This is a genomic window from Pseudonocardia sp., assembly GCF_050250275.1.
Taxonomy (GTDB): domain Bacteria; phylum Actinomycetota; class Actinomycetes; order Mycobacteriales; family Pseudonocardiaceae; genus Pseudonocardia.
Map to the genome: position 1 here is coordinate 167,832 of NZ_JBFWOY010000004.1, position 97,380 is coordinate 265,211.

Annotated in this window: 104 protein-coding genes, 3 tRNA genes and 2 pseudogenes (1 of these 109 cut by a window edge); 88 read left to right on the forward strand and 21 right to left on the reverse strand. The window is 72.2% G+C overall.

What is annotated here, in order from left to right:
* Both AB7F12_RS06000 and AB7F12_RS06005 read left to right on the forward strand, forming a co-directional pair.
* Positions 1-397: the 3' portion of a PaaI family thioesterase gene (locus tag AB7F12_RS06000; RefSeq protein WP_428502421.1), read on the forward strand. The gene continues 119 nt to the left of window position 1, outside the view; the window shows 397 of its 516 coding nt (coding positions 120-516); its start codon lies off the left edge, out of view; the stop codon is at positions 395-397.
* 257 nt (positions 398-654) lie between these two features.
* A complete protein-coding gene (locus tag AB7F12_RS06005; RefSeq protein ID WP_428502422.1) occupies positions 655-1,554 on the forward strand; it encodes an alpha/beta hydrolase in 900 nt (299 codons plus the stop codon).
* A gap of 277 nt (positions 1,555-1,831) precedes the next feature.
* On the opposite strand, the gene AB7F12_RS06010 is transcribed toward AB7F12_RS06005, so the two are convergent.
* Both AB7F12_RS06010 and AB7F12_RS06015 read right to left on the reverse strand, forming a co-directional pair.
* Positions 1,832-2,266 (reverse strand): hypothetical protein, encoded by a 435-nt coding sequence (locus AB7F12_RS06010; protein WP_428502423.1) that lies wholly within the window; start codon positions 2,264-2,266, stop codon positions 1,832-1,834.
* A gap of 234 nt (positions 2,267-2,500) precedes the next feature.
* Complete coding sequence (locus AB7F12_RS06015) at positions 2,501-3,478, reverse strand: patatin-like phospholipase family protein (protein WP_428502424.1); 978 nt, start codon at positions 3,476-3,478, stop codon at positions 2,501-2,503.
* An 89-nt stretch (positions 3,479-3,567) separates the two neighbouring features.
* On the opposite strand from AB7F12_RS06015, the gene AB7F12_RS06020 reads away from it, so the two are divergent.
* The 3 genes from AB7F12_RS06020 to AB7F12_RS06030 all read left to right on the forward strand — a co-directional run bounded on the left by AB7F12_RS06020 (position 3,568) and on the right by AB7F12_RS06030 (position 5,621).
* Positions 3,568-3,894 (forward strand): DMT family transporter, encoded by a 327-nt coding sequence (locus AB7F12_RS06020; RefSeq protein WP_428502426.1) that lies wholly within the window; start codon positions 3,568-3,570, stop codon positions 3,892-3,894.
* 68 nt (positions 3,895-3,962) lie between these two features.
* Positions 3,963-5,192 (forward strand): serine hydrolase domain-containing protein, encoded by a 1,230-nt coding sequence (locus AB7F12_RS06025; RefSeq protein WP_428498811.1) that lies wholly within the window; start codon positions 3,963-3,965, stop codon positions 5,190-5,192.
* 18 nt (positions 5,193-5,210) lie between these two features.
* Positions 5,211-5,621, forward strand: a complete 411-nt coding sequence (locus tag AB7F12_RS06030; RefSeq protein ID WP_428498810.1) for a phage holin family protein — start codon at positions 5,211-5,213, stop codon at positions 5,619-5,621.
* 44 nt (positions 5,622-5,665) lie between these two features.
* On the opposite strand, the gene tenA is transcribed toward AB7F12_RS06030, so the two are convergent.
* A complete protein-coding gene (gene tenA, locus AB7F12_RS06035) occupies positions 5,666-6,328 on the reverse strand; it encodes a thiaminase II (protein WP_428498809.1) in 663 nt (220 codons plus the stop codon).
* 206 nt (positions 6,329-6,534) lie between these two features.
* On the opposite strand from tenA, the gene AB7F12_RS06040 reads away from it, so the two are divergent.
* A complete protein-coding gene (locus AB7F12_RS06040) occupies positions 6,535-6,741 on the forward strand; it encodes a hypothetical protein (RefSeq protein WP_428498812.1) in 207 nt (68 codons plus the stop codon).
* A 70-nt stretch (positions 6,742-6,811) separates the two neighbouring features.
* Here AB7F12_RS06040 and AB7F12_RS06045 read toward each other — a convergent pair whose 3' ends face one another.
* From AB7F12_RS06045 to mrf, 6 genes are all read right to left on the reverse strand, one after another.
* Complete coding sequence (locus tag AB7F12_RS06045) at positions 6,812-7,006, reverse strand: hypothetical protein (RefSeq protein ID WP_428498808.1); 195 nt, start codon at positions 7,004-7,006, stop codon at positions 6,812-6,814.
* Between the two features lie 340 nt (positions 7,007-7,346).
* Positions 7,347-9,020, reverse strand: coding sequence for a class I adenylate-forming enzyme family protein (locus tag AB7F12_RS06050; protein ID WP_428498807.1), 1,674 nt, complete (start codon positions 9,018-9,020; stop codon positions 7,347-7,349).
* Complete coding sequence (locus tag AB7F12_RS06055) at positions 9,017-10,279, reverse strand: cytochrome P450 (RefSeq protein WP_428498806.1); 1,263 nt, start codon at positions 10,277-10,279, stop codon at positions 9,017-9,019. Before AB7F12_RS06055 ends, AB7F12_RS06050 begins: the two co-directional genes overlap by 4 nt.
* Positions 10,280-10,348: 69 nt before the next feature.
* Positions 10,349-13,393 (reverse strand): helix-turn-helix transcriptional regulator, encoded by a 3,045-nt coding sequence (locus AB7F12_RS06060; protein WP_428498805.1) that lies wholly within the window; start codon positions 13,391-13,393, stop codon positions 10,349-10,351.
* Entirely contained in the window at positions 13,390-13,683 is a 294-nt protein-coding gene (locus tag AB7F12_RS06065; protein WP_428498804.1) for a hypothetical protein, read from the reverse strand. Before AB7F12_RS06065 ends, AB7F12_RS06060 begins: the two co-directional genes overlap by 4 nt.
* Positions 13,684-13,915: 232 nt before the next feature.
* Positions 13,916-15,232 (reverse strand): ribosome hibernation factor-recruiting GTPase MRF, encoded by a 1,317-nt coding sequence (gene mrf / locus AB7F12_RS06070; protein ID WP_428498803.1) that lies wholly within the window; start codon positions 15,230-15,232, stop codon positions 13,916-13,918.
* Positions 15,233-15,277: 45 nt separating this feature from the next.
* Here mrf and rpmG (AB7F12_RS06075) point away from each other — a divergent pair, with 45 nt between their 5' ends.
* The 7 genes from rpmG (AB7F12_RS06075) (at position 15,278) to AB7F12_RS06105 (ending at position 17,221) form a co-directional block, all read left to right on the forward strand.
* Complete coding sequence (gene rpmG, locus AB7F12_RS06075; protein ID WP_428498802.1) at positions 15,278-15,442, forward strand: 50S ribosomal protein L33; 165 nt, start codon at positions 15,278-15,280, stop codon at positions 15,440-15,442.
* A gap of 179 nt (positions 15,443-15,621) precedes the next feature.
* A tRNA-Thr gene (locus AB7F12_RS06080) sits at positions 15,622-15,694 on the forward strand.
* Between the two features lie 38 nt (positions 15,695-15,732).
* Positions 15,733-15,808: transfer RNA gene (locus AB7F12_RS06085), tRNA-Met, on the forward strand.
* A gap of 41 nt (positions 15,809-15,849) precedes the next feature.
* Entirely contained in the window at positions 15,850-16,017 is a 168-nt protein-coding gene (rpmG, locus tag AB7F12_RS06090; protein WP_428498801.1) for a 50S ribosomal protein L33, read from the forward strand.
* Positions 16,018-16,019: 2 nt separating this feature from the next.
* Positions 16,020-16,463, forward strand: a complete 444-nt coding sequence (locus tag AB7F12_RS06095; protein WP_428498800.1) for an FAS1-like dehydratase domain-containing protein — start codon at positions 16,020-16,022, stop codon at positions 16,461-16,463.
* Positions 16,460-16,903 (forward strand): MaoC/PaaZ C-terminal domain-containing protein, encoded by a 444-nt coding sequence (locus tag AB7F12_RS06100; protein ID WP_428498799.1) that lies wholly within the window; start codon positions 16,460-16,462, stop codon positions 16,901-16,903. The genes AB7F12_RS06095 and AB7F12_RS06100 overlap by 4 nt, the downstream gene beginning before the upstream one ends.
* A gap of 108 nt (positions 16,904-17,011) precedes the next feature.
* Positions 17,012-17,221 (forward strand): hypothetical protein, encoded by a 210-nt coding sequence (locus AB7F12_RS06105; protein WP_147102843.1) that lies wholly within the window; start codon positions 17,012-17,014, stop codon positions 17,219-17,221.
* A gap of 64 nt (positions 17,222-17,285) precedes the next feature.
* Here AB7F12_RS06105 and AB7F12_RS06110 read toward each other — a convergent pair whose 3' ends face one another.
* The gene (locus tag AB7F12_RS06110; RefSeq protein ID WP_428498798.1) at positions 17,286-18,515 is read right to left on the reverse strand and encodes a pyridoxal phosphate-dependent aminotransferase; all 1,230 of its coding nucleotides are present in this window, start codon (positions 18,513-18,515) and stop codon (positions 17,286-17,288) included.
* 257 nt (positions 18,516-18,772) lie between these two features.
* Between AB7F12_RS06110 and AB7F12_RS06115 the strand changes: the two genes are divergently transcribed.
* The 5 genes from AB7F12_RS06115 to rplA all read left to right on the forward strand — a co-directional run bounded on the left by AB7F12_RS06115 (position 18,773) and on the right by rplA (position 21,567).
* A tRNA-Trp gene (locus AB7F12_RS06115) sits at positions 18,773-18,848 on the forward strand.
* Between the two features lie 84 nt (positions 18,849-18,932).
* The gene (secE, locus tag AB7F12_RS06120) at positions 18,933-19,268 is read left to right on the forward strand and encodes a preprotein translocase subunit SecE (protein WP_428498797.1); all 336 of its coding nucleotides are present in this window, start codon (positions 18,933-18,935) and stop codon (positions 19,266-19,268) included.
* A gap of 76 nt (positions 19,269-19,344) precedes the next feature.
* On the forward strand, positions 19,345-20,256 hold the full coding sequence (gene nusG, locus AB7F12_RS06125) for a transcription termination/antitermination protein NusG (RefSeq protein ID WP_428498796.1): 912 nt from the start codon (positions 19,345-19,347) through the stop codon (positions 20,254-20,256).
* Positions 20,257-20,338: 82 nt separating this feature from the next.
* Positions 20,339-20,773 (forward strand): 50S ribosomal protein L11, encoded by a 435-nt coding sequence (gene rplK / locus AB7F12_RS06130; RefSeq protein ID WP_428498795.1) that lies wholly within the window; start codon positions 20,339-20,341, stop codon positions 20,771-20,773.
* Positions 20,774-20,844: 71 nt separating this feature from the next.
* A complete protein-coding gene (gene rplA / locus AB7F12_RS06135; RefSeq protein ID WP_428498793.1) occupies positions 20,845-21,567 on the forward strand; it encodes a 50S ribosomal protein L1 in 723 nt (240 codons plus the stop codon).
* A gap of 155 nt (positions 21,568-21,722) precedes the next feature.
* On the opposite strand, the gene AB7F12_RS06140 is transcribed toward rplA, so the two are convergent.
* Both AB7F12_RS06140 and AB7F12_RS06145 read right to left on the reverse strand, forming a co-directional pair.
* Positions 21,723-22,811 (reverse strand): CaiB/BaiF CoA transferase family protein, encoded by a 1,089-nt coding sequence (locus AB7F12_RS06140; RefSeq protein ID WP_428498792.1) that lies wholly within the window; start codon positions 22,809-22,811, stop codon positions 21,723-21,725.
* 79 nt (positions 22,812-22,890) lie between these two features.
* On the reverse strand, positions 22,891-24,366 hold the full coding sequence (locus AB7F12_RS06145; RefSeq protein ID WP_428498791.1) for a PLP-dependent aminotransferase family protein: 1,476 nt from the start codon (positions 24,364-24,366) through the stop codon (positions 22,891-22,893).
* A 62-nt stretch (positions 24,367-24,428) separates the two neighbouring features.
* Here AB7F12_RS06145 and AB7F12_RS06150 point away from each other — a divergent pair, with 62 nt between their 5' ends.
* Positions 24,429-24,701 (forward strand): hypothetical protein, encoded by a 273-nt coding sequence (locus tag AB7F12_RS06150; protein ID WP_428498790.1) that lies wholly within the window; start codon positions 24,429-24,431, stop codon positions 24,699-24,701.
* Here AB7F12_RS06150 and AB7F12_RS06155 read toward each other — a convergent pair.
* The 3 genes from AB7F12_RS06155 to AB7F12_RS06165 form a co-directional block, all read right to left on the reverse strand.
* Positions 24,653-24,916, reverse strand: coding sequence for a hypothetical protein (locus tag AB7F12_RS06155; RefSeq protein WP_428498789.1), 264 nt, complete (start codon positions 24,914-24,916; stop codon positions 24,653-24,655). The genes AB7F12_RS06150 and AB7F12_RS06155 overlap by 49 nt on opposite strands.
* Before the next feature lie 79 nt (positions 24,917-24,995).
* Positions 24,996-25,406, reverse strand: coding sequence for a sterol carrier protein (locus AB7F12_RS06160; protein ID WP_428498788.1), 411 nt, complete (start codon positions 25,404-25,406; stop codon positions 24,996-24,998).
* A gap of 94 nt (positions 25,407-25,500) precedes the next feature.
* Complete coding sequence (locus AB7F12_RS06165) at positions 25,501-26,157, reverse strand: response regulator (protein ID WP_428498787.1); 657 nt, start codon at positions 26,155-26,157, stop codon at positions 25,501-25,503.
* A 22-nt stretch (positions 26,158-26,179) separates the two neighbouring features.
* Here AB7F12_RS06165 and AB7F12_RS06170 point away from each other — a divergent pair, with 22 nt between their 5' ends.
* From AB7F12_RS06170 to rplL, 17 genes are all read left to right on the forward strand, one after another.
* Positions 26,180-27,421 carry a sensor histidine kinase gene (locus AB7F12_RS06170; protein ID WP_428498786.1) on the forward strand — a complete coding sequence of 414 codons (1,242 nt, stop codon included), beginning with the start codon at positions 26,180-26,182 and terminating at the stop codon, positions 27,419-27,421.
* Between the two features lie 204 nt (positions 27,422-27,625).
* Positions 27,626-28,732: an NDMA-dependent alcohol dehydrogenase gene (locus AB7F12_RS06175; RefSeq protein WP_428498785.1), complete on the forward strand. Its 1,107-nt coding sequence runs from the start codon at positions 27,626-27,628 to the stop codon at positions 28,730-28,732.
* 9 nt (positions 28,733-28,741) lie between these two features.
* On the forward strand, positions 28,742-29,716 hold the full coding sequence (locus AB7F12_RS06180) for a R2-like ligand-binding oxidase (RefSeq protein ID WP_428498784.1): 975 nt from the start codon (positions 28,742-28,744) through the stop codon (positions 29,714-29,716).
* Positions 29,676-30,647, forward strand: coding sequence for an oxygenase MpaB family protein (locus AB7F12_RS06185; RefSeq protein ID WP_428498783.1), 972 nt, complete (start codon positions 29,676-29,678; stop codon positions 30,645-30,647). The genes AB7F12_RS06180 and AB7F12_RS06185 overlap by 41 nt, the downstream gene beginning before the upstream one ends.
* A 102-nt stretch (positions 30,648-30,749) precedes the next feature.
* A complete protein-coding gene (locus AB7F12_RS06190; protein WP_428498782.1) occupies positions 30,750-31,811 on the forward strand; it encodes an ABC transporter ATP-binding protein in 1,062 nt (353 codons plus the stop codon).
* Positions 31,811-32,590 (forward strand): MlaE family ABC transporter permease, encoded by a 780-nt coding sequence (locus AB7F12_RS06195; RefSeq protein WP_428498781.1) that lies wholly within the window; start codon positions 31,811-31,813, stop codon positions 32,588-32,590. Before AB7F12_RS06190 ends, AB7F12_RS06195 begins: the two co-directional genes overlap by 1 nt.
* 2 nt (positions 32,591-32,592) lie before the next feature.
* Positions 32,593-33,432, forward strand: coding sequence for an MlaE family ABC transporter permease (locus AB7F12_RS06200; RefSeq protein WP_428498780.1), 840 nt, complete (start codon positions 32,593-32,595; stop codon positions 33,430-33,432).
* Positions 33,429-34,790: an MCE family protein gene (locus tag AB7F12_RS06205; protein WP_428498779.1), complete on the forward strand. Its 1,362-nt coding sequence runs from the start codon at positions 33,429-33,431 to the stop codon at positions 34,788-34,790. The genes AB7F12_RS06200 and AB7F12_RS06205 overlap by 4 nt, the downstream gene beginning before the upstream one ends.
* Complete coding sequence (locus tag AB7F12_RS06210) at positions 34,787-35,932, forward strand: MCE family protein (protein WP_428498778.1); 1,146 nt, start codon at positions 34,787-34,789, stop codon at positions 35,930-35,932. The genes AB7F12_RS06205 and AB7F12_RS06210 overlap by 4 nt, the downstream gene beginning before the upstream one ends.
* Complete coding sequence (locus tag AB7F12_RS06215) at positions 35,929-36,894, forward strand: MCE family protein (protein WP_428498777.1); 966 nt, start codon at positions 35,929-35,931, stop codon at positions 36,892-36,894. Before AB7F12_RS06210 ends, AB7F12_RS06215 begins: the two co-directional genes overlap by 4 nt.
* Positions 36,888-38,183: an MCE family protein gene (locus AB7F12_RS06220; protein WP_428498776.1), complete on the forward strand. Its 1,296-nt coding sequence runs from the start codon at positions 36,888-36,890 to the stop codon at positions 38,181-38,183. Before AB7F12_RS06215 ends, AB7F12_RS06220 begins: the two co-directional genes overlap by 7 nt.
* Entirely contained in the window at positions 38,180-39,454 is a 1,275-nt protein-coding gene (locus AB7F12_RS06225; RefSeq protein WP_428498775.1) for an MCE family protein, read from the forward strand. The genes AB7F12_RS06220 and AB7F12_RS06225 overlap by 4 nt, the downstream gene beginning before the upstream one ends.
* Positions 39,451-40,677 (forward strand): MCE family protein, encoded by a 1,227-nt coding sequence (locus AB7F12_RS06230; RefSeq protein WP_428498774.1) that lies wholly within the window; start codon positions 39,451-39,453, stop codon positions 40,675-40,677. The genes AB7F12_RS06225 and AB7F12_RS06230 overlap by 4 nt, the downstream gene beginning before the upstream one ends.
* A gap of 64 nt (positions 40,678-40,741) precedes the next feature.
* The gene (locus AB7F12_RS06235) at positions 40,742-41,308 is read left to right on the forward strand and encodes a hypothetical protein (RefSeq protein ID WP_428498773.1); all 567 of its coding nucleotides are present in this window, start codon (positions 40,742-40,744) and stop codon (positions 41,306-41,308) included.
* A gap of 59 nt (positions 41,309-41,367) precedes the next feature.
* Positions 41,368-42,249 carry a hypothetical protein gene (locus tag AB7F12_RS06240; protein ID WP_428498772.1) on the forward strand — a complete coding sequence of 294 codons (882 nt, stop codon included), beginning with the start codon at positions 41,368-41,370 and terminating at the stop codon, positions 42,247-42,249.
* A 340-nt stretch (positions 42,250-42,589) separates the two neighbouring features.
* The gene (gene rplJ / locus AB7F12_RS06245) at positions 42,590-43,168 is read left to right on the forward strand and encodes a 50S ribosomal protein L10 (protein WP_428498771.1); all 579 of its coding nucleotides are present in this window, start codon (positions 42,590-42,592) and stop codon (positions 43,166-43,168) included.
* Between the two features lie 62 nt (positions 43,169-43,230).
* Positions 43,231-43,620 (forward strand): 50S ribosomal protein L7/L12, encoded by a 390-nt coding sequence (gene rplL / locus AB7F12_RS06250; protein ID WP_428498770.1) that lies wholly within the window; start codon positions 43,231-43,233, stop codon positions 43,618-43,620.
* Positions 43,621-43,693: 73 nt separating this feature from the next.
* Here the strand turns inward: rplL and AB7F12_RS06255 are convergent, their stop codons facing one another.
* Positions 43,694-45,370, reverse strand: a complete 1,677-nt coding sequence (locus AB7F12_RS06255) for an AMP-binding protein (RefSeq protein WP_428498769.1) — start codon at positions 45,368-45,370, stop codon at positions 43,694-43,696.
* 687 nt (positions 45,371-46,057) lie between these two features.
* On the opposite strand from AB7F12_RS06255, the gene AB7F12_RS06260 reads away from it, so the two are divergent.
* From AB7F12_RS06260 to map, 30 genes and pseudogenes are all read left to right on the forward strand, one after another.
* Positions 46,058-49,585 carry a DNA-directed RNA polymerase subunit beta gene (locus tag AB7F12_RS06260; RefSeq protein ID WP_428498768.1) on the forward strand — a complete coding sequence of 1,176 codons (3,528 nt, stop codon included), beginning with the start codon at positions 46,058-46,060 and terminating at the stop codon, positions 49,583-49,585.
* 43 nt (positions 49,586-49,628) lie between these two features.
* Positions 49,629-53,531 (forward strand): DNA-directed RNA polymerase subunit beta', encoded by a 3,903-nt coding sequence (locus tag AB7F12_RS06265; RefSeq protein WP_428498767.1) that lies wholly within the window; start codon positions 49,629-49,631, stop codon positions 53,529-53,531.
* 803 nt (positions 53,532-54,334) lie between these two features.
* Entirely contained in the window at positions 54,335-54,709 is a 375-nt protein-coding gene (gene rpsL, locus AB7F12_RS06270) for a 30S ribosomal protein S12 (protein ID WP_013677469.1), read from the forward strand.
* On the forward strand, positions 54,709-55,179 hold the full coding sequence (gene rpsG, locus AB7F12_RS06275; protein WP_147113133.1) for a 30S ribosomal protein S7: 471 nt from the start codon (positions 54,709-54,711) through the stop codon (positions 55,177-55,179). Before rpsL ends, rpsG begins: the two co-directional genes overlap by 1 nt.
* Positions 55,180-55,223: 44 nt before the next feature.
* Positions 55,224-57,326: an elongation factor G gene (fusA, locus tag AB7F12_RS06280; RefSeq protein WP_428502320.1), complete on the forward strand. Its 2,103-nt coding sequence runs from the start codon at positions 55,224-55,226 to the stop codon at positions 57,324-57,326.
* Between the two features lie 141 nt (positions 57,327-57,467).
* Positions 57,468-58,661 (forward strand): elongation factor Tu, encoded by a 1,194-nt coding sequence (tuf, locus tag AB7F12_RS06285; RefSeq protein WP_428502321.1) that lies wholly within the window; start codon positions 57,468-57,470, stop codon positions 58,659-58,661.
* A gap of 349 nt (positions 58,662-59,010) precedes the next feature.
* Positions 59,011-59,316, forward strand: coding sequence for a 30S ribosomal protein S10 (rpsJ, locus tag AB7F12_RS06290; RefSeq protein ID WP_003938093.1), 306 nt, complete (start codon positions 59,011-59,013; stop codon positions 59,314-59,316).
* Between the two features lie 13 nt (positions 59,317-59,329).
* Positions 59,330-59,983: a 50S ribosomal protein L3 gene (gene rplC / locus AB7F12_RS06295; protein ID WP_428502322.1), complete on the forward strand. Its 654-nt coding sequence runs from the start codon at positions 59,330-59,332 to the stop codon at positions 59,981-59,983.
* Positions 59,983-60,639, forward strand: a pseudogene (gene rplD, locus AB7F12_RS06300) (50S ribosomal protein L4); the annotation flags it as partial. The gene rplC and the pseudogene rplD, both read left to right, overlap by 1 nt.
* Positions 60,640-60,914: 275 nt before the next feature.
* Entirely contained in the window at positions 60,915-61,214 is a 300-nt protein-coding gene (gene rplW, locus AB7F12_RS06305) for a 50S ribosomal protein L23 (RefSeq protein ID WP_428502323.1), read from the forward strand.
* 16 nt (positions 61,215-61,230) lie between these two features.
* On the forward strand, positions 61,231-62,064 hold the full coding sequence (gene rplB, locus AB7F12_RS06310) for a large ribosomal subunit protein uL2 (protein ID WP_428502324.1): 834 nt from the start codon (positions 61,231-61,233) through the stop codon (positions 62,062-62,064).
* Between the two features lie 16 nt (positions 62,065-62,080).
* Positions 62,081-62,362, forward strand: coding sequence for a 30S ribosomal protein S19 (gene rpsS, locus AB7F12_RS06315; RefSeq protein ID WP_013677461.1), 282 nt, complete (start codon positions 62,081-62,083; stop codon positions 62,360-62,362).
* A gap of 36 nt (positions 62,363-62,398) precedes the next feature.
* On the forward strand, positions 62,399-62,830 hold the full coding sequence (gene rplV, locus AB7F12_RS06320) for a 50S ribosomal protein L22 (protein ID WP_428502326.1): 432 nt from the start codon (positions 62,399-62,401) through the stop codon (positions 62,828-62,830).
* Positions 62,830-63,651 carry a 30S ribosomal protein S3 gene (gene rpsC / locus AB7F12_RS06325; protein ID WP_147113156.1) on the forward strand — a complete coding sequence of 274 codons (822 nt, stop codon included), beginning with the start codon at positions 62,830-62,832 and terminating at the stop codon, positions 63,649-63,651. The genes rplV and rpsC overlap by 1 nt, the downstream gene beginning before the upstream one ends.
* A gap of 3 nt (positions 63,652-63,654) precedes the next feature.
* The gene (rplP, locus tag AB7F12_RS06330; RefSeq protein WP_013677458.1) at positions 63,655-64,074 is read left to right on the forward strand and encodes a 50S ribosomal protein L16; all 420 of its coding nucleotides are present in this window, start codon (positions 63,655-63,657) and stop codon (positions 64,072-64,074) included.
* Entirely contained in the window at positions 64,074-64,316 is a 243-nt protein-coding gene (gene rpmC / locus AB7F12_RS06335; protein WP_098958577.1) for a 50S ribosomal protein L29, read from the forward strand. The genes rplP and rpmC overlap by 1 nt, the downstream gene beginning before the upstream one ends.
* Positions 64,313-64,585 (forward strand): 30S ribosomal protein S17, encoded by a 273-nt coding sequence (gene rpsQ, locus AB7F12_RS06340; RefSeq protein ID WP_296143635.1) that lies wholly within the window; start codon positions 64,313-64,315, stop codon positions 64,583-64,585. Before rpmC ends, rpsQ begins: the two co-directional genes overlap by 4 nt.
* Complete coding sequence (gene rplN, locus AB7F12_RS06345; RefSeq protein ID WP_428501957.1) at positions 64,582-64,950, forward strand: 50S ribosomal protein L14; 369 nt, start codon at positions 64,582-64,584, stop codon at positions 64,948-64,950. Before rpsQ ends, rplN begins: the two co-directional genes overlap by 4 nt.
* A 3-nt stretch (positions 64,951-64,953) precedes the next feature.
* Positions 64,954-65,283 carry a 50S ribosomal protein L24 gene (gene rplX, locus AB7F12_RS06350; RefSeq protein WP_428501958.1) on the forward strand — a complete coding sequence of 110 codons (330 nt, stop codon included), beginning with the start codon at positions 64,954-64,956 and terminating at the stop codon, positions 65,281-65,283.
* A gap of 1 nt (position 65,284) precedes the next feature.
* Positions 65,285-65,848, forward strand: coding sequence for a large ribosomal subunit protein uL5 (rplE, locus tag AB7F12_RS06355; protein WP_428501959.1), 564 nt, complete (start codon positions 65,285-65,287; stop codon positions 65,846-65,848).
* Between the two features lie 5 nt (positions 65,849-65,853).
* Positions 65,854-66,039: a type Z 30S ribosomal protein S14 gene (locus AB7F12_RS06360; RefSeq protein WP_098958572.1), complete on the forward strand. Its 186-nt coding sequence runs from the start codon at positions 65,854-65,856 to the stop codon at positions 66,037-66,039.
* A 93-nt stretch (positions 66,040-66,132) separates the two neighbouring features.
* Positions 66,133-66,531: a 30S ribosomal protein S8 gene (gene rpsH / locus AB7F12_RS06365; RefSeq protein ID WP_428501960.1), complete on the forward strand. Its 399-nt coding sequence runs from the start codon at positions 66,133-66,135 to the stop codon at positions 66,529-66,531.
* A gap of 16 nt (positions 66,532-66,547) precedes the next feature.
* The gene (gene rplF / locus AB7F12_RS06370) at positions 66,548-67,087 is read left to right on the forward strand and encodes a 50S ribosomal protein L6 (protein WP_428501961.1); all 540 of its coding nucleotides are present in this window, start codon (positions 66,548-66,550) and stop codon (positions 67,085-67,087) included.
* Positions 67,087-67,497 carry a 50S ribosomal protein L18 gene (gene rplR / locus AB7F12_RS06375; RefSeq protein WP_428501962.1) on the forward strand — a complete coding sequence of 137 codons (411 nt, stop codon included), beginning with the start codon at positions 67,087-67,089 and terminating at the stop codon, positions 67,495-67,497. Before rplF ends, rplR begins: the two co-directional genes overlap by 1 nt.
* Positions 67,498-67,537: 40 nt before the next feature.
* Positions 67,538-68,173, forward strand: coding sequence for a 30S ribosomal protein S5 (rpsE, locus tag AB7F12_RS06380; RefSeq protein WP_428501963.1), 636 nt, complete (start codon positions 67,538-67,540; stop codon positions 68,171-68,173).
* A gap of 5 nt (positions 68,174-68,178) precedes the next feature.
* Complete coding sequence (gene rpmD / locus AB7F12_RS06385) at positions 68,179-68,370, forward strand: 50S ribosomal protein L30 (RefSeq protein ID WP_296143649.1); 192 nt, start codon at positions 68,179-68,181, stop codon at positions 68,368-68,370.
* Positions 68,370-68,819 carry a 50S ribosomal protein L15 gene (rplO, locus tag AB7F12_RS06390; protein ID WP_296143651.1) on the forward strand — a complete coding sequence of 150 codons (450 nt, stop codon included), beginning with the start codon at positions 68,370-68,372 and terminating at the stop codon, positions 68,817-68,819. Before rpmD ends, rplO begins: the two co-directional genes overlap by 1 nt.
* A 233-nt stretch (positions 68,820-69,052) precedes the next feature.
* Positions 69,053-70,363 (forward strand): preprotein translocase subunit SecY, encoded by a 1,311-nt coding sequence (gene secY / locus AB7F12_RS06395; RefSeq protein WP_428501964.1) that lies wholly within the window; start codon positions 69,053-69,055, stop codon positions 70,361-70,363.
* 129 nt (positions 70,364-70,492) lie between these two features.
* Complete coding sequence (locus AB7F12_RS06400) at positions 70,493-71,041, forward strand: adenylate kinase (RefSeq protein WP_428501965.1); 549 nt, start codon at positions 70,493-70,495, stop codon at positions 71,039-71,041.
* 62 nt (positions 71,042-71,103) lie between these two features.
* The gene (gene map, locus AB7F12_RS06405; protein ID WP_428501966.1) at positions 71,104-71,928 is read left to right on the forward strand and encodes a type I methionyl aminopeptidase; all 825 of its coding nucleotides are present in this window, start codon (positions 71,104-71,106) and stop codon (positions 71,926-71,928) included.
* 7 nt (positions 71,929-71,935) lie between these two features.
* Here map and AB7F12_RS06410 read toward each other — a convergent pair whose 3' ends face one another.
* The gene (locus AB7F12_RS06410; RefSeq protein ID WP_428501968.1) at positions 71,936-73,321 is read right to left on the reverse strand and encodes an MFS transporter; all 1,386 of its coding nucleotides are present in this window, start codon (positions 73,319-73,321) and stop codon (positions 71,936-71,938) included.
* Between the two features lie 270 nt (positions 73,322-73,591).
* On the opposite strand from AB7F12_RS06410, the gene infA reads away from it, so the two are divergent.
* The 9 genes and pseudogenes from infA to AB7F12_RS06455 all read left to right on the forward strand — a co-directional run bounded on the left by infA (position 73,592) and on the right by AB7F12_RS06455 (position 80,237).
* On the forward strand, positions 73,592-73,813 hold the full coding sequence (gene infA, locus AB7F12_RS06415) for a translation initiation factor IF-1 (protein ID WP_004558881.1): 222 nt from the start codon (positions 73,592-73,594) through the stop codon (positions 73,811-73,813).
* Between the two features lie 34 nt (positions 73,814-73,847).
* Positions 73,848-73,961 carry a 50S ribosomal protein L36 gene (gene rpmJ / locus AB7F12_RS06420; protein ID WP_015883600.1) on the forward strand — a complete coding sequence of 38 codons (114 nt, stop codon included), beginning with the start codon at positions 73,848-73,850 and terminating at the stop codon, positions 73,959-73,961.
* Between the two features lie 185 nt (positions 73,962-74,146).
* The gene (gene rpsM, locus AB7F12_RS06425; protein ID WP_428501969.1) at positions 74,147-74,527 is read left to right on the forward strand and encodes a 30S ribosomal protein S13; all 381 of its coding nucleotides are present in this window, start codon (positions 74,147-74,149) and stop codon (positions 74,525-74,527) included.
* Positions 74,527-74,934, forward strand: a complete 408-nt coding sequence (rpsK, locus tag AB7F12_RS06430; protein WP_098958562.1) for a 30S ribosomal protein S11 — start codon at positions 74,527-74,529, stop codon at positions 74,932-74,934. Before rpsM ends, rpsK begins: the two co-directional genes overlap by 1 nt.
* A 20-nt stretch (positions 74,935-74,954) precedes the next feature.
* Positions 74,955-75,560 (forward strand): 30S ribosomal protein S4, encoded by a 606-nt coding sequence (gene rpsD / locus AB7F12_RS06435; protein ID WP_428501970.1) that lies wholly within the window; start codon positions 74,955-74,957, stop codon positions 75,558-75,560.
* A 111-nt stretch (positions 75,561-75,671) separates the two neighbouring features.
* Positions 75,672-76,715, forward strand: a complete 1,044-nt coding sequence (locus tag AB7F12_RS06440) for a DNA-directed RNA polymerase subunit alpha (RefSeq protein ID WP_098958560.1) — start codon at positions 75,672-75,674, stop codon at positions 76,713-76,715.
* A 2-nt stretch (positions 76,716-76,717) separates the two neighbouring features.
* A pseudogene (gene rplQ / locus AB7F12_RS06445) lies at positions 76,718-77,242 on the forward strand (50S ribosomal protein L17); the annotation flags it as partial.
* 296 nt (positions 77,243-77,538) lie between these two features.
* On the forward strand, positions 77,539-78,345 hold the full coding sequence (gene truA, locus AB7F12_RS06450) for a tRNA pseudouridine(38-40) synthase TruA (protein WP_428501971.1): 807 nt from the start codon (positions 77,539-77,541) through the stop codon (positions 78,343-78,345).
* A 692-nt stretch (positions 78,346-79,037) separates the two neighbouring features.
* Entirely contained in the window at positions 79,038-80,237 is a 1,200-nt protein-coding gene (locus AB7F12_RS06455; RefSeq protein WP_428496909.1) for a type VII secretion protein EccB, read from the forward strand.
* Positions 80,238-80,392: 155 nt separating this feature from the next.
* Here AB7F12_RS06455 and mycP read toward each other — a convergent pair whose 3' ends face one another.
* On the reverse strand, positions 80,393-81,652 hold the full coding sequence (mycP, locus tag AB7F12_RS06460) for a type VII secretion-associated serine protease mycosin (protein ID WP_428496910.1): 1,260 nt from the start codon (positions 81,650-81,652) through the stop codon (positions 80,393-80,395).
* Positions 81,649-83,109 (reverse strand): type VII secretion integral membrane protein EccD, encoded by a 1,461-nt coding sequence (eccD, locus tag AB7F12_RS06465; protein WP_428496911.1) that lies wholly within the window; start codon positions 83,107-83,109, stop codon positions 81,649-81,651. Before eccD ends, mycP begins: the two co-directional genes overlap by 4 nt.
* Positions 83,110-83,291: 182 nt before the next feature.
* On the opposite strand from eccD, the gene eccCa reads away from it, so the two are divergent.
* From eccCa to AB7F12_RS06515, 10 genes are all read left to right on the forward strand, one after another.
* The gene (gene eccCa, locus AB7F12_RS06470) at positions 83,292-87,143 is read left to right on the forward strand and encodes a type VII secretion protein EccCa (protein ID WP_428496912.1); all 3,852 of its coding nucleotides are present in this window, start codon (positions 83,292-83,294) and stop codon (positions 87,141-87,143) included.
* Positions 87,140-88,213, forward strand: a complete 1,074-nt coding sequence (locus AB7F12_RS06475) for a type VII secretion-associated protein (protein WP_428496913.1) — start codon at positions 87,140-87,142, stop codon at positions 88,211-88,213. The genes eccCa and AB7F12_RS06475 overlap by 4 nt, the downstream gene beginning before the upstream one ends.
* Positions 88,214-88,240: 27 nt before the next feature.
* Positions 88,241-88,738 (forward strand): GNAT family N-acetyltransferase, encoded by a 498-nt coding sequence (locus tag AB7F12_RS06480; RefSeq protein WP_428496914.1) that lies wholly within the window; start codon positions 88,241-88,243, stop codon positions 88,736-88,738.
* 76 nt (positions 88,739-88,814) lie between these two features.
* Entirely contained in the window at positions 88,815-89,126 is a 312-nt protein-coding gene (locus AB7F12_RS06485; protein WP_428496915.1) for a WXG100 family type VII secretion target, read from the forward strand.
* Positions 89,127-89,137: 11 nt separating this feature from the next.
* A complete protein-coding gene (locus AB7F12_RS06490) occupies positions 89,138-89,425 on the forward strand; it encodes a WXG100 family type VII secretion target (protein WP_428496916.1) in 288 nt (95 codons plus the stop codon).
* 213 nt (positions 89,426-89,638) lie between these two features.
* Entirely contained in the window at positions 89,639-90,082 is a 444-nt protein-coding gene (rplM, locus tag AB7F12_RS06495) for a 50S ribosomal protein L13 (protein WP_428496917.1), read from the forward strand.
* A 29-nt stretch (positions 90,083-90,111) separates the two neighbouring features.
* Positions 90,112-90,729, forward strand: a complete 618-nt coding sequence (rpsI, locus tag AB7F12_RS06500; RefSeq protein ID WP_428496918.1) for a 30S ribosomal protein S9 — start codon at positions 90,112-90,114, stop codon at positions 90,727-90,729.
* An 11-nt stretch (positions 90,730-90,740) separates the two neighbouring features.
* Positions 90,741-92,078, forward strand: coding sequence for a phosphoglucosamine mutase (glmM, locus tag AB7F12_RS06505; protein ID WP_428496919.1), 1,338 nt, complete (start codon positions 90,741-90,743; stop codon positions 92,076-92,078).
* A 70-nt stretch (positions 92,079-92,148) separates the two neighbouring features.
* Positions 92,149-92,451, forward strand: a complete 303-nt coding sequence (locus tag AB7F12_RS06510; RefSeq protein ID WP_428496920.1) for a hypothetical protein — start codon at positions 92,149-92,151, stop codon at positions 92,449-92,451.
* Complete coding sequence (locus AB7F12_RS06515) at positions 92,448-92,885, forward strand: hypothetical protein (RefSeq protein WP_428496921.1); 438 nt, start codon at positions 92,448-92,450, stop codon at positions 92,883-92,885. The genes AB7F12_RS06510 and AB7F12_RS06515 overlap by 4 nt, the downstream gene beginning before the upstream one ends.
* A gap of 12 nt (positions 92,886-92,897) precedes the next feature.
* Here the strand turns inward: AB7F12_RS06515 and AB7F12_RS06520 are convergent, their stop codons facing one another.
* Positions 92,898-93,728: a dienelactone hydrolase family protein gene (locus AB7F12_RS06520; RefSeq protein ID WP_428496922.1), complete on the reverse strand. Its 831-nt coding sequence runs from the start codon at positions 93,726-93,728 to the stop codon at positions 92,898-92,900.
* Positions 93,729-93,944: 216 nt separating this feature from the next.
* Between AB7F12_RS06520 and AB7F12_RS06525 the strand changes: the two genes are divergently transcribed.
* On the forward strand, positions 93,945-94,688 hold the full coding sequence (locus AB7F12_RS06525; protein WP_428496923.1) for a DUF4333 domain-containing protein: 744 nt from the start codon (positions 93,945-93,947) through the stop codon (positions 94,686-94,688).
* Between the two features lie 60 nt (positions 94,689-94,748).
* Complete coding sequence (locus AB7F12_RS06530; protein WP_428496924.1) at positions 94,749-96,191, forward strand: NAD(P)H-hydrate epimerase; 1,443 nt, start codon at positions 94,749-94,751, stop codon at positions 96,189-96,191.
* Between the two features lie 82 nt (positions 96,192-96,273).
* Here AB7F12_RS06530 and AB7F12_RS06535 read toward each other — a convergent pair whose 3' ends face one another.
* Positions 96,274-96,927: an FMN-dependent NADH-azoreductase gene (locus AB7F12_RS06535; RefSeq protein WP_428496925.1), complete on the reverse strand. Its 654-nt coding sequence runs from the start codon at positions 96,925-96,927 to the stop codon at positions 96,274-96,276.
* Between the two features lie 88 nt (positions 96,928-97,015).
* On the opposite strand from AB7F12_RS06535, the gene AB7F12_RS06540 reads away from it, so the two are divergent.
* Positions 97,016-97,380: MarR family winged helix-turn-helix transcriptional regulator (locus tag AB7F12_RS06540; protein WP_428517880.1), on the forward strand; the 365-nt coding region annotated here is incomplete at its 3' end.

The window sequence follows — 97,380 nt, forward strand, 5'->3', positions numbered from 1 at the left end:
CGGGGAGCTCCCGGCACCACCGATCGTCGACACGCTCGGGATCGCGCTGGTCTCCGTCGAGGAGGGCCGCGTCGAGTTCGGCCTCGAGCCCGCGGAGTTCCACTACAATCCCATCGGCTCGGTCCACGGCGGGGTGTACGCCACGCTGCTCGACTCCGCCGCCGCCTGCGCCGTGCAGTCCCGCCTGCCGGCCGGTGCCTACTACACCAGCCTCGACCTCACGGTGAAGTTCCTGCGCCCCATCACCGACGCGACGGGCCCGGTGCGCTGCGTCGGTGAGGTCCTGCAGCTCGGTGGGCGGACCGCGCTCGCGCAGTCGCGGCTGCTCGACGGCGCCGACCGGCTCCTCGCCCACGCCACCAGCAGCTGCATGATCTTCCGCCCCGCCGCCTCCTGACGGCCCGGCCCGGAACCGCGCGTCGGACTCGGCCGCAACCCCACGGTCGCGATCCGTCGCCGGGACGACACCGATATTGCGCGCGGGTGGGTGCCCGCGCCCGGCGGGGCCACGTGGTGGAGGCAAGCCGACCCGTCCGGCGGCACGACGGAGCCGGGTCGACGCCTAGCGTCGAGGTGGCCGACCTCACGGGTGAGCCGAGGCCGGCACGGACCGGTCCGGCGTGGGGCGGGGCCGGGCGACCCCGGGGAGCGACCATGACCCGACGAGACATCGAGTTCGACGCCGAGGGCGTCACGCTGCGAGGCTGGTTCTACACAGGCGAGGGAGTGTCGGGGCCGGCGCCGACCGTCGTGATGGCGCACGGCTTCTCCGCGGTGAAGGAGATGTACCTCGACTCCTTCGCCGAGGCCTTCGCGGCGGCGGGGCTGAACGCGCTGGTGTTCGACAACCGCAACTTCGGGGCGTCCGACGGCGAGCCACGCCAGGAGATCGACCCCTGGGCGCAGGTACGCGACTACCGCCACGCCATCACCTGGGCGACGACCCTCGACGAGGTCGATCCGACGCGGATCGGGATCTGGGGCAGCAGCTACTCGGGCGGGCACGTGCTGGTGGTCGGCGCGATCGACCGTCGGGTGAAGGCGGTGGTGGCCCAGGTCCCGCTGGTCAGCGGCTCGGCGAACATCGGCGAGCTGGTGCGTGCCGACTTCCGCGCCGGCTTCCGCGAGATGTTCGACGCCGACCGGGCCGCCCGGTTCGCCGGCGACCCGCCCGCCATGGTGCCGGTCGTGGACGCGGACCCGATGGCCCCGTCGGCGCTGCCGACGCCCGACTCGTGGACGTGGTTCACCGAGACGGGCAAGGACCGGGCGCCGTCGTGGCGCAACGAGGTGACGTTGCGGACCGTCGAGATGCTGGGCGAGTACGAGCCGGGCACCTACATCGGCCGGATCAGCCCCACCCCGCTGATGATGGTGGTGGCCCGGGAGGACCACCTGACACCGGCGCACCTCGCGATCGGGGCCTACGAGCACGCCCGGGAGCCGAAGCGGCTGGTGATCGTGCCGGGCGGGCACTTCGACGCCTACGTCGAGGGGTTCGGCGACGCGTCGGCCCCGGCTCGGGACTGGTTCGTGGAGCACCTGGGCGGCTGACGGCCTCCCCGGGTCCACGCAGTGCTGACGACCGCTCGACGGACCACCCTTCGCCGAGCGTGTCGTGAGCGTCTCCGGACCGCGCTGACGCCCCGCTCGGCGAGCTGCCCACGGTCGAGCGTGTCGTGAGTGTCTCCGGGCCGCGCTGAGGACCCGCTCGGCGAGCCGCTGCCGGCTGTGTGCGCTGCGCGCCCGATGACGGGATCGCGGCCGGCCGTGTGACCAGCGCGCCCCGTGTGCGCTGGTCACACGCTCGGCGGGGGCGGCGTCGGCCGCGTCAGCCGATGCCGACCTCCCGGCACCGCGGCCCGGGCACGGGGTGCACGGTCTGCAGGCCGCAGAGCCCGTCGCCGGTGGGGGCCTGGCAGGTCCAGACGCGGTGACCGCGGCAGGGGCACGGGATCCAGCCGACGAGGACGCGGCGCGGGCCGAAGGTGTGGCCCTCGGGGCAGCGGACCGGGCCGATGGGCTGCCAGCGGCCGTCGGCACGCCGGACGAGGGTGCCGATGCGCTCGACGCGTTCGAGGTCGATCCGCTGCCACCAGACGGCGAGGTAGGCGGAGCTGCGGTCGCCGGGCTCGTCCCCGGTGCCGTCCCACGGGTGTGCCTCGTCGACCCAGGTGCGGGCCTCGTCGTGGATGTCGGCGACGAGGTCGGGGCCGCCGAAGTCGTGCGCGTCGCGGAGCAGTTCGTCGTGTGGTGCACAGGTCACCACCAACCTTGGACCTGGCACCGGCGAGCGGTCAACGCGGCTATCGGGATGGTTCGCGCTGGGGTGTGTCCCGATCCACAGGATGTGACCAACCTGTGGATCGGCAGGGGTCGTGTGGGTGAATTACAGAGTTGTCACCTACCGTGATCGATCCCCATCTGTGGACAGATCATGATCGAAGTGAGCAGGTCACTGCACTGAGTGAGGACACGGGCCGGACACCGACGGTGACGGTCAGGACACGGACACGGCCTGCAGCGCCGCGACGACGGCCTCACGGCCGAGCGCGACGGCCTCCTCGATACGGGGGACGTCGACGGTGAGCCCGCGGATGCCGGCGGACCGGGCGGGGCTGATCGCCGTCAGGTGGGCGGCACCGCGGTCCGGGTGGGCGACGTCGGAGAGCAGGTCGAGGCCGGCGGCGTGCCGGCGCACGTCCTGGGTCATCGCGCCGAGGCCGGGGACGACGGCGTCGATGCCCCGCGCCCACATCGGCGGACGGGTGCCCGGGTCGGAGCGGCGCAGTTCGGCGACGGTGCGGGTGAGCAGGGCGAGGACGTGGGTGGCGCCGTCGCTCAGTGCACGGGCGACGGGCATGGGGTCGCTGACCGAGCCGTCGAGGTAGCGACGGCCACCGACGAGGACGGGCGGCCCGGCCAGCCACGGGATCGACGCGGTGGCCCGCATGACGCGCTTCCACGTGTCGCGGTCGGGCAGCCGCTCCAGCACGTGCGGGGTCATGTCGGCGGCGTCGGTGACGACGACCCGCAGCGGGATCGGGCTGTCGCGCAGCGCGTCCCAGTCCGTGGGTTTCACGTGGACGAGGATGTGGTCGATCAGGTGGTCCAGCGACACCATGGGCTTGCGGGTGCCGAGCCTGCGGGGGTCGATGAACTCCTTGCACGCCATGTCGTCGGGGAAGATCCGCGACGCGTCGTAGCCGTGGCCCAGCACGAGCGCGGTGCCGACGAACGCGCCCGCCGACACCCCGTAGACGACGTCGAAGGCGTCGGCGAGCCCGGCGGTCTCCAGGGCGTGCACCATCCCGCCCGCGTAGGCGCCGCGCATCCCGCCACCACCGACGACGAGCGCGATCCGGTGGCCGTCGGTGCGGGCGCCGGGCAGGCTGCCCTCGCGGCGGCGGCGCAGCAGGGCGCGGACGACCTCGCCGTCGCCGGAGGGCCCTGCCGCCGGGGGAGACGCGGACGACATCCCCCGATTGTGACTCCTGCGCGGCGGCCTGCCGAGATCCACCGCACGACGTCACGCCGGTGACGGGCCGGGGCGAGCATGCTGGCGCCATGGCGGTGGCGTGGTTGTGGCTGCTCGGCGCGATCGTGACGGAGATCGTCGCCACGACGAGCCTGAAGCTCTCGGACGGCTTCACGAGGCTGGTCCCGTCGATCGTCGTGGTCGTCGGGTACGTGGCGGCGTTCGCCCTGCTGTCGCAGGCGCTGAAGGCGTTCGAGGTGGGGACGGCGTACGCGCTGTGGTCGGGGATCGGGACGGCCGCGGTCGTGCTAGTCGGGGTCGTGTTCCTGGGGGAGGGGATGAGTGTGGCGAAGGCCGGCGGGGTGGTGCTGATCATCGGGGGCGTGGTGCTGCTGAACCTGGCGGGAGCGCACTGAGTTCGGCACCGGACCCGAACGGACAGAAGGAGACCCGCCCGTGATCACGCGTGGGTAGGGTCGGCGCCGTGGGTGTGCTCGATGTGGACGTGGACCCGGCAGAGGTCGGCTTCGACGCCGGCCGGCTCGCGCGGATCGACGCGCACTTCCGCCGCTACGTCGACGACGGGCGGTTGCCGGGCTGGTCGATCGCCGTCGCCCGCCGTGGCCGGGTGGCGCACGTGGCGCACTACGGCGACCGTGACGTCGAGGCCGGGCTGCCCGTCGAGCCGGACACGGTGTGGCGCATCTTCTCGATGACCAAGCCGATCACCTCGGTCGCCGCACTGATGCTCTACGAGGAGGGCGCCCTCGCCCTGACCGACCCGGTGTCGCGGTTCATCCCGTCGTTCGCCGAGCAGCGGGTGTACCGGTCGGGGTCGGCGCTCGCCCCCGCGACCGACCCGGTCACCGAGCCGATGCGGGTGTGGCACCTGCTCACCCACACCTCGGGCCTGACCTACGGCTTCCACCACGCGCACCCGGTCGACGAGATGTACCGGCTGCGTGGCCACGAGCTCACCACGCCCGCGGGGATGGACCTGGCCACGGCGTGCGACCAGTTCGCGGCGCTGCCGCTGCTGTTCCAGCCCGGCACGGAGTGGAACTACAGCGTGTCGACCGACGTGCTGGGCCGGGTCGTCGAGGTCGCGTCGGGCATGTCGCTCGACCGGTTCTTCGCCGAGCGCATCCTGGGCCCGCTCGGGATGACCGACACCGCGTTCCAGGTCGCCGACGGCGCCGTCGACCGGCTGGCCACGCTGTACGCGGCCCGGCCCGGCGGCGGGCTCGTCGCCAGCCCGCTGGGCGCGCTGATCACCGAGCCGCCGACGCTGCTGGCCGGGGGCGGGGGCCTGGCCTCGACGCTGCACGACTACCACCGCTTCACCCAGATGCTCGCGGGCGGCGGCGCCCTCGACGGTGTCCGGCTGCTGGGCAACCGCACGCTGGCCTTCGCCACCCGCAACCACCTGCCCGGCGGCGTCGACCTGGAGACGATCGGGCGGCCGATCTTCGCGGAGTCGACGTACGCGGGCGTCGGCTTCGGGCTGGGCTTCTCCGTCGTCATCGACCCGACGGTGGGCGAGCAGCTCACCAGTGTCGGCGAGTTCGCGTGGGGTGGCCTGGCCAGCACCGCGTTCTACGTCGACCCCGTCGAGGACGTCACCGCGGTGCTGATGACGCAGCTGATGCCGTCGAGCACCTACCCGCTGCGCCCGCAGCTGCGCGCGCTCGTGATGCAGGCCCTGGTCGACTGAGCCCGGAAGGACAACAGCATGAGTAATGCACTGGCCATGACGATCCGGGTGATCGTCGTCGCGGTAGCCCTGTGGGTGGCGACGCTGATCCTCGGCGGGATCCGCGTCGGTACCGAGGTGAACCCGGCCTCGACGACGGCGTCGACGATCGGCACGCTGATCGTCGTCGCGATCATCTTCGGCATCGTGAACGCGGTGCTCAAGCCGATCATCAAGGTGGTCGGCTGCCCGCTCTACATCCTGACGCTGGGCCTGATCAGCCTGGTCGTGAACGCGCTGCTGCTGTGGCTGGCCGGCTGGATCGCCGGGAAGCTGGGCCTGCCGTTCGCGGTCGACGGCTTCTGGGCGGCGTTCTGGGGCGCGATCATCGTCGGGGTCGTGTCGTTCCTGCTGCACGTGCTGATCCCGGACAAGCTCGACCAGCGCTGACGTCCGCCCGGGGCGGGGCCGCATCGGCCCCGCCCCGAGGTGTGTCAGACGGGCCAGGTCTCGCGGCGCCAGGCGCCGTCCCAGAACATCCACTCGTAGCGCGTCGTCGCCTGGAAGTGGCGGCGCATGCGCTCGATCTCGGCGGGGCCCGCGGTCTCGCCGATCCGGTCGGTGACGGCGAGGACGGTGTCGACGACCGTCTGGAAGTCCTCGTCGCCGTACATCGCGATCCAGCGCGCGTAGAGCGGGTCCGGGGAGCTGCGCGGGTAGAGCTCGGCGCCGACCTTGGCGTAGATCCAGTAGCAGGGCAGCACGGTGGCGACGGCCTCGGCGTAGGACCCGCCGTGCGCGACGGCCAGCAGGTAGCTCAGGTAGGCCTGCGTGGTGGGGGCGATCGGCTCCTTCGCGGCCGCCTCGGGTGTGGTGCCCAGGGCGTCGACGAGTGCGGCGTGCATGCCCTGCTCGGCGGCGACGGCGCTGGTGGCGCTCGTCGCGAACATGACGGTCTCGTCGTCGGTGGGGGCCTTGGCGGCGCACGCGGCGAGCGCCTTGGAGTAGCCGCGCAGGTAGTGGGAGTCCTGCACGATGTAGTGCCGGAACGACTCGTGCGGCAGCGATCCGTCGGTCAGGCCGGTCACGAAGGGGTGTGCGAGGACCTTGGCGTAGACGTCCTCGACGTCGGACCACAGCAGTTCGGTGAGGCTCACGCGGACGAATCTAGGTGATCATCAGCGCAGGTCGTGGCGGTGCGGACGCGTTCCGTGCGCACAGTGTGAGATACTCGTCACTCCATGGGGTCGGTCATGCCACGTCATGGCAGGGGTGGGCGACCATTGCCCCACAGGGTGCGTTTCAGCGTCGAGGCGCTCGTCCGTACGTGTCACGTCGACGGCGAGGAGAGCGAGTGAGCCCGATGGACCACCACGAGAAGATGCGGCTTCGTGCAGCGGCCTTCCGTGCGACCCGGCTGTACCCGGGTCCGGTCGGTGAGATGATCTCCAAGGAGCTTCTCACCTGGGAGGAGTTCGGCTACCGGCTCGGCGGTGCCCAGCTGGTCATGCGGCTGGTCGACCACGTGCTGAAGGCGCCGCTGGCCACGCCGGGCGAGGCCGCGGCCTGACCGCCGACCCGATCGGGGTCGACGGAGCGATCGGAGAGCTGCGGCCGTCCGATCGGGCAGGGCCGGGTCGTCACGGGGCGCCGAGTGTCATGCCCGCGTTCGCGGAGTCGCCGGCCGGCGCGGCGTTGTCGGTCGAGACCCCGATGGCCGTCGACACGACGACGATCGCCGCGAACGAGACCACGGTCCCGAACCGGCCGACGACGTCCACGATGGTCCCGACCCGGCTCCGGGCCCGGGCGGCCCCGACCGCCCGGGTCTCCACGACGCCGCTCCCCAGTGACGTCGCGGCCGACGGAGCCGGCCGGGTCCGCGCGTCCGCCACGAGGCGGGCCGGCGGAACGATCCGCTGGGTGGGCACGTCCACGAACGGGCGCGGCGCAGGCACCGGGCGAACCGGGGGCTGAGCGACCGGCGTCGTCATGGCGGACCACCTCTCTGGGGGGAGCGCGGCCACCACGAGGCGGCCGCCTGTGCGGGTCCCGTGTGACGCCCCGGGTGTCCGTACGTGAACCTTGTCGCCGGCGCGAGGACGGCCGTTAGCGCTGATCACACTATCGGGGTCTTTGGTCCCGGAAAGGATCGACCCACCACCCGTGTGGGTGTCAACCCGCGGCGAGCCGCTCCCGCAGCGCCCGCTTGAGCACCTTGCCCGCGGCCGAGACCGGGATCTCGTCGACGAGCACGATCTCGCGCAGCCGCTTGTACGGCGTGACCTGCGCGTTCACCCGCTCGACGAGCTCCTGCGCGGCGCCGGCGTCGAGACCCGGTGCGACGACGAACGCCACCGGCAGCTCGCCGACATCGGTCTGCGGGCGCCCGACCACCGCGGCGCCGGTCACTCCCGGTTGCGCGTGGAGCAGCTCCTCGAGCTCACGGGGATACACGTTGTACCCCTTGTAGATGAGCATGTCCTTCTGCCGGTCGACGATGCGCAGGTAACCGTCGTCGTCGAGGACCCCGACGTCGCCGGTGTGCAGCCAGCCGCCGGCGAGGGCCGCCGCGGTCTCGTCGGGCCGGTTGCGGTAGCCGCGCATCACCTGCGGGCCGCGGATACAGACCTCACCCTCCGTGCCGACGGGCAGCTCCTCGCCGTCGACGCCGAGGATCGCGATCTCGGTGTCGGGCACCGGCGGGCCCACCGTCCCCGGCTTGCGGACCGCCGAGCGCGCCGACGGCCCGATCGTCGCGCCCATCGTCACCTCGGTGAGCCCGTAGCCCTCCGCGATGACGACGTCGTCGCCGAAGCGGGCGCGCAACCCGCCGATCACCTCGACCGGCAGCGGCGCGGCGCCGGAGCTGAGGCCGCGGACCGAGGAGAGGTCGCGCGTTGCCAGGTCGGGGTGGCGCAGCAGCGCGGCATAGAGGGGCGGGGCACCCGAGAGCGTGGTGGCCCGGAAGCGTTCGACGTCGGCGAGGTAGCCGGCGGGTTCGAACCGTTCGTGCAGCACCATCGTCGTCCCCGACAGGACCGGGACGTTCAGCCCGCCGATGGTGCCCATCGCGTGGAACCACGGCGCCAGGCAGATCGAGACCCCGGTGCCGAGCCGCGTCGGGTGCTCCTCGGGCGGGCTGGTCTGCTCGATCCACAGCCCGCCGTCGTCGTCGACGCGGCTGACCGCGCCGGCGCCGCCGCACGCGTACTGCAGGACGTTCGCGACGACGTTGCGATGCGTGAGCTGCACCGCCTTCGACCGGCCCGTCGTGCCGCCGGTGTAGGCCAGGTGCGCGAGGTCGGCGGCGGGCACGACGCCGGGCTCGGGCGGGGTGGTCGCGGCGCCGGCGTGGAAGTCCTCGAAGTCGGCCGTGCCGGCGGGCAGCGACGAGCGGTGCGCGGGATCGATGCCCTGGTCCCGGTCGGTGACCAGCACCAGACCCACCGACGTCCGGTCCCGCACCCCGAGCAGGGCGGGCGCGACCGGCCCCCACGTCACCGCGGCCCGGGCGCCGGAGTCGGCGAGCTGGGCGGCGAGGTCGTCGGGCGGCAGCAGCGGGTTCGCGGGGGTGAACGTCGCGCCCGCCAGCAGGGTCCCGAAGTAGGCGACCGCGTACTGCGGGCAGTTGGGCAGGTGGATCGCGACGGCGTCACCCCGGCCGATCCCGTCGGCGCGCAGCGCCTGCGCGAACGCACACGCCCGCGCGTGGAGCTGCGCGAACGTCAGCTCCCGGCCCTGGTGGTGGACCGCGACGCGGTCGCCGAACCGGCGTGCCGATCCGGCGAGGACCGCGCCGACCGCGACGTCCGGGTAGTCCAGGCGCACCTGCGACCGGGCTGTCACCGGGTGCCGCCCGGGGTGAACGCGACCGGCAGGTGCTTGACGCCGTTGATGAACATCGACCGCAGCCGGTGCGGCGGCGCGGTCGCGTGGATGTCGGGCACCCGCGTCAGCAGCTCGCGGAACATCACCGACATCTCGCGGCGGGCGAGGTGCGCGCCGAGGCAGAAGTGCGGGCCGGGCCCGCCGAAACCGACGTGGTGGTTGGGGGTGCGCAGCACGTCGAACCGGTCGGGGTCGGGGAGGTGCGCCGGGTCCCGGTTCGCGGCCCAGTAGAAGAGGGCGAGCTTGTCGCCGGCGCGCAGCGGCGTCCCGCCCAGCTCCGTGTCCTGTGTGCACGTGCGCCGCATGAAGATCACCGGGGACGCGACGCGCACGATCTCGTCGATCGCGGTCGGGGTGACGCCGTCGACGTCGGCGAGCCACAGCGCCCGCTGGTCGGGGTTCTCGGTGAGCAGCTGCAGGCCCCACGAGATCGCGTTGCGGGTCGTCTCGTTGCCGGCGACGACGAGCAGGATGAAGAAGCTGGCGAGCTCGTCGGGGGTGAGCCGCTCGCCGTCGATCTCCGCGTTGACCAGCGCGGACGTGACGTCGTCTGTCGGGTTCCTCGCCCGCTCCTCGCCGAGCTCGCGCATCAGCTGGGCGAGCCCGCCCGCCGCGGTGAGGATCGCGGTGACGACGTCGGTCCCCTCGGGCACGTACTCGGGGTCGCCCGCGCCGAGCACGACGTTGGAGGCGTCGAACACGAAGTCGTACTGGCTCTGCGGCACTCCCATCAGGTCGCAGACGATCTTCATGGGCAGCCGCGCGGCGATCTCGGTGACCGCGTCGCACTCGCCGCGGTCGATGACGTCGTCGACGATCCTCCTGGCCGTCACGGCCACGTCGTCGGTGAGCTGCGCGAGCCGGCGCGGGGTGAAGCCGCGGGACACGATGCGGCGCATCCGCGCGTGCCGCGGATCGTCCATGCCGATCATCGAGCCGAAGAACTCGACGAACTCCGCCGGCATGTCGGGGATCGACGTCGAGCCCTTGCCCGAGCAGAAGACGTGCGGGTTGCGGCTGGCCTCGTGGACGTCGTCGAGCCGGGTGACGGCGTAGAAGCCGCCGTCGGGGTCGCGCCACGGCGACTCCGGCTCGGGATGGAAGGAGACCGGGTCGCGTTCGCGCAGGGCGGCGAAGCCCGCGGCCCGTTCGGCGATCGGCGCGGCCCAGAACCCGTCGAGGTCGGACAGGTCGAAACCGGTGACATGCGGCGCCATCGCCGTACCCCCGTACTGGTGTGAGCGGTTGCTCACACCATAGTTACCCGCGGGTACGGACGGGAGGTCTCACGACCCGGTCGTGTCGAGCAGGCCGCGCGACCAGGCGAGCGACACCGCCTCGGTCCGGCTCGCGGCGCCCAGTTTGGCCATCACCCTCGACAGGTGGACGCTGACGGTCTTCTCGCTGATGAACAGCTGTGCGCCGACCTGCCGGTTGGTCCTTCCGCCCGCGACCAGCTCCAGGACGGCCCGTTCGCGCGGGGTGAGGACGTCGCGTCCCGGCACCGGGTCGCCGCCGTGGCCGTCGAGGCCGATCCCGGCGCGGTCGGCGAGCTCGCGCACCGCCGCCGCGAGCGGGGCGGCGCCCAGCGCGGTCGCGGTGGCGAGGGAACGGCGCAGCTCGTCGGCGGCGTCGGTGCGGGCCTCGACGGCCACGGTGGCCCGGGCCGGTTCCCCGCGGGCGGACGCGTCCGGCGACGCGCCCAGCAACGCCTCGGCCCTCCTGCGACGTGCCAGCGCCTGCCGGTACGTGTCGCCGTAGCCGAACGCGACGACGACCTCGGCCCACCGGGCGGCTGCGTCGGCGTCGCCCCGCGCACGGGCCAGCTCCGCCTCCATCCGCGCCAGCCACGCCAGCCCCTCCACCCCGAGATGTGCGCCCCGCGGCGTGCCCTTCTCGGCCGCGTCCCGCCCGGCGGCGGCGAGCTCCTCGGCGCCGGCCACGGCCCGGGCACGCTCCATCGCGCCCGTGACGGCGAGATCGGCGTACGCCGCGACCCCGATGGCGCACAACATGATCCCGGCCAGGTGGTGCGGGTCCCACACCAGCAGCCCCTCGCGCGCCGCCGCGACGCGCTCCAGAGCCTGGCGCGGCTCGCCACGCCACAGCGCCGACTCCGCGCCCGCCTGCCCGATCAGCAGGAGCACCTGGTCGTCGGTGGGGCGGCTCGCCGACAGGTCGGTGATCCGGCGTTCCACCGCGTCGAACCGGCCCCGGCCCACGGCGGTGAGCAGCGCCGCCGCGGCCACCCGCACCGCCACCGTCTCCGACACCGCCGCCGCGCCCATCCGCGCCGAGCGCTCCGCGTCGTCCCAGTCGCCCCGCATGTGCGCGGCCAGCACGTGCGCGACCCGCAGCTCCAGGCCGTAGCCGCTCCACGTCGTGCCCGTGGCGACGGCCCGCTCCTCACCCGCGGCGAACTCGGCGACCGCCTCCCCGAGGTGGCCCGCGTCCAGCAGCGAGATGCCGGTGTTGAAGAACGTCCGCAGCTCGACCCCCAGGTTCCCCGACGCGCGCGCGAGCTCCTTGGCCTCGGCCAGCCGGCTGCGGGCCGCCTCGTCACGTCCCAGCGCCTCCTCGCACACCGACAGCGTCACCAGGGCGTCGGCCTGCGCCGCGATGGCGTCGTCGTGCCCCTCCAGGCCGCGCTCGACCACCCCGCGGGCCACCTGCAGCGCCGTGTAGGCCCGGGCGCCGGCCTCAGCGATGTCGTCGAGACGCACCGCCGACCGGGCCGCGACCGCGTGCGCCCACGCCAGGTCGCCCGACGGCGGCGCGTCGGCGTACACGGCCAGCGCCTCGGCGACGACACGGCGCGGCTCGTCGCCCTCGCCCATCTCCAGCAGCCGCAGCGCGTAGCGCACCCGCAGGTCGGCCGCCTGCAGCGGGTCGGCCTCCCGGTCGGCCAACTCCACGGCCCGCGCCGCCAGCGCCACCCCGCGGTCGGGGTCACCCGTCGCGGCGGCCGCCCACGCCGCCCACCGGGTGATCGTGATCTCGGTGACGCCCGTGACCTCCTGCGCGTCGGGCACCGCGGGCCACAGGCTCAGCGCCCGCTCGGCGTGCAGCAGCACCTCGGCCGGACCCCCGCGCCGGTCGGCCTCGTCGGCCGCGCGCACCGACGCCGACAACGCCAGCGGCAGGTCGTGCGCCGCGAGCGCGTGATGGGCGAGCTCGGCGACCGCCCCCGGCTCCTCGCGGTCGCCCGGGCCGTCCGGCGACAGCAGCGCCGCGAACGCCGCGTGCAGCCGGCTGCGCTCCCCGGGCAACAGGTCCTGGTAGACGGCCTCGTGCAGCAGCGCGTGCCGGAAGACGTAGGTGTCGGACGCGGTGACCGCCCGGCCACCCTGCTCCGGCACCAGGATGTGGTGGGCGACGGCCGAGCGCAGGGCCGTCTCCAGCTCGTCGACACCCATGTCGAGCACTGTGGCGAGCCGGTCGTGCCGGACCCGCCTGCCCGCCACCGACGCCGCCCGCAACACCCGGCGCGCGTCGGGGGTGAGCCGGTCGAGCCGGGCCAGCAGCACCTCGGCCAGGCCGTCGGGCACCCCTTCGTCGGAGGCGGAGACGAGCTCCTCGGCGAAGAACGCGTTGCCCTCGCTGCGCCGCGCGATCCGCGCGATCGACTGGTCGGACAGCGTGCCGTCGGCCAGCTCCCGGACCAGCGCCTCCGCGTCGGGCACCGCCAGGGCGCCGAGATCGACGCGGGCCACCGCGGGCAGCCGGACCAGCTCGGCGAGCAGGGGCCGCAGGGGGTGGCGGCGGTGCAGGTCGTCACCGCGGTAGCTGGCCAGCACCAGCAGCCGCTGCGCACCCAGCCGGGAGGCCAGGAACACGAGCAGGTCGCGGCTCGACGTGTCGGCCCAGTGCACGTCCTCCAGCACGAGCAGCACCGGGTCGGCCGCCGAGCGCTGCTCCAGCACCGACAGCACCGCGTCGAACACCCGCAGCTGGCCCAGGTCGCGCTCGCCCGCGCTGACCTCCTCCCGGGGCCGCGACCCCGGCAGCAGCCGGTGCAGCGGCGGGTGGGCGTCGACGAGGTCGGGACGGTCGGCCGCCAGGCTGCGCAGCGCCTCGGTGAACGGCAGGTACGGCAGCGCGGCCTCGCCCGTGTCGAGGCAGCGCCCGGTGAACACGGCGAACCCGCTCGCCTGCGCCCGCGCGACGGTCTCGCCGATCAGCCGCGTCTTCCCGACGCCCGCCTCACCCGCGAGCAGGACGGCACCGGCCGACCCGGCGGCGGCCGCGTCGAGCGCGGCGGACAGCGCGCGCAGCTCCTCGCGGCGGCCGACCAGCGGGATCCCGACGCCCAGCCGCGGCACGTCGCTCATGCTCGCACGCGACTCCGACGTTTCACGTCCCTGTTTCCGGTGCCGCCGCCGGTGCTGCCGTCGGGCGCGGGGGCGGCGGCGTCGGGCACCGGGCCGGCCGCAACCCCACTGTCGTCGCGGCCCGCTGCGGGAGCAGCGAGGTTGCGCGCGGACGGCGGCGCGGCCGACTCCCGGCGCCGCCGGCGCCGGGCCGCCCGGGCGAGGCGGGCGAGGCGGAACTCGTCGGCGTCGGCGAGGAGCCGGTCGCGGTGGACGAACATCTCCGTGTCGAGATGGTGGCTGACGAACATGACTCCACGGTCGTGCTGAGGCCCGTGGCCCGGCATCGGTCGTCGACGCCGTCCCGCCCGGTCCCCGGGCCCTTACCCCGGCCGCGACGTCACCCGGCCGGGGGTAAGGGCCTCAGCCGGCGCCGGGATCCGGGTTGCCCGTCCGGTCGAGGACGGCGGCAACCCGATCGGGCGGGTGATCGTCCGCCACCCCGGGCCACGGCAGCCGGTGCCGCGCGGCTCGGGGCGGCGGTCAGTCGTGCCCTCCTCGGTCGTGGTGCTGCTCGAGCGGGGTGCGCGCCGGCCCCGGTCCGCAGGGGTCGGCGTGCCACTGGCCGAAGGGATCGGGCAGCTCCGCCCAGGCCCCGGGGCCGGCGGCCAGCTCCTCGTCGGTGAGCAGTGCAGCGCGCAGCGCGGCGTCGATCGTCTCCGGGCGTGCGCCGTCGACCAGGACGACGACGTCCTGCGAACGGTCGCCGAACCGGTCGTCCCAGCCGGCGGCGGCGAGCGCGACGCGCTGCGGGTCGGCCGCCTGCCACACGTCCGGGCTGGTGTCGGCGAGCCAGCTTCCTGCGTGCCCGATCTGCAGGCCGCCACCCGCCGAGTCCAGCCACAGCACGTCCGCGGGCCGGGTCGCGAGCCACACCCGCCCGCGGGTGCGGACGACTCCGTCGAGCAGCACGTCGATCGCCTCGTGCAGGCGTTCGGGATTGAACGGCCTGCGCGCGGAGAAGAGGTGCAGCGCGAGGCCGCAGTCCTCGTCGAGCGGGGGCGTGCCGCGCAGCAGCGGGGCGTGGACGTCGTCGACGCGGCCGCGGCGGGCGTCGGCGGGCAGGTCCCGCAGTCCGAGCAGGTCGGGGTCCGCGGTGACGGTGGCGAGGGTGGTCCGGCGGGCGGCCGGGGCGAGCCGGGCGAGGGCGGCGTGGGTGCGGGCGAGCGTCCAGCCCGACGTGGTTCCGTCCAGGACGAGCACGTCGGCGAACTCGGCCTGCCCGGTGACGAGCTGCGCGACGATGCGGTCGTCGTCGGGCAGCCGGGCGACGGCGCGGTCGTCGAGCACGGCGTCCCCGGTCGCGTCGTCGAGCCAGCTCGAGGAGTCGACGGCGGTGACGACGCCGCGCAGGTCGAGGACGTCGGTGACGACGGTGCGCCCGCCGCCGGGGGCCTCGGTGCGGACGTGGGCGAGGGCCCAGCAGACCTGTTCGGGGTCGAGGACGGGGTCGAGGTGCAGGACGACGCGCGTCGCGGTGCCGGCGTGGCGCAGCAGCTCGGGGAGGAGGTCCTCGCGCAGCGTGCAGGAGACGCAGCCGTGGGCGAGCCGCACGTCGGTGGTGCTGTCGGTTCGGGTCGCCGGGGTGTCGGCGGTGCCGAGCGTGGTGGCGCGGACGCGGCGGCGGACGCGGCCGTCGGCGACGTCGCGCAGGTCGTGGCCGACGACGACGGTGCCGGGTGCGGCGAGCAGCAGCGCGGCGACGCGTTCGGTGAGGTCGCGGGGGAGTCCGGCGAGCACGAGCAGCTCGGTGGGCGGGGCCGGGTCGGGCGGCACGGCGTTCCTCCTCGGGGGTGACATGCCGTGTACTGTAGATGAAAATGATTCTCGTTATGAGGAGGATGCATGGCGAAGACCGGACTGCGACCGATCGTGCGGCTGCGCTCCACCGCCGGCACGGGCACGACGTACGTGACCCGCAAGAACCGGCGCAACGACCCCGACCGCATGGTCCTGCGCAAGTACGACCCCAGGGTCCGCGCACACGTGGAGTTCCGCGAGGAGCGCTGATCTCCCTGACCACCGCTGCCGGCCCCGGCGCCGGCAGCGGTGGGTCGCGGCCGCTGCCGGGGCGTTCGCACAGGTCGGACCATGCGGACACCCCGCGTGCGAGGCGGCACGGCGGGGGTGTGTAGAGTTCTCCGGGTCAGCCGGGGTCGGCAGTAGCCACCACCCCGGAAGGCCGTGTCGCCCCTTTAGCTCAGTCGGCAGAGCGTCTCCATGGTAAGGAGAAGGTCTACGGTTCGATTCCGTAAAGGGGCTCGGGCAAGACTCGGTGTCACGTAGCATCGGTCCTGCGAAGCGGTGTAGCTCAGTCGGTAGAGCAAGCGGCTCATAATCGCTGTGTCGCCGGTTCAAGTCCGGCCACCGCTACCACACCGTCGATCACAGAGAAGCGCAAGCAGGAGGCACCCGCGATGGGTAAGGCCACGGACGTTCGGCCGAAGATCACGCTGGCGTGCGAGCAGTGCAAGCACCGGAACTACATCACGAAGAAGAACCGTCGGAACGACCCCGACCGTCTCGCGATGAACAAGTTCTGCCCCAACTGCGGCACGCACCGGGAGCACAAAGAGACCCGCTGAGCGTGCCCGACGAGAGTTGGGTCGGCCGGTCACTGGACCCGTCCGACCCATATCAGGTCAGCCGCGTGAAAATCCGCGAGTTCGCCACCGCCATCGGTGAGGACTCGCGGATTTGTCATGACGTGGGTGCGGCACGCGCCGCCGGTCATCCCGACGTCGTCGCGCCGCCGACCTTCGCCGCGACCATCACCATGCCGCTCATCGAGGCGTTCCTGCGCGACCCCGCGTTCGGCTGGGACTACTCGCGCATGGTCCACGGCGACCAGTCGATCACCCTGCACCGTCCGATCCGGGCCGGCGACGAACTCGTCACCGTCATCCACGTCGACGACCTCTCCACCCGCGCCGGGAGCCACATGCTCACGCTGCGCTGCGAGCTCACCGACGCCGGCGGCGCGACCGTGGCCGCCACCAAGGCCATGCTCGTCACCCAGGCGGCCTCGTGAGCAGCCCGGCGCCCGACCTGTCGGCCGTCGCCGAGGGCGACGAGCTACCGCCACTCACGCTCCGGATCACCCGCGCCGACCTCGTCCGCTATGCGGGTGCCTCCGGCGACTTCAACCCCATCCACTGGAACGACCGCACGGCAGGCGCCGTCGGCCTGCCCGGCGTCATCGCGCACGGGATGCTGACGATGGCCCTCGCCGGCCGCTTCGTCACCGGCTGGGTGGGCGACCCCGCTGCGGTCCGCTCCTACGGCGTCCGGTTCACCCGGCCCGTCGTGGTCCCCGACGACGACGAGGGCGCCACGCTCGAGCTCTCCGGCAAGGTCCGCGCGCTCACCGAGACCGACGGCGTCCGGATCGCCCGGATCGACATCGTCGCGAAGTTCGACGGCCGTACCGTGCTGGGCCGTGCCGCTGCCGAGGTCGCACTTCCGGGCTGATCGCGGCCGCTCGGCTTGCCCCATACGTCGGGCTGGGTCGATGCTGCGAACGTCACACCGGATCTCCGTCCCGGTGGTCCGGCGTCATCGTCGCAGAGGAGCAGAACGATGAAGTTCGCCAAGCTCGTCGACAAGGCGTGGGAGGACAAGACGGCCGCGGAGATCCTCGCCGCACCGCCGTCGGCACTCGAGGGCCTCACCCCGAAGCACGACGAGCAGCTCGCCGCGCTCGGTATCAAGACCATCCAGGACCTGGCCGGCTGGAAGTACGCGAAGCGCGCCGCAGCACTGGCCGCGCTGGCCGACACCGACAAGTAGCTCCACGTCCGTCGGGTGGGCGGCACCGGAGCCGGTACCTGCCCACCCGACGTGGACGTGGCCGCTACCTCGCCTCGGCCAGCAGCTCGCCCATGCGGGTCACGCCGGTGCGCAGGTCGTCGTCGCCCAGGGCGTAGGACAGCCGGAAGAAGCCGGGGGTACCGAACGCCTCACCGGGCACGACCGCGACCTCGGCGTGCTCCAGGATCGCGGCGGCCAGGTCGACACTCGTGTGCGCGACGGTCCCGCGGATCTCCTTGCCGAGCAGCTCACCCACGTCCGGGTAGACGTAGAACGCGCCGCGTGGCGTCGGGCACCGGACGCCCGGGATCGCCGAGAGCAGCTCGACGATGGTGCGGCGCCTGCGGTCGAACGCCGCGCGCATCTCGGCGACCGCGTCGAGCGGGCCGGAGACGGCTTCGAGCGCCGCGCGCTGCGACACGTTGGCGACGTTGGACGACAGGTGCGACTGCAGGTTGCCCGCCGCCTTGATCACGTCGGCCGGGCCGATCATCCAGCCCACCCGCCACCCGGTCATCGCGTAGGTCTTCGCGACGCCGTTGAGCACGATCGTGCGGTCGGCGATCTCCGGGACGACGACGGGCAAGGACGCGGCCTCCGCGCCGTCGTAGACGAGGTGCTCGTAGATCTCGTCGGTGATGACCCAGACGTCGTTGTCCGCGGCCCAGCGGCCGACCGCCGCGGTGAGCTCACGGGAGGCGACCGACCCCGTCGGGTTCGACGGCGAGCACCACAGCAGCGCCTTGGTCCGCGGTGTGCGGGCCGCCTCGAGCTGCTCGACCGACGGCAGGTAGTCCGACCCGGGGCCCGTGACGATCTCGACGGGGACGCCGCCGGCCAGCGCGATCGCCTCGGGGTAGGTCGTCCAGTACGGCGCGGGCAGCACGACCTCGTCGCCTGGGTCGAGGATCGTCGCGAACGCCTGGTAGACGGCCTGCTTGCCGCCGTTGGTCACGAGCACCTGGCTCGCGGTGACGTCGAACCCGCTGTCGCGCCCGGTCTTGACCGCGATCGCCTCGCGCAGCTCCGGCAGCCCGGCGGCCGGGGTGTAGCGGTGGTTCTTCGGGTCGGTGCAGGCGGCCTGCGCCGCCGCGACGATCGCCGGGGGAGTCGGGAAGTCGGGCTCGCCCGCGCCGAAACCGATGACGGGCCGTCCCGCTGCCTTGAGTGCCTTCGCCTTCGCGTCGACGGCCAGCGTCGCCGACTCGGCGATGCCCCCGATCCGGGCGGAGATGCGGTTCCGTGTCGTCGACGCGGTCGAAGCGGTGGCCATGGGGCCATGGTCCTCCACGGTTCGGGGCCTCCCGCCAGCGGGTTTGCGGCGCTGTTCAGGGCCCTCGCGGGGGGTGGGAGGTGTGCGGTGCAGAAGCGCTGCGGGGGGTGCCGTACACTCGTTGAGCCGGGTACGTCGTGCCGGTGTGCGTGTGCGGAGATCGCGCGGGAGATCGTTCCCGAGGATCGCCGGACCTCGTCCGCCGTGGCGACTTTCGCCCGTTCCGAGCCGGTCCACAGCCGCTCGGGGCAGGCTATAGGGGTGTAGCTCAACTGGCAGAGCAGCGGTCTCCAAAACCGCAGGTTGCAGGTTCAAGTCCTGTCACCCCTGCCATCGCGACATGCACGGAGACACCAGTACGAACGGTTGTGACAGGGCCGGGCGGCACGCGCCCGGCGCGGGCGGAGGACAGCGGGCGTGAGCGAGGAGCAGGACCGGTCCGGGCGGGAACGCCCGAGCACCGCGGCCGACCGTCGTGGTCGGCGGGCGGCGGCATCCGGTGCGTCCGCCGCGGGCAAGGGCCGCGCCACCCCGGTCCGTGACAACCGGCCCACCAAGGTGTCGGTCCCGAACCGGCTGGCCCGGTTCCTCCGCGAGGTCGTCGCCGAGCTGCGCAAGGTCATCTGGCCGACGCGCAAGCAGATGGTCACCTACACGATTGTCGTGCTCGTGTTCGTGTCGTTCATGGTCGCGCTGGTGGCCGGGTTCGACTTCGTGTTCGGCCAGGCGGTGGGCGCGGTCTTCGGGCCGTGACGAGCGTGGCCGACCACCCCGGCCGGCGGATCACCCGGACGCCGCCGACCACGCAGACGAAGGAAGCGAGACGTACGTGACCTCCCCAGACGGCAGCCACGGAGCAGCCGACACCGACCTCACCGCCGACGAGATCGGGGCGGACGAGGCGGTGATCGACGTCTCGTCCGGTGACGACGACGTCGAGGCCGAGTCGGCGTCCGTCCAGGAGGTGGACGCCGAGCCGGCGGATGACGCGAGCGACGCCGACGAGTCCGAGGAGTCCGACGCCGGCGACGAGTCCGGGGCCGAGGCCACCGACGACGCCGAGGCCGGAGCGGGCGACGAGAACGACGACAGCGACGCCTCCGGGGCGGTCGACGAGGTCGACGAGGACGCCGACCCGGCCGAGGAGCTGCGCGAGGCGCTGCGTCGCGCCCCCGGCGACTGGTACGTCGTGCACTCCTACGCCGGCTACGAGAACAAGGTGAAGTCGAACCTCGAGACCCGGGTGCAGACCCTGGACGTCGAGGACTTCATCTACCAGGTCGAGGTGCCCACCGAAGAGGTCACCGAGATCAAGAACGGCCAGCGCAAGCAGGTGCAGCGCAAGGTGCTGCCCGGCTACATCCTGGTGCGCATGGAGCTCAACGACCAGTCGTGGGGCGCCGTGCGCAACACCCCGGGCGTCACCGGGTTCGTCGGCGCCACGTCGCGGCCCTCGCCGCTGACGATCGACGACGTGCTCAAGTTCCTGCTGCCCAAGACCGAGCCCGCGAAGAAGGACGCCGCCAAGTCCGGTGGCGCCGCCGCGACGCCCGGCAAGGCGACGGTCGAGGTCGACTTCGAGGTCGGCGAGTCGGTCACCGTCATGGACGGCCCGTTCGCGACGCTGCCCGCGACGATCAACGAGGTCAACGTCGACGCCCAGAAGCTCAAGGTGCTCGTCTCGATCTTCGGTCGCGAGACGCCCGTCGAGCTGGGCTTCAGCCAGGTCTCCAAGATCTGAGGCCGCCCGGCACCCACTGAACTCGCGCCCCGGCAGGCAGGTCCGCGGCGCACCCCGAGCAGGGATCGAAGAGGAAACAGAAATGCCTCCCAAGAAGCGGAAGCTCTCCGCGATCATCAAGTTGCAGATCAAGGCCGGCGGAGCCACGCCGGCGCCGCCGGTCGGCCCCGCGCTGGGTCAGCACGGCGTCAACATCATGGAGTTCTGCAAGGCGTACAACGCCGCGACCGAGTCGCAGCGTGGGGACGTCGTGCCCGTCGAGATCTCGGTGTACGAGGACCGCTCGTTCACCTTCGAGCTCAAGACGCCTCCCGCCGCCAAGCTGCTGCTCAAGGCCGCGGGCGTCGAGAAGGGCTCCGGCGAGCCGCACACGAAGAAGGTCGCCACGGTGACCATGGCGCAGGTCCGCGACATCGCCCAGACGAAGATGCGCGACCTCAACGCTAACGACATCGACGCCGCCGCGAAGATCATCGCCGGCACCGCGCGTTCGATGGGCATCACGGTCAAGGGCTGAGAAGCCACCCCGCAGTTGTGGGAGAGCCTGCGCGGCTCGTACCACGATCTGACCAGGACTGAAGGACAGAGATGAAGCGCAGCAAGAACTACCGCAAGGCCGCAGAGCTGATCGACAGCGACCGGCTCTACACCCCGCTCGAGGCCGCCGGCCTGGCCAAGCAGACCTCCGCCGAGTCCAAGCAGGACGCGACGGTCGAGGTTGCGATGCGCCTGGGCGTCGACCCCCGCAAGGCCGACCAGATGGTCCGCGGGACCGTGAACCTGCCGCACGGTACCGGTAAGACCGCCCGGGTCATCGTCTTCGCCTCCGGCGACAAGGCCGCCGAGGCCGAGGCCGCCGGCGCCGACGTCGTGGGCGCCGAGGACCTGATCGAGCGCATCCAGGGTGGCTGGCTGGAGTTCGACGCGGCCATCGCCGCGCCGGACCAGATGGCCAAGGTCGGTCGTATCGCCCGCATCCTCGGCCCGCGTGGCCTGATGCCCAACCCGAAGACCGGCACCGTCACCCCGGACGTCGCCAAGGCCGTCAACGACATCAAGGGCGGCAAGATCAACTTCCGGGTCGACAAGCAGGCCAACCTGCACCTGGTCATCGGCAAGGCGTCGTTCGACGCCGAGAAGCTGGTGGAGAACTACGGCGCCGCGCTGGACGAGATCCTGCGTGCCAAGCCGTCGGCCGCCAAGGGCCGGTACATCAAGAAGATCACCGTCTCCACCACGTCGGGCCCCGGCATCCAGGTCGACCCGAACCGCACGCGCAACCTGCTCGTCGACGAGGCGCCCAGCGCCTGACGCGCACCGCTCGTCCGACGCCCCCGCCGCTTCCCGCGGCGGGGGCGTCGTCGTGTCCGGGGCGTCGCGGCGGACCGCCGTCGTCGCGCGCAACCTGACGGTCGTGCCGGGCCCGCGCGGGAGCAGTGTGGTTGCGCGCGGGTTCGTTCCCGGGGTCAGGCCCAGTCGGCGAGGATGGCGTCGGCGTCGACGGCCTCGGCGCCGGTCGACCCCGCCTCCCCGGGGGTGCGGGAGAACCGGGGTGCGGCCGCGGCCTGGGCGACGCCGTCGTGCTCGACGATCGTGTCCCGCGCCGTGACGTGCGGGTGCGCGGCCGCCTCGGCGAACGACAGCACCGGGGTCACGCAGGCGTCGGTCGGGGCGAAGACGTCGGCCCACTCGTCGCGGGTCCTTGAGGCGAACGCCCCGGCGATGCGGGCCCGGACCACCGGCCAGCCGTCGCGGTCCAGCTGCTGCGGAAGGTCTTCGCCGGCCAGCCCGAGACCCTCCAGCAGCGCGGCGTAGAACTGTGGCTCGATCGCGCCGACGGCGACGTGACGGCCGTCGGAGCAGGTGTAGGTGTCGTAGAAGGGGGCGTGCCCGTCGAGCAGGTTGGTGGCGGGCGCGTCGGTCCAGAGCTTCTGGGCGAGCAGCGACCACACCATCTGCACGAGGATGCTGGCACCGTCGATCATGGCGGCGTCGACGACCTGGCCTTCGCCGGAGCTCCGGGCCTCCCAGAGCGCGGCGAGCACCCCGACGAGCAGCAGCATCGAGCCGCCGCCGAAGTCGCCGACGAGGTTCAGCGGCGGAACGGGCCGTTCGCCTTCGCGGCCGATGGCGTGCAGCGCCCCCGTCAGGGAGATGTAGTTGATGTCGTGGCCTGCGCGTTCGGCGAGCGGCCCCTCCTGGCCCCAGCCGGTGATGCGGCCGTAGACGAGGCGGGGGTTGCGGCGCAGGCAGTCGTCGGGGCCGACGCCGAGGCGTTCGGTGACGCCGGGTCGGTAGCCCTCGATGAGCAGGTCGGCGTGGTCGACCAGGCGCAGCACGGTCTCGCGGCCGGCCGGGTCCTTGAGATCGGCGACGACGCGGCGGCGGCCACGCTGCACCACGTCGGCGGAGCTGTCGCCGAGCTGCAGTCCACCGGGACGGTCGATGCGGACGACGTCGGCGCCCAGGTCGGCCAGGATCATCGCCGCGTGCGGCCCCGGCCCGATCCCGGCCAGCTCGACGACCTTGAGTCCTGCCAACGGCCCCTTGCCCACACCGACTCCTTCGTCCGCACCGGCGTCTCTGCACCGACCCTAGGTTCTGCGCCGACCCTAGATCAGGGACGGGCGCGCCTCACGCGACGGCGATGGGATCGTGGTCACCGGCGACGACGGCTCCGTCGAGGCCGTACCAGGCCTGGGCGAGGCCGTCGAGGGCCGCGTCCATGCGGTCGCGGCGCAGGGTGAACGGCAGCCGCAGGTTGCGTTCGAACGCGCCGTCGATCCCGAACCGGGGTCCGGCGGCGAGGAGCACGCCGTGGCGGCGGGCGGCCGAGGTCAGCCTGCTCGATGCGGGGGCGCCCAGGTCGAGCCAGAGGCTGAGGCCGCCTCCGGGGCGTGTCGAGGTCCAGGTGGGGAACAGCTCGGCGAGCCGGCCGCGGAGGTGGTCGCGGGCGGCGAGCAGCTCGGTGCGGCGGGCGTCGGCGACGGTCGCGATGTCGTCGATCAGCCGGGCGGCGAGGAGGTGGTCGAGGACGGCGCCGCCGAGGTCGATGGCCGGGCGGACCGATGCCAGTCTGCGGATGGTCGCCGCGGGGCCGCGGAGCCAGCCGACCCGCAGGCCGCCCCAGAAGATCTTCGACGCCGAGCCGACCGTGATGACCAGTGACGACTCCGCGGCGCCGCCGTAGCTCGCGAACGGCGCTGGTTGGGGCACCGAGAGGGGGAGCTCGCTGAGCGTCTCGTCGATGACGAGGGTGGTGCCGGTCCGCCGGGCCAGGGCGACGAGGGCTTCGCGGTCGCCGGGTGGCATGAGGTGACCGGTGGGGTTCTGGAAGTCCGGGATCAGGTAGGCGAGCCGGGGTGCGGCGTCGCGGACCCCGGCGGTGACCTGGTCGAGGTCCCAGCCGTCGGCGGTGAAGGGGACGGGGACGGGCCGGCCGCCGCGGACCCGGATCGCGTCGAGCGCGTTGGGGTACGTCGGGTGCTCGACGAGGACCCGGTCGCCTGGGGTGACCAGTGCGTTGAGGACGAGGGCGATGGCGTTCTGCGCCCCGCTGGTGACGAGGATCTGGTCGGGTGTGGTGGGCAGGCCGCGCTGGGTGTAGCGGCGGGCGATGGCGGTGCGCAGCACGGGCAGACCGGTGATGTCGTAGCCGTGGTTGCTCAGGTGGGCGTCGAGGTCGCCGACGGCGGCCGCGGCGGCGGCGCGCACCGCGTCGAGGGGTGCGGGCAGGGCGGCGAAGGCGAGGTCGTGGACGGTGTCGTCGTGGATCGGGGTGAACGCGCCCAGCGGCGGGGCCTGCTCGCCCGGCCGGGCGTCGGGGAGCCGGGTCCAGCTGCCGGATCCGCGCCGGCTGTGCAGGAACCCGTTCTCGCGCAGCGACTCGTAGGCGGTGGCGACGGTCGTGCGGCTGACCTCGAGTGCGCCCGCCAGTTCGCGTTCGGCGGGGACGCGGGTGCCGAGGGGGAGGCGGCCGTCGAGGACGAGCAGCCGGATCTGGTCGGTGAGCGCCGATGCGAGGGCGCGGCCGTCCGGTGGGCGCCACTCGCCGAGGATGCGGGCGAACGTGTGGGCGCCGATGCGCCGTTCCAGGTCGTCCTGGGGCATGACGGGCCACTCTCCGAGAATTGGCTACACCGGACCAGGCCAATTTTAGCCATACTTGAAGCATGATGACACTATTGGTTCTCGTCCTGGTCCTCTCGGTCCTCGCAGCCGCGGCCACCCGCTACGGCGCCGACAGCCGCGAACGCACCGGCAACGACGCGTTCAAGAGTCCTCCACGGCGGCACACCGTCACCGGCGACCTCGGTGCGCTGGGCGCACGCCTCGCCCGCGCCGCGGTCCGCCCGCAGCGCGACGAGGCCGGCCCGCAGCGCGCTGCCGGTGAGCGTCAGGGGCCCCACTCCCAGTACCCGCGCGCGAAGACCTCCACCGCGTGACCGCCACGGTCGCGACGCTCGGCGGTGTAGTGGTAGCGGCCCGGCTGCCATCCGTCGTGACTCGCGACCGCGGCGAGATGATCCAGCGCCCACCGCTCCCACACCAACGGCACGTCCGGCACCGGGTCCGGGACGTCGCACTCGATGTCGGTGAAGGGATGCATGGAGCCGCGCAATGGCGTCCACATCTGCACGTCGAGCCACACCACGTCCATGATCGCCTCCGCCGCCGAGTATCGGCATCGTCGGCGCGCGCACCGGCCGGGCCACCGGAACGGGTGATGCCGATCCCCGTCAAGCGCTGAGCAGGTCGTCCCGGCCGGCCTCCTCGAGGCTCTGCCGGTACGGCCCGAACAGGCCCTTGGCCAGGGGAAGCACCGTCAGCAGCTTCGCGACGGGGCCCTTCGCCCGCACCTGTCCCTTGGCCAGGGCCACGGGCAGCACGACCTTGCCCAGCCAGAACCGGTTGCCGGTGTCGGCCGTCATGAACAGCTCGACGTTCGGCGTCGGGCCCTGGCCCGCGCCCGTGTACAGCTCGGCACCGGGCATGTCGACGGTGATCACCGCGTCCGGGTCGGTGTAGGTCACCCGCAGCACGACGCCCGACGGCTTCAGCTTGGCCACCAGGTCGGGGTTCTCCATCCCGATGCGGAACACCCCGCCCAGGAAGCGGTAGACCTCGTCCTCGTTCGCGAACGCCGCCACGGCGCGACTCCTCCCGTCGACTGCCGGGCAGTCTGGCCGACGCCGGGTCCGCGCACGACTCCACGTCCGGGCCACGGTTGGCCCGGCAGGGCCGCTACGACGGGTGGTCCAACAACCCCGCCCGGCCCGCCAGCGCCGCCGCCTCGATCCGGTTCGCCGCACCCAGCTTGTGCAGCAGCGACGCGATCATCCGCTTTGCGGTCCGCTCGCTCACCAGCAACGGCCGCGCGATCTCGCTGGTCTCGCACCCGCGGGCGAGCATCGTCCACAGCTCGACGTCGCGTTCGGAGAGTCGCTCCAGCAACCCGTCGGCCGTCCGGTCGGCGGCGACGAGCAGCGCGTCGAGCAGCTCCGCACGCACGACCCGCACCCCCGCCACCAGCGCGAGCAGCGGCGCCACCAGTACCTGCGGATCGGCCGACTTGCCCAGGTAGCCGTCGGCACCCGCGCGCAGCGCCGCGACGGCCAGCTCCAGGTCCTCGGTGCCCGACAAGGCCAGCACCCGCGTCGCCGGGTACGCCGCCTTGACCCGGCGGATCGTCTCCACCCCACCCAGCGGGGGCAGCGCGAGATCGACGATCGCGATGTCCGCGCCGTGTCTCCCGACGAGCGCGACCGCCTCCTCACCCGCCGTCGCCGACCCGGCGACGACGAAGGACGCCCCCGCGCGCGACTCCAGCAGCAACGCCAGGCCCTCGGCGAAGAGGGCGTGGTCGTCGACGATGACGACGACGTGCCGACCGTCCTGCACGGCGTGACCCTACTGTCGGCCCGTGCATCCGCGGCAGGACAGCCCGCACGACCGGGCCACCGACGAGCAGTGGACGACGTCGGTCCTGCGCCTGCTCGTGGTGGCCGCCGTCGGGCTCGCGCTCGTCATCGGGCCGCAGCTGGCGCGCGGGATGCTCACCGCCGCATGGGTTCTCGTCGCCGCGACCGCCGGGTACGCCGTCGCCCAGATCGTCGCCACCTGGCGCGGGCGCCCCCTGCTCCCGCCGTGGCTGGTGACGGTCGTCGACGGGCTGCTCGTCGTCGTCGGCTGCGCGTGGACCGGCGGCGCCGCGAGCATCATGGTCGCGGCCCTGCCGCTGGTGGCGATCGCCGCGGCCGTGCGAGGAGGGGCCGCCGCCGGCCGGGTCGGCGCGCTGCTGCTGGGACTGGCGTACACGGTCGCCGCCGTCGTCGGGTCCGACGCCGACGTCCCCGTCCTCGAACGGGTCCTCGCCGGCGCCTGGTGGACGGGCTTCCTGGTGCTCGTCGTGGTGCTCGTCGGGGTGCTCGTGCGGCTGCTGGAGCGGCAGGCGCGCGCGGCCGAGGCCGAACGCGCCCTGCGGACCCGGCTCGTCGCCACCCAGCGTGCCCGCCTCGACGGTGTCCGCGTCGTCGTCCACGAGTTCCGCACGCCGGTGGCGTCGCTGTCCGCGCTGGCCGCGGACCTCGCTGCCGGCCGCCTCGACGGGGCCGCCCGCGACCGCGCCCTCACGTTGCTCGCCGACCACGCCACCCACCTCGGCGACATGCTCGACGGGCTCGCCGACCTGGCGCTGACCGACGGCAGCCCGCTGGGACGGGTCCGTGACCGCGCGGTGCCGCTGGCCGAGCTGGCCGACGCCGTCCTCGACGCCGCCGGTGTCGACCCCGCGCGGCGGGTCGCGAGCGTCCGGCCTGCCGATGCCGCTGTCCGCGCCGACCCGCAACGCCTGCGGCGGCTGCTCACCAACCTCGTCGAGAACGCCGCCCGCCACGGCGCCGACGCCCCGGTGGAGCTCGTCCTCCGCTACGACGGCGGCCGGCTGAGCGCCGAGGTCCGTGATCGCGGCCCGGGCCTTCCCGTAGGTCAGGAGGGCATCGTCACCGCGAGGGGCGTCGCGCTGGGGGAGCGGCGCGGCACCGCGGGGCTGGGGCTGTGGATCGTCGAGGCACTCGTGGCGTCGATGGACGGCGAGCTGACCCTGCTGCCCCGCGACGGCGGCGGCCTCCTCGCGCGACTGACCCTCCCGCTCCCCCCGGGCTGAGGCGCGCGCAACCTCACGGTCCTCCCGGAGCGCCCGGACGACCGTGAGGTTGCGCGCGAACGATCGGCCGCAACCTCGCCCCGACCTGCGGCACGCAGCGGATCGGGCCAGGGCGTCACGCGGACGGGTGGTGGCACCCGCGGGTCAGCGCAGGCGCGGGCGAACCCGTGCGCGCCGACGGTGATGCGCGTCATGCTTCCCGCCATGCGGACGACGGCAGCGGTGCTGTGGGAGGTCGGGGGGAAATGGGAGGTCGGCGAGGTCGACCTCGATCCGCCGGGCCCGGGTGAGGTTCTCGTCGAGCTGACCGCGAGCGGGCTCTGCCATTCCGACGAGCACCTGGTGACGGGTCAGCTCCCGGTGGGGCTGCCGATCGTCGGCGGGCACGAGGGCGCGGGGCGGATCGCCGCGCTGGGCGAGGGCGTCACCGAGGTCGCGGTCGGCGATCCCGTCGTGCTCGCGTTCCTGCCGTCGTGCGGGCGGTGCACGTGGTGCGTCCGCGGCATCACCAACCTGTGCGACGACGGCGCCGGTGCCACGCTGGGCCCACAGCTCGACGGGACGTACCGCTTCCACGCCGGCGACGACGACATCGGGCAGATGTGCCTGCTCGGGACGTTCGCGACGCACACGGTCGTCCCGGTGAAGTCGGTCGTGCCGATCGACGAGGGCTTCCCGCTGCACCTGGCCGCCCTGGTCGGCTGCGGCGTCACGACGGGCTACGGCTCGGCGACGAGGACGGCCGACCTACGGGCCGGCGACACCGCGGTGGTGATCGGCGCCGGTGGCGTCGGGGCCAACGCGATCCAGGGTGCGCGGATCGCGGGCTGCCGCTACGTCGTCGCCGTGGATCCGGTGGAGTTCAAGCGGGACCGGGCGGCCGTGTTCGGGGCGACCCACACCGCGCCCGACCTGAACGTCGCGTGGGAGCTCGTCTCGGAGCTCACCCGCGGCCGCCTCGCCGACGCCGCGATCATCACGACGGGCGTCGCCGAGGGCGAGATGATCCAGCCGGCGCTCGAGCTCGTCGGCAAGCGTGGTCGCGTGGTCGTGACGGCGCTGGCGCCGCACGAGCAGGAGACGGCGACGATGTCGCTGCTCGACCTGACCGTCTACGAGAAGCAGGTCAAGGGCGCGATGTTCGGCAGCGCCAACAGCCAGCACGACATCCCGCGGTTGCTGGAGCTGTACAACCTCGGGCAGCTCAAGCTCGACGAGCTGGTCACGGCCGAGTACGCGCTGCAGGACGTCAACCGCGGTTACGACGACATGCGCGCGGGCCGCAACATCCGCGGGCTCATCAGGTTCTGAGGGGGAGAGATGCAGCGCAGCATCGAGCACGGCAAGCGCAGCGGTTTCGCGAGCCTCGGCAGGGGCGGCCTCAACCGGGACTCCTTCCCGATGCGGCTGTTCGCCAAGGGCAACGCCCGGCACTGGAATCCGGCCGACATCGACTTCGCCCAGGACGCCCGCGACGTCGCCGCGATGACCGACGACGAGCGCTGGTGGACCTTCGCCCTGGCGGCGCAGTTCATGGCGGGGGAGGAGTCGGTGACGCAGGACCTGCAGCCGTTCGTCGCCGCGATGGCCGCCGAGGGCCGGTTGGCCGACGAGATGTACCTGACGCAGTTCGTGTTCGAGGAGGCCAAGCACACCGACGCGTTCCGGCGCTGGTTCGACGCCGTCGGGATGACCGACGACCTGCACTCCTACATCGAGTTCAACGAGCACTACATGGAGATCTTCACGAAGGAGCTCCCGGCCAGCCTGTACGCGCTGGCCGACGACCCGTCGCCGCGCAACCAGGTGCGGGCGTCGGTGACCTACAACCACATCGTGGAGGGGACGCTCGCGCTCACGGGCTACTTCACCTGGGCGAAGATCTGCACGAGCCGGGGCATCCTGCCCGGCATGCAGCAGGTCATCAGGCACATCGGTGACGACGAGCGGCGTCACATGGCGTGGGGGACGTTCACGTGCCGCCGCCATGTCGCCGCCGACGACGCGATGTACGACGTGGTCGACGAGCGGATGCAGGAGCTGATCGTGCCGTCGATGGGTGTCGTGACGGGGACCTTCGACAAGGTCGAGGCCGACGGTGGGCAGGTGCCCTTCGGCGTCGACATGAACGAGCTCGCCGAGTACGCCATGGACAAGCTGGGGCGCCGCCTCGGGGCCATCGAGGCGGCGCGCGGTGCCGATCTCGCGGTGATCGACGTCGACGCCTCGCCGGAGGCCCTGGAGGAGCGGTTCCATGTCGAGGACTCCCGTGAGCTGGCTGCGGCAGCGGTATGAGCGGCGTGACGCGCTGGCCCGGCTGGACCCGGATACGGACTTCCACGAGATCTACCGGCAGCTGGCGCTCCACGAGTTCCCGTGGGACGTCAACCAGGCGCTGAGCTTCGCCCTGTTCCGGACCTACGCGGTGCCGTCGATCGGGAAGCTGCTGCACGCGACGGAGGAGTTCACCGGGCGTGTCCAGAAGCGCTACGACGACACCGGGCTGCTGCTGGAGGCGGTGCTGGAGCACGGTTTCGACGGCGAGGGCCGCGACGCGATCCGCCGGATCAACCGGATGCACCGTTCCTACGACATCTCCGACGACGACATGCGCTACGTGTTGTCGACGTTCGTGGTGACGCCGATCCGCTGGCTCGACGCGTACGGGTGGCGGCGGCTGACGGAGGCGGAGAAGGCGGCGTCGGCGAACTACTACCGCGAGCTGGGCCGGCACATAGGCATCCCGGACGTGCCGGCGACGTGGCAGGAGTTCGCCGTCCTGCTCGACGCCTACGAGGCCGAGCACTTCGACTACGACCCCGGGGCGCGTTCGGTGGCGGACTCGACGCTCGCGCTGCTGGCGACGTTCCCGCCGAACCAGCTGGCGCCGGGTCCGGTCGTGGACGCGTTCGCCCGGTCGTTGATGGACGAGCCTCTGCGCCGGGCGTTGGCGTACCGGTCGCCGCCGCGGGTGGTGGAGGCGTTGTCGCGCATGGCTTTGCGCCTCCGTGGTCGGTTCGTCCGGTTCATGCCGGTACGGAAGGCGCCCCGCATGTTCCGGGATCTCCCGGGGGTACGCAGCTACCCGGACGGCTTCACCGTCGGGGGACTCGGGACGTGCCCGATGGGGTGTCCGGTGACGCAGGGCGTCGACGAATCCGGCACCCGGCCGCAACACGCCCTCCGTTCGGACCAACTTGGCGACGGGACCACAACTCGTCAGTAACCCACCTCGACCAGCCTCGTTGACGGGTTGTCGGTAGCCGTTTGCGCGCTCCCAGCACTCGCCGCGGCCTATCGCGTTCATGGTCGAATGGAGGCGCGCCGCGTGCCGGGTGTCGAGGTCAAGGTCGACGGGCTGTCGAAGTCCTTCGGGCGCGCGAACATCTGGTCCGACGTGTCACTGACGCTCCCCCCGGGCGAGGTGAGCGTGCTGCTGGGCCCCTCGGGCACCGGCAAGTCGGTGTTCCTGAAGACGCTGATCGGGCTGCTCAAGCCGGAGCAGGGCTCGATCGTCATCCACGACACCGACCTGGTGCGGTGCTCGGAGACGCGGCTGTACGAGCTGCGCAAGCTGTTCGGGGTGCTGTTCCAGGACGGCGCGCTGTTCGGGTCGATGAACCTGTACGACAACATCGCGTTCCCGCTGCGCGAGCACACGAGGTTCTCCGAGGCGAGGATCGCCGACATCGTCGCCGAGAAGATGGCGATGGTGGGCCTCACCGGCGACGAGAAGAAGCTGCCCGGCGAGATCTCCGGCGGCATGCGCAAACGGGCCGGCCTGGCCCGGGCCCTCGTGCTCGACCCGGAGATCATCCTGTTCGACGAGCCCGACTCGGGTCTGGACCCGGTCCGCACCGCCTATCTCAACCAGCTGATCATCGACCTCAACGCGCAGACCGACGCGACGTTCCTGATCGTCACCCACGACATCAACACCGCGCAGACCGTCCCCGACAACATCGGGATGCTCTACCGCAAGCACCTCGCGATGTTCGGGCCGCGGGAGGTCCTGCTCACCAGCGAGGAACCGGTCGTCGCGCAGTTCCTCAACGGGCGCAGGCAGGGCCCGATCGGGATGAGCGAGGAGAAGGACACCGCGCAGGCCGAGCGGGAGCTGGCCGAGGCGGGCGACCTGGCCGGGCTGCCACCGCTCAAGCCGCAGCTGGAGCCCACGGCAGGGTTGCCGCAGCGGCGCGCCGTCGGCAGGCGCCGCGAGCGGGTCGAGTCGATGATGCACACCCTCCCGGTGGCGGCACAGGACGCGATCCGGGCGTCGTACACCGACGAGGCGCCGACGCAGTGGATGCGGGCAGTGGACCAACCCACCACGCAGCTCCCCGTCGTCGAGAACCCTGCCGACGACTCGAACGGGCGGCACCGCTCCTGATGACCGCCCCCACCCTCGTCTCCCGGGCGCTGACCCCGGTCGGGAACCTGTTCGCCCTCGGTGCCTCCGTCGTGCGGATGACGTTCAGGCGGCCGTTCCAGCTGGGCGAGTTCATCGAGCAGACCTGGTTCGTCACCAAGGTCTCGGCGCTGCCGACGGCGCTGTTCACCATCCCGTTCGGCGCGACGATCGCGCTGCTGCTGGCCGACCTGACCCGCCAGTTCGGCGCGCAGAGCCAGACCGGGGCGGGCAACGTGCTCGCGATCGTGCAGCAGGCTGCGCCGATCGTCACGGCGCTGCTGATCTCCGGCGCCGGCGGCAGCGCCGTGTGTGCCGATCTGGGTGCCCGCACCATCCGCGAGGAGATCGCCGCGATGGAGGTGCTGGGCATCTCCCCGATCCAGCGGCTCGTCGTGCCGCGGGTGCTCGCGATGACGGTCACGGCCGTCGTGCTCAACGGGCTCGCGACGGTCGTCGGGGTCGGCGGCGGCTACTTCTTCAACGTCGTCGTCCAGGGCGGGACGCCGGGCGCCTACATCGCGAGCTTCTCCGCGATCGCGCAGGTGTCCGACATCGTGGTGTCGGAGATCAAGGCCGCCCTGTTCGGGTTCACCGCCGGTGTCGTCGCGGCGTACCGCGGACTCAACCCACCGCCGGGTGCGAAGGGCGTCGGCGACGCGGTGAACCAGGCCGTCGTCATCTCGTTCGTGCTGGTGTTCCTGATCAACCTCGTGCTCACGGCCCTGTACCTGCAGATCGTCCCGCCGAAGGGGGTCTGAGCGTGGCGAACCTGGGGGTGCGGGCGCGGCGGGTGCTGCGCGGTCCGCTCGACCAGCTCGAAGAGCTCGGCGACCAGCTGTCGCTGTACGCGCGGGCCATCGCGTGGATCCCGCGCACGCTGCGCCGCTACCGCAAGGAGATCGCCCGGCTGCTGGCCGAGGTGAGCTTCGGGTCGGGGGCGCTGATCGTCATCCTCGGCACGGCGGGCGTGATGGCGGCGCTGTCGCTGTTCGTCGGCTCGCTCGTCGGCCTGCAGGGCTTCCGCGCGCTCGACTCGCTGGGCGTCGAGGCCCTCACCGGCTTCATCACCGCGTACTTCAACACCCGCGACATCGCACCGCTGGTCGCCGCGGCCGCGCTCACCGCGACGCTCGGCGCCGGGTTCACCGCGCAGCTCGGCGCGATGCGCATCTCCGAGGAGGTCGACGCGCTCGAGGTCATGGCGGTGCCGAGCGTGCCGTTCCTGGTCACGACGCGCGTCCTCGCGGGGATCGTCGCCGTCATCCCGATGTACACGATCGGCCTGCTGGCCAGCTTCGCCGCGTCCCGGCTCAACGTCACCGTGGTCAACGGGCTGCCGGGCGGCACCTATGACCACTACTTCGACCTGTTCCTACCGGTCAGCGACGTCCTGTACTCCTACCTGAAGGTCATCGTGTTCGCCACGGTGATCATCCTGATCCACTGCCACTACGGCTACCGCGCCAGGGGCGGGCCCGCCGGCGTCGGCGTCGCGGTGGGCCGGGCGGTGCGGCTGTCGATCGTGTCGACGGCGATCCTCGACTTCTTCCTGACGCTGGTGATCTACGGGACGTCGACGTCGGTGCAGGTGGCCGGATGAGGTCCACCCGCAAGGTGCTGCAGGGCGTCGCGTTCGTCGCGGTGATCGCGCTGATGGTCGGGCTCGCCGTCGCGAAGTACGCGGGGGCGTTCCGGTCGGGTGTGCCGGTGACGCTGCAGGTCGACAAGGCGGGCACCCAGCTGTCGGCGCGCGCCGACGTGAAGGTCCGCGGCATGGTCGTCGGGCAGGTCGACGACATCTCCACCAGCGGCGGCGTCGTCACCGTGAGCATGAGCCTCGACCCCGACAAGATCGGCGCGGTCCCGGCGGGGGTGTCCGCGCGGCTGCTGCCCAAGACGCTGTTCGGCGAGAAGTACGTGTCGCTGGTGCCGCCCGCGGCGTCGACGGGCCGGTCGTTGCAGGCGGGCGACGTCATCCCCGAGGACCGCACCCAGGCCGCGCGCGAGCTCGAACGCGTCCTCGACGGGCTGCTGCCGCTGCTGCGCGACGTCGAGCCGCAGAAGCTGGCGACGACGCTCGGTGCGCTGTCGCAGTCCCTGTCCGGGCGCGGCGAGGAGCTGGGCCGGACGCTGGTGCAGCTGAACACGCTGGTGAAGGGCCTCAACCCGAGCCTGCCCGACCTCACGGCCGACATCACCCAGCTCGCCGACTACGCCGACAACCTGAACGGTGCCGCGCCCGACCTGCTCGCCGCCCTCGACGACCTGACGACGACGAGCCGCACGCTGGTCGACGAGAGCGCGAACCTGCGGGCGTTCGCGTCGTCGGTCACCGCGGCGTCCGACGACCTCACCGGCTTCCTGCGGGCCAACGGCGAGAACATCGTCGCGCTGTCGGCATCGAGCCGGCCGACGCTGGAGTCGCTGGCCCGCTACGCCCCCGAGTTCCCCTGCTTCTTCCAGCAGATGGCCGGGCTGGTCCCGTTCGCCGACAACGCGTTCGGCACGGGCACCGACAAGCCCGGCATCCACATCACGCTGGAGATCACCAACAACAAGGGCAAGTACAGCCCCGGCGAGGAGCCCCGCTACCTCGACGACCGCGGCCCCCGCTGCTACCCGATCACCTACCCGGGCGCGCAGACCCCGCCCGACGGGCCGTTCCGTGACGGTTCGAGGCCGTCGCCGCCGCCGGTGGGCAACCCCGTCGGCACCCCGGAGGCGTTCGGCGTGAACACCTACAGCAGCTACGACGGCAGCCAGTCGTGGAAGGGCGTGCGCACCAACGAGCCCGCGTCCTGGCGATCGGACATGGGCCTCGCGAACTCGCCCGCCGACCGGCAGATGGTCTCCGAGGTCGTGGCCGCGCAACAGGGTGTCTCGCCCGCGCAGGTCCCGGCGTGGAGCAGCATGCTCGTCGGGCCGCTCTACCGCGGCAGCGAGGTGACGCTGACGTGAGCCGCGTCCCCGTCGCCCCACTGGTCAAGTTCCTGGTGTTCGCGCTGGTCACCGCCCTGGCCACCACGGTCCTCGCGCTGACCATCGCCAACTCCCAGGGCGGTGAACGCACCGCCTACAGCGCACGGTTCACCGATGCGTCGGGCCTGCTCGCGGGCGACGACGTGCGGATCGCGGGCGTCGTCGTCGGCACGGTCGACTCGGTGGAGATCGTCGACCGCCGGTTCGCCCAGGTCGACTTCAGCGTCGACTCCGCCCAGAAGCTGCCCGGCTCGGTCCACGCGGCCGTCCTCTACAAGAACCTCATCGGGCAGCGCTTCCTGGCGCTGGCGCAGGGCGACGGCGGCAACCCGGTGCCGCTGCCGCCGGGCGGGGAGATCCCAGTGCAGCGCACGACGCCGCCGCTCGACCTGACCACCCTGTTCAACGGGTTCCAGCCGCTGTTCGCCGCGCTCGACCCCGAGCAGGTCAACACGCTGTCGATGGAGATCGTCGAGGTCCTGCAGGGCCAGGGCGGGACGATCGACAGCCTGCTGTCGAGCACGGCGTCGCTGACCAGCACGATCGCCGACCGCGACCAGGTCGTCGGGCAGGTCGTCGACAACCTCAACGCCGTGCTGCAGACGGTGTCGGACAACGACCAGCAGCTGAACGGCCTCATCGTGTCGCTGCGGGAGCTGGTGTCGGGGCTGGCGGGGGACCGCAAGCCCATCGGCGAGGCCATCGCCTCCCTCGGCGACCTGACGACCACCACGGCGGGGCTGCTCGAGGAGGGACGCCCGGCGCTGAAGCAGGACATCGTGGCGCTGGGCGACCTGTCGGGTCAGCTGAACCAGGGCGAGCCGACGATCGAGCACTTCCTGCAGTTCGCCCCGTACAAGCTCAACAAGCTGGGCCGGGCCGCCAGCTACGGCAGCTGGTTCCAGTTCTACCTGTGCGGGCTCTCCGGGTCGGTCGGCATCGGCGGGCTGGTCCCCGCGCAGGAGCTGCCCGTCTTCCAGGCCGACGCACCGCGCTGCGGGGCCGACCCGGCCGGCTCCGGCGGCGAGAGCCCGCCGCTGCTGCCGGCCCCGTCGAACCTGCCGATCCCGTCGCAGCTGCCGACCCTGCCGGCCCTCCCCGTCCTCGGGGGCGGCTCGTGAAGCTCGCCCAGCGCCCCGTCGCGCTCGCCACCATCGGCATCGTCGTGCTGCTCGTCGCCGGGCTGGTCGCGTTCAACGGCCCGTCGCTGTTCGGCGGGACGACGTACTCCGCCGAGTTCACCGAGGCTGCGGGCCTGCAGCCGGGCGACAAGGTCACCATCGCCGGCGTCGAGACCGGCCGGGTGCGCGCCGTCGAGCTCGACGGCGACCACGTCCTCGTCACCTTCCAGGTCGACGACGCCTGGCTCGGCGACCGCACCACCGCCTCCATCGGCATCCGCACCCTGCTCGGCGCCAAGTACCTCGCGCTCGACCCGCAGGGCGGCAACGACCTCGACCCCGACACCGTGATCCCGCGCTCGCGCACCGCGTCGCCGTTCGACGTCGTCGAGGCCTTCAACGGCCTGTCCGGCACCCTCGACCAGCTCGACACCGACCAGCTCGCGAAGAGCCTCACCACGCTGGCCGACACCTTCCGCGACACCCCGCCCGAGGTCCGCGGCGCCCTCGACGGCCTCACCCGGCTGTCGACGACCATCGCGAGCCGCGACGACCAGCTCCGCAGCCTGCTCGCCGGCACCCGCACCCTGTCGACGACGCTCGCGAACCGCCGCGGCGACATCGAGACGCTGCTCTCCGACGGCAACCTCCTGCTCGGCGAGCTCCAGCAACGCCGCGACGCCATCTCCACGCTGCTCTCGGGCACCCGCGCGCTGTCCGAGCAGCTGCGCGGGCTCGTCGCCGACAACACCGAACAGCTGCGGCCCACCCTCGAGGCGCTCGACCGCGTCGTCGACGTCCTGGCGCGCAACCAGGACAACCTCGCCCAGGTGCTGGAGAAGGAGGCCGTGTTCGTGCGGCTGTTCGCCAACGCCGTCGGCAGCGGCCGCTGGTTCGACAACTACATCTGCGCGCTGCTCCCGACACCGAGCATCGGCCCGCTCAACCCGGGGGGATGCTGACCATGCCGGACTGGGCCAGGGACAAGGCGCGCATGCAGCTCGTCGCGCTCGTGTCGGTCGTCGCCGTGCTGCTCGCCGCGGGCATCTGGCTCGTCACCGGCGCGCCCGGCCGGAAGGTCACCGCGTACTTCACCAACGCCTCCGCCCTGTTCGACGACAACTCCGTCCGGGTCCTGGGGGTCGCCGTCGGCACCATCGACAAGGTCACGCCCGAGGGCACGCAGGTGCGCGTCGACATGACGATCACCGACGACGACGTGAGGCTGCCCGCCGACGTGAAGGCCGTCGTCATCTCGCCGAGCCTGGTCACCGGCCGCTACGTGCAGCTGACGCCGGTGTGGACGTCCGGCCCCGAGATGTCCGACGGCGCCGTCATCCCGCTGGAGCGCACCGCGGTCCCGCTCGGCGTCGACGACCTGAGCCGCACCGCCACCGAGCTGGCCCGCGCCCTCGGCCCCGACGGCGCCAACAAGCAGGGGGCGGTGTCCGACGCGCTCGACGTCGGTGCCGCCAACCTCGCCGGCAACGGCCAGGCGCTCAACGACACGATCCACAACCTCGGCGACCTGTCCACGACGCTCGCCGGCTCCAGCGGCGACCTGTTCGGCACCATCACCGAGCTGCAGAAGTTCACGGAGACGCTGAAGAACAACGACGGCACCGTCCGCGAGTTCGTGGGCCGCCTCGACTCCGTCACGACGATCCTCGCCGACCAGCGCGAGGACCTCGGGGCCGCGCTGCGCGACCTGTCGCAGGCCCTCGGCGAGGTGCAGCAGTTCATCGCCGACAACCGCGAGGCGCTGAAGTCCAACGTCGACAAGCTGACCGAGGTCACCGGCGTCCTCGCCGACGAGCAGCGCGCGCTGGCCGAGATCCTCGACGTCGCGCCCACCGCCGTCGGCAACCTCGCCAACACCTACAACGGCGCCTCCGGGACCCTCGACACCCGCGCGAACATCAACGAGCTCTCGTTCCCGCCCGTGCTGTTCCTGTGCACGATGCTGCGCCGCTCCGGCCCGGTCCCGGCCAACCTGACCGACGCCTGCAACGCCCTCGAACCGGTCCTCTCCGGGGCGGTGCCGCTGCCCAGCGCCGCCGCCGTCATCACCTCGCTGCAGCAGGGGACCGTGCCGCCCTTCCCGGCGATGGCCGTGCCGGTCGAACCGCCGCCGGGCCTGGCGCTCGCCCCGGTCCCTCCCACGACCGCCGCCACCCGTACCCCTCCTCCTGCCACGACCACCACGACCGCGCCCGGGCTCCTCCCCGGCCTGCTCGGAGGTGGCCGGTGAGGGCCCGGCTCGTCGCCCTGCTCGGGGCCACCGCGCTGCTGCTGTCGGGCTGCGGGGTGCTGTCGGACGGGCTGCGCGGGATCGACCTCCCCGGCGGCGCCGACCTCGGGGACGACCCGTACACCGTCACCATCCAGTTCGCCGATGTCGCAGACCTCGTCCCGCAGTCGCTGGTGAAGGTGGCCGACGTGCCCGTCGGCAGCGTGACCGACATCCGCGTCGACCCCACCACCTGGGACGCCCTGGTCACGGTGAAGGTCAACCGCGGCGTCACCCTGCCCGGCAACAGCCGCGCCACCGTCCGCGCCACCAGCCTGCTCGGGGAGAAGTTCGTCGAGCTCGCCCCGCCCACCCAGGGCGCCACCGGCACCCTGCGCGACGGGGCGACCATCCAGCTCGCCGCGACGAGCCGCGCCGCGGAGGTCGAGGAAGTCCTGGGCGCGCTGTCGATGCTGCTCAACGGCGGCGGCATCGGCCAGATCAAGACGATCTCCACCGAGCTCAACAAGGCCCTGTCGGGCAACGAGCCGGAGATCCGGTCGCTGCTGACCGACCTGGACACGCTCGTCGGCACCCTCGACGCCCACAAGTCCGAGATCACCCGTGCGCTCGACTCCCTCAACCGGCTCTCGGCCATTCTCGCCGACCGCCGCGGCCAGCTCACCGACGCCCTGCAGCAGCTCGGCCCCGGCATCGAGGAGCTGTCCGACCAGCGCGAACAGCTCGTCGACATGCTCAAGGCCCTCGACCGGCTCTCCGGTGTCGCCACCGACGTCGTCGACCGCAGCCGCGACGACCTCGTCGCCGACCTCCGCGCCCTCCAGCCCACGCTGGCGAAGCTCGCCGAGTCCGGTCAGGACCTGCCGAACTCGCTGCAGATGCTCGGCACGTTCCCGTTCACCGACGCCGCCGTCCCCGCCTTCGCGGGCGACTACGCCAACCTCTACGTCCGCGCCGACCTCGACCTCAAGAACCTGCTCGACAACCTGTCACGGTCGCGCGAACCCCTCGTCGGACCCGACGCCCCACTGCTCGCCCAGCTCCCGGGAACAGCCGCGCTGCTGGCCCCGCTCCTCGGCGGCGACCCCGACCGCCCCGCGTTCCCGCTGCTCGGCGACGTCCCCACCCCGCTGACGCCGGACACCCCGAACACGTCGCCGCCCCCACCCCCGCCCGCCGACGCCACGACGCCCGGCCCCCCGCCGGGCACCACCACCGCGCCCCCCGGCGACGGCGGGCTGCTCGGCGGCGTCCTCGGGGGTGGCCGGTGATCACCCGCACCGTCAAGCTGCAGCTCATCGCGCTGCTCGCCGTCACCCTGCTCGGCGTCGGGTACGTCGGCGTCCGCTATGCCGGGCTCGGCAACGTCTTCGGCGCCACCACCTACCCCGTCACGATGAAGCTCGCCGACTCCGGCGGCATCTTCTCCGGCGCCGACGTCACCTACCGCGGCGTCAGCGTCGGCCGCGTCGGCGACCTCACCGTCACCCCCGACGGCGTCGACGTCCGCCTCGACATCCGCAGGTCCGCGCCGGAGATCCCGGCCGACCTGCGCGCCGCCGTGCGCAACCTCTCCGCGATCGGCGAGCAGTACGTCGACCTCACCCCGCAGACCGGTGGCGGCGCGATGCTCGGCTCCGGGTCCGTCATCCCCGCCGACCGCACGTCGGTCCCCGTGCCCGTCGACGACCTCGTCGCGAGCCTCGACGACTTCGTCCGCTCCGTGCCGCTCGACTCGCTGCGCACCGTCATCGACGAGCTCGGCACCGCGTTCACCGGCACCGCCCAGCCGCTGCAGCAGCTGCTCGACTCGTCCCACGAGTTCACCGCCGCCGCCGTCGACGCCCTCCCGCAGACCACGGCGCTGCTCGCCGACGGCCGCACCGTTCTCACCACACAGAACGACGTCTCCGGCCAGTTCACCGACTTCAGCCACAACCTCGCGCTGCTCGCCGCCCAGCTCAAGACCTCCGACCCCGACCTGCGCCGGCTCGTCGAGGCCGGCCCCGGCGCGGCGCAACAGGTCTCGGCGCTGCTGTCGGAGAGCGGCAGCGGGCTCGGCACCGTCATCGACAACCTGCTGACGGTCAGCCGCGTCGCCGAACCCCGCCAGGCCGGGCTGCGCCAGCTGCTCGTCACCTACCCCGGCGTCGTCGCCACCGGCTACACCGTCGTCCCCGGCGACGGCACCGCCCACCTCGGCCTCGCGGTCAACCTGTTCGACCCCATCGTCTGCGCCACCGGCTACGAGACGACCCGGCGCCGCCCCGGCAACGACGTGTCCGAGACCCCCGTCAACGACAAGGCCTACTGCGCCGAACCGCCCGGCAGCCCCAGCGACGTCCGCGGCGCGCAGAACGTCCCGCGCGCCTCGACCCCCGAGCCGCCGCCCGGCACCCGCGCCGGCGGTGCCGGCCAGGTCCTTCCGGCCGGCTCCGACCCTGACCCCTGGCGCGTCCCGCTGACCACCCCCGCGCAGATCCTCCAGCCGTGACCGGCCAGGATCGCGTGCACGCAGTCCCCGATGGCCGGCTCCCCGCCGCCGGATGGAGTGCCCGATGACGACGCACGCCCCGGAACGACCCTCTCCCGGTTCCGCCGACACGCCCGCCGTGGCGGCACCGTCGGCCGGCCTCCGCCGCGGCCTCTCGATCGCCGTCGTCCTCGGCGCCGTGCTGGTGCTCGTCACCGGGGTGCTGTGGATCGTCGCCGCCACCAGCGCCACCACCCGCGTCGCCGAGGACCGCGACGCCGCGCTCGTCGCCGCCCGGCAGGCCGCGGCCACGGTCACCTCGGTGGACAAGAACGACCCGAACGCCACCCTGGCCCGTTGGGAGTCCGTCGCCACCGACGCCCAGCTCGACGAGTTCCGCACCAGCCACGACCAGTACGCGCAGATGATCGGGCAGTTCCCGGCGAGCGCGCACGGCACCGTCACCGACGCCGCCGTCGGTGAGCTCGACGAGCGGGCCGGCACCGCCCGGGTGATCGTCGGCATGGACGTGGCCCTCGACGACGGCGGCAAGACCCCGCCCACCCGGCAGCGCCTCCAGATGCAGATGAAGCGCACCGACGACGGCTGGAAGGTCGTCAAGATCGCCCCGGTCGGCGGCGCGACCGGCTGAGCCGGTCCCGCGCCCCGTCCCGGTCCCCGAGGTCGACCGACTCCCAGGAGGTCACCGACATGCCCCCGACCCACCGCCGCCGCCCCCGCGTCGCCGGGCGCGTCCCCGCCGGCACCACCCCGCGCGCGAGCGACGAGCGCGACCGCGACGTGCGTGCCGAGGAGCCCGAGGCCGACGGCGGGCCCGGCCGCACCGCGCCGACCCGCCGCCCATCCCGCCCGCGCGGTGTCGCCGCGGTCCTGCCGCCCCGCGCGCGGCCCACGGAGGCACCAGAGAAGGCCGAAGCGCCCGAGCAGGCCGAGGCGCCCGAGGTCGTCGAGGAGGCTCCCGAGGCTCTCGCGGCGGACGAGCCGCCGGCCGCGGACGACCACACCGACGGCGGGGGAGCGCCCGGCAAGGGCTCGTTCCTGGACCGGTTGCCCGTCGCCACCACCCGCAAGGCGACGGTGCTCGTCGCGGCCGTCGCCGTCCTGCTGTTCGGTGCCGCCGCCTTCCTGGGTGTCTCCTGGTGGCGCACCGCGCACTCGGCGGCGGCCGAGAACACCGCGCTCGTCGACGTGGCCACCACCGCCCAGGTGTCCCAGCAGCTCGGTGACGCGGTGAAGAAGGTCTACTCCTTCGACTACACCCGGCTCGACCAGAACGAGAAGGCCGCCCGCGACGTCATCACCCCCGACTTCCGGGCCGCCTACGACACGCTGTTCGAGCAGGTCCGGACCCTCGGCACGCAGCAGCAGGCCGTCGTCACCGCGACCATCTCCCAGATCGCCGTCCGCGAGGTCCACGGCGACACCGCGGTCGCGGTCGTGTTCGTCGACCAGCAGGCGACCAGGGCCGCGGCGAGCGACGGGCAGACCCAGGCCGCGTCGGCGGGCCGGCTGACGGTCACGGGCAAGCTGGTCGACGGCGTCTGGAAGATCGCGGACGTGCAGGTCCTCTGACCCGGTGAGCGAGGGCCCGGGCGCAACCTCACGGTCGTCCGGGGGCGCCGACGGAACCGTGAGGTTGCGCGCGGGGTCTTCGCCGGTACCCCGGTCCGCGGGGTCCGCGGCCCGGCGCGTACCCTCGACGACGGTTCCACCGAAGACCGCAGGTCTGCGGGGCCGGGGCAGATGTCCCGGAACCGTACGAAGGTCCCGTGCACACGGGCGACCCGCGCAGGAGGACGAGGTTACGGGCCGTTGTGCCCCCACGCCCCGTGCGCTTCTGCGCCGGGGCGTTCGTCGTTACCCCGGGAGTCGGAGGCGGTGGATCGCACCGACACCGAGAGGAGGCACAGGAATGGCACGACCCGACAAGGTCGAGGCGGTCGACGAGATCGCCAACCGGTTCCGGGGCGCGACCGCCTCGGTGGTCACCGAGTACCGCGGCCTCACCGTGGCACAGCTTTCCGAGCTGCGCCGCTCGCTCGGCCCGGACGCCACGTTCCGCGTTGCCAAGAACACCCTGGTGAAGCGGGCGGCCGCGGATGCGGGCGTCGAGGGCCTCGACGCGCTGCTCACCGGCCCGACGGCCATCGCCTTCGTCAAGGGCGAGCCGGTCGACGCGGCCAAGGCGCTGCGCGACTTCGCCAAGGCGAACCAGGGCATGGTCATCAAGGGCGGCTTCATGGACGGTCGCCCGCTGACCGTCGCCGAGGTCAACCAGCTGGCCGACCTGGAGTCCCGCGAGGTCCTGCTGGCCAAGCTGGCCGGCGCGATGAAGGGCAACCTCGCGAAGGCCGCCGGCCTGTTCGCGGCGCCCGCGTCGCAGGTCGCGCGTCTCGCGCAGGCGCTCGCCGACAAGCGTGCCGCCGAGGGTGGGGAAGCCCCCGCCGCCGAGGCCGCGAGCGAGTCCGACGCCGCCGAGGCGTCCGAGTAACTCGGTGACCGGCGAGAGCCGATCACCCCACCCGTAGCTGTAACCGAGAAAGAGAGCCGACAATGGCGAAGCTGTCCACCGACGACCTGCTCGACGCGTTCAAGGAGCTCACGCTCATCGAGCTGTCGGAGTTCGTCAAGAAGTTCGAGGAGACCTTCGAGGTCACCGCGGCCGCCCCGGTCGCCGTCGCCGCCGCTGCCGGCCCCGCCGGTGCCCCGGCCGAGGCCGAGGCCGAGAAGGACGAGTTCAACGTCGTCCTCGACGCCGCCGGTGACAAGAAGATCCAGGTCATCAAGGTCGTCCGCGAGCTCGTCTCGGGCCTGGGCCTCAAGGAGGCCAAGGACCTCGTCGAGTCGGCCCCGAAGCCGATCCTCGAGGGTGTCGCCAAGGACGCCGCCGAGGCCGCCAAGGCGAAGCTCGAGGAGGCCGGCGCGAAGGTCAGCCTGAGCTGACGTCGTACCGCTTCACCGCCGAAGGGCGGCACCGGGTTCCGGTGCCGCCCTTCGGCCTTCGTGGGGGTGGTGGTCAGCGGCCGCGCAGCTCGCGGCGCAGCAGCTTGCCCGACGCGGTCTTGGGGATCTCGTCGAGCACCTCGACCTGGCGCGGGTACTTGTAGGCGGCCATCCGCGCCTTGGCGAACGCGATGAGCTCGGCGGGGGTCACGTCGTGCCCGGGGCGCAGGCTCACGAAGGCCTTGACGGTCTCGCCGCGGTACTCGTCGGGAACACCGACGACGGCGGCCTCACGGACGGCCTCGTGCTCGTAGAGGACGTCCTCGACCTCGCGGGGCCACACCTTGTACCCGCCGGCGTTGATCTGGTCCTTCTTGCGGTCGACGATGTAGAACCAGCCCTGGGCGTCCATGTAGCCGACGTCGCCGGTGCGCAGCTCGCCGTCCGGGAACGTCCGCGCCGTCTCCTCGGGCTTGCCCCAGTACCCGGAGACCACCTGGGGCCCGCGGATCGCGATCTCGCCGACCTCGCCCGGCGGCAGCTCCTGCCCGTCGTCGCCGACGATGCGGCAGCCGGTGTCGAACCAGGGGAGCCCCACCGACAGGGCCCCGGACGCGTCGTCGACGGGGGCGGAGGCGCCCAGCGGGACGGCGTGCGTGGGTGAGGTGGTCTCGGTGAGGCCGTAGATGTTGTGGATGTAGCGGCCGAACCGGCGTCGGAACGCCTCGACCGTGGACGGTGGGATGGGGGCCCCGCCCGACCACAGCTTCGTCATCGACGAGAAGTCGTCGGCGGTGGTTCCCTCGGCGTTCATGAGCGCGATGTAGACGGTGATCGACGCGACCGTGAACGTGGGCCGGTGTTCCCGGAGGGCGTCGACGGCCACGCCGGGCTCGAAGCGGTGGAACAGCACCAGGGGCGCGCCGGTGAGCATGGACAGCGCGATGCCGGCGACCAGTCCGGTGATGTGGAACAGCGGCGCGACGCCGTAGACGACGTCGCCGGGACCGATGGAGCACCACTGCCGGAAGGCCTCGGCGTTGAACGTCATGTTGGCGTGGCCGTTCATGGCGCCCTTGGGCGGTCCGGTGGTGCCGGAGGTGTAGGTGAGCATCGCGACGTCGTCGGCCGCGAGCGAGACCGGGGGAGGGGTGGCGTCGCGGAAGCGCTCCAGCAGCTCCGCGAGGTCCACGACGGACACCCCTGCGGGGGCGGGCTGTTCCTTCGCGGGGATGCGGGTGACGCCCGCGAAGAGGCGGGAGTCGTTGCGGGACTGGAACTCCAGCTCCGAGGTGGTGATGACGGTGCGGACCGGGGTGCGCTCCACGACCGATGCGGCGACGTCGCGGTAGAGCGACTCCAGCGTCACGAGGACGGTCGCCCCGGAGTCGCCCAGCAGCAGCTCGACCTCGCGCTCGCGGTTCATCGGGTTGACCGAGACGGCGACGGCGCCGGCCTTCCAGATGCCGACGAGCCCGATGACGAACTGGGGCACGTTCTGCAGGTAGAGGGCGACCCGGCCGCCGCGTTCGACGCCCGCGTCGAGCAGTGCGCAGGCGAAGGCGTCGGACAGGGTGTCGACGTCGCGTCGGGTGAGGCTGCCGTCGAAGTAGTGGATCGCGATGCCGTCGGGGTCTGCCTCGACGCCCCCGCGGAACATGCTCAGCGCGTCGGCGTACCCGGCCGTGACAGTGTGCGGCTTCCCCGGCTCGTAGAGCGCTGTCCACGGTGTGTCGGCGTACGCGGTCATCTGGCTCCTTCGCACTCGGCGGCGTCCACGGCGGCGCCGTCCGGAGCGGCTGATGCACCTGCATCGGCCGTGCGGCCGATCGTCAGTCGGGCCCTGTTGCGGTGTCAAGCTGGGTCCCGTCGCGCTGCGTGACCACGGCGCGGCCGCGACGCCCGGGTGTACCGCCCGTCGCTCGGACGAGCGGTAGGGTTGCGCCGGGGGTCGACCAGGCGGGCGGTCGTACCGCCTCCACGAGGGGTTGTCGCAGGCGGGAACGCTGCAGCCCGGCGCACCGCTCGGCGGGGCCCGGTGCCGGTCGTCGGGCGAAACAGACCACTTACCGACGGGTAGAGCCTTGACTCGGTGCGCCTGTCAGGTCACTCTTAGGTCTCGATGGTTCCCTAGCCGCGAGGCTCGGATACCCATCTCGACAGCGGCTGCGTTTGCGGCTAGACTGCCTCTTTGCGCTGCCTCCGCCCAGGTGACGTGTGCGCGCTGTCGAGAGTCTCCCCCATCAGGGGTGGTCCCGGCCGCGGATACGGAGCCTGGCCAGAGGCGTCGCGTCGACAACACAGACGGCGTCCATCGATCCTCGACCCAGCCCGACGATCGCCTGTCCGGACCTCCCGCCCGGACGGACCGAGCAGACGGTAGCGCCTGAGGCCCGGTGTACGCCAGACGAGAGCGTAGTTCTCGGAAGGACGCATCTTGGCTGTCTCCCGCGCCACCGTGACCACTGCGACCCCCGGCTCCGCCGTCTCGGCCAACCCGAGTTTCCCGGGTGCGCCGACCCGGGTGTCGTTCGCGAAGATCCGCGAACCGCTCGAGGTGCCCGACCTGCTCGACCTCCAGATCCAGTCGTTCGAATGGCTGATCGGGAGCGAGAACTGGTTCCAGCGTCGAATCGACGCCGGCGACGAGAGCCCGGCCGGTGGTCTCGAGGAGATCCTCACGGAGATTTCTCCGATCGAGGACTTCTCCGGCTCCATGTCCCTGTCGTTCTCGGACCCGCGCTTCGACGAGGTCAAGGCCTCCGTCGAGGAGTGCCGGGACAAGGACATGACCTACGGCGCCCCGCTGTTCGTCACGGCGGAGTTCACCAACAACACCACTGGCGAGATCAAGAGCCAGACGGTGTTCATGGGTGACTTCCCCGTGATGACCGACAAGGGCACGTTCATCATCAACGGCACCGAGCGCGTCGTCGTGTCGCAGCTCGTGCGGTCGCCCGGCGTGTACTTCGACCACGCCATCGACAAGACCACCGAGAAGGACGTCTACTCGGTCAAGATCATCCCGAGCCGCGGGGCGTGGCTCGAGTTCGACGTCGACAAGCGCGACACCGTCGGTGTCCGTATCGACCGCAAGCGCCGGCAGCCGGTCACGGTGCTGCTGAAGGCGCTGGGCTGGACCAACGAGCAGATCCAGGAGCGTTTCGGGTTCTCCGAGACGATCATGGCGACGTTGGAGAAGGACCACACCGCCGGGCAGGACGAGGCGCTGCTCGACATCTACCGCAAGCTGCGTCCGGGCGAGCCGCCCACGCGGGAGAGCGCGCAGACCCTGCTGGAGAACCTGTTCTTCAAGGACAAGCGCTACGACCTGGCCAAGGTCGGCCGGTACAAGGCCAACAAGAAGCTGGGCCTGGCCATCGAGAACTCGGTCGGCACGCTGACCGAGGAGGACATCGCCACGACCATCGAGTACCTCGTCCGGCTGCACGCCGGTGAGACCTCGATGCCCGGCGGTGGCACCGGTGCGGCGGGCATCCCCGGGGAGACCGTCCCCGTCGAGACCGACGACATCGACCACTTCGGCAACCGCCGCCTGCGTACCGTCGGCGAGCTCATCCAGAACCAGGTCCGCGTCGGCCTGTCCCGGATGGAGCGCGTGGTCCGTGAGCGGATGACGACGCAGGACGTCGAGGCGATCACGCCGCAGACCCTGATCAACATCCGGCCCGTCGTGGCCGCGATCAAGGAGTTCTTCGGCACCTCGCAGCTGTCGCAGTTCATGGACCAGCACAACCCGCTGGCCGGCCTGACGCACAAGCGGCGTCTGTCCGCGCTGGGCCCGGGTGGTCTGTCGCGTGAGCGGGCCGGCTTCGAGGTCCGCGACGTGCACCCGTCGCACTACGGCCGCATGTGTCCGATCGAGACCCCTGAAGGCCCGAACATCGGCCTGATCGGCTCGCTCTCCACGTTCGCGCAGGTCAACCCGTTCGGCTTCATCCAGACCCCGTACCGCAAGGTCGTCGACGGTGTCGTGACGGAGCAGATCGACTACCTGACCGCCGACGAGGAGGACCGCTACGTCGTCGCGCAGGCCAACGCGCCGCTCAACGACGACGGCTCCTTCACCGAGGAGCGCGTCCTGGTGCGCCGCAAGGGCGGCGAGGTCGACTACATCACCCCGGCAGGCGTCGAGTACATCGACGTCTCGCCGCGCCAGATGGTGTCGGTCGCGACGGCCCTGATCCCGTTCCTCGAGCACGACGACGCGAACCGCGCCCTGATGGGCGCGAACATGCAGCGTCAGTCGGTCCCGCTGCTGCGCAGCGAGTCCCCGCTCGTCGGTACGGGCATGGAGCTGCGTGCCGCGGTCGACGCCGGCGACGTGCTCGTGGCCGAGAAGGCCGGTGTGGTCGAGGAGCTGTGCGCCGACTACATCACCGTCATGGCCGACGAGGGCACCCGCCAGACGTACCGGCTCAACAAGTTCCGCCGGTCGAACCAGGGCACCTGCAACAACCAGAAGCCCATCGTCGACGAGGGGCAGCGGGTCGAGGTCGGGCAGGTCCTGGCCGACGGTCCCTGCACCGAGAACGGCGAGATGGCGCTCGGCAAGAACCTGCTCGTGGCGATCATGCCGTGGGAGGGCCACAACTACGAGGACGCGATCATCCTCTCGCAGCGCCTGGTGCAGGACGACGTCTTGACGTCGATCCACATCGAGGAGCACGAGATCGACGCCCGCGACACCAAGCTGGGCGCCGAGGAGATCACCCGGGACATCCCGAACGTCTCCGAGGAGGTCCTGGCCGACCTCGACGAGCGCGGCATCATCCGGATCGGCGCCGAGGTCCAGCCCGGCGACATCCTGGTCGGCAAGGTCACGCCCAAGGGCGAGACCGAGCTGACCCCGGAGGAGCGCCTGCTCCGTGCGATCTTCGGCGAGAAGGCGCGCGAGGTGCGCGACACGTCGCTGAAGGTGCCGCACGGCGAGAACGGCAAGGTCATCGGCATCCGGGTCTTCTCCCGCGACGACGACGACGAGCTGGCCCCCGGCGTCAACGAGCTGGTCCGGGTCTACGTCGCCCAGAAGCGCAAGATCCAGGACGGCGACAAGCTCGCCGGCCGCCACGGCAACAAGGGCGTCATCGGCAAGATCCTGCCCGCCGAGGACATGCCCTTCCTGCCCGACGGCACCCCGGTCGACATCATCCTCAACACCCACGGTGTCCCGCGTCGTATGAACATCGGCCAGGTCCTGGAGACCCACCTCGGGTGGATCGCCAAGTCCGGGTGGGAGATCGAGGGCAGGCCCGACTGGGCGTCGAAGATGCCCGACGAGCTCTACTCCGTCGCGCCGAACACGAACACGGCCACGCCGGTGTTCGACGGTGCCAAGGAGCAGGAGATCACCGGCCTGCTCGCGTCCACGCTGCCCAACCGCGACGGCGACCGCATGGTCGGCCCGGACGGCAAGGCGCAGCTGCTGGACGGGCGTTCGGGCGAGCCGTACCCGTTCCCGGTTGCTGTCGGCTACATGTACATCCTGAAGCTGGCGCACCTGGTGGACGACAAGATCCACGCTCGCTCCACCGGTCCGTACTCGATGATCACCCAGCAGCCGCTCGGCGGTAAGGCCCAGTTCGGTGGCCAGCGCTTCGGTGAGATGGAGTGCTGGGCGATGCAGGCCTACGGCGCGGCATACACGCTGCAGGAGCTGCTCACCATCAAGTCGGACGACGTGGTGGGCCGGGTCAAGGTCTACGAGGCCATCGTCAAGGGGGAGAACATCCCCGAGCCGGGCATCCCGGAGTCGTTCAAGGTGCTGCTGAAGGAACTTCAGTCGCTGTGCCTGAACGTCGAGGTGCTGTCCAGCGACGGTGCGGCCATCGAGATGCGCGACACCGACGACGAGGACCTCGAGCGGGCCGCGGCGAACCTGGGCATCAACCTGTCCAGCCGTCCGGGCTCCGACTCGATGACCGTCGACGACGTCGTCAACTGACCCTGCCCAGAGCCGAGTAACGAAGGAACAGAGGACTCACATAGTGCTCGACGTCAACTTCTTCGACGAGCTGCGCATCGGCCTGGCCACCGCCGAGGACATCCGCCAGTGGTCGCACGGCGAGGTCAAGAAGCCGGAGACCATCAACTACCGCACCCTGAAGCCGGAGAAGGACGGGCTCTTCTGCGAGAAGATCTTCGGTCCGACCCGCGACTGGGAGTGCTACTGCGGCAAGTACAAGCGCGTCCGCTTCAAGGGCATCATCTGTGAGCGCTGCGGCGTCGAGGTCACTCGCGCCAAGGTGCGTCGTGAGCGGATGGGCCACATCGAGCTGGCCGCTCCCGTCACGCACATCTGGTACTTCAAGGGCGTCCCCAGCCGGTTGGGCTACCTGCTCGACCTGGCGCCCAAGGACCTCGAGAAGATCATCTACTTCGCCGCGTACGTGATCACCTCGGTGAACGCCGAGCTGCGCCACAACGACCTGTCGACGCTCGAGAACGAGATGACCGTCGAGCGCAAGAAGGTCGAGCAGCGCCGCGACGCCGACCTGGAGGCCCGGGCCCAGAAGCTCGAGGGCGACCTGGCCGAGCTCGAGGCCGAGGGTGCGAAGAGCGACGTCCGCCGCAAGGTCAAGGAGGGTGGCGAGCGCGAGATGCGCCAGCTCCGTGACCGGGCGCAGCGCGAGCTGGACCGGCTCGACGAGATCTGGACGACGTTCTCCAAGCTCGACGTGCAGCAGCTGATCGCCGATGAGGGGCTCTACCGCGAGCTCTACGACCGCTACGGCGACTACTTCACCGGGTCCATGGGCGCCGAGGCGATCCAGACCCTGCTGCAGAACTTCGACATCCCGGCCGAGGCCGAGAACCTGCGGGAGACCATCCGCAGCGGCAAGGGGCAGAAGAAGCTCCGCGCCCTCAAGCGCCTCAAGGTCGTCGCCGCGTTCCAGATGACGGGCAACAGCCCCATGGGGATGGTGCTCGACTGCGTCCCGGTCATCCCGCCGGACCTGCGCCCCATGGTGCAGCTCGACGGTGGCCGCTTCGCGACGTCGGACCTCAACGACCTGTACCGCCGGGTCATCAACCGCAACAACCGCCTCAAGCGACTGATCGACCTCGGCGCCCCCGAGATCATCGTCAACAACGAGAAGCGGATGCTGCAGGAGGCCGTCGACGCGCTGTTCGACAACGGCCGCCGCGGCCGGCCGGTGACGGGGCCGGGCAACCGCCCGCTCAAGTCGCTGTCCGACCTGCTCAAGGGCAAGCAGGGCCGGTTCCGTCAGAACCTGCTCGGCAAGCGTGTCGACTACTCGGGCCGTTCGGTCATCGTCGTCGGCCCGCAGCTGAAGCTGCACCAGTGCGGTCTGCCCAAGCAGATGGCGCTGGAGCTCTTCAAGCCCTTCGTGATGAAGCGGCTCGTGGATCTCAACCACGCGCAGAACATCAAGTCCGCCAAGCGGATGGTCGAGCGTGGCCGTTCGCAGGTGTGGGACGTGCTCGAAGAGGTCATCTCCGAGCACCCGGTGCTGCTCAACCGCGCGCCGACCCTGCACCGCCTGGGTATCCAGGCCTTCGAGCCGCAGCTGGTCGAGGGCAAGGCCATCCAGCTGCACCCGCTGGTCTGTGAGGCGTTCAACGCGGACTTCGACGGTGACCAGATGGCGGTGCACCTGCCGCTGTCGGCCGAGGCGCAGTCCGAGGCCCGGGTGCTGATGCTCTCGAGCAACAACATCCTCTCGCCCGCGTCGGGTCGTCCGCTCGCCATGCCGCGTCTGGACATGGTCACCGGGCTCTACCACCTGAGCCGCGAGCGCAAGGACGCGTTCGGGGCCGGGAACGTCTACGGCTCGGTCGCCGAGGCGATCATGGCCTACGACCGCAAGGTCCTCCACCTGCAGGCGCCGATCAAGATCCGGCTCCCCGGGGTGGAGCCGATCCCCGGTATCGAGGTGCCCGAGGGCGAGGTCTGGCTGGCGGAGACGACGCTGGGTCGCGTGCTCTTCAACGAGCTGCTCCCGGCCGGGTACCCGTTCGTCAACGAGCCGCTGCCCAAGAAGCGTCAGGCCGCGATCATCAACGACCTGGCCGAGCGGTACTCGATGACCGAGGTCGCGCAGTGCCTCGACCGCCTCAAGGACGCCGGCTTCTACTGGGCCACCCGGTCCGGCGTCACGATGGCGATCTCCGACGTCGTGGTCCCGCCCAACAAGCAGGAGATCCTCGACGGCTACGAGGCCAAGGCCGACCAGGTCAACAAGCGTTACCAGCGTGGTGCACTCAGCCACCAGGAGCGCAACGACGAGATGGTCAAGATCTGGACCCAGGCGTCCGAAGAGGTCGCCAAGGCCATGGAGGACAACTTCCCCGAGGACAACCCGATCCCCACGATCGTGAAGTCCGGGGCCGCGGGCAACATGACCCAGGTCCGGCAGCTCGCCGGTATGCGTGGTCTGGTCGCGAACCCCAAGGGTGAGTACATCCCCCGCCCGATCAAGGCCAACTTCCGTGAGGGCCTGTCGGTGCTGGAGTACTTCATCTCCACGCACGGCACCCGCAAGGGTCTGGCGGACACCGCGCTGCGGACCGCCGACTCGGGCTACCTCACCCGTCGTCTGGTCGACGTGTCGCAGGACGTCATCGTCCGCGAGATCGACTGCGGCACCTCGCGTTCGGTCGCCATGACCGTCACCGAGGAGACCAGCGACGGCACGCTCATCCCGCACCGCTACATCCGCACGTCGGTGTACGCGCGCTGCTCGGCGGAAGAGGTCGTGGGCCCCGACGGCGAGGTGATCGTCGCTCGCGGCGGCGACCTCGGCGACCCGGCCCTCGAGGCGCTGGTCGCGGCCGGCGTCCGCAGGATCAAGGTGCGCAGCGCCCTGACCTGCGAGTCGGCCACCGGCATCTGCGCCACGTGCTACGGCCGCTCCATGGCCACCGGCAAGCTGGTCGACGTGGGCGAGGCCGTCGGTATCGTCGCCGCGCAGTCGATCGGTGAGCCCGGCACGCAGCTGACGATGCGTACGTTCCACCAGGGTGGCGTCGCGGGCGACGACATCACGACCGGTCTGCCCCGTGTCACCGAGCTCTTCGAGGCCCGGGTCCCCAAGGGCAAGGCACCGATCGCCGACGTCGACGGCCGCATCCGCATCGAGGACGGCGACCGGTTCTGGAAGATCACCCTCACCCCGGACGACGGGGGCGAGGAGATCGTCTACGAGAAGCTGTCCAAGCGGCAGTGGCTGGCCATGACCACGGTCGACGGCCAGGAGCGTCCGCTGGCCGACGGCGACCACGTGCACGTGGGCCAGTTGCTCCTCGAGGGCACGGCCGACCCGCACGAGGTGCTGCGTGTCATGGGCCCGCGCGAGGTGCAGCTGCACCTCGTGGCGGAGGTCCAGAAGGTGTACCGCACGCAGAGCGTGGACATCCACGACAAGCACATCGAGGTCATCGTCCGGCAGATGCTGCGCCGGGTGACGATCATCGACTCGGGTGCGACGGAGTTCCTGCCGGGCGCGCTCGCCGAGCGTGGCGAGTTCGAGTCGGAGAACCGTCGGGTGGTCGCCGAGGGCAACGAGCCGGCCTCCGGCCGTCCGGTGCTCATGGGGATCACGAAGGCCTCGCTGGCCACGGAGTCGTGGCTGTCCGCGGCCTCGTTCCAGGAGACCACCCGCATCCTCACCGATGCCGCGATCAACGGCAAGCGCGACAAGCTCGTCGGGCTGAAGGAGAACGTGATCATCGGCAAGCTGATCCCGGCTGGTACGGGTATCGGCAGGTACCGCAACATCCAGGTCCAGCCGACGGAGGAGGCCCGCGCGGCCGCCTACGCGCTGCCGAACTACGACGACGGCTACTACAGCCCCGACGTGTTCGGCACGGGCACCGGTGCCGCGGTGCCGCTGGACGACTACGACTTCGGGCGCGACTTCCGCTAGGAGGGTGCCGGGGAGTTCCGGCCGCTGCGACGCCCGCGCGTCGCAGCACCGGTCCGGACTCCTCGGCACGCTCCTCGGATGTCGTGACGGGGCCCGCGACGGTGGGCCCCGCCCCGAGGACGGTCCCGGACGGGGCCGGACACTGCTCTCCCGTGGCGGTGTCCGGCCCCGTCCGGCGTTTCCGGGCTGTTCCGATGCAGTCCGCGTGGGTGTCGAAGGCCCGTTGGGCCGGAACCCGTTGTCCACCAACGGCTGCGGCGTCCACCCGCTGCGGGGGCCGGATCGCCGCCCGCCCTGGACGCGCGGGTTCACCGCGGTGTCGCATCGCCGTGTGGATCCGGCCGGTGATCGGGAATCCCTGGCTTCGTGCGTGCGTTGTGCACAAGGACAGCAGGGGATCTGCAGGTTCTGAGGTGCGACGAACGGACGTTCGCGAGCGGCGAGCGGGTGAGTCGGCTTGCGAGGACCGCGGTCCTCGGGCACGCTGCGGGGACCGACGGTCGCCACATCGGACCCGTTTTGACCCTCTCGTCAGAGGGCGGGTACTCTGTTGTCTTGCGCTCGACCATGGTCGGGTAGCTCCGTGTGCTGTCGTCCCGGCGCGCCGGCCCCCAGGGGTTCTGGCAGTGCCGATCGGTCCAGCCACGGCCGCTCGGACTCCCGTCAGGGTTTCCCCGCCCTGGAGTGGGGTTCACCGAGCGCGACACGCCCGACCTCGGGATACGGAAGCCGCAGGCTCTCCGTGCCCCGGGCAGAACGAGCAAGTACAGCCGAGCACGCCGACGGGAAGAAGCACACGGTCCATGCCCACGATCCAGCAGCTGGTCCGCAAGGGCCGCCAGGACAAGGTCGCCAAGACCAAGACCGCCGCGCTCAAGGGCAGCCCCCAGCGCCGCGGGGTCTGCACGCGCGTGTACACGACGACCCCCAAGAAGCCGAACTCCGCGCTGCGCAAGGTCGCCCGCGTCCGCCTGTCCAGCCTGATCGAGGTCACGGCCTACATCCCGGGTGAGGGCCACAACCTGCAGGAGCACAGCATCGTGCTCGTTCGCGGCGGCCGTGTGAAGGACCTGCCCGGCGTTCGCTACAAGATCGTCCGCGGTTCGCTCGACACGCAGGGCGTGAAGAACCGCAAGCAGGCTCGCAGCCGGTACGGCGCGAAGAAGGAGAAGAGCTGATGCCCCGCAAGGGTCCCGCCCCGAAGCGGCCGTTGGTCTCCGACCCCGTGTTCAGCTCGCCGCTGGTCACCCAGCTGGTGAACAAGGTCCTCAAGGACGGCAAGCGCTCCCTCGCCGAGCGCATCGTGTACGCCGCGCTCGAGGGCACCCGGGAGAAGACCGGCACCGACCCCGTCGTGACGCTGAAGCGCGCGCTGGACAACGTGAAGCCGGCCCTCGAGGTCCGCAGCCGCCGTGTCGGTGGCGCGACCTACCAGGTCCCGGTCGAGGTCCGCGCGACCCGGCAGACGACGCTGGGCCTGCGCTGGCTGGTGTCCTACGCCGGCCAGCGCCGCGAGAAGACCATGGTCGAGCGACTCATGAACGAGCTTCTCGACGCGAGCAACGGCCTCGGCGCCAGCGTCAAGCGGCGCGAGGACATGCACAAGATGGCGGAGTCGAACAAGGCCTTCGCCCACTACCGCTGGTGACGGGCCGACCGTCCGCGCCAACCTGGTCTAGGGAGAGCTGAGCAGTGGCAGCACAGGACGTGCTGACGGACCTCACCAAGGTCCGCAACATCGGCATCATGGCTCACATCGACGCCGGTAAGACCACCACCACCGAGCGGATCCTGTACTACACCGGGATCAACTACAAGATCGGTGAGGTCCACGACGGCGCGGCCACGATGGACTGGATGGAGGAGGAGCAGAAGCGCGGCATCACGATCACGTCTGCCGCGACGACCTGCTTCTGGAAAGACCACCAGATCAACATCATCGACACCCCCGGGCACGTCGACTTCACCGTCGAGGTGGAGCGCAACCTCCGGGTGCTCGACGGCGCGGTCGCGGTCTTCGACGGCAAGGAGGGGGTCGAGCCGCAGTCCGAGCAGGTCTGGCGGCAGGCCACCAAGTACGACGTCCCGCGCATCTGCTTCGTCAACAAGATGGACAAGCTCGGTGCGGACTTCTACTTCACCGTGAGCACCATCAAGGACCGTCTGGGTGCCACGCCGCTGCCGCTGCAGCTGCCGATCGGCGCGGAGAACGACTTCATCGGAGTCGTCGACCTCGTCGAGATGCGCGCGCTGACCTGGCGCGGGGACGTCCAGAAGGGCGAGGACTACGCGATCGAGGAGATCCCGGCCGATCTCGTCGAGAAGGCCGCGGAGTACCGCACCGCGCTGGTCGAGGCCGTCGCCGAGACCGACGACGAGCTCATGGAGCTCTACCTCGGTGGCGAGGATCTCACGGTCGACCAGATCAAGCACGGCATCCGCCGGATCGTGAACGGTCGCATCGCCTACCCGGTGCTGTGCGGTTCCGCGTTCAAGAACAAAGGCGTCCAGCCCATGCTCGACGCGGTGATCGACTACCTGCCGGCTCCGTCGGACCTGCCGCCCGTCGAGGGCACGCTGCCCGACGGCGAGACCCCGGCGTTCCGCAAGCCGGAGAAGGACGAGCCGTTCTCGGCGCTGGCCTTCAAGATCGCCGCGCACCCGTTCTTCGGCAAGCTCACCTACATCCGGGTCTACTCGGGTCGGGTCGCCGCCGGTTCGCAGGTCGTGAACTCGACCAAGGACCGCAAGGAGCGCATCGGGAAGATCTTCCAGATGCACGCCAACAAGGAGAACCCCGTCGATGAGGCCCTGGTGGGTCACATCTACGCGGTGATCGGTCTCAAGGACACGACCACGGGCGAGACGCTCTGCGACCCGCAGCAGCCGATCGTGCTCGAGTCGATGACCTTCCCGGACCCGGTCATCCAGGTGGCGGTCGAGCCGAAGACCAAGGCCGACCAGGAGAAGCTGGGCATCGCGATCCAGAAGCTGGCCGAAGAGGACCCGACGTTCCAGGTCAGCCTGGACCAGGAGTCCGGCCAGACCATCCTGGCGGGTATGGGCGAGCTGCACCTCGAGGTGCTCGTCAACCGGATGAAGAGCGACTACAAGGTCGAGGCCAACATCGGCAAGCCTCAGGTCGCCTACCGCGAGACGATCCGCAAGACGGTCGACAAGTACGAGTACACGCACAAGAAGCAGACCGGTGGTTCGGGTCAGTTCGCCCGCGTCATCATCAAGCTCGAGCCGCTCAACACGGCCGACGGTGCGCTGTACGAGTTCGACAACAAGGTCAGCGGCGGTCGCATCCCGCGGGAGTACATCCCGTCGGTCGACGCCGGGGCCCAGGACGCCATGCAGTACGGCGTGCTGGCCGGGTACCCGCTGACGGGCATCAAGCTGACGCTCCTCGACGGCCAGTACCACGAGGTCGACTCCTCGGAAATGGCGTTCAAGGTCGCCGGCTCGATGGCGCTCAGGGAGGCGGCCCGCAAGGCCGACCCGGCCATCCTCGAGCCGATGATGGCGGTCGAGGTCACCACGCCCGAGGACTACATGGGCGACGTGATCGGCGACCTGAACTCCCGCCGTGGTCAGATTCAGGCCATGGAGGAGCGGGCGGGCGCCCGCGTCATCAAGGCGGTCGTCCCACTCTCCGAGATGTTCGGCTACGTCGGCGACCTGCGGTCGCGGACCCAGGGCCGGGCCAACTACACGATGGTCTTCGACTCCTACGCAGAGGTTCCCTCCAGCGTGGCCAAGGAGATCATCGCGAAGGCGACGGGCGAGTAAGAGGCTCCGGCCGCGGGCCTGTAAGGTCCGCGGCCCGGTGGCTCGTCACCCGTCACCACACGGCGCCGGACCCCGGCTCCACCCCCCAAGACCTGCCGTCAGCACGGCGGACTCAAGTACTCAGTCCAGGAGGACACTGCAGTGGCGAAGGCGAAGTTCGAGCGGACCAAGCCGCACGTCAACATCGGCACCATCGGTCACATCGACCACGGCAAGACCACGCTGACGGCGGCCATCACCAAGGTTCTGCACGACAAGTACCCGGACCTCAACGAGGCCTCGGCGTTCGACATGATCGACAAGGCGCCGGAAGAGCGCCAGCGCGGCATCACGATCTCGATCGCGCACGTCGAGTACCAGACCGAGAAGCGTCACTACGCGCACGTCGACTGCCCCGGTCACGCCGACTACATCAAGAACATGATCACCGGTGCGGCGCAGATGGACGGCGCCATCCTGGTGGTCGCGGCGACCGACGGCCCGATGCCCCAGACGCGTGAGCACGTGCTGCTCGCCCGCCAGGTCGGCGTGCCCTACATCGTGGTCGCGCTGAACAAGTCCGACATGGTCGACGACGAGGAGATCCTCGAGCTCGTCGAGCTGGAGGTCCGCGAGCTGCTGTCGTCGCAGGAGTACCCGGGCGACGACCTGCCGATCGTGCGCGTCTCGGCGCTCAAGGCCCTCGAGGGCGACGCCGAGTGGGCCGCCAAGCTCCTCGAGCTCATGGACGCGGTCGACGAGTCGATCCCGGAGCCCGAGCGCGACACCGACAAGCCGTTCCTCATGCCGATCGAGGACGTCTTCACGATCACCGGTCGCGGCACGGTCGTCACCGGTCGTATCGAGCGCGGCATCGTCAAGGTGAACGAGACCGTCGAGATCGTCGGTATCAAGGAGAAGTCGACCTCGACCACCGTCACCGGTGTCGAGATGTTCCGCAAGCTGCTCGACGAGGGTCGCGCCGGTGAGAACGTCGGCCTGCTCCTGCGCGGCATCAAGCGCGAGGACGTCGAGCGCGGCCAGGTCGTCGTGAAGCCGGGCTCGATCACCCCGCACACCGAGTTCGAGGGCCAGGTCTACATCCTGTCCAAGGACGAGGGTGGCCGGCACACGCCGTTCTTCAACAACTACCGCCCGCAGTTCTACTTCCGTACCACGGATGTGACGGGCGTCGTGACCCTGCCGTCGGGCACCGAGATGGTCATGCCCGGTGACAACACCACCATGAGCGTCGCGCTGATCCAGCCGATCGCCATGGAGGAGGGCCTGCAGTTCGCCATCCGTGAGGGTGGTCGGACCGTCGGCGCCGGCCAGGTCATCAAGATCAACAAGTAAGTACCCCCGGTTGGGGAGGTCGCACAGCCGTGTGGCATCCTTGACGGGTTGCGCGTCGAACGCGGCGCGCGGGACCTGTTCCCGCGCGCCGCGTTCGGTGCCAGCCCCCAGAAAGCTCTCGAGCATCCCCCGTGGATGCACGTGACCCGGGGACCGGTCTGCAGGACGAGCGCGACACGCCCGACCTCGTGGACCGGAGCCCAGGGAGTGAGACCTGAACAGAGCGCGAGCCCATGGCGGTGTCGACACGACGCCGGCGCAGAGGCACGAAAGCGGGTGCGGGGCTCCTCCGCGGGCGCTACCCGGTGGACCGTGAAGCAGCGGTAGGAAGAAGAGGACGACCGAGGACATGGCGGGACAGAAGATCCGCATCAGGCTCAAGGCCTACGACCACGAGGCAATCGACGCGTCCGCTCGCAAGATCGTTGAGACGGTAACGCGCACCGGTGCCCGGGTCGTCGGGCCGGTGCCGCTGCCGACCGAGAAGAACGTGTACTGCGTCATCCGCTCGCCGCACAAGTACAAGGACTCGCGCGAGCACTTCGAGATGCGCACGCACAAGCGGCTGATCGACATCCTCGACCCGACGCCGAAGACGGTCGACGCGCTCATGCGCATCGACCTGCCGGCCAGCGTCGACGTGAACATCCAGTAGGGCTGACCAGGCGATGACTGACAGGCAGATCACCGGGATCCTGGGCAAGAAGCTCGGGATGACCCAGGTATTCGACGAGAACAACCGGGTCGTCCCGGTCACCGTGGTCCAGGCCGGACCCAACGTGGTGACCCAGATCCGGACCCAGGAGACCGACGGTTACGTCGCGGTCCAGCTGGCCTTCGGTGCGGTCGACCCGCGCCGGGTGAACAAGCCCGAGACGGGCCACTTCACCAAGGCCGGTGTCACGCCGCGGCGCTACACCGTCGAGCTGCGCACGAACGACGCGGGCGAGTACTCGCTCGGCCAGGAGATCACCGCCGAGGCCTTCGAGGCCGGCGCCCTGGTCGACGTCGTCGGCACCAGCAAGGGCAAGGGCTACGCCGGTGTCATGAAGCGGCACAACTTCAAGGGCCTCGGCGCCAGCCACGGCACCCAGCGCAAGCACCGCTCGCCGGGTTCCATCGGCGGCTGCGCGACCCCGGGTCGTGTCTTCAAGGGCCTGCGGATGGCCGGTCGCATGGGTTCGGTGCGTGTCACCACCCAGAGCCTGACCGTCCACCGGGTCGACGCCGAGCGCGGCCTGCTGCTGATCAAGGGTGCCGTGCCCGGTCCGCGCGGCGGCCTCGTCGTCGTCAAGACGGCCGCGAAGGGTGGTGCGAAGTAATGAGCTCCGTCGACGTCAAGAACGCCGAGGGCAAGACGGACGGCAACGTCGAGTTGCCCGCCCACGTCTTCGACGTGTCGGCGAACATCCCGCTGATGCACCAGGTCGTCGTGGCCCAGCAGGCCGCGGCCCGCCAGGGCACGCACAGCACCAAGACCCGCGGTGAGGTTCGCGGCGGTGGGCGCAAGCCGTACCGCCAGAAGGGCACCGGCCGCGCCCGTCAGGGCTCGGTCCGCGCGCCGCAGTTCACCGGCGGCGGTGTCGTCCACGGCCCCACGCCGCGCGACTACTCGCAGCGGACCCCGAAGAAGATGAAGGCCGCCGCCCTGCGCGGTGCCCTCTCCGACCGGGCCCGTGGCGGCCGGGTGCACGTCGTCAGCGGCCTCGTCGCCGGCGACAACCCGTCGACCAAGGCCGCGCGCCAGGCCCTCGAGGCCGTCGTCGGGTCCGCGTCACGCGGCGTCCTCGTCGTCGTCGGCCGTGAGGACTCGGTGAACCTGCTGAGCCTGCGCAACCTGCCGCAGGTGCACCTCATCGCGCCCGACCAGCTCAACACGTACGACGTGCTGGTCAACGACGACATCGTGTTCACGTCGGAGTCGCTCGACGCGTTCCTCGCCGGCCCGGTCGCTGCCGCGCCGTCGAAGCGTCGCGCCGCGAAGATCGGCCTGCTGAAGGCCACGTCCGCCGGTTCCGACGGCGATGCCGCCCCGCACGGAGCGGGCAGCCACGCGCCGCTCGACGACGTGTCGGTCGCGCCCGAGGGTTTCCCGATCAAGGGCAACGAGGACTCGAAGCTGTACCACGTGCCGGGCTCCGCCTTCTACGACCGCACGGTCGCCGAGGTGTGGTTCGCCACCGCGGCTGACGCCGAGGCCGCGGGCTTCGCTCTGCCGCCGTCACAGCGCAAGGCTGCTGAGGAGGAGAGCAAGTGATCGCCGATCCGCGCGACATCCTGCTCGCGCCGGTGGTGTCGGAGAAGAGCTACGGGCTGCTCGACGAGCGCCAGTACACCTTCGTCGTCCGCCCGGACGCGAACAAGACACAGATCAAGATCGCCGTGGAGAAGGTGTTCGGGGTCAAGGTTCTCAGCGTCAACACGCTGAACCGCCCGGGCAAGCGCAAGCGCTCCAAGGCCGGCTACGGCAAGCGCAAGGACACCAAGCGCGCGATCGTCACGCTGTCCGAGGACAGCAAGGCGATCGACGTGTTCGGCGGCCGGGCGAGCTGAGGGAGTGAGCTGACCCATGGGCATCCGTAAGTACAAGCCGACGACCCCCGGTCGTCGTGGCTCGAGCGTCTCGGACTTCGCCGAGATCACCCGCTCGACGCCGGAGAAGTCGCTGCTGCGTCCCCTGCACAACAAGGGCGGGCGCAACGCGCACGGCAAGGTGACCGCTCGCCACCAGGGCGGCGGCCACAAGCGTGCGTACCGGCTGATCGACTTCCGGCGCAACGACAAGGACGGCGTGCCGGCCAAGGTCGCGCACATCGAGTACGACCCCAACCGCACCTCGCGCATCGCGCTGCTGCACTACGCGGACGGCGAGAAGCGCTACATCCTCGCGCCGGCGAAGCTCAAGCAGGGCGACGTCGTCGAGGCGGGGCCGAAGTCCGACATCAAGGTCGGGAACAACCTGCCGCTGCGCAACATCCCGACCGGCACCGTGGTGCACGCGATCGAGCTTCGCCCCGGCGGCGGCGCGAAGATCGCCCGCTCCGCGGGGTCGAGCGTGCAGCTGGTCGCCAAGGACGGGCCCTACGCGCAGCTGCGCATGCCGTCCGGCGAGATCCGCAACGTCGACGTGCGCTGCCGCGCCACCGTCGGCGAGGTCGGCAACAGCGAGCACTCCAACATCAACTGGGGCAAGGCCGGCCGCATGCGGTGGAAGGGCAAGCGCCCGACCGTCCGTGGTGTCGCCATGAACCCGGTCGACCACCCGCACGGTGGTGGTGAGGGCAAGACCTCCGGTGGTCGCCACCCGGTCAACCCCAACGGCAAGCCCGAGGGGCGTACCCGCCGCACCAAGCCGTCCGACAAGTTGATCGTCCGCCGGCGTCGTACCGGCAAGAAGCGCTGAGCAGGGAGGTAAAGACATGCCGCGCAGCCTGAAGAAGGGCCCGTTCGTGGACGACCACCTGCTCAAGAAGGTGGACGCGCTCAACGAGTCGGGCAAGAAGACCGTCATCCGGACCTGGTCCCGGCGGTCCACGATCATCCCCGACATGATCGGCCACACGATTGCGGTGCACGACGGCCGCAAGCACGTGCCGGTGTTCGTGTCGGACGCGATGGTCGGCCACAAGCTGGGGGAGTTCGCGCCCACGCGGACCTTCCGTGGCCACATCAAGGACGACCGCAAAGCGCGTCGGCGCTGAGCGGCCCGAGTAGCGACCAGGAGAAGGTGGAAATACATGGCTGACAACAGCCAGGACACCGCCGGCGCTGCGCTCGAGCCAGCTCGCGCGTTCGCCAAGGCGAGGTTCGTCCGCATGTCGCCGACCAAGGTGCGGCGTGTGGTCGAGCTGATCAAGGGGCGTCCGGTCGCCGAGGCTCTCAGCGTTCTGCGGTTCTCGCCGCAGGCCGCCGCGGAGCCGGTGGCCAAGGTCGTGGCGAGCGCCGCGGCCAACGCCGAGAACAACTTCGACATGGACCCGGAGACGCTCGTCGTCGCGGTCGCCTACGTCGACGAGGGCCCGACGCTCAAGCGCATCCGGCCGCGTGCGCAGGGTCGCGCGTACCGGATCCGCAAGCGGACGAGCCACATCACCATCGAGGTCGAGTCGCGTCCGGTCGCCAAGGCCGGCGGTCGCGGCGGTCGTGGTGCGAAGGGGAGGGCCCGCTGATGGGGCAGAAGATCAACCCGCACGGGTTCCGGCTCGGCATCACCACGGACTGGAAGTCCCGCTGGTACGCGGACAAGCAGTACGCGGAGTACGTGAAGGAAGACGTCGAGATCCGTCGCCTGCTCTCGAAGGGCATGGAGCGGGCCGGCATCTCCAAGGTCGAGATCGAGCGCACCCGTGACCGGGTCCGCGTCGACATCCACACCGCGCGTCCGGGCATCGTCATCGGCCGCCGCGGCGCGGAGGCCGACCGCATCCGCGGCGCCCTCGAGAAGCTGACCAAGAAGCAGGTCCAGCTCAACATCCTCGAGGTCAAGAACTCGGAGTCCGACGCGCAGCTCGTCGCGCAGGGCGTTGCCGAGCAGCTGTCCAACCGCGTCGCCTTCCGTCGCGCGATGCGCAAGGCCATCCAGTCGGCCATGCGCAGCCCGCAGGTCAAGGGCATCCGGGTGCAGTGCTCGGGCCGCCTCGGCGGTGCGGAGATGTCGCGCTCGGAGTTCTACCGCGAGGGTCGCGTCCCGCTGCACACGCTGCGCGCCGACATCGACTACGGCCTGTTCGAGGCCCGCACGACCTTCGGCCGCATCGGTGTGAAGGTCTGGATCTACAAGGGTGACGTCGTCGGTGGCCGCCGTGAGGGCGCGCCCGCCGCCGCCGAGCCGGGTCGTGGCGGCCCGCGCCGCGAGCGTCCCGCCCGCCGCCGCTCCGGTGCTTCGGGCACCACGGCGACGAGCACCGACGCCGGGCGCGCCGCTGCGGAGCAGGCCGGCGGGGGTTCGGTGGCGACCACCGAGGCTCCGAGCACCGGTGGGGAGTCCTGAGCCATGCTGATCCCGCGCAAGGTGAAGCACCGCAAGCAGCACCGGCCGCACCGCACCGGCGCCTCGACGGGTGGAACCCGCGTCACCTTCGGTGACTACGGCATCCAGGCCCTCGAGCCCGCCTACGTGACGAACCGGCAGATCGAGTCCGCCCGTATCGCCATCAACCGGCACATCCGCCGTGGTGGCAAGGTGTGGATCAACGTCTTCCCGGACCGGCCGCTGACCAAGAAGCCCGCCGAGACCCGCATGGGTTCCGGCAAGGGCTCGCCGGAGAAGTGGGTGACCAACGTGAAGCCCGGACGGGTGCTCTTCGAGATGAGCTTCCCGAACGAGCAGACGGCTCGTGAGGCGCTGCGTCGCGCCATCCACAAGCTGCCCATGAAGTGCCGGATCGTGACCCGCGAGGGTGGTGACATCTGATGGCCTCCGCGGGTACCACCGCTGCCGAGCTGCGCGAGCTGACCGATGAGGAGCTCGTGCTGCGCGTCAAGGAGTCCAAGGAGGAGCTGTTCAACCTCCGATTCCAGATGGCGACCGGGCAGCTGGACAACAACCGGCGGCTGCGGACCGTCCGCCACGACATCGCGCGCATCTACACGGTGATGCGCGAGCGTGAGCTGGGCCTGTCCGTCGCCCCGACCGACAACGAGGGCGCAGCATGAGCGAGGAGAACGCCACGCAGCGCGGGGAGCGCAAGGTCCGTGAGGGACTCGTCGTGTCCGACAAGATGGACAAGACGATCGTCGTCTCGCTCGAGGACCGCGTGAAGCACCCGCTCTACGGCAAGGTCATCCGGCGGACGAGCAAGGTCAAGGCGCACGACGAGGCCAACACGGCCGGCGTCGGCGACCGCGTCCGCCTGATGGAGACCCGACCGCTGTCGGCCACGAAGCGCTGGCGCCTGGTCGAGATCCTGGAGAAGGCCAAGTGATCCAGCAGGAGTCGCGGCTGCGCGTCGCCGACAACACCGGTGCCAAGGAAATCCTGTGCATCCGGGTGCTGGGCGGCTCGGCGCGTCGTTACGCGGGGATCGGCGACACGATCGTCGCCACGGTGAAGGAAGCCATCCCCGGTGCCGGGGTGAAGCGCGGTGACGTCGTCAAGGCCGTCATCGTGCGCACCGTCAAGGAGAAGCGTCGCCCGGACGGCAGCTACATCCGGTTCGACGAGAACGCCGCCGTCCTGATCAAGGCCGACGGTGAGCCGCGGGGGACCCGCATCTTCGGTCCGGTCGGTCGCGAGCTGCGCGACAAGCGGTTCATGAAGATCATCTCCCTCGCACCGGAGGTGTTGTGAGAGATGAAGGTCAAGAAGGGTGACACCGTCCTGGTGATCGCCGGCAAGGACAAGGGTGCGAAGGGCAAGGTCATCCAGGCCTACCCCGAGCGGGACCGGGTCCTCGTCGAGGGCGTCAACAGGATCAAGAAGCACACGCGCGTCAGCCAGAACCAGCGCGGCGCGCAGTCCGGCGGCATCGTGACGCAGGAGGCCGCCATCCACGTCTCGAACGTGATGGTCGTCGACTCCGACGGCAAGCCGACCCGCGTCGGCAAGAAGGTCGTCGAGTCCGAGGACGGCGGCAAGGCCAAGCGCGTCCGGATCTCCCGCCGAACCGGGAAGGAGATCTGACATGACGACCGCCGAGAAGGTGGCGCCGCGGCTCAAGCAGCGCTACCGCGACGAGATCAAGGGTGAGCTGCGCGAGCAGTTCTCCTACGCGAACGTCATGCAGATCCCGGGCGTCGTCAAGGTCGTCGTGAACATGGGTGTCGGCGACGCCGCCCGTGACGCGAAGCTGATCGACGGGGCCGTCCGCGACCTCGCCGCGATCACCGGCCAGCGTCCGCAGGTCCGGCGCGCCACGAAGTCGATCGCGCAGTTCAAGCTGCGCGAGGGCATGCCGATCGGCGCGAAGGTGACCCTGCGCGGCGACCGGATGTGGGAGTTCCTCGACCGTCTGCTGACGATCGCGCTTCCCCGTATCCGTGACTTCCGTGGGCTGTCCGCCACGCAGTTCGACGGTCGGGGCAACTACACCTTCGGTCTCACGGAGCAGTCGATGTTCCACGAGATCGACCCCGACTCGATCGACCGTCCGCGCGGCATGGACATCACGGTCGTGACGACGGCGACCACCGACGAGGAAGGCCGGGAGCTGCTGCGCAAGCTCGGCTTCCCGTTCAAGGAGAGCTGACCCGCATGGCCAAGAAGGCACTGCGAATCAAGGCCGAGAAGACGCCGAAGTTCAAGGTCCGCGGCTACACCCGCTGCCAGAAGTGCGGACGTCCGCGTGCGGTCCTCCGCAAGTTCGGGCTCTGCCGCATCTGCGTGCGCCAGATGGCGCACGCCGGCGAGCTGCCCGGCGTGAGCAAGTCCAGCTGGTAATCACCAGCTGCTTTTCCTGATCGCCACAGGCCCCCGGGAGCGTCCAGTCTTCTGGGCCAGGGGGAACCAGGGCGGGAAAGTAGTGACGTCACCATGACGATGACCGATCCGATCGCAGACATGCTGACCCGTCTGCGGAACGCGAACTCGGCATACCACGACCGTGTCGTGATGCCGCACTCCAAGCTGAAGGTCGCCATTGCGGAGATCCTTCAGAAGGAGGGCTACATCGCGTCGCACGCCACCGAGGACGCCGAGGTCGGCAAGTCCCTCGTGATCGAGCTGAAGTACGGCCGCAACCGCGAGCGCAGCATCGCCGGTGTGCGTCGGGTGTCCAAGCCCGGCCTGCGGGTCTACGCGAAGTCCAACAACCTGCCGCGGGTCCTCGGAGGCCTCGGCGTCGCGATCATCTCGACGTCGAAGGGTCTGCTGACCGACCGCCAGGCCAACCGGGACGGCGTGGGCGGGGAAGTCCTCGCCTACGTCTGGTGAGAAGGGAGAAGTAGCGATGTCGCGCATCGGGAAACTGCCGATCACCGTTCCGTCGGGCGTCGACGTGGCCATCGAGGGCCGCACCGTCACCGTCAAGGGCCCCAAGGGCACCCTGTCGCACACCGTGATCGAGCCGATCACCGTCGAGCGCGGTGACGACGGCGCAGTGGTCGTGAAGCGTCCGGACGACGAGCGCCGCAGCAAGGCCTACCACGGCCTCACGCGGACGCTGGTCAACAACCTCGTCGTCGGCGTCACCGCCGGCTACGAGAAGAAGCTCGAGATCGTCGGTGTCGGTTACCGCGTCGCGCTGAAGGGGTCGAACCTCGAGTTCGCGCTCGGCTTCAGCCACCCGGTCGTCGTCACGCCGCCCGCGGGCATCACCTTCGCCGTCGAGTCCCCCACCAAGTTCTCGGTGGCGGGCATCGACAAGCAGCTCGTGGGGGAGACCGCCGCGAACATCCGCAAGATCCGCAAGCCCGAGCCGTACAAGGGCAAGGGTGTGCGGTACGCGGGCGAGGTCGTCCGCCGCAAGGTCGGGAAGACGGGTAAGTGATGGCTCAGACAGAGACGATCTCGGCCAACGCCAAGAAGCGGGCCGCGTCGAACATCTCCAGCGCCCGGCGGGTCGCGCGCACGCGTCGCCACGCCCGGCTGCGGAAGAAGATCAACGGTACGACGGCTCGTCCCCGGCTCGCGGTCAAGCGCAGCTCGCGGCACATGTTCGTGCAGCTGATCGACGACCTGGCCGGCCACACGCTGGCGTCGGCCTCGACCCTCGACGCCGACGTGGCGTCGCTCGAGGGCGACAAGAAGGCCAAGGCGGCCAAGGTGGGCGAGCTCATCGCGGCTCGCGCCAAGGCTGCCGGCGTCGACGCGGTCGTCTTCGACCACGGCGGCAACGGCTACCACGGGCGGATCGCGGCTCTGGCCGACGCCGCACGTGAGGGCGGACTGAAGTTCTGATGTCCGCGAAGATCATCCACAGCAATGGAGGGAACGTCTGATGCCGGGACGTACGCGGCGTGACGGCGGAGGCCCCGGTGGCGGCAGCGGCGACAACCGCGACCGCCGGGACCGCCGCGACGGAGGCCGTGGCGGGGCGGCCCAGGACAAGACCCCGTACATCGAGCGGCTGGTCACGATCAACCGCGTGGCTAAGGTCGTCAAGGGTGGTCGGCGCTTCAGCTTCACCGCGCTGATGATCGTGGGCGACGGCGACGGCCTCGTGGGCGTCGGCTACGGCAAGGCCAAGGAGGTCCCGGCGGCGATCGCCAAGGGTGTCGAGGAGGCGAAGAAGAACTTCTTCCGCGTCCCGCGCATCGGCGGCACGATCGTCCACCGGGTCCAGGGCGAGGCGGCCGCGGGCGTGGTCATGCTGCGCCCCGCGAGCCCCGGTACCGGTGTCATCGCCGGTGGCCCGGTCCGCGCGGTCCTGGAGTGCGCCGGCATCCACGACATCCTGTCGAAGTCGCTCGGCAGCGACAACGCGATCAACGTCGTGCACGCGACGATCGCCGCGCTCAAGATGATCCAGCGTCCGGAGGAGGTCGCGGCCCGCCGCGGCCTGCCGCTGGAGGACGTCGCCCCGGAGTCGATGCTTCGTCGTCGTGCCGAGGCCGCCGCGGCTGCGAGGGTGTGACCGACGTGGCCGACAAGAAGCTGAAGGTCACGCAGGTCCGCAGCGCCATCGGGCGCAAGCAGAACCAGCGCGAGACCCTGAAGTCCCTCGGGCTTCGCAAGATCCGTCAGTCCGCGGAGTGGGATGACAACCCCCAGGTCCGCGGCATGATCAACACCGTGCGGCACCTCGTGACGGTGGAGGAGGTCGGTTCCTGATGACCGAGTCCATCAAGATCCACGATCTGCGTCCCGCGCCCGGCGCCAAGACCGCGAAGACCCGTGTCGGTCGCGGTGAGGGCAGCAAGGGCAAGACCGCGGGCCGCGGTACCAAGGGCACGAAGGCGCGCAAGACGGTCTCCCCGGCCTTCGAGGGTGGGCAGATGCCGCTGCACATGCGGCTGCCCAAGCTCAAGGGCTTCAAGAACCGCTTCCGCGTCGAGTACCAGGTCGTGAACGTCGGCGACCTCGCGGTGCTCTTCCCGGAGGGTGGCGAGGTCGGTCCGGCCGAGCTCGTCGCCGCCGGTGCGGTTCGCCGCAACGAGCTGGTCAAGGTGCTCGGCACCGGCGAGCTCGACGGCGTCGCGCTCACCGTGACCGCGCACAAGTTCTCCGGCAGTGCCAAGGAGAAGATCGTCGCAGCCGGCGGTACCGCCACCGAGCTGTGAGCAGGCCGACGCCGCTCGCTCCCGCGTCGTCCCCGTCGAGTACGGGGTGCGGGAGCGGGCGGCGTCGCCGCTGTTAGAGTCGCTCGCGTCCGCCACCCGCACCAGCGGTGCGCGTTCGCCGGGTCGTAGCCGGCCGTCAGGGTCCGTTCAGGGGCCCGGCGCCGCAGGCCCCACCAGAAGCCGGCGAAGCCGGCGACCGGCGGTCCGCCGCCGACGTAGTAGGAGGGGCCCGAGTGCTCAGCGCGTTCCGGTCAGCACTGACGACGCCAGACCTACGGAAGAAGATCCTCTTCACGCTGGGTGTCGTCGCGGTCTACCGCCTGGGGGCGAACATCCCGTCGCCGGGGGTGTCCTTCCCGAACGTCCAGCAGTGCATCGCCGCCGTCGAGGGCGGGGCGAACTCGGGCGTCTACTCGCTCATCAACCTGTTCTCGGGCGGCGCGCTCCTGCAGCTGTCGATCCTCGCCCTCGGGATCATGCCGTACATCACGGCCAGCATCATCGTCCAGCTGCTCACCGTCGTCATCCCGCGGTTCGAGCAGCTGAAGAAGGAAGGGCAGTCGGGTCAGGCCAAACTGACCCAGTACACCCGCTACCTCACGATCGCACTGGCCGTCCTGCAGGCCACCGGCATCGTCGCCCTCGCGGTGCGCGGCGTGCTGTTCCAGGGCTGCAACGTCCCGGTCATCCCGGACCAGAGCATCTTCACCCTCGCCGTCATGGTCATCGTGATGACGGCCGGCTGCGCCGTCGTCATGTGGCTCGGCGAGCAGGTCACCGAGCGTGGCATCGGCAACGGCATGTCGCTGCTGATCTTCGCCTCGATCGCGCACCGCATCCCCGCCGAGGGCAAGAACATCCTCGACAACTCCGGCGGCCTGGTCTTCGCCGGTGTCTGCGTGTTCGGCCTGGCCATCATCGCGAGCGTCGTGTTCGTCGAGCAGGGCCAGCGCCGCATCCCGGTGCAGTACGCCAAGCGCATGGTCGGTCGTCGCATGTACGGCGGCACGTCGACGTACCTGCCGCTCAAGGTCAACCAGGCCGGTGTCATCCCGGTCATCTTCGGTAGCTCCCTGCTGTACCTGCCCAGCCTGATCGCGCAGCTCGCGGGCAGCGGCGACAGCTGGTTCCAGCGCTTCGTGCAGACCTATCTCGTCGACCAGTCGAACTGGTTGCACATCCTGCTGTACGTCGCACTGATCATCTTCTTCACGTACTTCTACGTCGGAATCACGTTCAGCCCGGAGGAACGGGCCGACGAGATGAAGAAGTTCGGCGGCTTCATCCCCGGCATCCGTCCGGGCAGGCCGACGGCGGAGTACCTGAACTTCGTGCTCTCCCGCATCACGCTGCCGGGATCGCTGTACCTGGGCATCATCGCGGTGCTGCCGAATTTCTTCCTCGGCGTCACCGGCAGCGGCCAGAACCAGAACTTCCCGTTCGGTGGTACCGCTGTACTGATCATGGTCGGCGTGGGCCTCGACACCGTGAAGCAGATCGAGAGCCAGCTCATGCAGCGGAACTACGAGGGTTTCCTGCGTTAAGGTGCGATGGACGGCAGTCGGCGCGGCGCGTCACCCGTAGCCGCGCGCTGCCCCGTCCCGCCGCTCGCCGCACCCCGCCGGCGACGTTCGGCACCACCGCGATCGTGTTCTCAGGGAGGTTGGTTTCGCGTGCGACTCGTTCTGGTCGGTCCGCCGGGAGCGGGCAAGGGCACTCAGGCCGTGCGGATCGCCGAGCAGCTCGGCATCCCGCACATCTCCACCGGTGACCTGTTCCGGGCCAACCTCGCCGAGGAGACCCCGCTGGGGCTCGAGGCCAAGGGTTACATGGACGCGGGCAACCTCGTCCCCGACTCGGTGACCGTCGGCATGGTGAAGGCCCGCCTGGCCGACCCCGACGCGACGAAGGGTTTCCTGCTCGACGGGTTCCCGCGCACCACGGCGCAGGCCGGCGCGCTGGCCGAGATCCTCGCCGAGACCGGCGACGAGCTCGATGCCGTCGTCGAGCTGCAGGTCCCGGAGGACGTCGTCGTCGAGCGGCTGCTCGCGCGCGGCCGCTCCGACGACACCGAGGCCGTCATCCGCAACCGGCAGCAGGTCTACCGCGACGAGACCGCGCCGCTGCTCGACCACTACCGCGACCGGCTCGTCACCGTCGACGCCGTCGGCGACGTCGCCGAGATCACCGGCCGGGTGTTCGCGGCCCTGCCCGAGCGCTGACACGGTCCGAGCGCTGATCCGCCCCGGCGCCGGCGCCACGACCAGCAAGGAGCGTTGACGAGATGAGCGGTGGGCGAGGCGGGGTACGAGGCGCGTTGGCCCGGTTCCGTGGACGTGACATCGAGCTGAAAACGCCGGGCGAGATCGAGGCCATGCGGGTGGCGGGGATCCTCGTCGCCCGCACCCTCGCCGCGGTCCGGGCGCTCGCCGCCCCCGGGGTCACCACGGCCGATCTCGACGCGCTGGCCGAGACGACGATCCGCGAGGGCAACGGTGTGCCGTCGTTCCTCGGCTACCACGGCTACCCGGCCTCGATCTGCGCGTCGGTGAACGACCAGATCGTCCACGGCATCCCGTCGGCGGCGCAGGTGCTGGCCGAGGGCGACATCATCTCGGTCGACTGCGGCGCGGTCGTCGAGGGCTGGCACGGCGACTCGGCGGTCACGCTGGAGATCGGCGCGGTGTCCGACGCCGACCACCTGCTGTCGGCCGCGTGCGAGGAGTCGCTCCACGCGGGCGTCGCCGCGGCACTACCCGGTGGCCGGCTCACCGACATCTCGCACGCGGTGCAGAACGCCGTCGAGAAGGCGGCGAACCGCGACCGGGCCGACTACGGGATCGTCGCGGAGTACGGCGGCCACGGCATCGGCACGTCGATGCACATGGACCCGTTCCTGCCCAACTACGGCGACCCGGGGCACGGGCTGCGACTACGCCCCGGTGTGGTGCTGGCCATCGAGCCGATGATCACGGCGGGCGAGCCGGAGACCCGTGAGCTCGACGACGGCTGGACCGTCGTCACGGCCGACGGCAAGCGGGCGGTGCACTGGGAGCACACGGTCGCGATCACCGACGACGGCCCGCAGGTGCTGACCGCCGCGCCCTGACCCGGCGTCACGGTGCGCCGACGGCCCCCGCATCGTCGAGGCGGTCGGCAGGCGCGGCCGGGCGAGCGGTGTCGAGCGGGTGCGCGAGCTCGTCGCGGTCGAGCCGCCAGCCGACGACGGCCGCCACCGCCAGCAGCACCGGCACCGTGCCGGTGAGCAGGAACGTGAGCGGGATGCCCACCCCCTCGCCGATCGGCCCGGCCAGTGCCATCGACACGGGCATCAGGGCGAGCGAGACGAAGAAGTCGAGGCTCGACACCCGGCCGAGCAGGTGCGGCGGCACGCGGCGCTGCAGCAGCGTCCCCCAGATGACCATCGCACCGGCACCGGTGACGCCGACGACGAACGCGATGACGAAGATGACCCACAGCAGGTTCGTCAGCCCGATGAAGGCGAGCGGGACCCCGCCGACGCCCCAGGCCAGGATCATCACCGTCAGATAGCGGCGTGGCAGCCGGATCGACGACGTCGCGATGGACCCGACGGCGCTGCCGATCCCGAAGGCCCCCAGCACGAGGGCATGGTCGCTGGGGCCGCCGCCGGTCTGGTCGCGCACCGCGAACGGCAGCAGCACCTCGATGGGCCCGATGACGACGAGCACGTACAGCGACGAGAACGCCAGCGTCGCGAAGAGCCAGCCGGTACGCAGCAGGTAGGCGAAGCCCTCGCGGACGTCGGCGAGCACGGAGGTGCGGCCCCCTTCCGCGTCCTGCCGGGGCCGGTCGACGACGGGGGTGCGCCGCATCGCCAGCAGCGGCGGAAGCGCCAGGCAGAACCCGATCGCGGCGGCGAGCAGCCCCGCCGCGGGGAGGAGGGCGCCGACGACGAGCCCGGCCACCGCGGGTCCCGCCGCCTGCATCGCCACCGGGCGCAGCGTGCCCTCGACGCCGTTGGCGGCGAGCAGCTCGTCGGCGGGCAGGAGCGAGGGCAGGATCGCCGACGCGGACGGGTAGTAGAAGGCATCGGCGGTGCCGAGCAGGAACGCGGCGACCGCGAGGTGCCACAGTGCGAGGGTGCCGGTGAGCGCCAGCGTCGCCGCAACGGCGGCCGCCGCGATGTGCAGGGCCTCGGCGGCCACCAGGACACGCCGGCGGGGGAGCCGGTCGGCGGCCACCCCGCCCGCGAGCACGCTCAGCAGCAGACCCGCGCTGCCGGCCGCGGCGACGAGTGACAGCTGCGTCGGCCCACCGCCCAGCTCGATGACCTGCCAGACGATCGCGACCAGCCAGACACCCGTCGCGAACAGGGAGAACAGCATCGACGACGCGAGCAGGCGGTAGTCGCGGCGGCCGAACGGTCGCAGCGCCCGGGGGAGGCGGGTACGGTCGGGAGTGGGGGCCGTGACGGCTCTCCACGACCAGGATGCGACCACCTCGACCCGGGTCGAGGTCAAGCGAATTGTCCGTTCCGACGGGCAGGTCGCGGGGTCGGTCCCTCGCGCGTGTACCCGACTGTGAAGGCCCTTCGCAAGACCCGTACACTGGGTGTTCGGCGCGTTGGATGCGCCGGTTCCGTCGTGCCTCCCGCATGTCGCCTCCGGTGTCCTTCGTGCCCACCGGACGCGGTGACCGCAACCAGCACTGTTCGTCGGCGGTCGTTGCAGTCCTCAGCACCACCTGTCAGATGCACGTCGTACGCAATACCGTCACGGAACGCGGAGGACATGGCCAAGAAAGACGGGGCGATCGAGGTCGAGGGCCGGGTCGTCGAACCCCTGCCGAACGCGATGTTCCGCGTGGAGCTGGAGAACGGGCACAAGGTCCTGGCTCACATCAGCGGGAAGATGCGGCAGCACTACATCCGGATCCTTCCCGAGGACCGGGTGGTCGTGGAGCTCTCACCCTACGACCTGTCCCGCGGCCGAATCGTCTACCGCTACAAGTGATCGCCCGCTCCACCGGAACAAGAAGGCAGAAGACGTGAAGGTCAAGCCGAGCGTCAAGCCGATCTGCGACAAGTGCAAGGTGATCCGCCGTCACGGCCGGGTCATGGTGATCTGCGAGAACCTGCGCCACAAGCAGCGCCAGGGCTGAGCGTCACCAGCACGTCGCGGTCGTCCTGACCGCAGCTCTCACGAGCGCCAGAAGCACCCGATGTGCCTGTCGCGCCACACGGGCGCGGCCCACCCCCGGCCCCCAGGCCGGGGCCCGGACCACGAGTCGGACCGGGACGGACGTCGGGCAGACCTGGGGATCAGAACAGAGGAGAACACCGCCGTATGGCACGACTCGCAGGCGTCGACCTCCCCCGCGACAAGCGGATGGAGATCGCGCTCACCTACATCTTCGGGATCGGGCGCACGCGCTCGCTCGAGATTCTCAACTCCACGGGTATCAGCAAGGACCTGCGGACCAAGGACCTCTCCGACGAGGACCTGACCGCCCTTCGCGAGTACATCGAGGCCAACTTCCGCGTCGAGGGTGACCTGCGCCGCGAGGTGCAGGCCGACATCCGTCGCAAGATCGAGATCGGCTGCTACCAGGGGATCCGGCACCGCCGGGGCCTGCCGGTGCGTGGCCAGCGCACCAAGACCAATGCCCGCGGCCGCAAGGGACCGAAGAAGACGGTCGCCGGCAAGAAGAAGGCAGGTAAGAAGTAATGCCGCCCCGTACCCGTGGCGCGGCCGGACCCAAGAAGGTCCGCCGCAAGGAGAAGAAGAACGTCGCGCACGGCCACGCGCACATCAAGAGCACCTTCAACAACACCATCGTGTCCATCACGGACCCGACCGGTGCGGTGATCGCGTGGGCCTCCGCCGGCCACGTCGGTTTCAAGGGCTCGCGCAAGTCGACGCCGTTCGCGGCGCAGATGGCCGCCGAGAGCGCCGCCCGCAAGGCGGCCGAGCACGGCATGAAGAAGGTCGACGTCTTCGTCAAGGGTCCCGGCTCCGGCCGCGAGACCGCGATCCGCTCGCTGCAGGCCGCCGGTCTCGAGGTCGGCACCATCAGCGACGTCACCCCCCAGCCGCACAACGGATGCCGCCCGCCCAAGCGGCGCCGGGTCTAAGGGAGAGGGAGTAACCAGACATGGCTCGTTACACCGGACCCATGACCCGCAAGTCCCGCCGACTGAAGGTCGACCTCGTCGGCGGCGACCAGGCGTTCGAGCGCCGTCCCTACCCGCCCGGCCAGCACGGCCGGATCCGGATCAAGGAGACGGAGTACCTCCTGCAGATGCAGGAGAAGCAGAAGGCGCGCTTCGCCTACGGCGTCCTGGAGAAGCAGTTCCGCCGCTACTACGAGGAAGCGAACCGTCGCCCCGGCAAGACCGGTGACAACCTGCTGCAGATCCTCGAGTCGCGGCTCGACAACGTCGTCTACCGGGCGGGCCTCGCGCGCACCCGGCGGATGGCCCGCCAGCTGGTGAACCACGGTCACTTCCTGGTCAACGGCCGGAAGGTGGACATCCCCAGCTTCCGCGTCGGCCAGTACGACATCATCGACGTCAAGCCGAAGTCCCTGGCCACGGACCCGTTCGTGATCGCCAAGGAGCTCGTCGGCGACCGTCCGATCCCGGCCTGGCTCCAGGTCGTCCCGTCGAGCCTGCGCATCCTCGTGCACCAGCTGCCCGAGCGCGCGCAGATCGACACGCAGGTCACCGAGCAGCTGATCGTCGAGCTCTACTCCAAGTAACCGGAGCAGGGCCTCACGAGCTTCACGGCTCGTCCCCCCGCCCTGAAGTGGGGCGGGGGGCTCACTGCGGCATCAAATAGTGGTTGCCGCGGCATACAAAGGAGAAACACTGTGCTGATCTCTCAGCGCCCCACCCTGACCGAGGACTCGGTCACCGAGACCCGGTCGCGGTTCGTCATCGAGCCCCTCGAGCCCGGCTTCGGCTACACGCTCGGCAACTCGCTCCGCCGCACCCTGCTGTCCTCCATCCCCGGCGCGGCCGTGACCAGCATCCGCATCGACGGCGTGCTGCACGAGTTCACCACCGTCCCCGGGGTCAAGGAAGACGTCACCGACATCATCCTGAACCTCAAGGAGCTCGTCGTGAGCTCCGAGGAGGACGAGCCGGTGACGATGTACCTGCGCAAGCAGGGGCCCGGCCCGGTCACCGCCGGCGACATCGTGCCCCCGGCCGGTGTCACCGTGCACAACCCGGACCTGCACATCGCCACCCTCAACGACAAGGGCCGCCTCGAGGTGGAGCTCGTCGTCGAGCGGGGCCGCGGCTACGTGCCGGCCATGCAGAACAAGGCCACCGGCGCCGAGATCGGCCGCATCCCGGTCGACTCGATCTACTCGCCGGTCCTCAAGGTGACCTACAAGGTCGAGGCCACCCGTGTCGAGCAGCGCACCGACTTCGACAAGCTGGTGCTCGACGTCGAGACGAAGCCCTCGATCACCCCGCGCGACGCGCTCGCGTCGGCAGGCAAGACCCTCGTCGAGCTGTTCGGCCTCGCCCGCGAGCTGAACGTCGACGCCGAGGGCATCGAGATCGGCCCGTCGCCCCAGGAGGCCGACACCATCGCGGCCTTCGCGATGCCGATCGAGGAGCTCGACCTCACGGTCCGCTCCTACAACTGCCTCAAGCGCGAGGGCATTCACACCGTGGGTGAGCTGGTGGGCCGGTCCGAGGCCGACCTGCTCGACATCCGCAACTTCGGCGCAAAGTCGATCGACGAGGTCAAGATGAAGCTCGTCGGCCTCGGCCTCGCGCTGAAGGACAGCCCGCCCGGATTCGACCCGTCGGCCGCGGCCGTCGAGTACGGCTCCGACGGGTTCGACCCCGACAACTTCGGGGACGACGGTCAGGACTACGCAGAAACGGAGCAGCTGTAGCCATGCCTCAGCCCACCAAGGGTCCCCGCCTCGGCGGTTCGCCCGCGCACCAGAGGCTGATCCTGGCCAACCTGGCCACGCAGCTGTTCGAGCACGGTCGCATCACCACCACCGAGGCCAAGGCCCGGCGGCTGCGTCCGTACGCGGAGCGCCTGATCACCAAGGCCAAGAAGGGCGACCTGCACAACATCCGGCAGATCGCCAAGGTGATCCGGGACAAGGACGTCATCCACCGTCTCGTCACCGACATCGGCCCGTTCTTCGCCGACCGCAACGGTGGCTACACCCGCATCACCAAGACGATGCCGCGCAAGGGCGACAACGCCCCCATGGCGGTCATCGAGCTGGTGTCGCAGAAGACGGTCACCGACGAGGCCGAGCGCGCCCGCCGCGTCGCGGCGTCGCAGCAGGCGGCGGAGGACAAGGCCCAGTCGGCCAAGGCCCAGCCGGTTGCCGGCGTCCCCGCGGCCGAGGAGACCGAGACCGCGGCGCCGTACGGCGAGGGCAGCCACGCCCCGCTGGACGACCCGCAGGAGGCCCCCGAGGGCTTCCCGGTCAAGGGCAACGCCGACTCGATGCTGTACCACCTCCCCGGGACGTCGTTCTACGACCGCACCGTGGCCGAGGTCTGGTTCAGCGACGCGGTCACCGCCGAGGCCGCAGGCTTCACACTGCCGAAGTCGCAGCAGGAGCTCAAGGACGACGCCGACGCGTCCGTCGAGAAGGCCGAGGCCGAGGCCGACGACGCCAAGGGCGACGCCTGAGCAGCACCCCGCACCACGACGAGCCCGCCGTCCAGCCGGACGGCGGGCTCGTCGCCGTCGTGCCCACGAGCCGCTACCGGCTCGACATCTCCTACGACGGCACCGACTTCTCCGGCTGGGCCCCGCAGCCGACACGACGCACCGTGTACGGCGAGCTCGCAGATGCGCTGCACCGGATCCTGCGGACGCCGGTGTCGCTGACCGTCGCGGGGCGCACCGACGCCGGAGTGCACGCGAGCGGTCAGGTCGCCCACGTCGATCTCGCCGCCTCGCTCGACGTCGAACCGCAACGGCTCGTCCGCCGGCTCGCCCGGCTGCTGCCGCCCGACGTCCGGGTACGCGACGTGACCGTCGTGCCGCCGGAGTTCGACGCCCGCTTCTCCGCGCTGCGCCGCCACTACGTCTACCGGGTCACGACATCGCCATGGGGCGCGGACCCGTTGCGCGCCAGGGACACCCTCGCCTGGCCCCACCCGATCGACCTCGACTCCGTCGCCCGGGCATCGGCCGGGCTGCTCGGCGAGCACGACTTCGCGGCCTTCTGCCGGCGCCGCGAGGGTGCGACGACCATCCGCGAGCTGCTGCGGTTCGATTGGTCCGCCGACGCGGACGGGGTGCTGCGCGCGGAGCTGAGCGCCGACGCCTTCTGCCACAGCATGGTCCGCAGCCTGGTCGGCGCGATGCTCGACGTCGGCCGGGGGCGACGCTCCGTCGACTGGCCCGCGGGGCTGCTCGACCACACCGGCCGTGTCTCCGACGTCGCCGTCGCGCCCGCCCGCGGGCTGACCCTCGTCCGGGTCGACTACCCCGCGGACGACGAGCTCGCGGCCCGCGCCGCCGTCACGCGCAACGTCCGTACCCGCTGAGCCGCCGCACCGGCACCGCCCTGCCCGGTTGGGGCGACGCCCGGCGGCGCAGCGCCCGGTGGCCCAGCACTCGGTGGCCCAGCGCTCGGCGGCGCAGCGCTCGGCGGGGCTACGTCCGGCGTGAGCGCCGGGGACGCGACGGCGGGCGTGTCGTGAGCGTCCGCAGGGCGCGCTGGTGACACGCCCGGTGTGGGCGCGGCCGGCGAGCGTGTCGTGAGCGTCAGCAGACCGCGCTGGTGACACGCCGGGTGTGGGTGGCGGCCGGCGAGCGTGCCGTGAGCGCTCGGCGGCGAGGCCGGTGACGCGCCCCGGGTGCGCGGCGCCCGCCGACCAACGTGTCGTGAGCGTCCGCGAAGGGCGCTGGTGACACGCCGGGTGTGGCGGCGGCCGGCGAGCGTGTCCTGAGCGCTCACCGGGGACGCTCTTGACACGCCGGGTGCCACGCCCGCTGGCCAACGTGTCGTGAGCGTCCGCAGACCGCGCTGGTGACACGGCGGGTGGGGGGGTGGTGGCCGGGCGAGCGTGTCGTGAGCGTTCGGCGGGAGCGCTGCTGACACGTTCGACGGCGGGGGCCGGGCGGGGCCGGGCGGGGCCGGGGTGCGGCCACGTGGGCGAGCCGGTGCGGGCGGGCCGGGCGACGGGTTCCCCGAAACGGCCACGGGCGGGGTGGTCGCGCGGATACGGTCCGCGACATGGTCCGCCCGACCGCCCCCGCCCCGGTGCGGACACCCGCCACCCGCGACCAGGCCGACGCCTACCGCTTCGGGGTGCGCCGCGTGGAGGCCGCACTCGTCCGCGGTGACACCGTGCTGCTGCACGAGCAGCTGCGCGCGCAGCGGCGCGCCGCGTTCGCCGGTGTCCTGCTGGCGCTGCTGGTGCTGGGTGGGGTCGCCGCGCACGGGCGGCTCACGTCGGCGACGGACTGGACGCGGGAGAAGCTCGTCGTCGCGACGACGGCGGGGACGATGTTCGCCGTCGTGCCGAACCCGTCGCGGCTCGTCCCCGTCGCGAACCTGGCGGCAGGACGCCTGCTGCTCGCCGTCTACGGGGTCGACGGCGGGTCGACGGCGGTGCCGACACCGGTGGCCGACGCCCAGCTCGCCGGCGCCCCGCGGACCGCCGCGGCGGCGGTGCCCGGCGCGTCCGGCGTGCACCCCGACGGGCCGGGGCCGGCAGGCGGCTGGGCGGTGTGCGACACCGTCGGTTCCTCGGGGCTGGAACGCACGACCGTCGTCGCCGGGGTGGCGCCCGGTGGCCCGGCGGGGACCGGTGCAGCCGTGCTGGCCGAGGGCGCGGGACAGGCGTGGGTGATCGCCGACCACCGGCGCTACCGCGTCGACCCCGGTGACAGGGCCGTGCTCGAGGCCCTCGGTGCCGACCGGCGCGCCGTCCGGCAGGTCGGTGCGGCGCTGCTGGCCTCCATCCCCGAGGGCCCGGAGCTCACCATGGCCTCGCGTGACCGCTCGGGGGACTGGCCGCGCCCGCCAGCACGTTGGGCCGATGCGGTGGCGGAGCCTGTGCTGTGCCGCGTGGCGACACCGGCCGATCCCGCGCATCCGCAGGTCGTCGCGGCCTCGGTCGTGCCCGTCGCGGCGGGTGCGGTCACCGTCGACCTCGCCCAGGGCGACGGGGCCGGGCCGCGAGCCGACGCGGTCGCGCTCGGCGCGGGTGCCGGTGGCCCGGTCCGGCTCGCCTCGGACCCGGCGCGGCTGGCACTGGTCTCGACGACCGGTGTCCTGCACCCGATCACCGACGACCGGACCGCCGAGGCGCTCGGCGTCGGGGATGCTGCGGCCGCGCCGGACTGGGCGCTGCGGCTGCTTCCCGTCGGCCCGGGGCTCGACCTGGACGCCACGACGCGGATGGTGGACGTCCTCGACCGGGTGGGCTGAGCCACTCCCGGGACCGGTGCTGTGAGGGGCACACCGAGGTTTCGCGCGTGGTCGGAACCCGGCGCCCACGGTTGCAGGCGTACTGCAGGGAGGCGCCCGCGCGGGGTCGTCGGGTGGCGCGCGGTGCGCCGGGCCACGGTTGTGGTTCAGCCGGGTCAGGCACGCCTGCGCAGCGACCGGACCGCGAGGGGCAGCGCCGCCGCGCACGCGACGACGATCACGATCGTCGCCCCGGGCGACAGCCTCGGCGCGACGTCGACACGCTCGCCCACACCCGGCAGGGGTGCGGTGGGTCTGGCGGCCGGAGCCGTCGGGGGTGCCACCGCGGGGCCGGTGCCGGCGGTCCCGGCTCCGGCGCTCGGATGCCGGGACAACGCCGCCACGGGGTCGACGACGCCGCGCCCCACCGCGTCCCGCGGCGCACCAGGCAGCGGCCGTGCCGTCGACAGGATGACCTCGACGATCTCGCGGGCGCTCGCGCCGGGCCGCTGCTGGACCAGCAGCGCCGCGGTGCCGGCGACGAACGGCGTCGCGAAGCTGGTGCCCTGCACCGGGACCCGGGTGAACCCCGCGGGCAGCCCCAACGCGGCGAGGCCGGCGCCGGGTGCGGCGATGTCGACCCACGGGCCGCGGACGCCGAACAACGCGGGCACGCCGCGTGCGTCGAGGGCCCCGACGGTGAGCACGTCCTGACCGAGCCAGCCGGGCAGCGCGACCTCCCCGTCGGCGCACGAGCCCTCGCCGACGTTGCCGGCCGCGGCGACCACGACGACGTCGTGGTCGGCGGCGAACCGCAGGGCCGCGCGCAGCGGCGGGGCGGCGTTCTCGGCCTCGGCGGGGGTGACGCAGCCCGCTTCGGACACGTTGACGACGTCGGCACCGGCCCGGACGGCGAGGACGAGGGCGTCGGCGAGTGTCGCGGTGTCCCCGACCCCCGCGCCGGTGCTGCGGAGCGTGAACTTCTGGCTCGACTGCCGGATCGACAGCAGCGTGGCGTCCGGGGCGACGCCGCGGAAACCGTCGTCGCCGCCCGGGGAGCCGGCGAGCAGGCCGGCGACCGCGGTGCCGTGGCCGTCGCAGTCCTCCAGCCCGGACCCGCCGCGGACGTAGTCGCCGACGCCGGTGACCCTTCCGCCGAGCCGCGGGTGCGGGGCGACACCGGTGTCGACGACGGCGATCCGGACGCCGCGACCCGTCGCGAGCCGGTGCGCCGCGTCGAGCCCGAGCGCCGCGACCTGGGGTGCGGGTGCTCGGGGTCCGGGCGCGCCGCCGGTGTCCGCGCACGCGTCGGGTGCCTGCAGCCCTACCACCGGGACGCGGGGCGGGGTGCCCTCGGGCAATGGGTCGTCGACGGCCGGCAGCGGGCCCAGGGCCAGGACCACCGCCGCGGCCAGCGACGCCAGGGTGGTGATCACAGCAGGTGCACCACGGCGAGCAGGCCGGCCGCGGTGACGGCCAGTGGCGCGGCCGCCGCGACCAGCGCGGCCTCGACCATGTCCAGTGCCCGCCGCGCGACGGGCGAGAGTGTGGGCGTGACCGGCCCGGCCGCGCCGAGCGCGACGACCCCGCCGAGCAGGGCGGTGACGGCGATCGCCGCGCCGGCCGTGCCGGACCGGGCGAGGGGCAGCAGCCCGGCCAGGCCGGCGGCCGCGCACGCCCCCGTCAGCACCCGGGTCACGGTCGTGTCGGTCGTCCCGCGGGTGCGCAGCCCGAGAACCGCGGCGACGACCCCGGCGAGGGCTGCCCCCGACCACCCACCCGACGCGGTGTCGGCGGCGAGCCAGGCCGCCCCGGCCGCGACGACGGCGACCCCGCTCGCGGTCCCGGTCAGGTAGCCGCGGGCGAGGTCGGCACGGTCGGCCAGCTCGTCGGGGGTGAGTCCGCAGGCCGGGTCGGCCGATGCCAGGTCGTCGAGGTCGGACGCGACGATCGGGCGTGGCACCCCCGCCAGCCGCAGCGCGCACCGGGGCAGCAGCGGCGCGACCGCCACGGCGGCGGCCGCGACGACGGCCGCGGCCTGCGGGCCGTCCGCGCCGGTGAGCAGGGAGCCGGCCGCGGCGAGCAGTGTCGCCGCGGCCACGGTGACCGCGGTCAGCAGGGCGGGTGCGACGACCCGGACGGCGAGCTGGCCCGCGGCGGCCACGACCCCGGCCGCGGTGGCTGCGAGCAGCACGCCCGCGGCGCCGTCGGGCAGCGCGGCCCAGCCCGCCGCCGCGGCGAGTGGCACCGCGGCCAGCGCGGCGACCCGGGCCTCGTGCAGCCCGGCGTCGTCGGGTGGGCGGCGGCCCGCGACGACCACACCCCCGACGGCCAGCAGCCCGGCGACGACCGCGGCCGGCCACCCCGCGCCAGCTGCGGCGAGGACACCCGCGGCGACGGTCGCGAGCAGCAGCGCGAGACCCGTCCGGACCCCGTCACCCCGGCCCGGCCCGTGCTCGCCGGCCGCGCGGGCGAGCGCGTCGACGGGGTCGTCGAGCACCGGGGGCGGGGGCGCGACCGCGTCGGGTCGGAACTGCAGCAGCTCCCCGTCGAGCAGCCCGAGCGCGGCGAGGGACGAGGCGGGTGGCAGCGCGACGCCTGCCGCCGTCACCAGCCGCCAGGGGGTGGGCGCTGTCGCGGCCGGCGGGCGGCCCAGCAGGTCGAGCAGCAGCGGGACCAGTTCGGCGACCGCAACCCCCGCCGGGAGGGCGACGTCGGCGGTGCGGTGCGGCGCGCACACCGTCACCCGGCACCACGCCGACGTGGTGACGACGGGCGGGTCGGGCTCCGGGCGGCCGGCCCGGGCCGCGGCGGCGCGGCGGGCGGCGGCGAACGGGTCGCCACCCAGCGGCACGGTCGCACCGGGATCGGGCGGGGCCGGGAACGGTGTCACGGGGCACCTCGGTCTTCAGTCCGGGCGCGCCGTTCCGCGTGCAACGCGATTTCCCGAACGGCCGCGCCGAGGGCGGGGTGGCGCCTACTGTCGCCGCGCACCCGGCCCGCCGTGGGCCGTTTCGGAGAAGCCGGTGGCAGATCGTTCGCACCTGAACGCATGCCGCCGCGGGAGGACGGCGCGTGGGCACGATCGGGAAGGCGCGGGCACGTCGCGCCGTGGCGCCGATGCCGGGCGGGGAGCTGCTGCTGGAGCCGCCGCCGGAGCTCGAACGTGTCGTCCCGGGCGGGATGCTCGCGCGGCTGCTCCCGATCGGGATGATCGTGGCGTCGGTACTGATGGTCGCGCTGATGTACAGGCAGAACCCGTCGATGTGGATGTTCGGCGGGATGATGGTGCTGTCCAGTGTCGCGATGCTGGTGTCGGGCACCTCGTCCGGGCAGGGCGGTGCCGCCCGGGCCGCGAGCCTCGACGAGGACCGCCGCGACTATCTGCGCTACCTGGCGGTCCAGCGCGACCGCGTCGTCGCCGTGGCGGCTGCGCAGCGGGCCGCGCTCCTCGGGACCCATCCCGACCCGGCGGCGTGGCCCGACGTCGTCGCCGCGGGCAGGCACTGGGAGCGCGGTCCGGCCGACCCCGACTTCGCCCAGGTCCGCGTCGCGCTCGGGGTGCAACGCCTCGCGACGCGCCTCACCGCGCCCGAGACCGGGCCCGTCGACGGCGTCGAGCCCGTCACCGCCGCTGCCCTGCGGCGATTCCTCGGCCGGCACTCCGTCGTCGTCGGTCTGCCCGTCGCGCTCGACCTCCGCTCCAGCGCGACGGTGTGGCTCGAACGGGTGGGCACCGACCCCGGCCCGGCGCGTGGCCTGGCCCGCGCGATCGTCGCGCAGTTCGTGCTGTGGCACGGCCCCGCGGACGCGGTCGTCGCCGTCGTCGCCGCCGACCCGGCGCCCTGGGACTGGGTGAAGTGGTTGCCGCACAACACCCACGGCCGCACCGTCGACGCGCTCGGGCCGGTCCGGCTCGTCACCTCGGATCCGGAAGAGCTGCGCGGACTGCTCGCGGCCGGGCTCGCGGCGCGACCGCCCGGTCCGGGTCCGGCCGAACCCCACGTGCTGCTCGTCGTCGACGGGGTCGAGGGGCCCGGCCCGTGGGCGGGCGTCGCCGGGGTGACGGTGCTGCGGGTCGGGGCGCCGCCGGGGCGGCGGGCGGCGCCGTCGGTGGTGCGGCTCGCGGTGGGAGCCGGGAGCGTGGGCCGCGTCGCGCCCGACGGGGCGGTCACCCCGATCGGGGTCCCCGACTCGGTCGACCCCGCCGAGGCGACCGCGCTCGCCCGCCGCCTCGCCCGCTTCCGGCCCGCCGGGCCCGTGGCCGCCGACGAGGGCGCACCCGTTGCTGCGCAGGACCTTCCCGCGCTGCTCGGCGTTCCCGGGAGACCGACGCCCACCGACGTGGAGGCCGTCCGCGCGCGGTGGCGACGTACCGCCGCCGACCGGCTGCGGGTGCCACTGGGTGTCGACGAGGACGGCCGGCCGCTGCGGCTCGACCTCAAGGAGTCGGCGCAGGGTGGGTCCGGGCCGCACGGCCTCTGCGTCGGGGCCACGGGCTCCGGCAAGTCCGAGCTGCTCCGCACGCTCGTGCTCGGCCTCGCCACCACGCACAGCCCCGTCGACCTCAACCTCGTGCTCGTCGACTTCAAGGGCGGCGCGACGTTCCTCGGGCTGGCGTCGCTGCCGCACGTCTCGGCCGTCATCACCAACCTCGCCGACGAGCTGACGTTGGTCGACCGGATGGCCGACGCGTTGGCGGGCGAGATCACCCGGCGCCAGGAGCTGCTGCGCGCCGCCGGGAACCTCACCGGGGTCGCCGAGTACGCCGCCGCCCGCGCCGCCCGCCCCGACCTGCCGCCGCTGCCCGCGCTGCTCGTCGTCGTCGACGAGTTCTCCGAGCTGCTCGCGCAGCGGCCCGAGCTGATCGATCTGATGGTCATGATCGGGCGCCTCGGCCGCTCGCTGGGCCTGCACCTGCTCCTCGCCTCGCAGCGGCTGGAGGAGGGGCGGCTGCGTGGGCTGGAGTCGCACCTGTCGTACCGGATCGCGTTGCGCACCTTCTCCGCCGCGGAGTCCCGCGCCGTCCTCGGCGTGCCCGACGCGCACCTGTTGCCGCCCGTCCCCGGCGCGGCGTTCCTGGCCGACGGCACCGGTGAGCTGGTGCGGTTCCGCTCGTCGTACGTGTCCGGGGCGCCGGCCGACGCCCCCGCCGCGCGCGGCCCGGCGCGGCGACCGGTGCTGTTCGGGACGGCGACCGTCCCGGAACCGGCGTCGGACCCCGAACCCGACGACCGCGGCGCGGCCACGGTCCTCGACGGGTTCATCGCCGCCGCCGCCGACCTCGGACCTGCCGCTCACCGGGTGTGGCTGCCGCCGCTGGCCGAGCCGCCGCCGCTGGACGAGCTCATCGCCCCGGAAGGGCCCGCCCCCGCCGGGCCGTGGGCTGTGATCGGTGTCGTCGACCGCCCCTACCAGCAACGACGCGAACCGTTCGTCGTCGACCTGTCCGGCGCGACCGGCAACGTCGCGGTCGTCGGCGGGCCCCGCTCGGGCAAGTCGACCGCCCTCGCGACGCTGGTCCTCGCGCTCGCCCGCACCCACACCCCCGGCCGGCTGGGCGTGTACGCCGTCGACCTCGGTGGCGGCACCCTTGCACAGCTCGCCGGGCTCCCGCACGTCGGCACCGTCGCCGACCGCGGGGACCCGGATCTGGTGCGGCGCACCGTCGCCGAGGTCGCCGGTCTCGTCGCCCGCCGCGAACGGCTGTTCCGCGACGCGGGGCTGACCTCGGTGGAGGTGTTCCGGGCCCGGCGCGCGGCCGGGGAGTTCCCCGGCGAGCCCGCCACCGACGTCCTCCTCGTCGTCGACGGCTGCCTCGCGCTGCGCACGGAGTTCGAGGACGTCGAGGCGCGGCTGCAGACCATCGCCGCCCAGGGGCTCGGGTACGGGGTGCACCTCGTCGTCGGCGTGGGCCGCTGGAGCGAGCTGCGGCCGGCTGTGAAGGAGCTGCTGGGCACGCGGGTCGAGCTGCGTCTGGGCGACCCGGGGGAGTCCGAGGTGGACCGTCGCCGGGCCGCCGCCGTCCCGACCCGGCCCGGGCACTGCCTGGCACCCGACGGTGGAGCGGCGGTCGTCGCAGCGCCCCGGACGTCCACTCAGGACACCGGCGGGCTGGTCGACCTGATCTCGGCCGGGTGTACGGCGCCCGGCGTCCCGCCCGTCCGGACGCTGCCCGACCGCATCGACCGTGCCGACCTCCCCTCCGGCCCGGACGGCCGCCTGCGGCTGGGCCTCGACGAGGACGGCCTCGCGCTCGTGTCCCTCGATCCCGCGTCGGAACCGCACCTGCTCTGCTTCGCCGACGCCGAGAGCGGCAAGACCGGCCTGCTGCGCCTGCTCGCCGCCGAGATCGCCGCCCAGCTGACCCCGGAACAGGCCCGCGTCGTGGTCGTCGACCCCCGACGCGGGCTGCTCGGCGCCGTCCCCGGCGACCACCTCCTCGCCGCGACCTCGACCTCCGACGCCATCGCCGGCGCCGTCCGCGACATCGCCGAGTCGTTGCGCCGCAGGCTCCCCGGACCCGACGTCACCGCCCGCGAGCTGCGCCGGCGCAGCTGGTGGACCGGCCCCGACGTGTGGTTGCTCGTCGACGACTACGACCTCGTCGCCCCGACCGGGTCCGGTGCACCGCACCCGCTGCTGCCGCTCGCCGAGTTCCTCCCGCAGGCCAAGGACGTCGGCCTGCACGTGGTGCTCGCCCGCCGCTGCGGCGGTGCCGGGCGCGCCCTCTACGACCCGGTGCTCGGGCGGCTGCGTGAGCTCGGCACGCCAGGGCTGGTGATGAACGGCAGCCCCGAGGAGGGCGCGCTCGTCGACACCGTGAAGCCGACGGCGATGCCAGCCGGGCGGGCGATGCTCGTCGACCGCCGCCGCGGGGCCCGCCGCGTGCAGCTCGCCTGGCTCGCGCCGGAGACCGACGCGTGAGCGACCGCGTCGCGGTGCACCCCGGCGCGACGACGACCCGGGTCGCCGTCGCCGACCCGCAGCCGCGGCTCGTCGCCGAGCTGCCCGGGCACGTGTCCCCCGACGTCGCGGTGGCCCTGTTGTTCGGGCGGCCCGTGACGCCGACGGTGGTCGGGCCGGGCGGGGTGCCCGCCGCGGTGGCGGTCGGTGGGGCGCCGCGCCGCGTGGTCGTCGAGGTCTCGTCCGTGCGGGTCGAGGTGTCCGTCGTGGACGGAGGCCGGGTCGTCGCCACCGGCACGCCGGCGCGGGTCGCCGGCGCCGACCCGGCGACGCGGGTCGTCGACGCCGTCGTCGCGCTCGCTCGGGAGCACGCCGTCGAGGAGGTGGTGCTCGTCGGCCCGGACCCGGGGCTCGCCACACTGCTCGACGCCGCCGACGTGTCAGCGGTGCAGGTCCCCGCCACGGCAGCCGTCCTCGGCGCGGCGGCGTCCGCGGAGCAGGGGCCGTCCGGGTCCGGTGTGGACGCCGTGCCGACGCTGCTCCCGGAGCCGCGGTCCCGGCGGTCCCTCGTCGTGCTCGCGGGTGTCCTGCTGGTGGCGCTCGGCGTCGCCGCGACCCTCCTGCCACCCGCGCAGGCGGCCCGCACCGGATCTCCCGGGCAGCTCGTCCAGTACGGCTACCGGTTCACGCTCCCCGACGGCTGGGCCCACACGGGGGCGCTGCCCGAGCGGCGACGGACCGTCGTCACCCCGGCAGCGGCGCCCGACGGCATCGAGCTCGTCGCCGTCGAGCGCGCCGACCTCGGCTACGACGGGGGCCTGGAACCCGCGCGGGCCGCCGCCGACCTGCGTGTCGTCTACGACCGCGCCCTCGCCGCGGGCGAGCGCCTCGCCGGGTTCGCGGCGGGCCGCGCCGGGGGCCGCGACGTCCACACCTACGGGCAGCCGCTCGCCGACGGGGCCACCGTGGACTGGACGGTCGTGTTCGACGGCACCGCCCAGCTCAGCGTGGGCTGCCGGCACGGCCCGGTCCCGTCGCCCGCGCTGACGACGGCGTGCGAGCGTGTCGTGGCGTCGGTCACGCGGGCCTGAGCAGGCGCAGCGCGCAGGATGGACGGCGTGGAACGTCTCGATCCCGTCGTGCTCCACGTGCAGGTGCACGACTACACCGACCCGGTCGTCGCGGAGCTGGTCGAGGAGGTGCAGGGCGAGTACGTCCTGCGCTACGGCGACCGTGACCGCACGCCCGTCGATCCGGCCGAGTTCCGGCTGCCACACGGGTTCGTGCTGGTCGGCCGGTGCGACGGCGTGGTGGTGGGCTCGGTCGCGATGCGCGCCGCCGCGGAACCGGGCGCGGCGGAGATGAAGCGGCTCTACGTCCGCGCGTCCCACCGCAGGCGCGGTCTGGCCCGGCTGCTGCTGCACGCCGCCGAGGACCGTGCCCGCGAGGCCGGGTACACCCGCATCGTGCTCGAGACCGGTGTCCGGCAACCGGAGGCCATCGCCCTGTACGAGGCCGAGGGTTACACACCGGTCGCCGGGTTCGGGTACTACGCCGACATGCCGTCGAGCCGCTACTTCGGCCTGGACCTGACCGGTGGCCGTTCGCGCCGGTGAACGGCTTCGCCGAACGGCCACGCCGACCCTGCCGGTCCTGCGACGGTGGGCGCCCCACGGAAGGAAGGGCGCACACATGTCAGGTGGATACGGGACCAGTACCGCGGAGATGCAGCGGGCCGGACGGCACGTCCTGGAGGTGAACGAGCAGGTGCAGGCCGACCTGTCGGCACTGCGCAACGGGTTGCTGCCGCTGGCCGGTGCGTGGCGGGGTGAGGCCTCGACGGCGTTCACCGGGCTGATGGCCCGCTGGGACGCCGACGCACGCAAGCTGGGGGAGGCGCTGCAGGCGATCGGTACGGCCGTGCAGGGCTCGGCCGCGGCCTACCAGCGCCAGGAGGACGAGCAGGCCGCGGGCCTGTCCGCGATCCGGTCGGCACTGGGCTGACGGGGGCGACGATGTCAGAGATCAAGGTCGCCTTCGGTGAGCTGGGCGCGGCCCAGCAGAACGTGGCGAGCACCGCGCAGCGCATCAGCGCCACACTCGACGAGCTGAGGAGGTTCCTCGCGCCGATGGCCGCGACGTGGGACGGGCAGGCTGCGACCGACTACCGGGCGCGGCAGCGACAGTGGGACACCGCTGCGGCGGACCTCGCGTCGGTCCTGAGCCGCATCGGGGTCGCGCTCGGGGCCGCGAACGACAACTATCAGCAGGTGGAGCAGGCGAACGCGCGCCGTTGGCAGTGACCACGAACGGTCCGCGGGTACCCGTCGCACGACGGGGAGGGGGGCGTTTTGACCCTCCTCGAAGGCGGCGGGTACCCTCGACAATCGATGTGCGGCGGGCGAGCCGTCGCCGTTCCGGTCCAGGAGCGGTGCGCTCGCCCCCCGGGGTAGCCCTCAGGTCAGCCGCACCCAGCGACGACAGGCATCCCGAGCCGAGAACGACGAGGTACATCCGTGTCCACGTACAGCCCGAAGCCCGGCGAGATCACGCGCGCCTGGCACGTGATCGACGCCAGCGACGTCGTCCTCGGCCGGCTCGCCACGCACGCCGCGACGCTGCTGCGGGGCAAGCACAAGCCCACGTATGCGCCGCACATGGACACCGGCGACTTCGTCATCATCGTCAACGCCGAGAAGATCGCCGTCTCCGGCAACAAGCGCGAGGACAAGTTCGTCTACCGCCACTCGGGCTTCCCGGGCGGCCTCAAGCAGCGCTCGGTCGGCGAGATGATCGAGAAGCACCCGGACCGGCTGGTCGAGAAGGCCATCAAGGGCATGCTGCCCAAGAACCGCCTGGGCCGCGCCATGGCCAAGAAGCTGAAGGTCTACGCCGGGCCGTCGCACCCGCACAGCGCGCAGAAGCCGCAGGCCTTCGAGATCACCCAGGTCGCGCAGTGACCGACCCGAGCAACGAAGAGGGACAGCACGTGACCAGCCCTGAGTCCGAGGGCGTCGACGAGACCGTCGCCGCCGAGGAGACCCCCGTCGTCGACGCCGCCGACGAGGCCGTCGCCGAGGAGACCGCTGTCGACGAGGCCGCCGAGGAGACCGCAGTCGACGAGGCCGTCGCGGAGGACGCCGCCGTCGCCGAGGACTTCGCCGCCGACGACGACTTCGCGGCCGACGAGTCCTTCACCGCCGACACCGCCGTCCTGATCGACCGGCCCATCCAGACCGTCGGCCGCCGCAAGGAGGCTGTCGTCCGGGTGCGCCTCGTCGCCGGGTCGGGCCAGTTCACCCTCAACGGCAAGCCGCTCGAGGTGTACTTCCCGAACAAGCTGCACCAGCAGCTGATCCGGGAGCCGCTCGTCACCGTCGAGAAGACCGAGCGCTTCGACATCTTCGCCAACCTGCACGGTGGCGGCATCTCCGGCCAGGCCGGTGCGCTGCGCCTCGCGATCGCGCGAGCGCTGATCGAGGCCGACTCCGAGGACCGCCCGCCGCTGAAGAAGGCCGGCTTCCTCACCCGTGACGCCCGTGCCACCGAGCGCAAGAAGTACGGCCTCAAGAAGGCCCGCAAGGCGCCTCAGTACAGCAAGCGCTGACGTATACCCGGATGCGTCGTCTCTTCGGAACCGACGGCGTCCGGGGCCTGGCCAACGGCGAGCTCCTCACCCCGGAGCTCGCCGTGGCTGTGTCGGCCTCGGCCGCCCGCGTCCTCGCCGCCCACGACCGGTCGCACCGGCCGGTCGCCGTCGTGGGCCGGGATCCCCGGGCCAGCGGTGAGATGCTCGAGGCCGCGGTCGTCGCGGGCCTCACGTCCGCGGGCGCCGACGCCGTGCGCGTCGGTGTCGTGCCGACCCCCGCGGTCGCGCACCTGGTCGCGGAGCAGGGTGCCGACCTCGGCGTCATGATCTCCGCGTCGCACAACCCGATGCCCGACAACGGCATCAAGCTGTTCGGGGCGGGCGGGCACAAGCTGCCCGACGAGGTCGAGCTGGAGGTCGAGGCGGGGCTGACCCCGCCGGCGACCCGGCCGACCGGTGCCGCCGTCGGCCGCGTGCGCGATCTGCCCGACGCGATCGCCCGCTACGGCGCGCATCTCGTCGCCGCCACCCCGGTCTCGCTGGCCGGGCTCCGCGTCGTCGTCGACTGTGCCCACGGTGCTGCCTCGGTGGCCGCCCCGGAGGCGTACGCCAAGGCGGGCGCCGACGTCGTCGCGATCAACGCCGCCCCCGACGGCCTCAACATCAACGACGGTGTGGGCTCGACCCACCTCGGCCCGCTCCGGGAGGCCGTCGTCGCGCACGGCGCCGACCTGGGCATCGCCCATGACGGCGACGCGGACCGCTGCCTCGCCGTCGACGCCCGTGGCAACGACGTCGACGGCGACCACATCATGGCGGTCCTCGCGGTCGCGATGCGCGACGCGGGCGAGCTGGTCGACGACACGCTCGTCGCGACCGTCATGAGCAACCTCGGGCTGCACCTGGCGATGCGTGCGCAGGGCATCACGCTGCGCACCACCGGCGTCGGCGACCGCTACGTCCTCGAGGACCTGCGCGCGGGCGGGTACAGCCTGGGCGGCGAGCAGTCGGGGCACGTCGTGCTGCCCGGCCACGCCACCACCGGCGACGGCCTGCTCACCGCGATGCGGTTGATGGCCCGGATGGTGTCGACCGGGTCGTCACTCGCCGAGCTGGCCGGTGTCATGACGTCCCTGCCGCAGGTTCTGGTGAACGTGCCCGTCGGCGACAAGGCCATGGTCGCGGCGTCCGGGTCGGTGCGGGACGCGGTGGCGCGGGCCGAGGCGGCACTGGGCGACACCGGGCGGGTGCTGCTGCGCCCGTCGGGCACCGAGCAACTGGTGCGGGTGATGGTCGAGGCCCCGACCGCCGACACCGCGGAGCGCACCGCCGCCGCACTGGCCGAGGTCGTCGCCGCCGCATCCTGAGCGTTCGCGTCCGCGACCGGTTCCCGCTGTTCGGGTCCGCCGCGGGCGTGGGCGGGCGAGGATCGCCGCCATGGCGGACGTCCACCGGGATCCCGAACGGCTGCGCGCCCATGCCCGTCGCGCCGAGGCGCTGGCCGAGGCGCTGGCGCGGCCCCGGCGGGAGGCGGAGCGGGCGCGGCCCGGCGACCGCGCCGAGCTCGACCGGATCGCCGGTGGCGTCGGCACGGTGGCCCACCGGCTGGCCGCGCTCGCCGCAGAGCTCCGTGCCGCCGCGGGGGCCGCGGAGGAGGCCGACCGGGTGCAGCGCGACGTCGTCGTCCGGCTCATGGGCGACTCGCCGATCGTCGACGCCCTCGCCGGCCGGGCGAGGTGACGACGCCGGAACCCGGCGCGGTCGCCGGTCAGCTCGACGAGGCCGCCGGGCTGCTCGGCGTGTACGCCGGGGAGCTGCGCGCGGCACTGACGTCGGTGCGGGCCCTCGTCGCCGACGTCGCCGCCGACTGGTCCGATCCGACGGGAGCGGCCTGGGTCGACCGGGCCGACCTGCTGCGCCGCGACCTGGACCGGCACGCCGACGACGCCGCCGACCTCGCGGCCCGCGCGAGCCGGGCCGCCGCCGACGTGTCGCGCCCGGCGACGGATCCCGCGGCCGGGCCGATGCCGGCCGGGCCGGTGCCGAGCGGGTCGATGCCGGCCGGGTCGGTGCCGAGCGGGTCGGTGCCGGCCGGGCCGGTGCTGGCCGGGACCGAAACCCGCCGGGTGCTGCCCGGGACGGGGATGCGGATCGCGACCCTGCCCGGGGCCTGACCCGCCGGCGCGTCAGGGGGTGCGGACCAGCAGCTCCGTGCCCGGGACCTTCCCGTCGACCAGGACGTCCACGCGGTCCTCGTCGCACAGGTGGTGCAGCAGGAACGCCGTCAGCAGCGCTGTCGCCAGCCGTCGTGACCTGCCGTCCTTGCTCGTGGCCAGCAGCAGGTCGGTCCAGTGGACGCCTTCGAGGAACGCGGTGTGCCCTGCCTTGGGCAGGGTCCGCACCGTCACCGGGCCGCCCGCGGCCTGCGTGATCGGCTCCGCGTGCCCGCCGGGCGGGGTGACCGTGTCCTGGCCGGCGACGACGTGCAGCGTCGGCACCGTGATCGCCCTCGCCGCCTCGACCGCCGACGGCTTGGTCTGCGCGGGGGCCAGGGTGACGACGGCCGCCGCCCGCGGGTGCGTGGCCGCTGCCAGCAGCGCCGCACCGCCCCCGATCCCGTGGCCCGCGAACGCCATCCGGCGGCTGTCGACGCTGATGTGCCCGTCGCCGAGCCGGACCCCGGCGCAGGTGTCGAGCGCGGTGCGCAGGTCGGCGGAGAAGCGGGCGTGGCTGGCGAACGGACCGCGGTGCGACGACGGCGCCGCCACCACGAACCCCCACGACGCCAGGTGGCGCAGCAGCTCGGTGTAGCGGGTGGCCGGCTGGAGCCAGTCGTGCCCGAACGCGACCGCGGGCAGCCCCAGGCCCTGGGCCGGGGCGAACACCACGCCGGGCACGCCGACGAGGCCGAGGTCGCCCCGCAGTACCGCGTTGGGCCCGGGGCGCGACAGCTGCGCGACGGCGTCCTTCGCGCCGCGGGTCGGCTCGGGCCGGGTGAACGTGCTGGTCCGCGTCACCGCAGCACGGTACCGCCGACGATCACCGCCCGCCCACTCCGGGCGTTCCCCGACCGGGGGCGCGGCGCGCGCGGCGCGAGCGGGGTGCCGCTGCGACGCCGAACCGTCATGGTCGCCTCCGGTGAGGGTGGTGCCAGTACCCCTGTTCCCGAAGCTGATCATCTCTACGGTTCCTCGGGACGGGCCGTGGTGGCCCGCGACGACGAGGAGATCACGATGACGTCCAGGCTGGTCCGCATTCTCGCCGCGACGGGCACGGCGGCGGCCGTGGTCCTGGGCCTGAGCGCCTGCGGCGTGAGCGTCGCGAAGGCCGACCTCGCGCAGTCGGTCACCGCAAAGCTCTCCGAGCAGCAGGTCGACGCCAGGAACATGACGTGCCCCGACGACCTCAAGGGGGAGAAGGGCGCGTCGGTCACCTGCCAGTACACGACGGTCGACGGCCAGCCGGTCGACGTGGTCGTCACCGTCGACGCGGTCGACGGCTCGACGGTCAACTACACCGCGAAGCCGAAGGCGCGCCCGCTGGTGCCTGCGGTACTGGCGAAGTCGGTGACCTCCGACCTGGCGAAGCAGAACGTGCAGGCGGCCGACCTGAGCTGCCCGTCGGAGCTGCAGCCGCAGAACGGCCAGTCGATCGAGTGCTCCTTCACCGCGGGCGGCCAGCCCGTCGGCGCGAAGGTCACGGTGACCGGGGTGCAGGACGCGAACGTCGACTACGACGTCGAGCTCGTCGCCCGCCCGGTCGCGAAGGACCTGCTGCAGAAGACCCTCACCGAGCAGATCGGCCAGGCGGCCGGCGTGACCGTCCAGTCCACGACCTGCACCGACGACCTCCGGCCGGAGGTCGGCTCGCGGTCGACGTGCACCGTCGTCGCCCCTGGTGAGGAGGTCGCGTTCGACGTGACCGTCACGGCGGTCGAGCAGGGCCTGGTCAAGTTCAGCTGGGTTCCGCAGGCCTGACCTCTTCCGTTCCACGGTGCGGCCCGGCGTCCTGCGCCGGGCCGCACTACGTTGCGGGACGTGAGAGGCGTCTTCACCGCGCAGCAGGTCCGCGACACCGAGCGCGTCCTGATCGACCGGCTCCCCGAGGGCGCGCTGATGCGCCGGGCGGCGTTCGGGCTGGCCGTGCACCTCGTCCGCATCCTGCGCGAGCGGGTGGGACGCGTCTCGGGTGCGCGGGTGGTGCTGCTCGTCGGCGCCGGGGACAACGGCGGCGACGCGCTGTGGGCGGGCGCCGAGCTGCGTCGCCGGGGCGTGGCGGTGACCGCGGTGCTGCTGGCCCCCGACCGTGCGCATCCGGGCGGGCTGGCGGCGTTGCGGCGGGCCGGGGGGCGGGCGGTGTCCGAGGGTGCGGGCCTCGTCGAGGGGGCGGATCTGGTCGTCGACGGGATCGTCGGCATCTCGGGGCGGGGTGCGTTGCGCGGTCCGGCGCCGGCTCTGGTCGCCGAGGCCGCCGCCGCGGGTGTGCCGGTGGTGGCGGTCGACCTGCCCAGTGGCGTCGACACCGACACGGGTGCCGTCGTGGGCCCTGCCGTCACCGCGGCGGAGACGGTGACGTTCGGGGCGCTCAAGCCGGTGCACGTGCTGGCGGCGGCGCGCTGCGGGGCGGTGCACCTCGTCGACATCGGGCTCGGCCCGCTGCTCCCGGAACCGTACGCACGTGTCCTCGACGACGCCGACGTCGCCGCCGGCTGGCCCCTGCCCGGTCCGGCCGACGACAAGTACACCCAGGGTGTCACCGGGATCGCGGCGGGATCGTCGACGTATCCGGGTGCCGCGGTGCTGGCCACCGGCGCCGCCGTGCTGGCGACGAGCGGCATGGTGCGCTACGCGGGTTCGGCGGCCGACGGGGTGCGCGCACGCCGGCCCGAGGTCGTCGCCACCGACGCGCTGGGTGCCGCGGGCCGGGTCCAGGCCTGGACGGTGGGCCCCGGCCTGGGTACCGGCGCGGCCGGTCGTGACGTTCTCGCCGCGGTGATCGCCCAGGACGTCCCGCTGTGTGTCGACGCGGACGCCGTCACGCTGCTCGGGCAGCACGCCGAGCTGCGGGCCGCGGTGCGTGGCCGCCCGGTGATCGTCACGCCGCACGACCGGGAGTTCGCCCGGGTCGCGGGCGAGGTGGGTGCGGACCGGATCGGCGCCGCCCGCCGCGCCGCCGCCGAGCTCGGGGTGGCGGTGCTGCTCAAGGGCAACGCCACGGTCGTCGCCGATCCGGGGGGCGCGGTGTTCGTGCACCCGTCGGCGGCGTCGTGGGCGGCGACGGCGGGCTCGGGTGACGTGTTGTCGGGCATCGTCGGGGCGCTGCTGGCGGCGGGTCGTGAGCCGGTGTGGGCCGGGGCGGCGGCGACGCACGTGCACGGCCTCGCGGCGTCGCTGGCCGCGCGTGGCGCTCCGGCTCCGGCGTCGGAGATCGAGGCCCACATCCCCGACGCACTACGGAGCCTGACCGCGGGCAGCGACTGATCGCGCGCAACCTCACTGCTCGCCCGGCGCCTGCCGGCGACCGTGAGGTTGCGCGCGGTCGTTCGGCGCGCGCGGACCCGGGTCAGGCGGCCACGCGTGACCCGGCGAGGGCCTTGCCGGCCTCCCGGGCCGAGGCGACGGCCCCCTGGTGCATGTCGGCGGCGAGGTCGGCGAAGTCGTCGAGGGCGGGGTTGACCCCGACGAGGGTGAACTCGCGCTCGACGACGGTGAGGTCGCCACCCCAGACGTCGGCGAGGATGCGACGCAGGTAGCCGGTGGAGTGGTCCCAGCCCTCGCGGGGGGTGCCGCCGCCGTAGGCCCCGCCGCGCACGGTGCAGAGGACGACGGGCTTGCCGGCGAGCAGCGGGTCGGAGCCGGGGGCAGCGCGGCGGTCGGTGAGGATCAGGTCCATCCAGGTCTTGACGTGCTGGGACACGCCGAAGTTGTAGAGCGGGACGGCGACGAGGACGGCGTCGGCGGCGAGGAGCTCGTCGACGAGCCGGGCGGCGAGGGCGGCGGCGGCACGTTGCTCGGGGGTGTGGTCCTCGGCGGGGACGGCCCCGGCGGCGAGGGCGTGGCCCCAGGCGTCGGCGGGCAGCACGTCGACACCGATGTGGCGGCGTTCGATGGTGTCGCCGGGGTGGGCGGCGAGCCATTCGGCCTCGACGATGTCGGCGATCTCGCGGCTGGCCGATCCCTCGGTGCGGATGCTGGCGTCGAGGCGGAACAGGGTCATGCGGAACTCCCGGGTCGATACTTCAAGGTTGAACTTAGAATGCATTACTTCACCCTTGAAGTCAACCTGGGTCTCGTACGCTTCCCCCATGGCCGCCCGCCCCGCTGCCACGCCGCGCTGGCTCACCGACGCCGAGCAGCAGGCGTGGATCGCCGTCGCACAGCTCGTCCTGCAACTGCCCGGCGCGCTCGACGCCCAGCTCCAACGCGACTCGGGGGTCAACCTGTTCGAGTACCTCACCCTCAGCCGGCTCTCGATGGCGCCGGACCGGCTGCTGCGGATGAGCGCCCTCGCCGAGCTGACGGGCGGCTCACTGTCACGGCTGTCCAACGTCGTCAAGCGGCTCGAGCAACGCGGGTTCGTCCGGCGTGAGCCCGACCCCTGCTGGATCTGCCGGCTGCGCTGCTTCCGTCGGGAGTTGCGTGTCACTGAGGACTCCGTCCACACCGCGTC

Bases quoted from the DNA above. Each gene is read 5' to 3' on its own strand.
- AB7F12_RS06005 (WP_428502422.1), top strand. From the start codon at position 655: ATGACCCGACGAGACATCGAGTTCGACGCCGAGGGCGTCACGCTGCGA.
- AB7F12_RS06015 (WP_428502424.1), bottom strand. From the start codon at position 3,478: ATGTCGTCCGCGTCTCCCCCGGCGGCAGGGCCCTCCGGCGACGGCGAG.
- AB7F12_RS06020 (WP_428502426.1), top strand. From the start codon at position 3,568: ATGGCGGTGGCGTGGTTGTGGCTGCTCGGCGCGATCGTGACGGAGATC.
- AB7F12_RS06030 (WP_428498810.1), top strand. From the start codon at position 5,211: ATGAGTAATGCACTGGCCATGACGATCCGGGTGATCGTCGTCGCGGTA.
- AB7F12_RS06040 (WP_428498812.1), top strand. From the start codon at position 6,535: ATGGACCACCACGAGAAGATGCGGCTTCGTGCAGCGGCCTTCCGTGCG.
- AB7F12_RS06055 (WP_428498806.1), bottom strand. From the start codon at position 10,279: ATGGCGCCGCATGTCACCGGTTTCGACCTGTCCGACCTCGACGGGTTC.
- AB7F12_RS06060 (WP_428498805.1), bottom strand. From the start codon at position 13,393: ATGAGCGACGTGCCGCGGCTGGGCGTCGGGATCCCGCTGGTCGGCCGC.
- AB7F12_RS06065 (WP_428498804.1), bottom strand. From the start codon at position 13,683: ATGTTCGTCAGCCACCATCTCGACACGGAGATGTTCGTCCACCGCGAC.
- mrf (WP_428498803.1), bottom strand. From the start codon at position 15,232: ATGTCACCCCCGAGGAGGAACGCCGTGCCGCCCGACCCGGCCCCGCCC.
- rpmG (WP_428498802.1), top strand. From the start codon at position 15,278: ATGGCGAAGACCGGACTGCGACCGATCGTGCGGCTGCGCTCCACCGCC.
- rpmG (WP_428498801.1), top strand. From the start codon at position 15,850: ATGGGTAAGGCCACGGACGTTCGGCCGAAGATCACGCTGGCGTGCGAG.
- AB7F12_RS06105 (WP_147102843.1), top strand. From the start codon at position 17,012: ATGAAGTTCGCCAAGCTCGTCGACAAGGCGTGGGAGGACAAGACGGCC.
- AB7F12_RS06110 (WP_428498798.1), bottom strand. From the start codon at position 18,515: ATGGCCACCGCTTCGACCGCGTCGACGACACGGAACCGCATCTCCGCC.
- rplK (WP_428498795.1), top strand. From the start codon at position 20,339: ATGCCTCCCAAGAAGCGGAAGCTCTCCGCGATCATCAAGTTGCAGATC.
- rplA (WP_428498793.1), top strand. From the start codon at position 20,845: ATGAAGCGCAGCAAGAACTACCGCAAGGCCGCAGAGCTGATCGACAGC.
- AB7F12_RS06145 (WP_428498791.1), bottom strand. From the start codon at position 24,366: ATGCCCCAGGACGACCTGGAACGGCGCATCGGCGCCCACACGTTCGCC.
- AB7F12_RS06150 (WP_428498790.1), top strand. From the start codon at position 24,429: ATGATGACACTATTGGTTCTCGTCCTGGTCCTCTCGGTCCTCGCAGCC.
- AB7F12_RS06155 (WP_428498789.1), bottom strand. From the start codon at position 24,916: ATGGACGTGGTGTGGCTCGACGTGCAGATGTGGACGCCATTGCGCGGC.
- AB7F12_RS06175 (WP_428498785.1), top strand. From the start codon at position 27,626: ATGCGGACGACGGCAGCGGTGCTGTGGGAGGTCGGGGGGAAATGGGAG.
- AB7F12_RS06180 (WP_428498784.1), top strand. From the start codon at position 28,742: ATGCAGCGCAGCATCGAGCACGGCAAGCGCAGCGGTTTCGCGAGCCTC.
- AB7F12_RS06185 (WP_428498783.1), top strand. From the start codon at position 29,676: ATGTCGAGGACTCCCGTGAGCTGGCTGCGGCAGCGGTATGAGCGGCGT.
- AB7F12_RS06195 (WP_428498781.1), top strand. From the start codon at position 31,811: ATGACCGCCCCCACCCTCGTCTCCCGGGCGCTGACCCCGGTCGGGAAC.
- AB7F12_RS06205 (WP_428498779.1), top strand. From the start codon at position 33,429: ATGAGGTCCACCCGCAAGGTGCTGCAGGGCGTCGCGTTCGTCGCGGTG.
- AB7F12_RS06220 (WP_428498776.1), top strand. From the start codon at position 36,888: ATGCTGACCATGCCGGACTGGGCCAGGGACAAGGCGCGCATGCAGCTC.
- AB7F12_RS06235 (WP_428498773.1), top strand. From the start codon at position 40,742: ATGACGACGCACGCCCCGGAACGACCCTCTCCCGGTTCCGCCGACACG.
- AB7F12_RS06240 (WP_428498772.1), top strand. From the start codon at position 41,368: ATGCCCCCGACCCACCGCCGCCGCCCCCGCGTCGCCGGGCGCGTCCCC.
- rplJ (WP_428498771.1), top strand. From the start codon at position 42,590: ATGGCACGACCCGACAAGGTCGAGGCGGTCGACGAGATCGCCAACCGG.
- rplL (WP_428498770.1), top strand. From the start codon at position 43,231: ATGGCGAAGCTGTCCACCGACGACCTGCTCGACGCGTTCAAGGAGCTC.
- AB7F12_RS06255 (WP_428498769.1), bottom strand. From the start codon at position 45,370: ATGACCGCGTACGCCGACACACCGTGGACAGCGCTCTACGAGCCGGGG.
- rpsL (WP_013677469.1), top strand. From the start codon at position 54,335: ATGCCCACGATCCAGCAGCTGGTCCGCAAGGGCCGCCAGGACAAGGTC.
- rpsG (WP_147113133.1), top strand. From the start codon at position 54,709: ATGCCCCGCAAGGGTCCCGCCCCGAAGCGGCCGTTGGTCTCCGACCCC.
- rpsJ (WP_003938093.1), top strand. From the start codon at position 59,011: ATGGCGGGACAGAAGATCCGCATCAGGCTCAAGGCCTACGACCACGAG.
- rplC (WP_428502322.1), top strand. From the start codon at position 59,330: ATGACTGACAGGCAGATCACCGGGATCCTGGGCAAGAAGCTCGGGATG.
- rplB (WP_428502324.1), top strand. From the start codon at position 61,231: ATGGGCATCCGTAAGTACAAGCCGACGACCCCCGGTCGTCGTGGCTCG.
- rpsS (WP_013677461.1), top strand. From the start codon at position 62,081: ATGCCGCGCAGCCTGAAGAAGGGCCCGTTCGTGGACGACCACCTGCTC.
- rplV (WP_428502326.1), top strand. From the start codon at position 62,399: ATGGCTGACAACAGCCAGGACACCGCCGGCGCTGCGCTCGAGCCAGCT.
- rpsC (WP_147113156.1), top strand. From the start codon at position 62,830: ATGGGGCAGAAGATCAACCCGCACGGGTTCCGGCTCGGCATCACCACG.
- rplP (WP_013677458.1), top strand. From the start codon at position 63,655: ATGCTGATCCCGCGCAAGGTGAAGCACCGCAAGCAGCACCGGCCGCAC.
- rpmC (WP_098958577.1), top strand. From the start codon at position 64,074: ATGGCCTCCGCGGGTACCACCGCTGCCGAGCTGCGCGAGCTGACCGAT.
- rpsQ (WP_296143635.1), top strand. From the start codon at position 64,313: ATGAGCGAGGAGAACGCCACGCAGCGCGGGGAGCGCAAGGTCCGTGAG.
- rplX (WP_428501958.1), top strand. From the start codon at position 64,954: ATGAAGGTCAAGAAGGGTGACACCGTCCTGGTGATCGCCGGCAAGGAC.
- rplE (WP_428501959.1), top strand. From the start codon at position 65,285: ATGACGACCGCCGAGAAGGTGGCGCCGCGGCTCAAGCAGCGCTACCGC.
- AB7F12_RS06360 (WP_098958572.1), top strand. From the start codon at position 65,854: ATGGCCAAGAAGGCACTGCGAATCAAGGCCGAGAAGACGCCGAAGTTC.
- rpsH (WP_428501960.1), top strand. From the start codon at position 66,133: ATGACGATGACCGATCCGATCGCAGACATGCTGACCCGTCTGCGGAAC.
- rplF (WP_428501961.1), top strand. From the start codon at position 66,548: ATGTCGCGCATCGGGAAACTGCCGATCACCGTTCCGTCGGGCGTCGAC.
- rplR (WP_428501962.1), top strand. From the start codon at position 67,087: ATGGCTCAGACAGAGACGATCTCGGCCAACGCCAAGAAGCGGGCCGCG.
- rpsE (WP_428501963.1), top strand. From the start codon at position 67,538: ATGCCGGGACGTACGCGGCGTGACGGCGGAGGCCCCGGTGGCGGCAGC.
- rplO (WP_296143651.1), top strand. From the start codon at position 68,370: ATGACCGAGTCCATCAAGATCCACGATCTGCGTCCCGCGCCCGGCGCC.
- map (WP_428501966.1), top strand. From the start codon at position 71,104: ATGAGCGGTGGGCGAGGCGGGGTACGAGGCGCGTTGGCCCGGTTCCGT.
- infA (WP_004558881.1), top strand. From the start codon at position 73,592: ATGGCCAAGAAAGACGGGGCGATCGAGGTCGAGGGCCGGGTCGTCGAA.
- rpsM (WP_428501969.1), top strand. From the start codon at position 74,147: ATGGCACGACTCGCAGGCGTCGACCTCCCCCGCGACAAGCGGATGGAG.
- rpsK (WP_098958562.1), top strand. From the start codon at position 74,527: ATGCCGCCCCGTACCCGTGGCGCGGCCGGACCCAAGAAGGTCCGCCGC.
- rpsD (WP_428501970.1), top strand. From the start codon at position 74,955: ATGGCTCGTTACACCGGACCCATGACCCGCAAGTCCCGCCGACTGAAG.
- AB7F12_RS06455 (WP_428496909.1), top strand. From the start codon at position 79,038: ATGGTCCGCCCGACCGCCCCCGCCCCGGTGCGGACACCCGCCACCCGC.
- AB7F12_RS06485 (WP_428496915.1), top strand. From the start codon at position 88,815: ATGTCAGGTGGATACGGGACCAGTACCGCGGAGATGCAGCGGGCCGGA.
- AB7F12_RS06490 (WP_428496916.1), top strand. From the start codon at position 89,138: ATGTCAGAGATCAAGGTCGCCTTCGGTGAGCTGGGCGCGGCCCAGCAG.
- glmM (WP_428496919.1), top strand. From the start codon at position 90,741: ATGCGTCGTCTCTTCGGAACCGACGGCGTCCGGGGCCTGGCCAACGGC.
- AB7F12_RS06510 (WP_428496920.1), top strand. From the start codon at position 92,149: ATGGCGGACGTCCACCGGGATCCCGAACGGCTGCGCGCCCATGCCCGT.
- AB7F12_RS06525 (WP_428496923.1), top strand. From the start codon at position 93,945: ATGACGTCCAGGCTGGTCCGCATTCTCGCCGCGACGGGCACGGCGGCG.
- AB7F12_RS06535 (WP_428496925.1), bottom strand. From the start codon at position 96,927: ATGACCCTGTTCCGCCTCGACGCCAGCATCCGCACCGAGGGATCGGCC.